The sequence below is a fragment of the Erwinia sorbitola genome (genome assembly GCF_009738185.1).
Taxonomy (GTDB): Bacteria; Pseudomonadota; Gammaproteobacteria; order Enterobacterales; family Enterobacteriaceae; genus Erwinia; species Erwinia sorbitola.
In genome coordinates, this window is the sequence record NZ_CP046509.1 from 2,741,795 (window position 1) to 2,856,648 (window position 114,854).

Annotated in this window: 115 protein-coding genes and 2 CRISPR repeat arrays (2 of these 117 running past the window's edge); of the genes, 48 read left to right on the forward strand and 67 right to left on the reverse strand. The window is 53.5% G+C overall.

All coding sequences use genetic code 11. The annotated features are described in order from the left end of the window. From phnL to phnF, 7 genes are all read right to left on the reverse strand, one after another. Positions 1-209, reverse strand: partial view of a phosphonate C-P lyase system protein PhnL gene (gene phnL / locus GN242_RS12270; RefSeq protein ID WP_154750828.1) — the 5' end (the start) only. 496 nt of this gene lie to the left of the window's left edge; the window shows 209 of its 705 coding nt (coding positions 1-209); it begins with the start codon at positions 207-209; its stop codon lies beyond the left edge, outside the window. Between the two features lie 84 nt (positions 210-293). Continuing rightward, positions 294-1,055, reverse strand: a complete 762-nt coding sequence (gene phnK / locus GN242_RS12275; RefSeq protein ID WP_154750827.1) for a phosphonate C-P lyase system protein PhnK — start codon at positions 1,053-1,055, stop codon at positions 294-296. Beyond that, positions 1,052-1,894, reverse strand: coding sequence for an alpha-D-ribose 1-methylphosphonate 5-phosphate C-P-lyase PhnJ (locus tag GN242_RS12280; RefSeq protein WP_156287567.1), 843 nt, complete (start codon positions 1,892-1,894; stop codon positions 1,052-1,054). The genes phnK and GN242_RS12280 overlap by 4 nt, the downstream gene beginning before the upstream one ends. After that, positions 1,887-2,963, reverse strand: a complete 1,077-nt coding sequence (locus GN242_RS12285) for a carbon-phosphorus lyase complex subunit (protein WP_156287568.1) — start codon at positions 2,961-2,963, stop codon at positions 1,887-1,889. Before GN242_RS12285 ends, GN242_RS12280 begins: the two co-directional genes overlap by 8 nt. Continuing rightward, positions 2,963-3,538, reverse strand: coding sequence for a phosphonate C-P lyase system protein PhnH (gene phnH / locus GN242_RS12290; RefSeq protein ID WP_154750824.1), 576 nt, complete (start codon positions 3,536-3,538; stop codon positions 2,963-2,965). Before phnH ends, GN242_RS12285 begins: the two co-directional genes overlap by 1 nt. Then, positions 3,535-3,978: a phosphonate C-P lyase system protein PhnG gene (phnG, locus tag GN242_RS12295; RefSeq protein ID WP_154750823.1), complete on the reverse strand. Its 444-nt coding sequence runs from the start codon at positions 3,976-3,978 to the stop codon at positions 3,535-3,537. The genes phnH and phnG overlap by 4 nt, the downstream gene beginning before the upstream one ends. Continuing rightward, positions 3,979-4,698, reverse strand: coding sequence for a phosphonate metabolism transcriptional regulator PhnF (gene phnF / locus GN242_RS12300; protein ID WP_156287569.1), 720 nt, complete (start codon positions 4,696-4,698; stop codon positions 3,979-3,981). Between the two features lie 197 nt (positions 4,699-4,895). Between phnF and GN242_RS12305 the strand changes: the two genes are divergently transcribed. Next, entirely contained in the window at positions 4,896-5,573 is a 678-nt protein-coding gene (locus GN242_RS12305; RefSeq protein WP_195918319.1) for a helix-turn-helix transcriptional regulator, read from the forward strand. A gap of 67 nt (positions 5,574-5,640) precedes the next feature. Continuing rightward, positions 5,641-6,822: an MFS transporter gene (locus GN242_RS12310; protein WP_154750820.1), complete on the forward strand. Its 1,182-nt coding sequence runs from the start codon at positions 5,641-5,643 to the stop codon at positions 6,820-6,822. Between the two features lie 45 nt (positions 6,823-6,867). Here GN242_RS12310 and pepT read toward each other — a convergent pair whose 3' ends face one another. Beyond that, positions 6,868-8,106 (reverse strand): peptidase T, encoded by a 1,239-nt coding sequence (gene pepT / locus GN242_RS12315; RefSeq protein WP_156287571.1) that lies wholly within the window; start codon positions 8,104-8,106, stop codon positions 6,868-6,870. An 89-nt stretch (positions 8,107-8,195) separates the two neighbouring features. Then, the gene (locus GN242_RS12320; protein WP_154750818.1) at positions 8,196-8,756 is read right to left on the reverse strand and encodes a helix-turn-helix domain-containing protein; all 561 of its coding nucleotides are present in this window, start codon (positions 8,754-8,756) and stop codon (positions 8,196-8,198) included. Positions 8,757-8,861: 105 nt separating this feature from the next. On the opposite strand from GN242_RS12320, the gene GN242_RS12325 reads away from it, so the two are divergent. Continuing rightward, positions 8,862-10,034: a benzoate/H(+) symporter BenE family transporter gene (locus tag GN242_RS12325; protein ID WP_156287572.1), complete on the forward strand. Its 1,173-nt coding sequence runs from the start codon at positions 8,862-8,864 to the stop codon at positions 10,032-10,034. Here the strand turns inward: GN242_RS12325 and cobB are convergent. The 4 genes from cobB to lolC form a co-directional block, all read right to left on the reverse strand. Further along, complete coding sequence (cobB, locus tag GN242_RS12330; protein WP_195918318.1) at positions 9,984-10,895, reverse strand: Sir2 family NAD+-dependent deacetylase; 912 nt, start codon at positions 10,893-10,895, stop codon at positions 9,984-9,986. The two genes, GN242_RS12325 and cobB, sit on opposite strands and share 51 nt — an antisense overlap. Positions 10,896-11,064: 169 nt before the next feature. Next, the gene (lolE, locus tag GN242_RS12335; protein ID WP_154750816.1) at positions 11,065-12,309 is read right to left on the reverse strand and encodes a lipoprotein-releasing ABC transporter permease subunit LolE; all 1,245 of its coding nucleotides are present in this window, start codon (positions 12,307-12,309) and stop codon (positions 11,065-11,067) included. After that, positions 12,309-13,013: a lipoprotein-releasing ABC transporter ATP-binding protein LolD gene (gene lolD, locus GN242_RS12340; RefSeq protein ID WP_154750815.1), complete on the reverse strand. Its 705-nt coding sequence runs from the start codon at positions 13,011-13,013 to the stop codon at positions 12,309-12,311. Before lolD ends, lolE begins: the two co-directional genes overlap by 1 nt. Next, positions 13,006-14,205, reverse strand: a complete 1,200-nt coding sequence (gene lolC, locus GN242_RS12345) for a lipoprotein-releasing ABC transporter permease subunit LolC (protein ID WP_154750814.1) — start codon at positions 14,203-14,205, stop codon at positions 13,006-13,008. The genes lolD and lolC overlap by 8 nt, the downstream gene beginning before the upstream one ends. 661 nt (positions 14,206-14,866) lie before the next feature. On the opposite strand from lolC, the gene GN242_RS12350 reads away from it, so the two are divergent. After that, the gene (locus tag GN242_RS12350; protein WP_156287573.1) at positions 14,867-16,261 is read left to right on the forward strand and encodes a GGDEF domain-containing protein; all 1,395 of its coding nucleotides are present in this window, start codon (positions 14,867-14,869) and stop codon (positions 16,259-16,261) included. A 39-nt stretch (positions 16,262-16,300) separates the two neighbouring features. Here the strand turns inward: GN242_RS12350 and GN242_RS12355 are convergent, their stop codons facing one another. The 6 genes from GN242_RS12355 to GN242_RS12380 form a co-directional block, all read right to left on the reverse strand. After that, positions 16,301-16,570, reverse strand: coding sequence for a hypothetical protein (locus GN242_RS12355; protein WP_154750812.1), 270 nt, complete (start codon positions 16,568-16,570; stop codon positions 16,301-16,303). Positions 16,571-16,705: 135 nt separating this feature from the next. Beyond that, the gene (locus tag GN242_RS12360) at positions 16,706-18,454 is read right to left on the reverse strand and encodes a putative phage tail protein (protein WP_156287574.1); all 1,749 of its coding nucleotides are present in this window, start codon (positions 18,452-18,454) and stop codon (positions 16,706-16,708) included. Between the two features lie 257 nt (positions 18,455-18,711). Then, a complete protein-coding gene (locus GN242_RS12365; RefSeq protein WP_154750810.1) occupies positions 18,712-19,014 on the reverse strand; it encodes a hypothetical protein in 303 nt (100 codons plus the stop codon). Next, positions 19,011-19,334, reverse strand: coding sequence for a DUF7940 domain-containing protein (locus tag GN242_RS12370; RefSeq protein WP_230320648.1), 324 nt, complete (start codon positions 19,332-19,334; stop codon positions 19,011-19,013). Before GN242_RS12370 ends, GN242_RS12365 begins: the two co-directional genes overlap by 4 nt. 20 nt (positions 19,335-19,354) lie before the next feature. Further along, entirely contained in the window at positions 19,355-19,822 is a 468-nt protein-coding gene (locus GN242_RS12375; RefSeq protein WP_154750809.1) for a glycoside hydrolase family protein, read from the reverse strand. A gap of 220 nt (positions 19,823-20,042) precedes the next feature. Beyond that, on the reverse strand, positions 20,043-20,414 hold the full coding sequence (locus GN242_RS12380) for an antiterminator Q family protein (RefSeq protein WP_156287576.1): 372 nt from the start codon (positions 20,412-20,414) through the stop codon (positions 20,043-20,045). Positions 20,415-20,945: 531 nt separating this feature from the next. On the opposite strand from GN242_RS12380, the gene GN242_RS12385 reads away from it, so the two are divergent. Further along, entirely contained in the window at positions 20,946-21,515 is a 570-nt protein-coding gene (locus tag GN242_RS12385) for a helix-turn-helix domain-containing protein (RefSeq protein ID WP_309547393.1), read from the forward strand. 1,248 nt (positions 21,516-22,763) lie between these two features. Here GN242_RS12385 and GN242_RS12390 read toward each other — a convergent pair. After that, on the reverse strand, positions 22,764-23,720 hold the full coding sequence (locus tag GN242_RS12390; protein WP_154750807.1) for a chemotaxis protein: 957 nt from the start codon (positions 23,718-23,720) through the stop codon (positions 22,764-22,766). Positions 23,721-24,406: 686 nt separating this feature from the next. Here GN242_RS12390 and GN242_RS21930 point away from each other — a divergent pair. The 3 genes from GN242_RS21930 to GN242_RS12405 all read left to right on the forward strand — a co-directional run bounded on the left by GN242_RS21930 (position 24,407) and on the right by GN242_RS12405 (position 28,510). Next, entirely contained in the window at positions 24,407-25,381 is a 975-nt protein-coding gene (locus GN242_RS21930; protein ID WP_445224730.1) for an acyltransferase family protein, read from the forward strand. 54 nt (positions 25,382-25,435) lie between these two features. Next, a CRISPR array of direct repeats spans positions 25,436-27,145; the repeat unit is 28 nt; unit sequence CTTCTAAGCTGCCTGTGCGGCAGTGAAC. Between the two features lie 235 nt (positions 27,146-27,380). Further along, the gene (locus GN242_RS12400; RefSeq protein ID WP_156287577.1) at positions 27,381-28,211 is read left to right on the forward strand and encodes an RNase A-like domain-containing protein; all 831 of its coding nucleotides are present in this window, start codon (positions 27,381-27,383) and stop codon (positions 28,209-28,211) included. A 5-nt stretch (positions 28,212-28,216) separates the two neighbouring features. Then, a complete protein-coding gene (locus tag GN242_RS12405) occupies positions 28,217-28,510 on the forward strand; it encodes a contact-dependent growth inhibition system immunity protein (protein ID WP_156287578.1) in 294 nt (97 codons plus the stop codon). Positions 28,511-28,590: 80 nt separating this feature from the next. Further along, positions 28,591-29,518: a CRISPR direct-repeat array (repeat unit 28 nt; unit sequence CTTCTAAGCTGCCTGTGCGGCAGTGAAC). 325 nt (positions 29,519-29,843) lie between these two features. Here the strand turns inward: GN242_RS12405 and fliE are convergent. After that, on the reverse strand, positions 29,844-30,158 hold the full coding sequence (gene fliE, locus GN242_RS12410; RefSeq protein WP_156287579.1) for a flagellar hook-basal body complex protein FliE: 315 nt from the start codon (positions 30,156-30,158) through the stop codon (positions 29,844-29,846). Positions 30,159-30,398: 240 nt separating this feature from the next. Here fliE and fliF point away from each other — a divergent pair, with 240 nt between their 5' ends. The 15 genes from fliF (at position 30,399) to GN242_RS12485 (ending at position 44,409) form a co-directional block, all read left to right on the forward strand. Beyond that, positions 30,399-32,135 (forward strand): flagellar basal-body MS-ring/collar protein FliF, encoded by a 1,737-nt coding sequence (gene fliF / locus GN242_RS12415; protein WP_156287580.1) that lies wholly within the window; start codon positions 30,399-30,401, stop codon positions 32,133-32,135. Next, complete coding sequence (fliG, locus tag GN242_RS12420) at positions 32,132-33,124, forward strand: flagellar motor switch protein FliG (protein ID WP_156287581.1); 993 nt, start codon at positions 32,132-32,134, stop codon at positions 33,122-33,124. The genes fliF and fliG overlap by 4 nt, the downstream gene beginning before the upstream one ends. Next, on the forward strand, positions 33,117-33,806 hold the full coding sequence (gene fliH / locus GN242_RS12425; protein ID WP_156287582.1) for a flagellar assembly protein FliH: 690 nt from the start codon (positions 33,117-33,119) through the stop codon (positions 33,804-33,806). The genes fliG and fliH overlap by 8 nt, the downstream gene beginning before the upstream one ends. Beyond that, positions 33,806-35,167 carry a flagellar protein export ATPase FliI gene (fliI, locus tag GN242_RS12430; protein ID WP_156287583.1) on the forward strand — a complete coding sequence of 454 codons (1,362 nt, stop codon included), beginning with the start codon at positions 33,806-33,808 and terminating at the stop codon, positions 35,165-35,167. Before fliH ends, fliI begins: the two co-directional genes overlap by 1 nt. Positions 35,168-35,223: 56 nt before the next feature. After that, complete coding sequence (gene fliJ, locus GN242_RS12435; RefSeq protein WP_154750799.1) at positions 35,224-35,670, forward strand: flagellar export protein FliJ; 447 nt, start codon at positions 35,224-35,226, stop codon at positions 35,668-35,670. Next, positions 35,667-36,974: a flagellar hook-length control protein FliK gene (locus GN242_RS12440; RefSeq protein ID WP_156287584.1), complete on the forward strand. Its 1,308-nt coding sequence runs from the start codon at positions 35,667-35,669 to the stop codon at positions 36,972-36,974. Before fliJ ends, GN242_RS12440 begins: the two co-directional genes overlap by 4 nt. A 149-nt stretch (positions 36,975-37,123) precedes the next feature. Then, positions 37,124-37,606 (forward strand): flagellar basal body-associated protein FliL, encoded by a 483-nt coding sequence (fliL, locus tag GN242_RS12445; RefSeq protein WP_154750797.1) that lies wholly within the window; start codon positions 37,124-37,126, stop codon positions 37,604-37,606. Positions 37,607-37,615: 9 nt separating this feature from the next. After that, entirely contained in the window at positions 37,616-38,623 is a 1,008-nt protein-coding gene (gene fliM, locus GN242_RS12450; protein ID WP_154750796.1) for a flagellar motor switch protein FliM, read from the forward strand. Further along, positions 38,616-39,017: a flagellar motor switch protein FliN gene (fliN, locus tag GN242_RS12455; protein WP_154750795.1), complete on the forward strand. Its 402-nt coding sequence runs from the start codon at positions 38,616-38,618 to the stop codon at positions 39,015-39,017. The genes fliM and fliN overlap by 8 nt, the downstream gene beginning before the upstream one ends. After that, on the forward strand, positions 39,018-39,407 hold the full coding sequence (gene fliO, locus GN242_RS12460) for a flagellar biosynthetic protein FliO (protein WP_154750794.1): 390 nt from the start codon (positions 39,018-39,020) through the stop codon (positions 39,405-39,407). Then, positions 39,404-40,141 (forward strand): flagellar type III secretion system pore protein FliP, encoded by a 738-nt coding sequence (fliP, locus tag GN242_RS12465; RefSeq protein ID WP_154750793.1) that lies wholly within the window; start codon positions 39,404-39,406, stop codon positions 40,139-40,141. Before fliO ends, fliP begins: the two co-directional genes overlap by 4 nt. A 15-nt stretch (positions 40,142-40,156) precedes the next feature. Continuing rightward, positions 40,157-40,426: a flagellar biosynthesis protein FliQ gene (gene fliQ, locus GN242_RS12470; RefSeq protein ID WP_154750792.1), complete on the forward strand. Its 270-nt coding sequence runs from the start codon at positions 40,157-40,159 to the stop codon at positions 40,424-40,426. Beyond that, a complete protein-coding gene (gene fliR / locus GN242_RS12475; RefSeq protein ID WP_154750791.1) occupies positions 40,426-41,211 on the forward strand; it encodes a flagellar biosynthetic protein FliR in 786 nt (261 codons plus the stop codon). Before fliQ ends, fliR begins: the two co-directional genes overlap by 1 nt. Before the next feature lie 663 nt (positions 41,212-41,874). Beyond that, positions 41,875-42,510, forward strand: coding sequence for a transcriptional regulator RcsA (rcsA, locus tag GN242_RS12480; RefSeq protein ID WP_154750790.1), 636 nt, complete (start codon positions 41,875-41,877; stop codon positions 42,508-42,510). Between the two features lie 192 nt (positions 42,511-42,702). Next, positions 42,703-44,409: a methyl-accepting chemotaxis protein gene (locus GN242_RS12485; protein ID WP_156287585.1), complete on the forward strand. Its 1,707-nt coding sequence runs from the start codon at positions 42,703-42,705 to the stop codon at positions 44,407-44,409. Between the two features lie 89 nt (positions 44,410-44,498). Here GN242_RS12485 and dsrB read toward each other — a convergent pair whose 3' ends face one another. Then, a complete protein-coding gene (gene dsrB, locus GN242_RS12490; RefSeq protein ID WP_154750788.1) occupies positions 44,499-44,687 on the reverse strand; it encodes a protein DsrB in 189 nt (62 codons plus the stop codon). 72 nt (positions 44,688-44,759) lie between these two features. Then, positions 44,760-44,918, reverse strand: a complete 159-nt coding sequence (locus GN242_RS12495) for a YqaE/Pmp3 family membrane protein (protein WP_017800079.1) — start codon at positions 44,916-44,918, stop codon at positions 44,760-44,762. A gap of 691 nt (positions 44,919-45,609) precedes the next feature. Between GN242_RS12495 and GN242_RS12500 the strand changes: the two genes are divergently transcribed. Both GN242_RS12500 and GN242_RS12505 read left to right on the forward strand, forming a co-directional pair. Then, positions 45,610-46,413 (forward strand): mannosyl-3-phosphoglycerate phosphatase-related protein, encoded by an 804-nt coding sequence (locus GN242_RS12500; RefSeq protein ID WP_156287586.1) that lies wholly within the window; start codon positions 45,610-45,612, stop codon positions 46,411-46,413. 28 nt (positions 46,414-46,441) lie between these two features. After that, positions 46,442-47,662 carry a glycosyltransferase family protein gene (locus tag GN242_RS12505; RefSeq protein WP_154750786.1) on the forward strand — a complete coding sequence of 407 codons (1,221 nt, stop codon included), beginning with the start codon at positions 46,442-46,444 and terminating at the stop codon, positions 47,660-47,662. On the opposite strand, the gene dgcQ is transcribed toward GN242_RS12505, so the two are convergent. After that, positions 47,659-49,314, reverse strand: coding sequence for a cellulose biosynthesis regulator diguanylate cyclase DgcQ (gene dgcQ, locus GN242_RS12510; RefSeq protein WP_156287587.1), 1,656 nt, complete (start codon positions 49,312-49,314; stop codon positions 47,659-47,661). The genes GN242_RS12505 and dgcQ overlap by 4 nt on opposite strands. 200 nt (positions 49,315-49,514) lie before the next feature. On the opposite strand from dgcQ, the gene GN242_RS12515 reads away from it, so the two are divergent. Further along, positions 49,515-49,724, forward strand: a complete 210-nt coding sequence (locus GN242_RS12515; protein ID WP_154750785.1) for a hypothetical protein — start codon at positions 49,515-49,517, stop codon at positions 49,722-49,724. Positions 49,725-49,840: 116 nt separating this feature from the next. Beyond that, positions 49,841-53,287 carry a transcription-repair coupling factor gene (gene mfd, locus GN242_RS12520; protein ID WP_156287588.1) on the forward strand — a complete coding sequence of 1,149 codons (3,447 nt, stop codon included), beginning with the start codon at positions 49,841-49,843 and terminating at the stop codon, positions 53,285-53,287. Positions 53,288-53,332: 45 nt separating this feature from the next. On the opposite strand, the gene GN242_RS12525 is transcribed toward mfd, so the two are convergent. The 8 genes from GN242_RS12525 to hinT all read right to left on the reverse strand — a co-directional run bounded on the left by GN242_RS12525 (position 53,333) and on the right by hinT (position 59,511). After that, positions 53,333-53,872: a glycine zipper 2TM domain-containing protein gene (locus GN242_RS12525; RefSeq protein WP_156287589.1), complete on the reverse strand. Its 540-nt coding sequence runs from the start codon at positions 53,870-53,872 to the stop codon at positions 53,333-53,335. 275 nt (positions 53,873-54,147) lie between these two features. After that, positions 54,148-55,452: an NAD(P)/FAD-dependent oxidoreductase gene (locus GN242_RS12530; RefSeq protein ID WP_156287590.1), complete on the reverse strand. Its 1,305-nt coding sequence runs from the start codon at positions 55,450-55,452 to the stop codon at positions 54,148-54,150. 246 nt (positions 55,453-55,698) lie between these two features. Continuing rightward, the gene (ycfP, locus tag GN242_RS12535) at positions 55,699-56,241 is read right to left on the reverse strand and encodes an alpha/beta hydrolase YcfP (RefSeq protein WP_156287591.1); all 543 of its coding nucleotides are present in this window, start codon (positions 56,239-56,241) and stop codon (positions 55,699-55,701) included. Positions 56,242-56,281: 40 nt separating this feature from the next. Beyond that, positions 56,282-57,301, reverse strand: coding sequence for a beta-N-acetylhexosaminidase (nagZ, locus tag GN242_RS12540; RefSeq protein ID WP_154750781.1), 1,020 nt, complete (start codon positions 57,299-57,301; stop codon positions 56,282-56,284). A gap of 15 nt (positions 57,302-57,316) precedes the next feature. After that, the gene (thiK, locus tag GN242_RS12545; RefSeq protein WP_156287593.1) at positions 57,317-58,168 is read right to left on the reverse strand and encodes a thiamine kinase; all 852 of its coding nucleotides are present in this window, start codon (positions 58,166-58,168) and stop codon (positions 57,317-57,319) included. After that, positions 58,152-58,718, reverse strand: coding sequence for a penicillin-binding protein activator LpoB (lpoB, locus tag GN242_RS12550; protein WP_154751769.1), 567 nt, complete (start codon positions 58,716-58,718; stop codon positions 58,152-58,154). Before lpoB ends, thiK begins: the two co-directional genes overlap by 17 nt. A 47-nt stretch (positions 58,719-58,765) precedes the next feature. Further along, a complete protein-coding gene (locus GN242_RS12555; RefSeq protein ID WP_154750779.1) occupies positions 58,766-59,134 on the reverse strand; it encodes a YcfL family putative periplasmic lipoprotein in 369 nt (122 codons plus the stop codon). A gap of 26 nt (positions 59,135-59,160) precedes the next feature. Further along, positions 59,161-59,511, reverse strand: a complete 351-nt coding sequence (hinT, locus tag GN242_RS12560) for a purine nucleoside phosphoramidase (protein WP_154750778.1) — start codon at positions 59,509-59,511, stop codon at positions 59,161-59,163. Positions 59,512-59,883: 372 nt separating this feature from the next. Between hinT and GN242_RS12565 the strand changes: the two genes are divergently transcribed. After that, on the forward strand, positions 59,884-61,494 hold the full coding sequence (locus tag GN242_RS12565) for an MFS transporter (RefSeq protein WP_156287594.1): 1,611 nt from the start codon (positions 59,884-59,886) through the stop codon (positions 61,492-61,494). After that, positions 61,475-62,614, forward strand: a complete 1,140-nt coding sequence (gene bglB / locus GN242_RS12570; RefSeq protein WP_156287595.1) for a beta-galactosidase BglB — start codon at positions 61,475-61,477, stop codon at positions 62,612-62,614. The genes GN242_RS12565 and bglB overlap by 20 nt, the downstream gene beginning before the upstream one ends. Before the next feature lie 56 nt (positions 62,615-62,670). Here the strand turns inward: bglB and ptsG are convergent, their stop codons facing one another. From ptsG to yceD, 14 genes are all read right to left on the reverse strand, one after another. Continuing rightward, positions 62,671-64,104, reverse strand: coding sequence for a PTS glucose transporter subunit IIBC (ptsG, locus tag GN242_RS12575; protein WP_154750775.1), 1,434 nt, complete (start codon positions 64,102-64,104; stop codon positions 62,671-62,673). A 314-nt stretch (positions 64,105-64,418) separates the two neighbouring features. Beyond that, on the reverse strand, positions 64,419-65,210 hold the full coding sequence (locus tag GN242_RS12580; protein WP_156287596.1) for a metal-dependent hydrolase: 792 nt from the start codon (positions 65,208-65,210) through the stop codon (positions 64,419-64,421). Between the two features lie 10 nt (positions 65,211-65,220). Further along, positions 65,221-66,219 (reverse strand): DNA polymerase III subunit delta', encoded by a 999-nt coding sequence (gene holB, locus GN242_RS12585; RefSeq protein ID WP_154750773.1) that lies wholly within the window; start codon positions 66,217-66,219, stop codon positions 65,221-65,223. Continuing rightward, positions 66,216-66,848, reverse strand: coding sequence for a dTMP kinase (tmk, locus tag GN242_RS12590; RefSeq protein ID WP_154750772.1), 633 nt, complete (start codon positions 66,846-66,848; stop codon positions 66,216-66,218). Before tmk ends, holB begins: the two co-directional genes overlap by 4 nt. Beyond that, positions 66,838-67,863, reverse strand: coding sequence for a cell division protein YceG (gene yceG, locus GN242_RS12595; RefSeq protein ID WP_154750771.1), 1,026 nt, complete (start codon positions 67,861-67,863; stop codon positions 66,838-66,840). The genes tmk and yceG overlap by 11 nt, the downstream gene beginning before the upstream one ends. 12 nt (positions 67,864-67,875) lie before the next feature. Beyond that, the gene (pabC, locus tag GN242_RS12600) at positions 67,876-68,673 is read right to left on the reverse strand and encodes an aminodeoxychorismate lyase (protein WP_154750770.1); all 798 of its coding nucleotides are present in this window, start codon (positions 68,671-68,673) and stop codon (positions 67,876-67,878) included. A 135-nt stretch (positions 68,674-68,808) separates the two neighbouring features. Further along, positions 68,809-70,050, reverse strand: coding sequence for a beta-ketoacyl-ACP synthase II (fabF, locus tag GN242_RS12605; protein ID WP_156287597.1), 1,242 nt, complete (start codon positions 70,048-70,050; stop codon positions 68,809-68,811). Between the two features lie 88 nt (positions 70,051-70,138). Then, positions 70,139-70,375 carry an acyl carrier protein gene (acpP, locus tag GN242_RS12610; RefSeq protein ID WP_004157115.1) on the reverse strand — a complete coding sequence of 79 codons (237 nt, stop codon included), beginning with the start codon at positions 70,373-70,375 and terminating at the stop codon, positions 70,139-70,141. Positions 70,376-70,528: 153 nt separating this feature from the next. Beyond that, entirely contained in the window at positions 70,529-71,263 is a 735-nt protein-coding gene (fabG, locus tag GN242_RS12615) for a 3-oxoacyl-ACP reductase FabG (protein ID WP_154750769.1), read from the reverse strand. Between the two features lie 13 nt (positions 71,264-71,276). After that, positions 71,277-72,206, reverse strand: a complete 930-nt coding sequence (fabD, locus tag GN242_RS12620; protein WP_154750768.1) for an ACP S-malonyltransferase — start codon at positions 72,204-72,206, stop codon at positions 71,277-71,279. A gap of 33 nt (positions 72,207-72,239) precedes the next feature. Next, positions 72,240-73,193 (reverse strand): beta-ketoacyl-ACP synthase III, encoded by a 954-nt coding sequence (locus GN242_RS12625; protein ID WP_154750767.1) that lies wholly within the window; start codon positions 73,191-73,193, stop codon positions 72,240-72,242. A gap of 6 nt (positions 73,194-73,199) precedes the next feature. After that, a complete protein-coding gene (gene plsX / locus GN242_RS12630; RefSeq protein ID WP_154750766.1) occupies positions 73,200-74,234 on the reverse strand; it encodes a phosphate acyltransferase PlsX in 1,035 nt (344 codons plus the stop codon). A 22-nt stretch (positions 74,235-74,256) separates the two neighbouring features. After that, positions 74,257-74,427: a 50S ribosomal protein L32 gene (gene rpmF / locus GN242_RS12635; RefSeq protein ID WP_003849870.1), complete on the reverse strand. Its 171-nt coding sequence runs from the start codon at positions 74,425-74,427 to the stop codon at positions 74,257-74,259. 14 nt (positions 74,428-74,441) lie between these two features. After that, complete coding sequence (gene yceD / locus GN242_RS12640) at positions 74,442-74,963, reverse strand: 23S rRNA accumulation protein YceD (protein WP_154750765.1); 522 nt, start codon at positions 74,961-74,963, stop codon at positions 74,442-74,444. Between the two features lie 142 nt (positions 74,964-75,105). On the opposite strand from yceD, the gene GN242_RS12645 reads away from it, so the two are divergent. Further along, positions 75,106-75,714, forward strand: coding sequence for a Maf family protein (locus GN242_RS12645; RefSeq protein ID WP_156287598.1), 609 nt, complete (start codon positions 75,106-75,108; stop codon positions 75,712-75,714). Between the two features lie 837 nt (positions 75,715-76,551). On the opposite strand, the gene rluC is transcribed toward GN242_RS12645, so the two are convergent. After that, a complete protein-coding gene (gene rluC / locus GN242_RS12650; RefSeq protein WP_154750763.1) occupies positions 76,552-77,514 on the reverse strand; it encodes a 23S rRNA pseudouridine(955/2504/2580) synthase RluC in 963 nt (320 codons plus the stop codon). A 692-nt stretch (positions 77,515-78,206) separates the two neighbouring features. Here rluC and rne point away from each other — a divergent pair. Next, positions 78,207-81,758, forward strand: a complete 3,552-nt coding sequence (gene rne / locus GN242_RS12655; RefSeq protein WP_156287599.1) for a ribonuclease E — start codon at positions 78,207-78,209, stop codon at positions 81,756-81,758. 325 nt (positions 81,759-82,083) lie between these two features. Here the strand turns inward: rne and flgL are convergent, their stop codons facing one another. The 11 genes from flgL to flgB form a co-directional block, all read right to left on the reverse strand. Then, entirely contained in the window at positions 82,084-83,049 is a 966-nt protein-coding gene (gene flgL, locus GN242_RS12660) for a flagellar hook-associated protein FlgL (protein WP_154750761.1), read from the reverse strand. 19 nt (positions 83,050-83,068) lie between these two features. Continuing rightward, the gene (gene flgK / locus GN242_RS12665; protein WP_156287600.1) at positions 83,069-84,712 is read right to left on the reverse strand and encodes a flagellar hook-associated protein FlgK; all 1,644 of its coding nucleotides are present in this window, start codon (positions 84,710-84,712) and stop codon (positions 83,069-83,071) included. Between the two features lie 133 nt (positions 84,713-84,845). Beyond that, on the reverse strand, positions 84,846-85,787 hold the full coding sequence (gene flgJ / locus GN242_RS12670) for a flagellar assembly peptidoglycan hydrolase FlgJ (RefSeq protein ID WP_154750759.1): 942 nt from the start codon (positions 85,785-85,787) through the stop codon (positions 84,846-84,848). Next, positions 85,787-86,893 (reverse strand): flagellar basal body P-ring protein FlgI, encoded by a 1,107-nt coding sequence (locus GN242_RS12675; RefSeq protein ID WP_154750758.1) that lies wholly within the window; start codon positions 86,891-86,893, stop codon positions 85,787-85,789. The genes flgJ and GN242_RS12675 overlap by 1 nt, the downstream gene beginning before the upstream one ends. A 9-nt stretch (positions 86,894-86,902) precedes the next feature. Further along, positions 86,903-87,604: a flagellar basal body L-ring protein FlgH gene (locus GN242_RS12680; protein ID WP_154750757.1), complete on the reverse strand. Its 702-nt coding sequence runs from the start codon at positions 87,602-87,604 to the stop codon at positions 86,903-86,905. Between the two features lie 90 nt (positions 87,605-87,694). Then, positions 87,695-88,477: a flagellar basal-body rod protein FlgG gene (gene flgG / locus GN242_RS12685; protein ID WP_154750756.1), complete on the reverse strand. Its 783-nt coding sequence runs from the start codon at positions 88,475-88,477 to the stop codon at positions 87,695-87,697. Positions 88,478-88,492: 15 nt separating this feature from the next. After that, a complete protein-coding gene (locus GN242_RS12690) occupies positions 88,493-89,248 on the reverse strand; it encodes a flagellar basal body rod protein FlgF (RefSeq protein WP_154750755.1) in 756 nt (251 codons plus the stop codon). Between the two features lie 21 nt (positions 89,249-89,269). Beyond that, a complete protein-coding gene (gene flgE, locus GN242_RS12695; protein WP_154750754.1) occupies positions 89,270-90,478 on the reverse strand; it encodes a flagellar hook protein FlgE in 1,209 nt (402 codons plus the stop codon). A gap of 30 nt (positions 90,479-90,508) precedes the next feature. After that, positions 90,509-91,180, reverse strand: coding sequence for a flagellar hook assembly protein FlgD (flgD, locus tag GN242_RS12700; protein WP_154750753.1), 672 nt, complete (start codon positions 91,178-91,180; stop codon positions 90,509-90,511). An 11-nt stretch (positions 91,181-91,191) separates the two neighbouring features. After that, positions 91,192-91,596: a flagellar basal body rod protein FlgC gene (gene flgC, locus GN242_RS12705; protein WP_062743747.1), complete on the reverse strand. Its 405-nt coding sequence runs from the start codon at positions 91,594-91,596 to the stop codon at positions 91,192-91,194. Between the two features lie 3 nt (positions 91,597-91,599). Further along, a complete protein-coding gene (flgB, locus tag GN242_RS12710; protein WP_154750752.1) occupies positions 91,600-92,013 on the reverse strand; it encodes a flagellar basal body rod protein FlgB in 414 nt (137 codons plus the stop codon). Between the two features lie 156 nt (positions 92,014-92,169). On the opposite strand from flgB, the gene flgA reads away from it, so the two are divergent. The 3 genes from flgA to flgN all read left to right on the forward strand — a co-directional run bounded on the left by flgA (position 92,170) and on the right by flgN (position 93,740). Then, a complete protein-coding gene (flgA, locus tag GN242_RS12715) occupies positions 92,170-92,838 on the forward strand; it encodes a flagellar basal body P-ring formation chaperone FlgA (RefSeq protein WP_156287601.1) in 669 nt (222 codons plus the stop codon). 164 nt (positions 92,839-93,002) lie between these two features. After that, positions 93,003-93,305, forward strand: a complete 303-nt coding sequence (gene flgM, locus GN242_RS12720) for a flagellar biosynthesis anti-sigma factor FlgM (protein ID WP_154750750.1) — start codon at positions 93,003-93,005, stop codon at positions 93,303-93,305. A 3-nt stretch (positions 93,306-93,308) separates the two neighbouring features. Then, positions 93,309-93,740: a flagellar export chaperone FlgN gene (flgN, locus tag GN242_RS12725; protein WP_154750749.1), complete on the forward strand. Its 432-nt coding sequence runs from the start codon at positions 93,309-93,311 to the stop codon at positions 93,738-93,740. A 177-nt stretch (positions 93,741-93,917) separates the two neighbouring features. Here flgN and murJ read toward each other — a convergent pair whose 3' ends face one another. From murJ to rimJ, 4 genes are all read right to left on the reverse strand, one after another. Continuing rightward, positions 93,918-95,456, reverse strand: a complete 1,539-nt coding sequence (gene murJ, locus GN242_RS12730) for a murein biosynthesis integral membrane protein MurJ (protein ID WP_154750748.1) — start codon at positions 95,454-95,456, stop codon at positions 93,918-93,920. 183 nt (positions 95,457-95,639) lie between these two features. After that, the gene (locus GN242_RS12735; RefSeq protein ID WP_154750747.1) at positions 95,640-96,563 is read right to left on the reverse strand and encodes a Gfo/Idh/MocA family protein; all 924 of its coding nucleotides are present in this window, start codon (positions 96,561-96,563) and stop codon (positions 95,640-95,642) included. After that, positions 96,560-97,210: a DUF480 domain-containing protein gene (locus GN242_RS12740; protein WP_374189535.1), complete on the reverse strand. Its 651-nt coding sequence runs from the start codon at positions 97,208-97,210 to the stop codon at positions 96,560-96,562. Before GN242_RS12740 ends, GN242_RS12735 begins: the two co-directional genes overlap by 4 nt. A 10-nt stretch (positions 97,211-97,220) precedes the next feature. Then, positions 97,221-97,814 (reverse strand): ribosomal protein S5-alanine N-acetyltransferase, encoded by a 594-nt coding sequence (gene rimJ / locus GN242_RS12745; RefSeq protein ID WP_154750745.1) that lies wholly within the window; start codon positions 97,812-97,814, stop codon positions 97,221-97,223. A 383-nt stretch (positions 97,815-98,197) separates the two neighbouring features. Here rimJ and grxB point away from each other — a divergent pair, with 383 nt between their 5' ends. The 8 genes from grxB to solA all read left to right on the forward strand — a co-directional run bounded on the left by grxB (position 98,198) and on the right by solA (position 104,433). Next, positions 98,198-98,845 (forward strand): glutaredoxin 2, encoded by a 648-nt coding sequence (gene grxB / locus GN242_RS12750; protein WP_154750744.1) that lies wholly within the window; start codon positions 98,198-98,200, stop codon positions 98,843-98,845. A gap of 143 nt (positions 98,846-98,988) precedes the next feature. Beyond that, positions 98,989-99,552 (forward strand): lipoprotein, encoded by a 564-nt coding sequence (locus tag GN242_RS12755; protein WP_156287602.1) that lies wholly within the window; start codon positions 98,989-98,991, stop codon positions 99,550-99,552. 242 nt (positions 99,553-99,794) lie between these two features. Next, entirely contained in the window at positions 99,795-100,562 is a 768-nt protein-coding gene (locus GN242_RS12760; RefSeq protein ID WP_154750742.1) for an N-acetylmuramoyl-L-alanine amidase, read from the forward strand. Positions 100,563-100,711: 149 nt separating this feature from the next. After that, a complete protein-coding gene (gene pyrC, locus GN242_RS12765; protein ID WP_154750741.1) occupies positions 100,712-101,773 on the forward strand; it encodes a dihydroorotase in 1,062 nt (353 codons plus the stop codon). Between the two features lie 79 nt (positions 101,774-101,852). Further along, positions 101,853-102,095, forward strand: coding sequence for a DNA damage-inducible protein I (gene dinI, locus GN242_RS12770; protein ID WP_154750740.1), 243 nt, complete (start codon positions 101,853-101,855; stop codon positions 102,093-102,095). Positions 102,096-102,363: 268 nt separating this feature from the next. After that, complete coding sequence (locus GN242_RS12775; protein WP_154750739.1) at positions 102,364-102,636, forward strand: hypothetical protein; 273 nt, start codon at positions 102,364-102,366, stop codon at positions 102,634-102,636. Between the two features lie 321 nt (positions 102,637-102,957). Continuing rightward, entirely contained in the window at positions 102,958-103,212 is a 255-nt protein-coding gene (bssS, locus tag GN242_RS12780) for a biofilm formation regulator BssS (protein WP_154750738.1), read from the forward strand. A 108-nt stretch (positions 103,213-103,320) separates the two neighbouring features. Then, positions 103,321-104,433, forward strand: a complete 1,113-nt coding sequence (gene solA / locus GN242_RS12785; protein ID WP_154750737.1) for an N-methyl-L-tryptophan oxidase — start codon at positions 103,321-103,323, stop codon at positions 104,431-104,433. Between the two features lie 56 nt (positions 104,434-104,489). On the opposite strand, the gene proP is transcribed toward solA, so the two are convergent. Then, on the reverse strand, positions 104,490-105,965 hold the full coding sequence (gene proP, locus GN242_RS12790; RefSeq protein ID WP_154750736.1) for a glycine betaine/L-proline transporter ProP: 1,476 nt from the start codon (positions 105,963-105,965) through the stop codon (positions 104,490-104,492). A 602-nt stretch (positions 105,966-106,567) separates the two neighbouring features. Here proP and GN242_RS12795 point away from each other — a divergent pair. Next, positions 106,568-107,122, forward strand: coding sequence for a cytochrome b (locus GN242_RS12795; RefSeq protein WP_154750735.1), 555 nt, complete (start codon positions 106,568-106,570; stop codon positions 107,120-107,122). Between the two features lie 21 nt (positions 107,123-107,143). Continuing rightward, complete coding sequence (locus tag GN242_RS12800) at positions 107,144-107,719, forward strand: YceI family protein (protein WP_154750734.1); 576 nt, start codon at positions 107,144-107,146, stop codon at positions 107,717-107,719. A gap of 58 nt (positions 107,720-107,777) precedes the next feature. On the opposite strand, the gene trhO is transcribed toward GN242_RS12800, so the two are convergent. Next, complete coding sequence (gene trhO / locus GN242_RS12805; RefSeq protein WP_154750733.1) at positions 107,778-108,830, reverse strand: oxygen-dependent tRNA uridine(34) hydroxylase TrhO; 1,053 nt, start codon at positions 108,828-108,830, stop codon at positions 107,778-107,780. A 203-nt stretch (positions 108,831-109,033) separates the two neighbouring features. Here trhO and GN242_RS12810 point away from each other — a divergent pair, with 203 nt between their 5' ends. Both GN242_RS12810 and mdtG read left to right on the forward strand, forming a co-directional pair. Then, positions 109,034-109,954: a Kdo(2)-lipid IV(A) acyltransferase gene (locus GN242_RS12810; protein ID WP_154750732.1), complete on the forward strand. Its 921-nt coding sequence runs from the start codon at positions 109,034-109,036 to the stop codon at positions 109,952-109,954. Positions 109,955-110,092: 138 nt separating this feature from the next. Beyond that, the gene (gene mdtG, locus GN242_RS12815) at positions 110,093-111,325 is read left to right on the forward strand and encodes a multidrug efflux MFS transporter MdtG (RefSeq protein WP_374189811.1); all 1,233 of its coding nucleotides are present in this window, start codon (positions 110,093-110,095) and stop codon (positions 111,323-111,325) included. A gap of 5 nt (positions 111,326-111,330) precedes the next feature. Here the strand turns inward: mdtG and GN242_RS12820 are convergent, their stop codons facing one another. Next, positions 111,331-112,080, reverse strand: a complete 750-nt coding sequence (locus GN242_RS12820; RefSeq protein WP_154751766.1) for a DeoR/GlpR family DNA-binding transcription regulator — start codon at positions 112,078-112,080, stop codon at positions 111,331-111,333. An 84-nt stretch (positions 112,081-112,164) separates the two neighbouring features. Here GN242_RS12820 and GN242_RS12825 point away from each other — a divergent pair, with 84 nt between their 5' ends. Further along, positions 112,165-112,761 (forward strand): NUDIX hydrolase, encoded by a 597-nt coding sequence (locus GN242_RS12825; protein ID WP_156287603.1) that lies wholly within the window; start codon positions 112,165-112,167, stop codon positions 112,759-112,761. Between the two features lie 43 nt (positions 112,762-112,804). Here the strand turns inward: GN242_RS12825 and GN242_RS12830 are convergent, their stop codons facing one another. Next, entirely contained in the window at positions 112,805-114,145 is a 1,341-nt protein-coding gene (locus GN242_RS12830; protein WP_156287604.1) for a carbohydrate porin, read from the reverse strand. A gap of 229 nt (positions 114,146-114,374) precedes the next feature. Between GN242_RS12830 and GN242_RS12835 the strand changes: the two genes are divergently transcribed. After that, a complete protein-coding gene (locus GN242_RS12835) occupies positions 114,375-114,773 on the forward strand; it encodes a MysB family protein (RefSeq protein ID WP_154750729.1) in 399 nt (132 codons plus the stop codon). Between the two features lie 12 nt (positions 114,774-114,785). Here GN242_RS12835 and GN242_RS12840 read toward each other — a convergent pair whose 3' ends face one another. Continuing rightward, positions 114,786-114,854 carry the 3' end of a YceK/YidQ family lipoprotein gene (locus GN242_RS12840; RefSeq protein ID WP_195918335.1) on the reverse strand. Its footprint extends 165 nt past the window's final position, so 69 of the gene's 234 nt are visible here — the last part of the coding sequence; its start codon lies off the right edge, out of view; its stop codon occupies positions 114,786-114,788.

The following is a 114,854-nucleotide window of genomic DNA, read 5'->3' on the forward strand; positions in this document are numbered from 1 at the left end:
ACCCAGATATGGCCGCTGTCCGGCAGATAATTGGCATACAGCGAGCGCAGCAGCGTGGATTTTCCACTGCCCGAATGGCCATGGAGCACTACGCACTCCCCCGCGGCCACCTGCAACGAAGCGTTGCGCAGTACCGGCAGCTCCGCGCCGTGCTGGTTATGCATCACAAAGGTTTTTGACAGATTTTCGACGCGCAGTTTCAGGTTCATAAGCTCTCTGATTTTTTGGGGCGTTATTGTCACTGTTAGTTTGAGCGCTGCCCGGGGCGAACATGAAAAACAGCCCCGAGCGGATTAACTCAGCACTGATGAAACCAGCAATTGGGTGTAAGGATGATGCGGGTCATCCAGCACGCGATCGGTCAGACCGCTCTCCACCACTACGCCCTCTTTCATCACCAGCAGCCGGTGCGCCAGCAGACGCGCCACGCCGAGATCGTGGGTCACGATAACCACCGCCAGATTGAGATCGCGCACCAGGCTGCGCAGCAGATCGAGCAGCCGCGCCTGCACAGATACATCCAGCCCGCCGGTAGGTTCATCCATAAATACCAGCGTTGGATGCGTCACCAGATTGCGGGCAATTTGCAGGCGCTGCTGCATACCGCCCGAGAAGGTTCCCGGCAGATCGTCAATGCGCGATAGCGGGATCTCCACATCCTGTAGCCACTTACCGGCGGTTGCGCGGATCTCTCCGTAGTGACGCTGGCCTACCGCCATCAGGCGCTCGCCGATATTGCCCCCGGCAGAGACCTGAGCCCGCAGGCCATCCATCGGATACTGATGCACCACGCCCCATTCGGTACGCAGCAGGCGGCGGCGTTCACTTTCACTTAATGCATAGAGATCCTGCCCCTGATAAATAATTTCACCCTGTTGCGCAGCGAGCCGCGCAGAGATCGACTTCAGCAACGTGGTCTTCCCCGAACCGGATTCGCCAACAATGCCCAGCACTTCCCCCGGATAGAGTTCAAATGAGACATCACTAAACCCTTTCCCCGGCGCATAAAGATGCGTTAACTGATTGACCGCCAGCAGCGGTGTTTCGCGCGTCATGATGGATTCTCTTGTTGCTGATGGCAGTAATCGGTATCGGAGCAGACAAACAGGCGTGTGCCCTGGTCATCCAGCACCACTTCATCGAGATAGCTGTCGCGCGAACCGCACAGAGCGCAGGGTTCATCCCACTGCTGCACGGTAAACGGATGGTCGTCGAAATCGAGGCTTTCCACTTTAGTATAGGGCGGCAGCGCGTAGATACGCTTCTCGCGCCCGGCACCAAACAGCTGAAGCGCCGGCATCATATCCATTTTCGGATTGTCGAATTTCGGGATAGGCGACGGATCCATGACGTAGCGATCGTTGACTCTGACCGGATAAGCGTAAGTGGTAGCGATATGACCATACCGGGCGATATCTTCATACAGTTTCACCTGCATGATGCCGTACTCCTCCAGCGCGTGCATGGTGCGGGTTTCTGTTTCGCGCGGTTCGATAAAGCGCAGCGGCTCCGGGATCGGTACCTGATAAATCAGGATCTGATCTTCAGTCAGCGGCGTTTCAGGAATGCGGTGGCGCGTCTGGATCAGCGTGGCATCCACGGTACGTTCGGTGGTAGCAGCTCCGCTGACGCGCTGGAAGAAGCGACGAATAGAGACAGCATTGGTGGTGTCATCTGCTCCCTGGTCGATCACCTTCAGCACGTCATGTTCACCAATAACGCTGGCGGTAAGCTGAATGCCCCCGGTGCCCCAGCCGTAGGGCATTGGCATTTCACGTCCGCCGAACGGCACCTGATATCCGGGGATCGCTACCGCCTTGAGGATGGCGCGGCGAATGGTGCGTTTACTCTGTTCATCCAGATAACCGGGGTTATAACCGCTCAGTTCAGTCACGGTGCTTCTCCTGATATTCAGCCCGCAGGCGTTTCAGCAGCTCCAGTTCGGCCTGGAAATCGACGTAATGCGGCAGTTTCAGATGGGAGACAAACCCGGCAGCTTCGACGTTATCCGCGTGTGAGAGTACAAATTCTTCATCCTGCGCCGGGCTGGTAATGCGTTCTCCGTGTTCGTCGGTTTGCAGGGCGCGATCCACCAGCGCCATGGCCATCGCTTTGCGTTCAGCGCGACCAAATACCAGCCCGTAGCCACGGGTAAAATGCGGGGCGCTATCGGCGGGAGTGGTAAAGCCGTTCACCATTTCACATTCGGTCAGCATCACTTCGCCAATGGAAAGCGCGAAGCCCAGCTCTTCGGGCACAATCTCTACGGTGACCAATCCGGTACGTATCTCACCGGCGAAGGGGTGGGTACGACCGTAGCCGCGCTGGGTGGAGTAGCCCAGCGCCAGTAAATAACCTTCATCACCGCGCACCAGCTGTTGCAGCCGTGCGGAGCGCGGCATAGGGTAGGAAGGCGCATCGCGGGTGATATCCAGCGGCTCGCTGCCGTCGTCTTCTTCGCGCCGCGCCAGTCCTTCGCGCGTCATCAGATCAAACATATGCGGGCACTCTGCCGCCAGCGGCTGTTCCGCACGCGGGGTAAGCGGGGTTTTGCCTTCGGCCAGCAGGGTAAAATCAAGCAGACGATGGGTGTAATCACAGGTCGGCCCCAGCAGCTGCCCGCCAGGCAGATCTTTGTAAACCGCCGAAATACGCCGCTCCAGGCGCATCGTTGCGGTGTCCAGCGGCAGGCTGTCTGCCAGCCTTGGCAGCGTGGTGCGGTAGGCGCGCAGCAGGAAAATAGCCTCCACCAAATCACCGCTGGCCTGCTTGATGGCCAGCGCCGCCAGCTCGCGGTCGTGAATACCACCTTCGGTCATCACGCGATCTACGGCCAGGCCGAGCTGCTGGTCAATCTGGGAGCAGTTCAGATCCGGCTGGCTGGCATCACCCCGGCGCAGGCTCTCCTGTAGCTGATGGGCGGCGGCTATCGCCTTCTCGCCCCCTTTCACCGCAACATACATCAGCAAACCTCCACGTCGGTGCTGCGCGGCAGCGCCATCATGTTTTCACCGCAGGTGAAGATCAGATCAATACCCTGCGGGAAGCGGTGGTTGCGATCGCGCAGGTAGCTCAGAACGCTTTCCGGTAGCTGCGGCGCAATGGCCCTACGCTCCTGTAACCCGGGGCCACGCAGGCGCAGGGTAAGGCCGCCGCTCAGGGCCGGAACATCAATAATCAGGGTACTGCTCTTCTCCGGAGAGAGATTATCGCCCGGAGAAAAGCGGTCGATGCTGGTAGCCGATTTGGCATGCATCAGGGCAAAGGGTGCTTCGGTGCTGTCGGTGATCGGCGCGCCGGTGTGGAAACGCAGATTGCTCAACAGTGCGTCATCGCGCAGCGCATCATCAATCCACAGCGGGGTTTCACGATCCACCAGCGTCATCATCACCGCCGTTGCAGCGCAGGACGCCTTTCCCCAGGCGGGCAGCGACGGCAGTGATACCATCACGCCGGGTTCACTCATCGCTTTAAGAATACGGCGGAAGGCGCGCTGCGCATCAGCAACGGGATGGCTAAAACTGGCCAGTAGGGTCATGCGTTATCTCCGCGAACGAGGGTAAAGAAGTCGACCTTGCTGCTGGCCACTTCGCGTGAACGCAGCGCCTGCTGTTCTGCACGCAGGGCCGCCAGGGGGGCGATAATCTGTTGATGTAAATGCTGTGAGCTGTCGTCCTGTAACAGGGCGTCAAGCAGCGCACAACGTTCAGCGTGGGCTTTGTCGCGCCCGAGAATATAGCTGTAGCCGCAGGTGCCGTTTGCCATACGCACCACGGCGCGGGTCACGGTGGTATCGCCGAGAATAAAGCGGCGTCCGGTGCCTCCCATGCGCGCCTGCAATCGGGTCAGACCGGTTTCCGGGGCGCGCAGCAGCTGGTAATCGGTGGGCAGATTAGCGGGCCAGTGCGCCAGTAGCTGCTGCGGCTGACTGTGTGCCAGCACTGAAAGCCAGTGCTGACGTGCCTTATGTGCTTCCATTTAGTGCTCCAGCGTCAGTTCAATCATATCGGCACGCGTCAGGCTGACGGAGTACTCCGCCGTCCTTCCGCTGTCGGTACAGGTATTCAGGGTGCGCACGCAGAGCAGCGGCGCATGCAGGGATACCTCCAGCAGGCCGCTCTCTTTGGCCTGCGCACGGCGGGCGGTGATTCGGGTCTGTTTACGCGTCAGACCGCTGGTGAGTTGCAGGCGGATAAAGTCATGCAGCGAGCCGCTGCTGAACTGCTGTAGCTGGGGCCACCAGGTGAGATCCGGCAGGTAATGGTTGATCACGCAGACCGGCACGCCGTTCACCCGACGCAGGGTGCGCAGATGGATAACCGTGTCGCCTTCGTTGCCGCCCAGCGCCGCTGCCACTTCGGCATTGCAAGGGCGCAGCACGGCCAGCAGACGTTCACTGGTGGGATGACTTCCCTGTTCCAGCAGGTTCTGGCTGAAGCGAGCCTGGGAGTGAAGCGGATAGTTATAGGGGCGCATCAGCACCAGGATGCCAACGCCCTGACGCCGCTGTACCAGCCCTTTATCCACCAGTTCATCTACCGCACGGCGCAGGGTATGGCGGTTAACGGCATAGTGCGCTGCCAGCTGTTTTTCTGAGGGCAGATATTCGCCGCAGCGATAGCGGCTGCGCAGCTCATCCTCCAGCTGGGCGGCGATAGCCTGATACAGAGTGGTCGGATGTCTGGATAAGTTAAGCATACAAAAATCTCCACATAGCCGTTCCGGTTAGCGGGGAAATTTGTCTTACTGCCCCACCAGATTGCTTACTAAAATGCCGGTGTTGTGTGACAGGCGGGTTAACGTCTTATGAAGGTTTTTAAAACATGAAGGTTTTTAAAATCTGCCGGGAGTGTGTCAGGATAGGCCGCAGAGCACCCTGCCAGCCGGAGAGAAAAGTGGATCATATCAGCGAAAGCGCAATTATTGCCCAGGCGGGTGATGTCCTCCGCCAGCGCCTTGCCCCGTTGGGCGAGATTGATTTTCTTTATCTGCGCCAGAATAAACTCGCTCCGTGCGAGGCGCTGGTGGTTACCAGCCATTCGCAGGAGTGGAGGCAGGATTATCACCAGCGCCGCCGTTATCTTAAAGATCCGGTGGTGCTGGCTGCCCGCCAGCGCGTCTCACCGTTTAACTGGCAGGATTGCTCGCGCCCCAACGCCGGGCTGTGTGAGGCGGGCAGCCAGTGTCAGCGTGTGAAGGGATATACCTTTGCGGTACACGACCCGCAGCAGCAGATGTCGCTGTTAAGTATTATTCGTCGCCACGATAATCTGACGTTTTCTCAGGATGTGATCCCCCGCCTTGCAGATCTGCAAATGCTGCTGGTCGCCCTGCATGAAAAGACCGTTATCCTGCGCGATGACGTCCCGGCACTGTCGGCACGTGAGCAGGAAGTGTTGCTGTGGAGCAGCCGTGGTAAAACCTACGGTGAAGTTGCCGTCATTCTCGGTATCCAGCTCAGTACCGTAAAGTTTCATATCGCCAACGCTACCCGTAAGCTGGGTGTCAGCAATGGTAAACACGCTATACGCCGGGCGCTGGAGCTAAACTATTTGCCCTCCTCCCTCTACTAAAGGCTAGCTGGACGCCCTCACCTCAATCTTTACACTTAACTTCTCTTATCCCAAGTCAGGAAACGTTATGTCGTCGTCTCCCGCCCGTCTCCCCGCCGCTGTGTATGCGCTGGGGTTTGGTGTTTTTGCGCTGGTTACCAGCGAATTTCAGGTCGCCGCCCTGATGAATATCATGACCGCCGATCTCCATATCACGCTGCCGATGACCGGCTATCTGATTACCGTGTATGCGCTGGCGATGGCTATTGGTGGCCCGCTGCTCGCCCTGCTGCTGCTCAGGCATCCGCCGCGCCGCAGTCTGATTATTCTGCTGGTGCTGTTTATTGCCAGCCAGGCATCAGGGGCCGTTGCTGGCAGCTATCTGCCGCTGATTATCGCCCGCATTCTTACCGGGGCAGTGGCCGGAGCCTTTATTGGCTGTGCAGTCAGCACCGGCGTGAAGCTGGTGCCCGGGCAGCAGACTTCCGCGGCGATTACCGTGGTGCTTGGGGGCCTGATGATTGGTACGGTGATTGGCCTGCCGCTGGCAAGTTTTATCGGTAATCTGGCGGGCTGGCGTATCAGTTTCTGGTCGGTGGTGGTGATTAGCCTGCTGGCGCTGTGGCTGACGCACAAAACGCTGCCCTCCTCTATGGAGCCAGACCGCATCAATCTGGCCGATGAGCTGCGGGCGCTAAAAAATCTGACGCTTTGGCGCGCCTACACCACCAGCCTGCTGATTATTGGCGCCACCTTTGCGGGGTTTAGCTACTTTACGCCGATTCTGACTGCTCAAACCGGCTTTAGCAGCGGCCAGGTAACCGGGCTGCTGCTGGTGTATGGCATGGCCACGGTGCTCGGCAATGCGGTAGTGGGTCGTCTGGCTGCGCGCTTTTCGCTGCCGGTGATTGCCTGCGGCCTGCTGGCGCTGGCCGTTTTTTTTGTACTGTTTGCCCGCTTTATTCAGCAACCTTCGGTAGCCATAGCGTCAGTAATTGGCGTTGGCCTGTTTGGCGTAACAATGAACCCGGCGATGGTGACCCGCGTGATGGCAGCCGCCGGAAATCGTCAGCTGGTTAATACGCTGCATACTTCAATGGTCACATTCGGGCTGATGCTGGGATCGCTGCTGGGGGGGTTAAGTATTGAGTATGGTTTCGGCCTCAGCGCCCCGCTGTGGATTGGCGCAGGTATGGCGCTGTGCGGGCTGCTGACGCTGATTCCTGATATGAAAACAGCGCAACCCGGGGTATGCCGGGAGGTATCCTGATAAAGTCCGGGGCTGACCACCGCTGTCGGTCAGCCCGCGATTTACTTAACTGACGGGTTTTGCCTGCTCGGCGGTTAATGCGGCGATGCGGGTGATAACCCTCACTGCCTGCTCCATATTATCCAGCGAGGCAAATTCATGCCGGCCATGATAGTTATAGCCACCGGTAAACAGATTCGGACAGGGCAAGCCCATAAATGAGAGCTGTGCGCCGTCCGTGCCGCCGCGTATTGGTTTGACCTGCGGGGTAATATCGCAGTCGCGCATCGCCTGAAGTGCCACTTCGATACTCTGCGGACAGGCTTCAACCTGCTCACGCATATTGTAGTAGCTGTCTTCAATCACCAGTTCGAAAGCAGCTGGCGCGGGCACTGTTTTCTGCAAACGCGCTGCAATATCTGCCAGCAGCTGTTTGCGTGCTTCAAAACCGCTGCGGGCAAAATCGCGCACGATATAGTGCAGCTCGGCGCGATCCACGCTGCCTTTAATCCCATGCAGATGGAAGAAACCTTCGTAGCCTGAGGTTTTTTCCGGCACCTGATCTTCCGGCACTTCACGGTGGAAGCGCATTGCCAGATCCAGCGCATTAACCATCACGCCTTTGGCAGTCCCCGGATGGACGTTATTCCCGCTGATTTTTACCGTTACCGAGGCTGCGTTAAAGTTCTCATATTCAAACTCGCCCATCCCCCCACCATCAACGGTATAGGCCCAGTCTGCGGCAAAGGCTGCCACGTCAAAATGCTGGGTTCCACGTCCGATTTCTTCATCCGGGGTAAAGGCCACGCGCACCTCGCCGTGGGCAACGTTTCCGGAGGTCAGATGCGCCAGGGCGGTCATAATTTCAGCGATGCCGGCTTTATCATCTGCACCCAGCAGCGTTTTACCGTCGGTGGTGATCAGCGTATGGCCGGTCAGCTCATGCAGAACCGGGAACATCACCGGCGACAAGATTTCATCACCAATACCGAGGGCGATATCGCCGCCACGATAGTTCTCAATCACCTGCGGATTGACATTTTTACCGGTGAAATCCGGCGACGTATCCATATGGGAGATAAAACCAATAACCGGTGTCGGCCAGCTGACGTTTGATGGCAGCGTCGCCATAACAATGCCACGGGTAGTGCAGCCAACATCCGTCAGCCCCAGCGCCCTTAGCTCATCACATAATCTTTGCGCCAGGCGCAGTTGCCCCTCAGTGCTGGGAACCTGACGAACATTAGCTTTTGATTGCGTATCAAAAGACACATAGTTTAAGAAGCGATCAAGTAAATTATTCATCTATCTTCCCTTTGGATGCCAACGCTTATTATGGGGAGCTGGACAATGTTAAATATTGTTTCAGGTCAGTTTAGTACGCTGACGCTGAATTAACGTGGCGGATAATGGATGAGATCATAAAAACGCACTGGATAAATGCCTGGATTTCGATAGGCATGGGCGCGATCAGCGTTAAAACGCACCCCTTCGCCTGGCGCAAGAGACTGCCACTGAGCTGCAACCTGTAACTCAAGCTCACCTTCAATCACGATGACATGCTCAATCACACCCGGCTCGTGGGCGGAAGATTCACTCGATGCGCCGGGAGCCAGTTCAACCACCAGCATTTCAAAGTTAAGCGCGGCATCGAAGGGAAACAGCGGTAACGCCTGCATTGTATTATCTGCCGGAGAGTAACCCTGTAACTGCTGCTGACGACGTGGCGCGGCGCGGTCAACGGCAAGGGGTTCAATAAAGGCTGAAAACGGCAGATTAAATCCGGTGGCAATCTTCCACAGCGTGGCAATTGTCGGGCTGGATTCTCCGCGTTCGATTTGGCCGAGCATCGCTTTGCTCACACCGGTGGCTTCCGCCGCCTGTGCCAGGCTCCAGCCACGTTCGCGGCGATGGGTTTTCAGGGTGTGGGCCAGATGGTGTTGCAGCATATCCATGTGTCATCTCCGTTTCACTTCTGACGAGTATAACTTCTTGTGCGTTATAACGCACGATGCTAGTTTGTACGTTATAACGGTCATTACTTAGCTGCGGATTTCTCTATGCGCCCACCTCTGACTTTGCGTCACCTGACGTTTCCTGCCGTCGTTGCCGGTTTTGTGGCGGTGCTGGTGGGCTATACCAGTTCTGCTGCGATTATTTTCCAGGCTGCTGAGGCTGCCGGAGCGAGCGCAGCGCAGATCGGCGGCTGGCTGACTATGCTCGGGCTGGCGATGGGCGTCACTACGCTGGGTCTCTCGCTCTGGTATCGCACCCCGGTGCTTACCGCCTGGTCAACGCCGGGTGCCGCTCTGCTGGTGACCAGCCTGCCCGGCACCTCGCTCAGTGAGGCAGTTGGCGTGTTTGTATTTGCCTCGGCGCTGATCTTTATTTGTGGCATTACCGGGCTGTTTGCCCGCCTGATGAACGCCATTCCGCAGGCGATTTCCGCTGCCATGCTGGCGGGGATTTTACTGCGCTTCGGCATGGATGCATTCGCCTCATTGCAGCTCAATTTCGCCCTGAGCGGCACCATGTGCCTGGTATATTTGCTGGCACGCCGCCTGGTTCCGCGCTATGCCATTGTTCTCACGCTGCTGGGCGGATTAGCCGTGGCGGCGCTTCAGGGGATCATTCATGTGACGCACACGCAAAGCCTGGTGATGCCGCAATTTATTGCCCCGCATTTCACCCTCTCCAGCCTGCTGGGCATCGGTATTCCGTTTTTTGTCGTTACCATGGCGTCACAAAACGCGCCGGGTATCGCCACCCTGAAAGCCCACGGCTATACGCTTCCGGTGTCACCGCTGATTGCCTGGACCGGGCTGACCGCCCTGCTGCTGGCGCCGTTCGGCGGCTTTACCGTCTGTATCGCCGCGATTACGGCAGCTATCTGTATGGGGCCGGAAGTGCACAGCGATGCGCAGCGCCGGTACTGGGCAGCGGCGGCGGCCGGCGTGTTTTATCTGCTGGCGGGAATATTTGGTGGGGCGATTGGCGGGATGTTTACCGCGCTGCCGCTGGCGCTGATCCATACCATTGCCGGACTGGCTTTATTGGGCACTATTGCCGGGAGTCTGCAACGTGCATTAAATGAGGAGACGCAGCGAGACGCAGCGGTGATTACCTTTCTTATCACCGCTTCGGGAGTCACGCTGCTTGGGGTTGGCGCGGCATTCTGGGGATTAATCGGCGGAGTTATCGCCCACCTGATCTTCTCGCTGCCCAAACGCTGAGGACACATCGGCACCCGAGCGAACGGGCCTGGCGATATTCTCCAGCAGATCATGTACCCAGTCAGGTACCACTTCGCTGGCCAGCCCGTACTGTTTTTCTTCGAACTCGCTGCCTACCTGGCTGGGTTCAAGGTTGAGTTCCACGGTGTGAGCGCCCTGTAAACGCGCTTCATGTACAAAGCCCGCCGCCGGATAAACATGGCCTGAAGTGCCAATCGCCACAAAGTAGTCAGCCTGTGCCAGCGCCTGGTAGATCTCATCCATCTGTAGTGGCATTTCACCAAACCACACCACGTGCGGGCGCAGCACCGACGGGAACTGGCAGCAGTGGCAGCGGTCGTCAGGTTTCACATCCTCGGTCCATTGCAGGATCTGACCACTGCTGGCGCAGCGCACTTTAAGCAGCTCACCGTGCATATGGATTACGTTGCGGTTTCCGGCACGCTCATGCAGGTTGTCGATATTCTGCGTCACCAGCAGAAAATGGTCGCCAAGAGCCGCTTCCAGTTCTGCCAGCGCCAGATGTGCTGCATTGGGTTTGATATCGTCCTGCTGAAGCTGACGGCGGCGAGCGTTGTAGAAGTCCTGCACCATCAGTGGATTACGGCTGAATCCTTCCGGCGTGGCAACGTCTTCAACTTTATGCTCTTCCCATAAACCATCTGCTGCACGGAAAGTCCGGATGCCGGACTCAGCGGATATCCCTGCTCCTGTCAGAACCACCACGTATGGCAGCGGATGCCGGGCAATTTCAATATTACGATCGCGTTCGAAAATGCGCTGACGGAAACGCTGGTGAACCTGGCGTCGGGTCTTCTTATAGCGTGCCAGCCTTAAGCGGCGACGGGGTGTGCGCATCATCAAATCCTCTAATCCTTAATATGCAGGAATGCTGCACCGTATGGTGCAAAGGCATCTCCCTGATAATAACGGGTGATTAAGCCGGGCGCACTGAGAGTCTGCTGATATTCTTATTGTCAGCATCAGGAAAGCACCGTTCCCTGATATGCCTCACAGTGCGCCCCGCGCTTTACTGGCCACTGAGCACTCTGGCCGGATCGATACGGCTGGCGCGGCGTGCCGGATACCAGCTTGCCAGCAGACTCAGCAGCAGCGAGGTCACCAGCACAATAGCCACATCACGCCAGTGCAGCTCCGACGGCAGGAAATCAATAAAGTAGATATCCCCGGAGAGGAAATGATAGCCGGTCAGCGCTTCAATCCCGTGAATGATGGGTGTCAGATTAAGAGCAGCCAGCACGCCGACCACCACGCCGCTGACGCTCCCCACCAGCCCGGCCAGCAGGCCATACCAGATGAAAATAGCGCGGATCAGGCCATCTTTCGCTCCGAGAGTGCGCAGCACGGCAATATCGCTGCTTTTATCTTTTACTGCCATCACCAGGGTAGAGACAATATTGAAGCAGGCGACGCCGATAACCAGCACCATCGCCAGATACATAATGGCGCGGATCATCTGAATATCGCGGTACATATAGCCGTAAGTCCCCACCCAGCTGCGAATATAGACATAAGCGTTGGTGACTTCCCCCGCCTTGCGAACCAGGCTCACTGCATTGAAGGGGTCAGTCGCTTTGATGGCGATGCCGGTAACACTTTCTCCCATACCCAGCAGCTGCTGTGCATCGGCCAGCGGTACCAGGGCCAGGCTGTGATCGAGCATACCGCTCAATTTAAGAATGCCGGTGACCTGGAGACGTACCCGCTTCGGCTGTAACAGTTTATGCCCGGCGTCACTGTTCGGGATCATAATCGTCAGCCAGTCGCCCTGTTTTACCTTCAGGCTGGTGGCTACCCCCTGCCCCAGCAGGATCTGCTGTTTGCCCGCGCCAAAGCTCTGCCAGGCATCGCCCTGTACATAGGAAGGCAGCGCACTGAGCCGCCCCTCCTGCTGCGGATCAACACCTTTCACCTGAACCGCCTGGAGCTTGCTGCCGCTCTCGATCAGCCCGGTGAAGTTAATATAGGGTGCCGCTGCGGCAATGCCGGGGATCCGCTCCATCTTCGGTATCAGCCCCTGCCAGCCGGTAAAGGGCTGGTTGACCGGCTCTATTTCGCCATGGGGCACCACGGCCAGAATGCGATTATTCAGTTCGCGCTCAAAGCCATTCATGGCGCTCAGACCCACAATCAATACCGCCACGCCGAGCGCAATACCAACCGTTGAGATCACCGAAATCAGCGAGACCATGCCTCCGCGCCGACGGCCACGGCTGAAGCGCAGGCCGAGCAGAAGAGAGAGAGAACCCGCCATCAGAAGCTACCTGCCAGTTTGACTTGATCACTGAGCTGGCCGTCGCGCATTTCCATCTGACGCTGCATCCGTTTTGCCAGGTGAAGATCGTGGGTCACCACCAGAAATGCCGTGCCCTGGCGCTGGTTCAGTTCGTTAAGCAGGTCAAAGATGGCATCGGCGTTACGCGCATCGAGGTTACCGGTAGGCTCATCGGCCAGCACCAGGCGCGGGTTATTGACCAGCGCACGGGCGATAGCCACACGCTGACGCTCACCGCCGGATAGCTCTGAAGGACGGTGCGCCGCGCGGTGATCCAGGCCAACGGCCTTAAGCATATCGATAGCTCTCTTTTGAGCTTCTGCTTTGGCGGTCTGGCCAATCAGCAGCGGCATTGCTACGTTTTCCAGCGCGCTGAAGTCCGGCAACAGATGGTGGAACTGGTAGATAAAGCCCAGTTCGCGGTTACGCAGCCCGGCTTTTGCCCCTGAGGACATACTGTTCAGCGACTGGCCGTCGAACACCACCTCACCAGAGGTAGGCGTATCCAGCCCGCCCATCAGGTGCATCAGGGTACTTTTCCCCGAGCCGGAACTGCCGACAATCGCGACCATTTCGCCAGGCTGTACGCTGAAGGTAACGTTGCGCAGGACATCGGTCTGCACGCTGCCTTCCTGATAGCGTTTACACAGGTTGTCGCACTGCAACAGGATCTTGTTACTCATAACGTAAAGCCTCAGCGGGTTGAACGGCGGCCGCGCGCCAGGAAGGATAAAGCGTTGACAACAGAGCCACAACAATCGCCGTCAGGGTGATAGTGGCGACCTGAGTCAGGGAAATTTCAACCGGCAGCGCGGCACCATCAAGGAAGGCACCGATCACCGGCATCAGGTTATTCAGCTGGCTTGCCAGCAGTACGCCGAGCAGTGCGCCGATCAGCGCGCCAACAATGCCTGCCGTGGCGCCCTGCACCATAAATACGGCAACAATCTGGCGGCGGGTGAGGCCCTGGGTTTGCAGAATCGCCACTTCGCCCTGCTTCTCCATAATCAGCAGGCCAAGTGAGGTGACGATATTAAAGGCAGCCACGGCGACGATCAGACTAAGCAGCAGCCCCATCATATTTTTTTCCATTTTCACCGCCTGGAACAGCTCACCTTTGCGCTCGCGCCAGTCTTTCCATACCAGCCCTTGCGGCAGAGTCTGCTGGCTGACGCTGTCTACCTGTAACGGTTTTTCCAGCCACAGACGCCAGCCGGTAATATTGCCTGCCGGGTAGCGCATCAGGCGCGAGGCGTCCTGCTGGTTAACCAGAATCTGGTAACCATCGACATCACTATTGGAAGCAAAGGTGCCAATAATGGTAAACAGGCGCTGGCTGGGAATGCGCCCCATCGGGGTAAACTGGCTGGCGGAAGGCACCATCAGACGCACCTGATCGCCACTCTTCACGCCAAGCTGGCCTGCCAGCTGCTCACCGACAATCACATTGTACTGCCCTGATTGCAGCTGTTGCTGGCGCACGCTGATGAGGAATGGCGATAACGGGTCGGGTTCATCGGGATTAATACCCAGCATCACCCCCACGCCAACGCTGCGCGCGCTCTGCATCACGACCTCGCCGGTAGTCAGCGGAGTGATACGACTGATGCCGTTAAGATGCAGGCTGCTGGCAGGCTGCTGCTGTGGATTAATCGATCCGGCCTCGCTGGTAATCAATGCCTGCGGCATCAGGCCAAGCGTATTTTTTTCCAGCTCATGCTCAAGGCCATTCATTACCGACAGCACAGTCACCAGCGCCATCACACCCAGCGTAATTCCGATAGCGGAAAGCCAGGAAACAAACCGCCCGAAGCGGTCAGTACCACGCCCGCGCATATAGCGCAGACCAATAAATAAGGCGACAGGTTGATACATAACATCCGTCTTTCTAATGGCAGCCAACAATTGGCAAGGATAATAAAGGTTACTACCGCGTTATGGAACCACTAAGCCTCTGAGGCCGCACATTGTTTTGTTAATGTGCTGAAATGCTGTTAGCGCTTTCACCGGCAGCCCGTATCACGTTCGCCGCAGAATGCGCTGTTTTAACCCACACCGGCTAAGGTGATTACATTGAAGAGTTGGGTGGAATTAAGCCCGGTGATTGTCAGTGTGGCCACGGAGGGCAGATAGCGTCAGAGCCTGCCCGCCAATGTGATGATGTTCTTTTTATGATTCAGCTCAGTGAGTTAGCATAGCCAGGAATTTTCTCAAACAATCAGAAATAGCGTTTTTTTAATCGATCGCTGCTGCTTTTTGCGCTATATGTGGCATCACATAACGACTCTGTCCGGTAAAAGGTTAACAGTGCTAACGGATCAAGTAGCGTATGTGATAGTCAGGCGAACCTGATGCAATTTTGCTAATAACGAGACCAGGAATAGTCTCAATAAATTGCTTTAAGCCGGGTTGTCACGTATGTTGTGGGCGCGTCATTTTGTGCCAATCCTCTGTTGTCGATCTGCTCTATACCTTTAGCCAGCCAGAAACTCGAACGTTTCGAGAGTGACACGTTTTAACCGCCCTGAGCCTTAAGATGCCAAAAAATAAATATAATATTAACCAGGCCATCATCTTATTTGCCCTTGCCATGCTGCTGTCAACCATTGGCCTGGAATCACGCAATTTAGCCTCACTGTCACTCTTCTGGCCCAGCAATGCCATTTTGCTGGGGTTGCTGATCCGCTTTCCCGCGCTGGATAAACCCAGCACGCTGTTAATCCTCTTTCTGGGTATGTTCACGGCCGATATCCTTTATGGCACCCCGGTGGTGATTGCCATGGGGCTTGATGCCGCCAATATTCTGTTTATCGCTACTGGCCGCTGGGTATTACTGAGTAACCATTTTACGCGTGGACACTCCCGCCGCCTGCAGGCGCTGCTGCACGTCTTCCCTGCTTCTCTACTGGGTGCTGCGGTATGTGCGCTGGCCGGGGCGATTGTCAGCGAACACTACTTTGAAGATGAGCTTTTTCAGGCCTGGTTCTCGTGGTTCTCCGAACAGATGTCAACATCGATTCTGCTGCTGCCGCTGGTTATCAGCCTGCCGCGTCGTGATGAACTGGCCCAGCTGGCGAGCGCACTGCGCGAAAGTACCGTGCTGCCGATTCTGGCACTGGTGCTGACCACTATCACCGGAATCTGGGTGGGCGGTGGCGGCAGTCTGATCTATCCGCTACCGGCACTGTTGTGGTGTGCCATCAGCTATCCGCTGTTTATTACCTGTTTCCTGACGCTGATAACCGGTATCAGCGAGATCATTCTGGTGGCAGGTAACGTGCTCAATATTCAGGGAAAGGACGATCTTTTCCGCATCGACAGCCTCTCATCTGCCCGTCTCGGGGTGGCGGCGATGCTGATCAGTCCGCTGATTGTTGCTCTGAGCACCGCCTCAAATAAAAAACTGGTGGCGCGCATCACTAAACGAGCCGACTACGACTTCCTGACCGGGGCGCTGACACGTAGCGGGCTGGCTTCGAAACTTGAGTCGCTGGTTACCCCACGTCACCGCCCTAAGGGATTTTTTGGCGCAGTTTTTGTGATTGATATCGATCGTTTCAAGAATATTAATGATACCTACGGCCATGCCAGCGGCGATTATGTGCTGGCAAAAACGGTGGAGTGCATTCGCCAGGGATTGCAGCAGTCGGCGCTGGTGTGCAGGATGGGCGGAGAGGAATTTCTGGTCATAATAGAGGGAATTTCGCAGCCGCGCGCGTTTCTGTTAGCCAATCGCCTGCGGCACAGCATTGAGGAGAACGTCATCATGCTTGACGGTAATAATCTCAGCGTCACCGCCAGTATTGGTATCAGCGCGCTGAATATTAATAACGTTAACAGCCTGGATGAGTCAATTACCCGGGCCGATGAGCAGCTCTATATTGCTAAAAGCAGTGGGCGAAATCAGGTTCGCCCGGAGTTTGTTCTGTAGCGGGCCAGGCAGCCTGACCCGTACTTACCGCATATTCAGTTATGCCTGGGCTTCGTTTTCGATGCGGTTCGCTTCGATTTCAAAATCCTGGATGGCGGTTTCCAGCTCATCCAAAAGGCCGCCTTGCTGAGTCAGTAACTGATTAATTTTCTCTGCAAAGCCCGCGTCTTTGTGCTCCCCCTGATCGAACGCCAGCCACTGTGCTGACAGTGTTTCAGTATTACTCTGAGCGTAATGGCGCATTTCTTTTAGCTGCGAAGTCACGTCACGTAAGTGGTCAGTCTGCGTTTTGCTTTCGTTGTCACTCATGGATCTTTCCTTTCATCGTTAAAAGAAGCCTACCCCTTTTGTGACCGGGTGAGGCAGTGAAAGTTCATAACCATTTTTTAACAATACGCCAAACGACAAAAAAAAGGCCGGGTTTCCCCGGCCTTAAGCTGTTAATCAGTAATACGCAATTTTACGATCGGTGCCGTTTACGTTAACGGTAATATAACCGACGGGTGTGGTGGTGGTTGGCGCTGCCGCTACCGCAGTGGCTACCGTCAGTACCCCCTTCTCATTCGCCCCGATCCCCGCCAGCCCGTTGTGCATGCTCATGCGTGCCGCCGGAGAAACCGTGCCAATGGTGGTGAGGTCGGTCACTTCGCTCAGATCCGGGGTAAACAGCGAACACTCCCCCGACTCAAAGCGCGTCGGTCCCGTTGATTTCAGGTTAAACATTGTGTCGCCGCTGGCGGCTTTCAGTTTGACCCAAATCTCGGAGGTGGTAGTGCCGATGCGGTTAAATTTGATATCCAGCACCGCCGGTGAGCCGTGGTGACGAATATCGCCATAAATTGCCGTGGCACAGCGCGAAATTGCAAGGTAACTGGTGCCTGAAGAGATAGCGCTTACCGGGCTTCCTGCGGTGCCGCTTACCGCATCAGTGGTTGCCTTACCAATCATCTCTATCATCCACTGCTGGTTATCCTTTGGCATAAATACCTTGCCCAGTTTGTACCACTTATCACTGGTCGAGGTATTGGTGATTTTATACCCGCTATACCATCCGGCGCGCATGGTGCCGGTCATCTGAGTACCGAAGCTTTCATCGCGCCGCCAGCCGGTTTCATAGCCGGAAAGCCAGCGACCTGCGGCATTGTTCAGGCTGACCACCCCCCCTGATTGCAGGTTAAGCTGGCGAACCTGTACCCGGGCATTGTCCATATTGAACGGGTTAGCGCAGTCTTCCAGGCTGAGAGCATCCACCAGCCACTGCCCGTTGCTGAGATCGCCAGGACAGCGGGTGTGCTCTATCCACACGTTACGCATCACCCCCTGCGTTACACGCGGCATCTTCAGCGTGGCATCGCCGTATCCGCTCTGGAAGTTCGCATTCGACAGCTCAATGGCCGTTGAGTGATCCCAGACGCCGTCTACGGTATCCGACCAGCCCACATCAAATACCCGTGCATAGGTATTAATCGAATAGATCTGGTCAAATTTAGTATCAAGAGTATCCAGCAGCTTGACCGCCGTCCCGCCGTTGTTCTGTACGCGGAAGCAGGTGATCAACACGGTTTGCCCCGCGACCATAATATTTTCAAAGAACGGCTGCTGGTTGGTACACATCTCGGCGGTGATCGCGCTGGTATTCGCAGTGATATCCGCCGAAGCCTGACCATTCCAGCAGATGCCCTTGATCACCGTGCGCCGGGCATTCACCTTAAATACCGGGTTAACCGACTTATCAGAAACGATAGTGGTACGCGGCATCCCACCCTGTGGATTATCATCGCCGTAAAGGTAGAAAAACGGGATTTCGCTGGCGGAGAGATCAATCGGGTTGATCAGGAATTTACCGCCGGGGAAGCGCACCCCGAGATTCCTGCTGCTGGTATTCACATTCTGCGCCCAGGTAAGCATCTGTTTAAACGCGCCGCTGTCGTCGGTCACGCCGTCGCCTTTACCGCCAAAGTGATAGATGTTCAGCTCATCCTGACTGTTCACTACACGCTTCCAGAAAAAGCCTGTGCCAACGGCGTAGGTACCGCTGTCATCCACCGGCAGGGCCGTGGTAATAAAACCGACAAAGGTACCGCCACCACGGAAGGTAGAATCCTTATCGTAATAGCGTTTCAACAGGGCAATATCACCCGCTTTTGTCGGAGCCGTGGTACGTAATTCAGCAAAAGAGTTAACTTCAATCATAATAGCCTCCGGGCAGCATGCAGAGTTAAGCCGCCTGATTCAGGATAATTTAAGGGGTTGGAGTGAGATTAATTAAACAACAAGCTGCGTTACACCTCCTTATTTGTGAGGCTTACTTATTTTTACTGTTGCACAGCGATACCCAGAGATCGTTATGAGCATTAATTTGCCTGACGGTTCTGATATCCATTAACTGTGCGTCCTGACCGTGGGTATAAATAGGGGAAAATAACGTACAGGAGGAATCGGTTATTAATTCACTTGCTATCATCGGTGTTGAATTCGGACTGCTGCAACTTACTACGAGCGTCAGCATCATTAAGTACAATATTGGACGTTTGCACACGTTTTGCCTCCTCACTATTATCCGCCTGTTTATTGGCCACCGCTTCTATTTGCGCGGCGCTTTTTTTCGCTTCAGCTACCTGGGCCCGCGCGCGCTGCTGGCTTTTGCCCACCTGTTTACCGCCAAACCACGTGCCGATAAACGCCCCGACAACGGCCGCGATGGCCAGCAGGCCCTGCCAGCTGCCACCAATTAATGAAAGTAACAGACTCATACCTTACCTCCGTCCGCTGCAATTTTCTGATTACAAAGGTTTTTTTGCCGGATAAATTGCGCTATCACGGCCATCGCCACCATAAAAGCGCCAATAAACGCAAGGAAGTTATGCGGCAGACAGGACTTAATATCCTCCGGGAGCACCCCCCATGCATTCAGAGCAGAGTCCGGAAACGACTGCACCCATGCACTCAGCATCGATCCAATGGAAGCCAGCCATACCGACCAGGTTTTAAACAGCAAACGGGCATGAGATACCACGGTCATCCGCCCATAATGCACCAGCAGCCAGATTGCCAGTGATGTTGCAGCAACCAGCAGAATAAACAGGGTAAATTTCACAGGACCTCCTGATATCGGGTATAGGTTCCGCTTCGCATTACGTCGGCATGGCGCCGGGCACGCTGCGGCGTTTGCTGCGCCCACAGGCTGTTGAGCATGGCATCCGCCGCCGCGTTAAAATCCCCTGCAGCTATCTTCATAAGCGCGTTTTTAAAAGCAGAAAGCCCGTCAACACCCAGCTGATAAGCCATGCTGTACAACACATCGGTACGCGGCGTATTACATCGGCGCAGCGCCGCCAGGATCGCCTGATGACGCGACATCTCATCAATTTTGCGATTCAGTATCATCTGCATCCAGACGCTTCCGACGTTAGACGGAAGAGTGAATATATAATTTTCCAGCGCCGCTCCCTTTGGGCCGATTTTAATTCCACAGCCAATAGTCGGATATCCTTCGGTATCCAGATAGGGGTCTTCTTTATAACCTTCCTCAAACATTAAGATTTGAATAACCTTACTCATACTCCACCTCGCTTACCGGCATTAAAAAAGGTTGCTAATGCAACCCTTACAGTTAAATCGTTCTAAAAGTATCTGCCCCCGGCTCAGGAAATAACTCTTCCGCCAGGGGTGGTTTGAAAAAAGTGGATATTGGTAGTCTGGATCAGAAATTGCGTACGCAACAAAAGAAAGGGAAAATAAATTTAATCGTGCTGCATATAACTTTCGTTCAAGGGGGTTATTATTCCGGAAGTTCACATTCCAGCTCGCACTCCAGCGCGCTTAATACACCACTGACAAATCCTTCGGCTGTCTGAATTTGTTTCCGGATAGTGCCATCGGCGCAACGACGACGACGGGCAATTGAACGCAGTGAGATTTGATAGAGGTAATGTGCAACCAGAATGTCGTGCTGTTCTTTATTAACCTTCACCAGCCGACTGATACAGCTGTCCAGGATCAAACCATCATGATCGCTACAGTTCAGCCGCATCATGCTATGGGCGCCGACCAGCCCCCGAAAGCCTGCTGCAACTGAAGAGTAACCTAACCCATATTCACCGCTTGCTGCCCATCCGCCCCATCGCTCAAGTAGGATTTTGATATCTCTCATCTTGTGCTCCTCTCTCTCCGTTATGTACGGCGTGATAACGCAACTTCTCAGCACGTCTCGGTTACTGCTGCTAATTTCAAAACGGTATCACTGCCTGCGGCGATCGCCAGGGGACAGCGATCGGACATATTTAAGAGGCGGCCATCTGCCACCGAAAAGATTGAGCCAGCGATTAGGCTGGACAGCCAGATTGATAAAGAGCGGTAGAAAATACTGCACCACACAACGGGTGAGGCTGCGATAGCCAGCTAACAAGGGTGTACTCTATCGCGTTAAAACTGGCCCTGATTTCAGCTTACAAATCCTGCCGGTTAGCACCATACTGAACACAACCGGTTTTTTCCCTGCCAAAGCATAAAACACGCCCTGCTATGTAAATCACTTGCCATACCAATACTTATAGGTATAGAAGCTAGCATGTAAATAGCAAATAGTATTACAAAAAATAATAGCAAAGCGTGTTTGACGAAAAATACTCATCGCTATAAATTCTGGTATATGAAACCTAATACACTCGCCTGGCGGCTGAACATGGCTATGACCATGATGGGAATTACACAGGGTGCTTTGGCAAAGGCATCGGGCGTCTCACAGCCAACGATATGGCGGCTGACTAAGGGTGAAGCTGAGGGGTCACGTAAGCTGGTAGATATCGCAAGAGCGCTGGATATTAACGTGGAATGGCTGGCAAATGGTACCGGAGAGATGCGCGGCACCCCGCTTTCAGGCACCGCTGATAAAGTTAAAAGTGGTACGACTGTTCCTCTCTGGGATGCCAGTGGAAAAACCAGCGAACACGTCAGCGTTCCCACCGGGGTGAAGGCTAAAAAGAGCTGGCGTGCCTACACTCTCGACCGTAACAGCGGCTGCGCGGAAGCCACGGCAGGAAGCATCGTTATTATCGACACTGATGTGCCAGTAGAATCTGGAGATTTAGTCATAGCACTGATGAATTCACGCATCTCCGTTTATCGCTATCTGGAGGGGCCCTCCAATGGTTTCTTAACCGTGGATGACCCGCGGCTTCCGGCCGTTGAACTCTCCGATGAAGTCCGTCTGATTGGCGTAGCTATCTTCCTGATCCGCGACTTAAGGCGGTAATCACTCACATCCTGCTCCGGCAGGATTGTCTCCTCGTAGTGACCGCCAGACACCCTGAACAACACAGATACCATCAGTATTTCCTCGCGGTAAACCATCAAAGCCCTCACTTTATGAGCCTGACAGTGTTCATCTATCGATATAACTGAATAGATTAGTAAACCTTTTGGCATCCTAACCACTAAACTGACAATTAATGACAATTAAATATTAAAAATCAATCATTTCAATAAAATACGCCAATAGCCCTGGTTATTTAATTCATAACCATTGATATTAATAATAACTATAGCTATCGTTTTTACAGGCGCAAAGCATCAGCAGCGCTTAGGGGAGATTACCCGCATAGAATCGTGAGAATTTGAGAGCCGTCACCTGCACCGGAGGTCTGTATGACAACGATAATTTGGAAAACTGCGGCGCCATTCGGTACCTGTCGCAGCCGTTATAAAGCGCGACGTGCCGCAGCCGTGGCTGAACGCCAGCGCGAGAAAAGATTGATACGCACAATCGGCGCTCTGCTTGATGAGGAGCAGAGAATGGGGATAAGCCAGAAAATGCGAGACACGTTTACTGACGGGCATCGTTGCCCACAATGTGGTTTACCTGTGCCTGGCCGTCGTCCAGCCTGCTCTTTTTGCTCCGCATCTGCTCAGTCACCCTCTGACAGATAAAAAAAAGGCCGCACGGATGCGGCCTGATTGGTTTAGCGATCGGAGTCGCTTTCGTCGTCGTCTGCAAGTAAAGACTTAATAAACGTTCGCTGTGCGGGTGTTAACACCCAATCATCAAGATCGACAGTAAGCGTTTGGGCACTGTCGGTGCTAACCGCCGGAGGATCTTCGCCAGGAACCGCCTGCCCATCGACGGATGGCTTATTTCTGTCTTTATCCATAAGTTCTGATGAAGGAACCTCAGCAAGAAGCCGCGCCAGCCACCATGCAGCCGAATCGGCATATCAGGTTCCGTGCGTTATCCCACTCGATCCTTTCAGTCTCCGTTTAAGGTTATCCAGGTTCATTTTAGGATTTTTCAGACTGGTGATAAGTGAATTATTCTGATGTGTGAATCAGCGCAACGATCAGGATGATTTTCAGGTATACGTTGCAGGCGAAATGAGAGCGCGCGGGAGTAAGCAGCAAAGCCTCTTATGCCAGGGCAAAGATAATCATATACCCCTGCCCCATCCACCTGAGCTGTCACTGATTGCAGACCCGGAGAATACCCTTGACGGAAGTTCTCAGCGATTTAATAGACGGCATCTTCCAGCACCTGGTGGATCACGGCTGAAAGCTGATTAATTTCGAATTTCGCCACATAACCATTAGCCCCGACTTTACGCACATGGTCTTCGTTGGCACTACCAGACAGTGACGAGTGGATTACCACCGGCAGAGCTTTCAGATTATGATCGTTTTTGATGTTACGCGTCAGCGTAAAGCCATCCATCTCTGGCATTTCCAGATCGGTTAACACCAGCGCGATTTTGTCGTGGATAGAGACCCCTTCCTGCTGCGTTTCGAGGTACAGCGTTTTGATGCGTTCCCAGGCTTCAAGCCCGGTGGTATACATTTCCGCTGGAATTCCCATCGCTTTCAGACCCTGTTGCAGCATCTGACGGGCTACTTTTGAATCTTCCGCCACAATTGCGACTGCGCCGGGTTTAAATTTGAAGGTCTTAACCTTGATATCGCCCTCTTTCACTTCGCGAACAGAAGGGATGACATCATGCAGGATCTGCTCAACATCCAGCACCATTGCCATGGTGTTGTTGTTATCAAGACAGGCAATGCTGGTAATATTACGGGTGCTGACGCCTGACTCCGCCGCATGTACCTGGCTCCAGTCCAGACGTACGATATCGTCGACTGACTCAACTGCAAACGCCTGGGTGCTGCGTGCGTACTCAGTTACCAGTAACAGGTTCAGGCCAGTAGCGGGAATGCAGCCCGCAACAGCAGGAAGATCGATCACCGGAATTAACTGCCCGCGAATATTCGCCATGCCCAGCAGCGGTGACTTCATCCCCGCCGCACGGGTAATTGTGGTCATTGGCACAATTTCACGCAGTTTGAACACATTGATACCGAACAATTCAGGCTTGTCGTCCTGATGAGCAGACCCCAGGCGGAATAACAAAAGTTCGAACTTGTTCGATAATGCGAGATTCGCTCTCTCATCGATCTCTTTTTGAAAGTTATCCATGTCTACCTCAAGGTTATTTTTTCGTTGTTGTCAGCCGGCGCGGTAAAACAACACGCGCTCAGGGTCGCTGTTGAAAGTTATCGGCAGTGACGAAGAAAAATACAGAAAAGATTTGCAGGATATGTGAGCCAGGCTGGGAAAAAGAGATGAGGAGCATACCCCTTCCGGCGCTTATCTCCGGCACTCAACGGTGTTAGCTCTGTGAGGGGCGTAAAGAATCATACGCCTGAACAATATTCCCAACAAGTTAAATGGTATTAAGTATCATTCTCATATGGTTATTATCATGTAATTGCCATCCTGCCACCAGTGCGTCTGCGGGCCTGGAGCCATAATCCTGGCTGTCGATGGCGGCTGTAACACCACCGGCGTTAACCGGACAACGGCAGCATCCAGCATAGCTAATCTGTTAGTAAGGATAATCTCATACCACACTGCACAGCTGATGCTTACCGACTTTAAGCAAACTAATCATTTTTACTCTCTTCTCGATTAATTTAATTTTTGATAACATCCTGACACATCGGGCCGTGGACTAACGCTCTGACAAGTCTAACTCCCTGTAACCCAGACCTCTGCCGCTGAAGAGCCACGTACCGGACTCATTCAATTTCGAAGGTGATGGACAGTTTAAAAGGAGAAAAACCCCCTTCTCACCGGAGAATAAAAGGTTGGATGAGCCAAGAATGGATAAGCAAACAAGGGATTACTACATTGATAATGTGCGTGGTCTGGCTACAGTTTCGGTAATCTTTATTCATACTGTTTTCTGGAGTGGTGCCTTCTACGTCCCGGACTTTATGAGAAATATTTCTCTGTTTTTTGACGTGCCGGTTTTCTTCCTGCTGACGGGTTTCGTTTTCAAGGCGACGGGGAAAAAAGATGCGATTCAGCAATCATTAAAAATCGTGATGTATTTCACTTTATTTGTCATTGCCATGAATGCCATAACATTGAACCTGAATACCGATCAGGTTATACAGGCCATCACCATGACCTCCGCTACCATCCCGGCATTCCCTGTTGTTGGTGGTTCATATTGGTTCGTGCCTATGTATGTAGCATCGGTGATTATCAGCCAGGCATTATTGCAATATTCAGAAAAGATGTCTGTTATATTAATTCCGCTAGCGCTGTTGTACTATCTTTTTTCCTATATTACTCATAGCACGATAGATTATCAGATGCTCGGCGTCAGCGCTAATTCACTGCTGTTTTATGTCACGCTTATTATCGCCGGATACCATCTTTATAATTTTAAGGGTAAAAAGGTGTGGCTGCTTATAGCAACAGTGTTTATCCTGGTATTTTTCATACTCTACAAAACAAACCCGGATGCAGTTAACTTACAGAAATTCAAGCTTAACCTTTCCCTGCCATACGTTCTGGCTTCGCTAATATCAGTGTGCGTAATTTTTTCAGGGATATTTACCAGCAAAAAAACACCTTTATCATGGATCGGACAAAGAGCAATATTCTTCTATATGGCACAAGGAATCGGCGCATCGCTGTTATATCAAGTGGTACATATTATAAAAATGCCGTGGCCAGCTAAATTACTGATGATGTTTGCCCTTAACCTTTCACTCACGCTGATAATTGGTGTCATCTTCTATTATCTGGTCAATAAAAGCGCCCTGTTGCTTACCAGAAGAGCATAGACTGCCTGTGCGGCTGTGAACCAGATACGTAGGGGCGAGGCATGCCTCGCCTAACGTCTAAGCTGCCTGTGCGGCAGTGAACATTCATCAACCAATAACTGACCTTCATCATCGCTTCTAAGCTGCCTGTGCGGCAGTGAACCTTTCATTTGCTTCACGTCACCAGACATCATTCTTCTAAGCTGCCTGTGCGGCAGTGAACAACTGATCCAGAGGTGATTAAAATGCCTCTGTTCTTCTAAGCTGCCTGTGCGGCAGTGAACCCGATCCCAGCCGCAATCCTTCACTCTGAAGTACTTCTAAGCTGCCTGTGCGGCAGTGAACAAAGATTTTCGCAGGTGGGTGTTAGACATCCTCTTCTAAGCTGCCTGTGCGGCAGTGAACTTTGCTCGCATTGTTGTAGTAGCACAGCCGGCCTTCTAAGCTGCCTGTGCGGCAGTGAACCCCCGTTCAGTCCGACTACCACGCCATGTTCACTTCTAAGCTGCCTGTGCGGCAGTGAACTGATGGCCGCATCTGCACCCATGCGACAACGTCTTCTAAGCTGCCTGTGCGGCAGTGAACGCCACATCAGGCCTCTTCCACACTCCCATCCCCTTCTAAGCTGCCTGTGCGGCAGTGAACATGGTGTGGTATTTGCCGTGCTTTTGCTATCACTTCTAAGCTGCCTGTGCGGCAGTGAACGTAAAGATGCTGGACTTGATGAGCATGGTCGGCTTCTAAGCTGCCTGTGCGGCAGTGAACAAAACACTTCATCACGCGCATTCATTTTACCACTTCTAAGCTGCCTGTGCGGCAGTGAACTCGCGCGCGCGATTCGCAACCTCATCCGCTCACTTCTAAGCTGCCTGTGCGGCAGTGAACTGCGATTTTCGACGATCTTGACTTGCGGACGTCTTCTAAGCTGCCTGTGCGGCAGTGAACAACTGTCTTTCCCTACAGCAGGTTCGGCGACACTTCTAAGCTGCCTGTGCGGCAGTGAACCTGCTGCAACCTGAATGGCAGCAGGAACCAGACTTCTAAGCTGCCTGTGCGGCAGTGAACGGCATCCTGCTCGATGGCTCCCGATTCACGCACTTCTAAGCTGCCTGTGCGGCAGTGAACCTCTGGGCAATCCCATTGCATCAAGTATTACTCTTCTAAGCTGCCTGTGCGGCAGTGAACGGATCAGGCTGTGCGCCCAGCTTCATTTCACTCTTCTAAGCTGCCTGTGCGGCAGTGAACGTTATCACTGAGTTGCTTACCTGCCGCCCAGCCTTCTAAGCTGCCTGTGCGGCAGTGAACTTTGCGTTGTGGTGCCGCCATTGGTGCCAGGCCTTCTAAGCTGCCTGTGCGGCAGTGAACTTGCTGCCGGACAAGAACCATTAAAAGCTGTACTTCTAAGCTGCCTGTGCGGCAGTGAACTACCCTTGCCTGCAAACTGTTGAGCCATCTCTCTTCTAAGCTGCCTGTGCGGCAGTGAACTTTATCCGTCGGGTTTCTTACCAGATTTACGCCTTCTAAGCTGCCTGTGCGGCAGTGAACAACGAAATCACGATGAAACTTTTTGCGACGAACTTCTAAGCTGCCTGTGCGGCAGTGAACCGACTCAAGCAGTATCACACCCGCCTGCACCTCTTCTAAGCTGCCTGTGCGGCAGTGAACGTTCGATTGCCAGCACCACCGATACCGCTGGACTTCTAAGCTGCCTGTGCGGCAGTGAACGGAAGGTGACGGTGCAACACTGATTTTCAATTCTTCTAAGCTGCCTGTGCGGCAGTGAACCGTTATCTTACCGCGCTAACCCGTTTACTTCCTTAGCTTTTTACCTTATTTCCTCGTCCAGACCCTCTTTTTAACCATTATCAAAATAATGATAATAATCAATCAGATAAAAACATGCTAAAAAAGAGGGTCTGAATAATGGTGGCGGGCTGGCCTGATTAAACGCCAGCATCACCATGATTGTTTCTCGCTTGCCAACCTCGGGCGCAGGAAGAGTGGACAACAAGGAGACGTTATGGAAAACGGTTTTACTATTGCAATGGCCCCCGCCCAGCTGGCTGCGGTAATGGCGAATGAATCGGTACTTACTCATCGTATCTGGGGCAGCGTGGGATTCCTCGGCAGCGTGCTGGAGCTGGCCAGCGCCACGGCTCTTTGCCTGGTGCCCGAACCTACCGGCGTCACCAAGGCCGGATGTATCATTGTCGGCGCACACAGCCTCGACGGGATCAGCGCTTCTGCCTATCAGATCTATTCCGGCAAGCCCACCGCCTCAATGACGGCACGTGCCACGGCAGGCATCGCAACAGAACTTGGGGCGGAAAAGTCAACCGCTGAACAGATGGGTATCGCTGTTGATCTGGCGATCCCGTTCTCTGTCGCTGGCGCGGCACGGGTGGCATCAGTCAGGATGGGTCAGGTTAAGCTGATACATCATGAGGCTGTGAAGGGAATCAGAGGTGGCGGGCATACCATAAAAAAACACGCAGGTATAAGTGAGGCTGAATTAAAGAGAAAAATTCAGAGAGGTCTGCAATCAGGTACTCTTAACCCTGTTTCCGGTAGCGCGAGTTCGTTTTATAATATAAAGGTTGCTGAACAGGCGCTAAGTAAAGCAATTCAGGCCAGGCGGAAAGAGATCAGAACATGGGCAAAAAGGACTGCTGCGGATCGAAAGGGATTATACCTTGAACTCCATTATACCCATAGCAGCCCGGTAGGCAGCGTTATCAAAGTGCGCTCAGGAAAGCGGGTTGAAACTAATAAGCTGGAATTTGTGCTTTATAAAAAACAATATAATAATCGTCCATATTATATTCTTACCGCATTTCCTGTTCTGGATTAGACCCAATGAAAAAATACGAATCGATGAGACTTTTTTTCAAAATATTCTTTGGTCAGGATGCCGAAGTATGGGGTGAGACTTACCAGGAGATTATTGATGCATACGTTGTTTTTCAGGATGGCGTTGATGAGCAACTTATTGTTGAAGTCGATGATTTTTTAGCCTGCTATCCTGATAACAGTTCAGCGAAGCCCGCCCTGGAAAAATTCTGCGGCGGCATGTCCTATCTCCGCCCTTCCCCGGTGGAGTTTCTCATCTGGCTTTCTGCATACCTTAAGCAGAAGCGTGAAGCGCAGTAACAACGCCCTCACTCCTGAATTGAAACTCAAAAGCTGGGCGCCCACAAGTAAGGGTTTTACCGCCCATAGATCGTAGATCTCTTCTAAGCTGCCTGTGCGGCAGTGAACAACACCCCTGCGGGGCGTTGGCCGTGGAAACTCTTCTAAGCTGCCTGTGCGGCAGTGAACTGGCCGTTTGGCACGCCGCGCGTCTGCACGGCCTTCTAAGCTGCCTGTGCGGCAGTGAACGAAAGAATGATGTGAGCGCGATGGTTTCATCGCTTCTAAGCTGCCTGTGCGGCAGTGAACGTTTTTGGTGCTTTCGATGAAACATTACAGCACTTCTAAGCTGCCTGTGCAGCAGTGAACTCGACCCACGCAACGCCCTTCGCGACGTTAGTCTTCTAAGCTGCCTGTGCGGCAGTGAACGCTGGCGGCCTTCGGCGCAGCTAATAGCGAGTCTTCTAAGCTGCCTGTGCGGCAGTGAACGGCGATTTCGCGCAAAGGGGTGTTGTGAGTAACTTCTAAGCTGCCTGTGCGGCAGTGAACTACCGCTGACAGCTCGGCAGAAGCCAGGAACACTTCTAAGCTGCCTGTGCGGCAGTGAACAGCACATGCACGTAAGCGAACCAGCCCTGCCCCTTCTAAGCTGCCTGTGCGGCAGTGAACTTGGCGACATCGTTCACAACTGGCTTAATCACCTTCTAAGCTGCCTGTGCGGCAGTGAACATGCCCCGTCTGCTCCACAGAATACATCCCCTCTTCTAAGCTGCCTGTGCGGCAGTGAACTCCTCAGCGCGGAAACGGGGAAGCGCGTATCGCTTCTAAGCTGCCTGTGCGGCAGTGAACTCGATGCCGACATGCTGAACGTTGTATTTGAACTTCTAAGCTGCCTGTGCGGCAGTGAACGAGTAGCACCGGTGCCAATATTGAGCGATGACCTTCTAAGCTGCCTGTGCGGCAGTGAACCCTACCTGCCGTCAGCTTTCCTGACCACGTTGCTTCTAAGCTGCCTGTGCGGCAGTGAACCGTTATCTTACCTCGCTAACCCGTTTACTTCCTTAGCTTTTTACCTTATTTCCTCGTCCAGACCCTCTTTTTAACCATTATAAAAATAGTGATAATAATCAAACAGATAAAAACATGCTAAAAAAGAGGGTCTGAATAACACTGAGGCTCGCATGGCGGCGTCTTTTACCCGCGCGGGGGGGGGGCATAAACCGGCAGCAGACCTTAAGCACCAGCTGGCAGCTACCCCCGCGGAACTTCGCCAGCCAAACCAGACACTCTGGTATCAGCGAGTCACACTGTTTTCGGGAGATATATTGCTTCTTACGCAAAAAATGTATCTGAACTACACCTGCATATTCATAATTTCGCTATAGGCGCTGACCAGCTTGTTGCGCACCTGAATCCCCATCTGCATCGACACGCTGGACTTCTGCATATCAACCATCACGTCATTCAGTGAAACGCCCTCTTTACCCATCTGGAAATCCTGCGCCTGAGCACGGGATTCCGTCTGCGTTTCGCTGATCTTGTTCAGCGCGGCTTTTAACTCTGCACCGAAATCTGCATGTGAAGTATTGTCTGCACTCTTACCACCAGCTGCCTGCATTGCTGTGGTTTGCAGCGCCTGCATCACACTCTCAATACCCTGAATAGCCATGTTTTCTCCCGGACGAACGATGTAGTGATTACGATTGCTGACAAACTTAACACAATGTCAATAAGACAAAGCCCCTAAATAGCAGCATAAATCCCACCTTATCCAGCCATCGAATTTCTCGTTTAAGAAAATAATGGCACTCCATTGAGGTGGAATTTTTTTAAGCCAGCGCATCAGGGAGTCAGTTTTGTTACGACACTACACGCAACAGTCCGGTCAACTGTCAGGCAGGAACGAGTCATGAATGCAACTGTTACGCAGGATAATCCTGAGAAGAAAGGTTTGAATGACCTGTTCGCTCGCCTACGCGCTAACCCCCGCATCCCAATTATCGTGGCGGCGGCAGCCGTGGTTGCCATCGTAATCGCGATGGTTCTGTGGGCAAAGCAGCCAGATTACCGCGTCCTATATAATAATCTCAGCAATGAGGACGGCGGAGCTATCGTCACGCAGCTGACCCAGATGAACGTACCGTATAAGTTCGACGATCAGGGTGGTGCGCTGTTGGTTCCCGCTGCACAGGTGCATGAGCTGCGCCTGCGCCTCGCTTCACAGGGTTTACCGAAAGGTGGCGCTGTGGGGTTCGAGCTGCTGGATAAAGAGAAGTTCGGCATCAGCCAGTTCAGCGAGCAGGTGAACTACCAGCGTGCGCTGGAAGGTGAGCTGGCCCGCACCATCGAAACACTCGGCCCGGTTAAGGGTGCACGGGTGCATCTGGCAATGCCAAAACCTACCCTGTTCGTCCGTGAGCAGAAATCACCGTCCGCCTCTGTCACCCTGGCATTGCAGCCAGGTCGTGCGCTGGATGAAGGCCAGATCAACGCCGTTGTCCATATGGTCTCCAGCAGCGTTGCCGGGATGCCACCGGGTAACGTCACCGTGGTTGACCAGGCCGGCCGGCTGCTGACTCAGAATGATCCAACCGGGCGCGACCTCAATGACACCCAGTTGAAATATGCCAGCGATGTTGAAGCACGCTTCCAGCAGCGCATCGAAGCTATTCTTGGCCCGATCGTGGGTAACGGCAACGTCCATGCTCAGGTGACCGCGCAGATCGACTTTAATGCTCGTGAGCAGACCGACGAGCAGTACAAACCAAACAGCAGCCCTGACCAGCAGGCCATTCGCTCCCGCCAGACCAGCGACAGTGAGCAACTGGGTGGTCAGTATCCGGGCGGCGTTCCGGGTGCCCTGTCGAATCAACCGGCACCGGCAAATGCAGGCCCGATTACCACCCCGAATGCTAACGGTGCAGCTGGCGCAACTGGTGCTAACGCGAATAACGGCCAGGCCGCTAATAACGCAGCAACCAATGCAGCAACGTCAACGGCGCAAAAACCCGTACCGTCTAACACCCGCAGCGATAACACCACTAACTATGAAGTGAACCGCACCATCCTGCATACCAAGATGAATGTCGGTGAAGTACAGCGTCTGTCCGTGGCGGTGGTGGTTAACTACCGTACTGACGCAGCAGGTAAACCAATTGCGTTAAATGATGCACAGCTTAAGCAGATTGAAAACCTGACACGTGAAGCGATGGGCTTCTCAGAGCAGCGCGGTGACAGCCTGAACGTAGTCAACTCGCCGTTCACGGAAAACAGTGACCTCGGTGACGAACTGCCGTTCTGGAAACAACCGGCATTTATCGAGCAGATGTTTGAAGCGGGTCGCTGGTTACTGGTGCTGATTGTGGCCTTTATCCTCTACCGCAAACTGATTCGTCCTCAGCTGCGCCGGAAGGCAGAGCAGGAAAAAGCAGCTATCGAAGCGGCCTCTCTCGCTGCGGCACGCAATGCTGATGATGATGAGTCAGGTATCTCCGTCAAACTGTCGAAAGATGAGCTTGATCAGGAACGTAAATCTCAGCACCGCATGAGTGCTGAGGTAATGAGCCAGCGTATTCGTGAGATGTCAGAAAATGACCCACGCGTAGTGGCTCTGGTTATTCGCCAGTGGATGAAGGAAGAGCTATGAGTCTCACCGGTACTGAAAAAAGCGCCATTCTGATGATGACAATTGGCGAAGATCGCGCAGCCGAGGTGTTCAAACACCTCGACTCCCGCGAGGTGCAGCATCTCAGCTCTGCCATCTCTAATATGCGTCAGGTTTCGCATAAGCAGCTGACGGATGTACTGCGCGAATTCGAAGTTGATGCGGAGCAGTTCGCGGCTCTGAGTCTCAACTCCAACGACTACCTGCGCTCCGTGTTGATCAAAGCGCTGGGCGAAGAGAAAGCATCTACCCTGCTGGAAGATATTCTCGAAACGCGCGAAACCACCTCCGGGATGGATACGCTCAACTTTATGGAACCTCAGGCGGCTGCCGATCTGATCCGCGACGAACATCCGCAGATTATCGCCACCATCCTGGTGCACCTGAAACGCGGCCAGGCGGCAGATATTCTGGCGCAATTCGACGAACGCCTGCGTCACGATGTGATGCTGCGTATTGCTACCTTCGGCGGCGTACAGCCAGCCGCGCTGGCGGAACTGACCGAGGTGCTCAACGGCCTGCTGGATGGTCAGAACCTCAAGCGTGCGAAGATGGGTGGTGTTCGTACGGCGGCGGAGATTATCAACCTGATGAAAACTCAGCAGGAAGAAGCGGTTATCGAAGCGGTACGCGAGTTCGACGGCGAACTGGCACAGAAAATTATCGACGAAATGTTCCTGTTCGAAAACCTCGTCGAAGTGGACGACCGCAGCATCCAGCGCCTGTTGCAGGAAGTGGAGTCCGAATCGCTGCTGGTGGCTCTGAAAGGTTCCGAACAGCCGCTGCGCGAGAAGTTCCTGCGCAATATGTCCCAGCGTGCTGCCGATATCCTGCGCGACGACCTCGCCAACCGTGGCCCGATGCGTATGTCTGCGGTGGAAACCGAACAGAAAGCGATCCTGCTGGTTGTTCGTCGTCTGGCCGAAACCGGCGAGATGGTAATTGGTGGTGGCGAGGAAACTTATGTCTGATAACACGTCCCTGGCCTGGCAACGCTGGCAGCCTAACGATCTGGCGCGCCTCGATCGCCCGCTAATCGAAGAGCTGGTATTGCCTGAAGCAACAGAAGAACCCATTGACCAGCATCAGTTCCAGTTAGAGCAGCTGCAGGCGCAGGTACGTAACGAGGCTCAGGGCCTGGGCTATGCGGAAGGACAGAAGCGCGGATTTGCGGAAGGACAGAAATCGGGTTATGACGCTGGTTTTCAGCAGGGTCTGGCCGAAGCACAGCAGCAGCAGGCACCGTTACAGGCACGTATGCAGCAGCTGGTTTCTGAATTCCATCATTCGCTGGAAGCGCTGGACAGCGTGATCGCCGCCCGCCTGATGCAGCTGGCACTGGAAGCTGCGCGCCAGGTGATCGGCCAGGCTCCGCACGTCGACGGCACCGCCCTGCTGCGTCAGATTCAGGGCATGTTACAGCAGGAACCTATGTTCAGCGGCAAGCCCACGCTGCGCGTACATCCGGACGATTTGCCACGTGTGGACACCACGCTGGGCGCGACCCTCAGTCTGCACGGCTGGCGTCTGCTGGGTGACAGCACTATCCATCCTGGTGGCTGCAAAGTCAGCGCTGAAGATGGCGATCTGGATGCCAGCATCGCTACCCGCTGGCATGAACTGTGCCGCCTGGCTGCACCGGGAGAATTGTAATGACCACTCGCCTGTCGCGCTGGCTTGGCGCACTCGACAATTTCGAACAACGTCTGGCACAGGTGCCGGACGTACGTCGTTATGGTCGTCTGATCCGCGCCACCGGATTGGTACTCGAAGCCACCGGATTACAGCTGCCACTCGGAGCAACCTGCGTTATCGAACGTCATGACAGCCAGGGCGTCAGCGAGGTGGAAAGCGAAGTGGTGGGATTTAACGGCCAGAAGCTGCTGCTGATGCCGCTGGAAGAAGTCGAAGGTGTTCTGCCCGGCGCGCGCGTATATGCACGTATCGCCGGTGATAAGCAGAACAGCGGCAAACAGATGATGCTGGGGCCGGAGCTGTTGGGGCGCGTACTCGATGGCAGCGGTCGTCCGCTTGACGGACTGCCAACACCAGAGACTGGCTATCGCGCACCGCTGAATACCCCGCCATTCAACCCGTTACAGCGTACCCCGATCACCGATGTGCTGGACACCGGCGTGCGGGCGATTAACGCCCTGCTCACCGTCGGGCGCGGCCAGCGTATGGGCCTGTTTGCAGGCTCCGGCGTTGGTAAAAGTGTGCTGTTAGGCATGATGGCCCGCTATACCAAGGCCGACGTCATTGTTGTTGGTCTGATTGGTGAGCGCGGTCGCGAAGTTAAAGACTTTATTGAGAATATACTGGGTACAGAAGGTCGTGCGCGCTCAGTGGTCATCGCCGCTCCGGCGGATGTGTCTCCTCTGCTGCGTATGCAGGGCGCATCTTACGCCACGCGTATTGCCGAAGATTTTCGTGACCGTGGTCAGCACGTACTGCTGATTATGGATTCCCTGACACGCTACGCCATGGCCCAGCGCGAAATCGCCCTTGCCATTGGTGAACCACCAGCGACCAAAGGCTATCCGCCTTCCGTATTTGCCAAACTACCGGCGCTGGTCGAGCGTGCAGGTAACGGCATTGACGGCGGCGGCTCCATCACCGCTTTCTATACCGTTCTGACCGAAGGGGATGACCAGCAGGATCCGATCGCTGACTCAGCGCGCGCCATCCTTGATGGGCATATTGTGCTCTCACGCCGCCTGGCGGAATCCGGACACTATCCGGCCATTGATATAGAAGCCTCGATCAGCCGCGTTATGGCGCACCTGATTGATGAGACCCACTATGCACGTGTGCGCCAGTTTAAACAGCTGCTGTCGAGCTATCAGCGTAACCGCGATTTGGTGAGCGTAGGTGCATACGCAGCAGGAACCGATCCGACGCTGGATAAAGCCATCAAGCTCTACCCTGAGCTGGAAGCCTTCCTGCAACAGGGGATGTTTGAGCGCAGTACATTTGACGATGCCAGCCTGCATTTACAGGCGATTTTTGGTTAATTTTCACTGACGTCGTATCGCGCTTTGCCGCGTGATACAGCCTGACTGGAGGGCTTATGACAAAGACAGCCTCAGCTATCGACACGCTGCGCGACCTGGCGCACAAAGATGTGGAAAAAGCCGCCATTCAGTTGGGCGACGTGCGTCGTGCGCAAAAACAGGCCGATGAGCAGCTCACGATGCTGCTCAACTATCAGGACGAATATCGCAAGAATCTCAACACCACCATGAGCGAAGGGATAGCCAGCACCCGCTGGTACAACTATCACCAGTTTATTCAGACGCTGGAAAAGGCGATTGAACAGCATCGTCAGCAGCTGATGCACTGGAACACGCGTGTGGAAAATGCACTGCGCCTGTGGCGCGACAAACAACAGCGGCTGCACGCTTACGAAACACTTCAGTCACGTGCGCTGGCTACCGCTCTATTACAAGAAAACCGTCTCGATCAGAAACGGATGGATGAATATGCCCAACGGGCATCATTGAGGAAAGGCGAATGATAACCTTACCAACGGCGACCACTGCCACTACCGGCGCTGCTAAAATCAGCACTACAGGTACAGGCAGCGATACTACATTTGACAGCACCGGCACCGAATCACTGACAGGTGGAGAGGTCTCACAGCAGGGTTTTCTGACTCTGTTAGGTAACCGTCTGTTGTCACTGGCCCAGCAGGGTGGCGCTGGCGTAACGGCAGGTAATGCCGACGTGGCAACCAATGATGCCGACGGCAAAGCGGGCAAAAATGTGGGAATCAGCGACCTGATGGCGGCGCTGGATAAACCGGAAGCGTTAACTGCCCTGCTCCATCCGCAGCAGGGTGGCGCAGAAATTAAAGAAGATAAAGCGACGGACGATAAAGAGACCCCCGCCGTGACGCTCAGTGACAGCGATCTCCAGGCGCTGCAGGCGCTGTATGCGATGCTGCCGAATAACGCCGCTGTTCCTGCCGCTAATAACGCCGCAAAAGGCAGCGATCTGCTGAACAACGGGCTGAGTAAAAGTGATAAACAGTCCACGCTGAATGCGCTGAGTGCCGCGCTGGGCAAAGTCACCGCGGAAGACGGAGATGAAACTGGCTCGCAGTCGAAAAACAGCGACAGTCCTCTGCTGGTTTCTGTTGGGGCGAAATCTTCTGATGGTGCTGGCGCTGGAAAAGCCTCAACAAATCCAGCGGCTTCCACTATCGACCCGGCTTTTCAGCAGGTTATGAGCAACGTCAGTAAAGATATCGACAAAGAAAATTCAAGTTCTGCCCCTAACGCGACGATAACTAATAATGTGATCAGTACTGCGTCTTCATTACTTACCCCGACATCAACCTCGACGGTAAGTGCACCGGCAACACCACTGCTGAATTCTCAGCTGGGGAGTCCGGAGTGGCAGCAGGCACTGGGACAACAGATCCTGATGTTCAGCCGCAACGGGCAGCATACCGCCGAGTTGCATCTGCATCCGCAGGACCTGGGCAGTATTCAGATCAGCCTGAAACTGGATAATGACCAGGCCCAGCTGAGTATGGTGTCGAACCAAAGTCAGGTCAGGGCAGCACTTGAGGCAGCAATTCCTCAGCTGCGCGCCTCACTGGCCGAAAGCGGCATCAATCTGGGTCAAAGTAATGTCAGTAGCGATGCGTTCCAGCAGGGTCAATCCTTTAATGGCCAGCAGGAACAGCAGCGCAATAACAACGGAAGCCCGTTTAGTCTCGCTACAGAAAATGACAGTGATGTGATGCCACTTGCCGTACCTGCCGCCCTGCAGGCGCGCGCAGCCGGCTCCAGTGCTGTTGATATTTTCGCCTGACGGCAACAAACGCGTAAGCTGATGGCAAAACTCGCGTCTTTTCTGCCTATTGTTTAGCGCAAGACGAGGGATAATTTGCTCATAACGCCGTGGGACAGTGGATTACGTGGCACCGCCCCCGAAAATAATCACAGGAAGTTACAGCTAATATGACTGATAACGCTAAAGCCAAAAGCGGCAAACGTAAGCTCCTGATGCCGGTGTTACTTGTTGTGACCCTGGTCGCTTGCAGCGTGGCGGGCTATACAGTCTGGCGCATGATGAAAACTCCGGCCGATGCCGCTGCGGCAGCAAAGCCGGAGCCGCCTCCAGCGCCGGTGTTTTTTGCTCTGGATACTTTTACGGTTAACTTAATCAACCCAGACAATGACCCGGATCGTGTGCTGTACGTAGGCTTTACGCTGCGTTTGCCAGATGATGAGACGCGTCGTCGAATGAATGATTATCTGCCGGAAGTCCGCAGTCGTCTGCTGCTGTTGCTTTCACGTCAAAGTGCTACGGCGTTAGCGAATGAACAAGGCAAGCAGGAATTAATGGCACAGATTAAACAGGTACTGGCACCTCCGCTGGTGCAGGGACAACCACAGCAGGTCGTGACAGATGTACTTTTCACGGCCTTCATTCTGCGGTGATGGAAATTTATGGGCGATAGCATTCTTTCTCAGGCAGAAATTGACGCACTACTCAATGGCGACAGCGACAGTGCGACAGAAGATAAGGTCAGTATCGGTGGCGATAGCGATATTCGCCCCTATGATCCCAATACCCAGCGCCGCGTGGTTCGTGAGCGCTTGCAGGCACTGGAGATCATCAACGAACGTTTTGCGCGTTCTTATCGTATGGCGCTTTTTAATCTGCTGCGCCGCAGCCCGGATATTTCGGTCGGCGCGATTAAGATTCAGCCTTACCATGAGTTCGCCCGCAATTTGCCGGTGCCAACTAACCTTAACCTTATCCACCTCAAGCCGCTGCGTGGCACGGCGCTGGTGGTCTTCTCGCCAAGTCTGGTGTTTATCGCCGTAGATAACCTGTTCGGTGGAGATGGTCGTTTCCCGACAAAAGTTGAAGGGCGCGAATTTACCCACACAGAACAACGCGTTATCCGTCGTATGCTGAAGCTGGCACTGGACGGATACAGCGAAGCCTGGAAGCCAATCTATCCGCTGGATGTTGAATACGTCCGTTCAGAGATGCAGGTGAAATTCACCAACATCACCACCTCACCCAACGATATCGTGGTTACCACGCCATTCCAGGTTGAGATTGGTAACCTGACCGGTGAGTTTAACATCTGTATTCCATTCAGCATGATTGAACCGCTGCGTGAAACGCTGGTGAATCCGCCGTTAGAAAACTCGCGCAGCGAAGATGAAAACTGGCGCGACACGCTGGTGAAACAGGTTCAGCACTCTGAGCTGGAGCTGGTGGCAAATTTTGCTGAAGTCTCGATGAGAATTTCACGTCTGCTGGCGCTTAAACCCGGCGACGTATTACCGATTGAAAAACCGGACCGCATTATCGCCCATGTGGATGGCGTGCCGGTGTTGACCAGCCAGTACGGAACGCTGAATAAGCAGTACGCTCTGCGCGTGGAACACCTGATCAACCCGATTTTGAATTCGCTGAATGAGGAACAGCCCGATGAGTGATAATAATAAGCCGTCCGATGACGACATCTCTGCGGACGACCTGTGGGCTGACGCAATGAATGAACAGGTAAAATCAACCTCCACCGACAGCGTGTTTAAGTCGCTGGATTTGGGTGATGTAGCCGGCGGTTCGCAGGATATCGATATGATTATGGATATCCCGGTCAAGCTGACCGTTGAACTGGGTCGTACCAAAATGACGATTAAAGAGCTGCTGCGTCTTTCGCAAGGTTCGGTTGTCGCACTGGACGGATTAGCGGGTGAGCCACTGGATATCCTGATTAACGGCTATCTGATTGCCCAGGGTGAAGTGGTGGTGGTGGCCGATAAGTACGGCGTACGTATTACCGACATCATTACGCCTTCTGAACGTATGCGTCGTCTGAGCCGCTAAATGAATACCACGCAGCAGCAGCCGGTTACACCGCAGCCGGCCATTTCTACCGGCTCAATGCTCACCCAGGTGAGCGGCGTGCTGGCGGCGATTATAATTTTGATTCTCGCCTGTGCATGGGTGGCAAAACGACTCGGTTTTGCCTCACGACGCAGCGGCAACCAGACGCTGAATATCAGCGCCAGCTGCTCGCTGGGTCAGCGTGAACGTGTGGTCATTGTCGATGTTGACGATGCGCGTCTGGTTCTGGGCGTTACCGCCCATCAGATCACGCATCTGCATACGCTACCTGCCAGGCCTCAGCCAGAAACCACGGACTCTCCGCAGCCTAAGCCCGATTTCCGCCAGGTTCTCCAGTCATTAATGAAAGGCACCGGGAAGAACAAATGAAACGCATACTTCCACTGCTGCTGCTTGGCCTGCTGATGCTGGCACCAGATGTTTACGCTCAACTTCCGGGCCTGATCAGCAAACCGATGGCTAACGGCGGACAGAGCTGGTCACTGCCGGTGCAGACGCTGGTGTTTATCACCTCGCTGACCTTCCTGCCGGCCATTTTGCTGATGATGACCAGCTTTACGCGCATCATTATCGTATTCGGGCTGCTGCGCAATGCGCTCGGCACACCCTCTGCACCGCCAAACCAGGTTTTGGTGGGTCTGTCGCTGTTCCTGACCTTCTTTATTATGGGCCCGGTATTCGACAAAATTTATACCGATGCTTATCTGCCATTCAGTGAAGATAAGATCAGCATGCAGGAAGCGATTGATAAAGGTGCCCTGCCGCTGCGTGAGTTTATGCTGCGCCAGACGCGCGAAGCCGATTTAGCGCTGTTTGCGCGCCTGGCCAACACCCCGCCGATTGCCGGGCCGGAAGCCGTACCCATGCGTATCCTGCTGCCCGCTTACGTAACCAGCGAGCTGAAAACAGCCTTCCAGATTGGTTTCACTGTATTTATTCCGTTTCTGATTATCGACCTGGTGGTGGCCAGCGTGCTGATGGCGCTGGGGATGATGATGGTGCCTCCGGCCACCATATCGCTACCCTTTAAGCTTATGTTGTTTGTGCTGGTAGATGGCTGGCAGCTGCTGGTTGGTTCGCTGGCCCAGAGTTTCTATTCCTAACCCGGAGCCACGATAATGACACCTGAATCGGTAATGGTACTGGGGCATGATGCGATGCAGATTGCCCTCGCTCTGGCCGCTCCGCTGCTGCTCGCCGCGCTGGTCAGCGGTTTGCTGATCAGCCTGCTCCAGGCTGCTACCCAGATTAACGAACAGACGCTCTCCTTTATTCCTAAGATTCTGGCGGTGGTAACAACTATCGTGATTGCCGGCCCCTGGATGCTTAATCTGGTGCTCGACTATATGCGCACCCTGTTCAGCAACCTGCCTTATATGATCGGATAATGATTCTTTTTGACAGTAGTCAACTTCTGTTCTGGATCAGTCAGCTATTCTGGCCCCTCGCCCGAGTGCTGGCGCTGATCATGACAGCGCCATTGCTGAGTGAGAAATCAATCAGCCGCAAAGTCAAAATCGGGCTGGGTGTGATGATTACATGGGTGCTGGTGCCTACCCTGCCTCCCACTACGGTTACGCTGTTCTCGGTAGGCGGCTTCTGGCTGCTGATTCAGCAAATCCTGATTGGCGTAGCCATCGGTTTTACCATGCAGTTTGCCTTTGCTGCCGTGCGCACAGCGGGTGAAGTCATTGGTTTGCAGATGGGGTTATCTTTTGCAACGTTCTTCGATCCCAGCAGCCGCCTGAACATGCCGGTACTGGCGCGCTTTCTGGATATGCTTGCCATGCTGCTGTTTCTTTCGTTCAACGGCCATCTGTGGTTGATTTCGATGGTTGCCGACAGTTTTCACACTTTGCCTATCGGCGGCGAGCCTCTTAACGGCAATGCTTTTATGGCACTGACCAAAGCAGCGAACCTGATTTTCCTTAATGGCATGAGATTAGCGTTACCGTTAATAACTCTGCTACTCACCCTTAACCTGGCCCTGGGTTTGTTAAACCGCGTTTCACCTCAACTCTCCGTTTTTGCTATCGGCTTCCCCGTTACCTTATCAATCGGCATGGTGTTTATGAGCCTGATGATGCCCTTGCTGGCTCCATTCTGCGAACATTTGTTCAGTGAAGTGTTCGATTTGCTGGCTACACTGCTCAGTGAATTACCCGGTAAGTAATCTTACGTATTTGCCGCAATTCGCAGTTTTTCGCAAAGGCATTGTTAAGGAATGAAAATACATCTGTGTATTTTTCGCACCATTATTTAAAGAATTTCATTAAGGAAATTCTGATAAATGCTCTGGCGTGATGAAAATTATTCTTATTAAAACCTACTTAGCGTATTTTACCTTCTCAAACCGATGATTTGTTGCGAAGGAGTTAACGATTAAAAAACACTCAACTAGCTGTTTTTTATAGTAATTTTATTTTTCGCGGTTTTTCTTGTTTTAAAATACATTTTCCGGCATTGTCAATGCACTCCGCATGCCTACACTTTCGGAGAATGAATGTTTTTAAGAATCGTCCTATCATAGTTTTCCAAATTCTGCGCGATAGTGTGTCGAGCAGGTGGAAACGTGCATCAAATGCTGTGTTAACTCAGATTACTAAGCAGAACTTATGCTTAGATGCTGGATCAGGTACTCAGGCAGGTTATCGCCTCGTCAAAACTCAAATTACCAGTCAGCAAGGACGAATCAGTACCCTCGCCGTCAATGGCAAAGCTTTGCTAACGCTGGGTAAATATAACAAGATCGTGAAACAGAACTCTTGCTCTCGTACTGAACACGCGTAATTCATCGTTGATTTAAACGGATAACAAATTGGTGAGGGTCGCTATTATGCCAACGATTATTATGGATTCATGTAACTATACACGGCTAGGTTTAACTGACTATATGGCAGTTAAAGGGGTTAAAAAGAAAAATATAACCTCAGTAAACGATATCGAGCAGTTGCAAATTAAGTGTCAGCAACTACAGCCCGGTGTTGTTTTCATTAATGAAGATTGTTTTATCCATGAATCCGATGCAAGCCAGCGAATCAGAAGTATTATTATGCAGCATCCTGATACGTTGTTTTTCATATTTATGGCCATCTCTAATATCCATTTTGAGGAATACCTCTACGTTCGTAAGAACTTGATTATTACATCAAAATCGATAAAGCCGTCGACCCTGGATTCATTACTTAGCACTTACTTTCAAAAGAACCTTAATCTGTCTCCCCGCTATTCTTCGGGCTTCGACGTACATCCACTGACGCTGAGTCAGACGGAATCTAACATGCTTAAGATGTGGATGTCAGGTCACGATACGATTCAGATTTCTGATAAAATGCAAATAAAAGCAAAAACAGTTTCATCGCACAAAGGCAATATCAAACGTAAAATTAAAACTCATAATAAGCAGGTTATTTATCATGTAGTTCGTTTAACTGATAACGTTACCAGCGGTATCTATGTCAATGTAAGATAATCATATAAGGGGAAGCCGGCGTCAGCCGGCTTCTCTGCAAATAGCTCCCTGCGCACTGCCCCTGACGATTAAGCCTAATGTTCATTTTGTGAGCTGGCTCCCACTTCCCATCCTAATCCTTTCAGCCCTTTTGCCGATGCTTTCTAGACGACCGGAGTGTTACTTCGTCCCTACTGACAGAGAGCAATGGATATGAAATCACAACCACAATCGAACGAACATCAGGCTATCAGCTTCTGGCAACACCTCCGTCTGGTTCCGTTGTTCGCCGCTATTCTTGGCGGAATTTTGCTGCTATTTGCCCTGTGTATCGGCCTCGCCAGTTATTTTTTAGTTCAGAGTAATCAGTCGCTGAATGATGTGACTAAAGAGATCCAGGTACGTATGGCACTCTCGGACAGCTCCAACAATCTGCGCACTGCCCGCCTGACGGTTATCCATGCCGGTGCTGCTGCACGTATTGGTGAAATGGATGAATTCAAAGCCAATCTCGACAAAACCGCCAATCACATCAAGATGGCTCGTGAGAGCTTTAACTTTTATTTAAATCGCCCGGTGAAAACAGCCAGGGGCATCGTGCTGGATGAAGAGCTGAAAAAACTGTTCGATACCTATATCAGCAAAGGTGTTGATCCGATGGTAAAAAGCGCCTCAGACGGCAGCTTTGAAGGTATTATTGCGCAGGAAACGGATTACACTCGAAAACTCGACGATGCATATAATGTCGCACTGTCTCAAGCTATCAAGCTGCGTACAGAGCGTTCTGACCGCCTGAATGAAACGGCACAGGCGCAGACACGCCTCGGATTTATGATGATGGCCGGGGCATTTGGCCTGGCACTGTTGTTAACCTTCGCCACCTTTATTTTCCTGCGCCGCGTCGTGATCACCCCACTGCGCCAGGCAGTAGAGCGTATTGAGCATATTTCCCGTGGGGATTTAACCGCCCCACTGCAAAACTGGGGACGCAGTGAGATCGGTAGCCTGGGGAATAACCTGCAGCTGATGCAGCAGGCGTTAGTAAAAACCGTTGGTACAGTGCGTGAAGGCGCAGTGGCTATTTATCAGGGTTCCAGTGAAATCTCTTCCGGAAATACTGACCTCTCCTCGCGTACCGAGCAGCAGGCATCTGCTCTGGAGCAGACAGCAGCCAGTATGGAAGAGCTGACCGCCACGGTGAAACAGAATGCTGAAAATGCTCATCACGCCAGCCAGCTCGCCTCTGATGCATCAGGCAAAGCGCGTCAGGGTGGCGATATCGTCACCGGCGTGGTCAACACCATGAATAATATCTCCTCCAGCTCGAAGAAAATTGCTGAAATCACCACGGTAATTAACAGCATCGCCTTCCAGACTAATATTCTGGCACTGAATGCGGCAGTAGAAGCAGCTCGTGCAGGTGAGCAGGGGCGCGGTTTTGCCGTAGTCGCCAGCGAAGTGCGTAATCTGGCACAGCGCAGCGCCGGGGCAGCGAAAGAGATTGAAGGGCTGATTTCAGAGTCGGTGGATCTTATTGGTAAAGGCTCTGCGCAGGTCGGTCATGCCGGTAATACCATGAGTGAAATCGTCGATGCGGTACGCCGGGTCACGGATATTATGGCGGAGATTGCCGCCGCATCTGATGAGCAGAGCAAAGGTATTCAGCAGGTCAGCATGGCGGTGACCGAAATGGATAATGTGACGCAGCAAAACGCCTCGCTGGTAGAAGAAGCCTCTTCTGCTGCGGCCTCGCTGGAAGAGCAGGCTGCACGTCTGACAGAGGCAGTATCGGCATTTAAACTGAGCAGTACCGCCACTGAGAATGTGAAAAGTCGCTCAACAACCGGTAAAACTGCCGCGTTATCGGCACCAAGGCCTGCGCTGGCTTCCACCAGCAACGACCACTGGGAAACCTTCTGATGGCAAAAAGGGCTGACCACCGGTCAGCCCTTTTCTGTGGATAGGGGGAGGCCGGAAGGTCTCCCCTGCCGCTCATATATCTTCAGGCGTTAAGGGTGTGGCTCAACGAAAATACCGTCATCATGGCCAACTTCATTAAAGAACCAGATCCCTAACGGATAGTCCTCAAGCGCCACTAAAAACATGGTGCCTTCACTGAAGTCTTCAACTGCCAGCACCTTCCCTTCACGACGCGGCCCACCATCCGTTTTTACCGTTACCCGTTCATTGACCTTCATGATCACTCCTGCACGATTTTTTGGTTAGTTTAACCGAAAAACACAGGATACGCAGGGTATCGCTACAGATGATTACCGACGGGCGATAACCCAGACGGCATGTACGATACCGGGGATGTAACCGCACAGCGTCAGCAGGATGTTCAGCCAGAAGGCTCCACCAAATCCGACCTGCATAAATACGCCCAGTGGGGGTAACAGAATCGCAATCACAATTCGTAAAAAGTCCATAAAATCTCCGTTATCTGTTTTATCTCGCGGGGTTACCGCACATAAAGTATAGCCAGCGTGCGCCACATCACAGTCTGTTGCAGGTAAAACTGGGTAAAGCCCTTCCCCCTCACGCATTTTCACTTTCTTTACGTTTCCGGGTGAGACTTCTGACAAGTGAAAATCCTAAAATGGCCTCACTGCACCAACCCCAAAGGGGCAGACGGCGGAATCCAGCAATGGTATCCGCCTGAGTAACAAGGATTTTTGCCCGCGCAGCGCGGGCTTTTTTTTACCTGTCATATCGCCAATTCCCCTGTTAAACCTGACCTGATGCCATTTCCGGCAAAAAAAATCCCGACCAAATCTGGCCGGGATGAAGTGTTTCTCACAGGAAATGAAGTTCGTTACATCTGGGAATTCTTTAACGTTAGCAGACTAACCGATCTCACTGCTCAGATTATTCTTAATCCACAGTCAGAATTGTACAAACTAATAAATTCTGTATAGAAAAACAGGCGCGAAGCTGCACCCGCTCTGCCTTACGCATGGGAATCAAATAATCACGGCAGTGATAGTACGTTCTGTTTTTTTAAGATAATTCCTGGAAAGGAAGACATCCCTACTCAGCGCTGCTGACTGTAACGGCTGGACTATACTGAACAATTCTACTGTCGGCTTTGCCCATCAACATCACTTTGAGGTATTGCTTATGCCAACGTTGCAGGATCCACTGACGATCGTTACCGATCTCGACGGCTCACTGCTTGACCACCATACCTACGGTTGGGAGCCGGCTGAATCATGGCTGGCGCGGTTGCAGGCGCAGCATATTCCGCTGGTGATCTGCTCGAGTAAAACCGCCGCAGAAATCATTCCCCTACAGCGCGCTCTGGGCATCAGCGGCGCTCCATTTATCGCGGAGAATGGTGCCGTGGTTCGGCTTGATGATACCGCCAGGCCAGCCCCCTTTTTGCCGGGTAATACAGCTGACTACCCCGTGCTATGTCAGCGATTAGCAGAATTGAGAGCGCGTCATGCCTTCAAATTCACCGGATTTGCCGACGTGAGCGAAAAAGAGGTCTCTGAATGGACAGGTCTGACGGAACATGATGCGACGCTGGCACGGATGCGTGAAGCCTCTGAAAGTATTATCTGGCGCGACAGCGCAGAGCAGTTCGCTCTGTTTCGTCAGCAGCTGGAGGCTCAGGATTTAACCCTGGTTCAGGGTGGCCGCTTCTGGCACGTTATGCGTCAGGGCAGCGGCAAAGGTGCGGCACTGCGCTGGCTGCTCCAGCACTCCTCTCTGAGCGACAGCGCTACTGTCACCCTCGGGCTGGGCGATGGCCCGAACGATGCACCGATGCTGGACATCGTGGACTATGCGGTGGTGATTAAGGGCTACAGTAAAAATCCCGTCATCCTGCAACGCCAGGATAAACATAATATCTATCATACCGCGCACTTCGGCCCTGAGGGCTGGAGCGAGGGGCTGACCTATTTTATCACTCAGTGAGCTGGGGTAACCTTTGAAGGGGTAAGCGATGAGCGATTTTTTCCAGAATGGCGTTATAACCAATTTCCATAATCTTACCGGGCGCTCCGTGGCGGAGCTGGAGAAAGATCTGGTGCGCTTTTCACGCAAGCGCAAAATGGGCCTGATCCTGCCCTCCCTGTTTTCCGAACTTGAAGGGCCGGCCCTCAGTAATATTGTTGATGAACTGGCAAAAGTGCCCTATCTCTCTGAGATTGTTATCGGGCTGGATCGGGCTGATCGCGACCAGTTTCTGCTGGCGCGTGAGTTCTTTTCACGTCTGCCGCAGCGGCACCGTATTTTATGGAACGACGGGCCGCGTCTGAAGGCGCTGGACGCCGAGCTGGACAAAGAGGGCCTCTCGCCCTCTCAGCCCGGGAAAGGCCGCAACGTCTGGTTTTGCAGCGGCTATACCCTCGCTTCTGATAAGTCCAACTGCGTTGCCCTGCACGACTGCGATATTGTCACCTACGAGCGTGGAATGCTGGCCCGCCTGCTCTATCCGCTGGCGAATCCCGCTTTCCATTACGAATTCTGCAAGGGGTTTTACGCCCGCGTGGCTGATGGAAAACTGAATGGCCGCGTAGGGCGTCTGTTAGTGGGGCCGCTGCTGCGCTCACTGCAAAAAGTGTACGGCCATTCGGAATATCTCGACTACCTGAGCAGCTTCCGTTATCCCCTGTCCGGTGAGTTTGCCATGCGCACCCACGTGCTGAACGGGATTAAGATCCCCGGTGACTGGGGGCTGGAGATTGGTGTGCTGTCTGAAATTTATCGCAACTACACCACCCGACAGAGCTGCCAGGTGGAAATTGCCGATAACTACGATCATAAGCATCAGCCGCTTTCGGAAGAGGATGGCACCGGCGGCCTTAAGCGCATGAGTAACGATATTGTGCAATCGCTACTGCGCAAAATGGCCACAATGGGGGTCAATATTACCAGTGACTCGTTCCGCGTGCTGAAAGCGACCTATTATCGTAACGCACTGGATATGATGGAAATTTATAATCATGAAGCCACGATGAACGGTCTGAAGTTCGACCAGCATACCGAAGAAGCCGCCGTTGAAATGTTTACCCAGGCGATTCTTGATGCCGGCCAGGCCTTTATTGAACGCCCCAACGAGAAGCCATTTATCCCCAGCTGGAGCCGGGTACAGTCAGCGTTTCCGGACATTCTGCAACGCATCTATCAGGCGGTGGAAGATGACAACAGCGGTGATGTTTAGCCGCCGCTGCTGACGCAGTTTCTACCTGCCTGCTTCGCCCGATACAAGCGCTCATCTGCAATGGATTGCAGATTTTCTATCTTATAATCCTGCTGTTCATCGCTGCTGCTTACGCCAAGTGAGGCGGTTACTTTCAGAGTTTTCATGGCATTGATCAGCACCTCTTTTGAAGCCAGTTTGCAGCGAATTCGCTCCGCGATTTCAACCGCTTCTGCCAGACTGGTATCCGGCAGCACAACGCAGAACTCTTCCCCGCCCACGCGCCCCAGCACATCCTCTTTTCTCAGCGTTCTGGCAATGACCGAGGCCGCATGGGTGAGTACCACGTCTCCGGCATGATGGCCCCAGGTATCGTTAACGGATTTGAAGTGATCGAGGTCAAGCTGGATCAATGACAGTGGCAGCTGATGACGTTCGCAGAACGCAGATTGCTTCCGGGCCTGCTCGAAGAAGGCGCTGCGGTTTAACTGACGGGTGAGACCATCATAGTTGGCACGCCATTTTAACGTCTCCTGGAGAGAGAGCAGCCGTCTTATCATGCGGAAAATCGCCTGATGACACGCCAGCAGCACCAGCGTGAAAAGCCCCCACATCAGCACCAGTACCAGGGTAACGCGGCCCGTTTCGCCCCGCATCCCCTCATCCAGCGTTTGTACATTAATCATCATCCCGTCGAAGTGCTGTAAACGTACCCAGGTGATAAAGCGTGTACCCGAACGTATCTGTCCACTTTTTTCATCAGGACGTTTATTAAAAATCTCCGCAAGCTCCGCCGAATTAATCCCCTGCTCACTCATCTTTTTACCATCAGAGATCGCCAAAGGCTTATGCTTACGGTCAAACAGCATAACGTGGCCCGCCTGCCAGGTCGGCAACGTCTGCCGTAAATAGCGCTGAATTGCCTCGGTAGAAAAATCCATCGCCAGTTCGCCGTACCAGTAATTGTCATGATCGACAGGCAGCGTTACGGTGACCACTTCGCCCTCGTTATAGAGGGAGTGGTAAATTTCTGACCAGCGCATACCCCGATCGGGATTACTTTGCGGATGGGCATTGAGGAAGTAAGGGCGGTCGATGGCGGTGCTGTAACTTTTTACCGTTTCCTGTTTATCATCCTGCACCGAGCTCAGATAGAAACCAGCACGCGAGATATACCAGAGCCGGTAATGCAAGTCGTTGACCGGGTTGTTGAACTGCAAAATGTAGCTCATCTCCAGCACGGCGGTGAGTTCATCATCCAGCCTTTTCGGATCGGCACGGCTTAATAAGGGAAAACTCTGCAATGCTTCGTCAGATATACCGTTGAGCGGCATACTGCGTTCTGAATTGATATTGATTTTCCACAGGGGGTGATGACGTTTAACCGCAAAAGCAGCCAGGGCCTCACGCGATTTGTCGGTGACTAATGGTTCATCAAGCGCGTGATGTAACATATTGCGAAAAAAGTACATCTCATCAATACTTTGTTGAAGCTGATGCTCAAGGCCGCTTGCCAGTTGAGCCAGCCAGGCGCGCTGATCCGTTTCATACGAAGATTTCAGCACCTGCGCTTCACGCCAGGTTAACAGGGTAGAAAAGACAAAAACAATTGCAAAACAGATATGAACGATGTGTTCAGGTCGAAAGGCACGCGAACTTTTGTCAGCTATCACTTAACCATTCTCCGGTACTGCCGATATCATTATTATCCAGAGTACCCGCAAGTTACAGGCGGAGCGCGTGCGCCGATGAGGCAGAATGCCGGTGGCATTTTTATTGATTCTTTCCAGATCAAACTGCTATCAACCCGAACAGAATAGCGCTAATACTGTAGACGTAGTTTGCTAATAGCCTTGTCGGTACGGGAGGTATAATGTCCAGATTTCCTAAAGGCAGTATTGTTCGTCACAAAACCGGACAGATAAAAGGTGTGGTGCTGAACGTGTTTGATCAGGGTGAACGCCCCGCAGGATATTACATCAAATGGGATGATGGCAATCACAGCTATCATAGCGAAAATGAGCTGATCTGGGCAAATATTGACCGTCCGCGAATGCACAATAATTTGCAGTCACCAAAATAACGCAGCGCCCACAACAACCGATAAAATCAAGGTATACTGCATTCAGCTGAATCGGGATCACTCCGGCGCGCCAGGGTTCCCGATCTCCCTTTTGTAAAGAGACCGCTTAATCAATTATGCCTGAACTCTACCGTTATGACCTGCCAACTAAAGCAGGCGACCAGCGCCAACTGGGGCAACTTACCGGCGCAGCCTGCGCCGTTGAATGCGCCGAAATGGTTGAACGTCATCCTGGACTGGTCATCCTCATCGCACAGGATATGCAGAATGCACTGCGCTTCCAGGATGAAATCAAACAGTTTACCTCCCAGCCAGTGATGGCGCTGGCGGATTGGGAAACCCTGCCATTCGACAGTTTCTCTCCGCATCAGGAAATTATCTCCTCCCGGCTTTCCACTTTGTACCAACTTCCCACGCTGGAACGCGGGCTGCTGATTATGCCGGTGAATACCCTGATGCAGCGCGTCTGTCCGCATAACTACCTGCATGGCCACGCGCTGGTGATGAAAAAGGGCCAGAAGCTGTCACGTGATAAACTGCGTTCCCAGCTGGAACAGGCTGGCTACCGTAGCGTTGACCAGGTGATGGCTCACGGTGAATTTGCCACCCGTGGTGCCCTGCTCGACCTCTACCCGATGGGTAGCGAACGCCCGTATCGCATCGATTTCTTTGATGATGAGATCGACAGCCTGCGTCTGTTTGACGTTGATACCCAGCGCACCCAGGAGGAAGTCGACGCCATTAATCTGCTGCCTGCCCACGAGTTCCCCACCGATAAAACCGCCATTGAACTGTTCCGTACCCAGTGGCGCGAGCATTTTGATGTGCGCCGGGAACCTGAGCATATTTATCAGCAGGTGAGCAAAGGCACCCTTCCCGCCGGGATTGAGTACTGGCAGCCGCTGTTTTTTGAGCAGCCTCTTCCCGCGCTGTTCAGCTATATGCCCGCCAATACCCTGCTGGTAGTTTCCGGGGATCTTGAAAGCAGCGCCGACCGCTTCTGGCAGGATGTTAATGCCCGCTATGAGAATCGCCGCGTTGACCCGATGCGCCCGCTGCTGCCGCCTCCCTCTCTGTGGTTGCGTACCGATGAGCTGTTCAGCGAACTGAAGCAGTGGCCGCGCGTCCAGCTGAAAACCGACCTGCTGGCGGATAAAGCCGCGAACACCAACCTGCGCTATGAGACGCTGCCCGATCTCGCGGTTCAGGCGCAGGCTAAAGCGCCGCTGGATGCGCTGCGTCGTTTTCTTGAGTCCTTCGATGGCCCGGTGGTATTTTCGGTTGAGAGCGAAGGCCGCCGCGAAACGTTGCAGGAGCTGCTGGCACGTATCAAGCTGAAACTGACCGCCATCGATTCATTGCATGATGCCGACCAGCCCGGCCACTATCTGTTAATCGGTGCCAGTGAGCACGGATTTATAGACGGACTGCGCAACCGTGCCCTGATTTGTGAAAGCGATCTGCTGGGCGAACGCGTCAGCCGTCGCCGTCAGGACAATCGCCGCACTATCAACCCGGATGTGCTGATCCGCAACCTCGCCGAGCTGCATCCCGGGCAGCCGGTGGTGCATCTTGAGCACGGCGTCGGTCGCTACATCGGCCTGACAACGCTTGAAACCGGCGGGATCAAAGCTGAATATCTGATGCTGGCCTACGCCGGAGATGCCAAGCTGTATGTCCCGGTTTCGTCACTGCATCTGATCAGCCGTTATGCTGGCGGAGCAGAAGAGAACGCCCCGCTGCACAAGCTGGGCAGCGACGCCTGGTCGCGAGCACGGCAGAAAGCCGCTGAGAAAGTGCGTGATGTGGCGGCAGAGCTGCTGGATATCTACGCCCAGCGTGCGGCAAAATCTGGTTTCGCCTTTAAACATGATAAAGAGCAGTATCAGCTGTTCTGTGAAAGCTTCCCGTTTGAAACAACCCCAGACCAGGCGCAGGCGATCAATGCGGTACTGAGCGACATGTGCCAGCCGCTGGCAATGGATCGACTGGTATGCGGCGATGTCGGCTTTGGCAAAACTGAAGTGGCGATGCGTGCAGCATTCCTCGCCGTGGAGAACCACAAACAGGTTGCCGTACTGGTGCCCACCACCCTGCTGGCACAGCAGCATTACGATAACTTCCGCGACCGCTTTGCCAACTGGCCGGTGCGCATTGAGATGCTGTCACGCTTCCGTACTGCTAAAGAGCAGGCGCAGGTGCTGGCGGAAGCACAGGAAGGTAAGGTAGATATTCTTATCGGTACCCATAAGCTGCTTCAGAGTGAGATCAAATGGCACGATCTGGGCCTGCTGGTCGTCGATGAAGAGCACCGTTTTGGCGTGCGCCACAAAGAGCGCATCAAGGCGATGCGAGCCGATGTTGATATCCTGACGCTGACCGCAACGCCGATCCCACGTACGCTGAATATGGCGATGAGCGGGATGCGCGATCTGTCGATTATTGCCACACCTCCTGCACGTCGTCTGGCGGTTAAAACCTTTGTACGTGAGTATGACGATCTGGTCGTACGCGAGGCGATCCTGCGCGAAGTCCTGCGCGGTGGGCAGGTTTACTACCTCTATAACGACGTTGAAAATATTGAAAAGGCGGCGAAACGCCTCTCTGAGCTGGTTCCTGAAGCCCGGGTGGCAATCGGGCATGGTCAGATGCGCGAACGCGAGCTGGAACGGGTGATGAATGACTTCCATCATCAGCGTTTCAACGTGCTGGTGTGTACCACCATCATTGAAACCGGCATCGACATCCCTACCGCGAACACTATTATCATTGAGCGTGCCGATCACTTTGGTCTGGCACAGCTGCATCAGCTGCGTGGTCGCGTCGGGCGCTCCCACCATCAGGCCTACGCCTGGCTACTGACGCCACATCCAAAAGCGATGACCGTCGATGCGCATAAACGCCTGGAGGCCATTGCCTCGCTGGAAGATTTAGGTGCCGGATTTGCCCTTGCCACACACGATCTGGAAATTCGTGGTGCCGGGGAGCTGCTGGGAGAAGGCCAGAGTGGCCAGATGGAAACCATCGGTTTCTCACTGTATATGGATCTGCTGGAAAACGCCGTCAACGCCCTGAAAGAGGGGCGCGAACCGTCCCTGGAGGATCTGACTAACAGTCAAACCGAGATTGAGCTGCGGATGCCTGCGCTGCTGCCGGATGACTTTATTCCTGATGTGAATACCCGCCTCTCGTTCTATAAACGCATTGCCAGCGCCGTGCAGTCCGGCGAGCTGGACGATCTCAAGGTGGAGCTGATTGACCGCTTCGGCATGCTGCCGGATGCAGCACGCAATCTGCTGGATATTGCCGCCCTGCGCCTGGTGGCGAAAACACTGGGTATCCGCAAGGTTGAAGCCAGTGAGAAAGGTGGGTTCTTTGAATTCGCTGAGAAGAACAAGGTTGATCCAATGTGGCTGATTGGCCTGCTACAGAAGGAGCCGCAGCACTGGCGCCTGGATGGGCCAACGCGTCTGAAGTTTATCCGGGATCTGGGTGAGCGTAAGCTGCGGATGAAGTGGGTACAGGAGTTTATGCAGCTGATGCTGGAACATGCTCAGGGGTAGGAAAACCAGGGCGAGGCGTGGTGCTTCGCCCCTGTCAGCTTCGTCTTAAGCTTTATTGCTCAACACTAACTGTCCGTTGTTATCAAGGGGGATGCGCATACCGGGGTCACTCTCCATGCGAATCTTGCCCTGCTGGTCGCCGATTTTGTAGGTTACATCGTAACCCAGCATTTTTTCCTGCTTATCATAGACCGTTTTGCAACGCTGCTCGGTAGTGGTGTAGGTATCGCGATCCTGCATGGCGCCCTGTACCTGATTACCGCCGTAGCCACCGGCCAGCGCACCCGCTACCGTTGCCACATCCCGGCCACGACCGCCACCAAACTGATGCCCCAGCACGCCACCAGCAACGGCACCAAGTACTGAGCCGGTGATGCGGTGTTCATCCTGCACCGCACGGCGGTGAGTCAGCGTGACATTACGGCACTCCTGACGAGGATTTTTAAGCGTCTCTTTGATTGGCGTAGCTGACAGCACCTGCGCGTATTGCGGACTGCGATCGAACACATTCATACTGGCAACAGCCGCCACACCAAGTGCAGCCACAACACCGATACCAATACCCGCTAACATGGATTTATTCACAGGAAACCTCCTGACATCGTTACCGCGCATAGTTGCCAGCTCTGGAGGCGGCATTTCCGGCGTGCGCGACGCGCCGTAGTAATTAACAGGAATTTTGCTGCCAGTAATGAATTGTGACAATAAGAATACTGGACGAAAATCAGCTTTGGCATGATAAGCGAAAGCTTTTAAGAGAGTTCTTATCGGGGGGATTTCAGGGGTGGGTCAGAAGAACGGCTTATAATAGCGGAAGGTTATAAGCCGTTTTTTTACTTCGTGCCGTGGCCGGCGCGGTATTAGTGCAGTTTCAGGCGCGGACGGATAGCGCGGTTAATGCTGCCAACCAGCATCATCAGCCCGGTCTTAAAGTAACCGTGCAGAGCAATCTGATGCATGCGATACAGTGAGATATAGACAAAACGCGCAATGCGTCCTTCCACCATCATTGAGCCGCGCATCAGGTTACCCATCAGGCTACCAACGGTACTAAAACGAGAGAGTGACACCAGCGAACCGTGGTCTTTATAGACGTATGGTTTCTGCGGCTGCCCTTTCATCTCTGCAAGAATATTTGACAGCACGCGCGACGCCATCTGATGCGCAGACTGCGCACGCGGTGGTACAAAGCCGCCAGCAGGCAGGGCACAGGATGCACAGTCACCGATCGCATAAATATTTGGATCACGAGTGGTCTGCAAGGTTGGCTCCACCACCAGCTGGTTAATGCGGTTGGTTTCCAGGCCGCCCAGATCTTTCATAAAGTCCGGTGCTTTGATACCCGCTGCCCAGACCATCAGATCGGCATCGATAAATTCGCCACTTTTAGTGTTCAGGCCTTTCTTATCAGCGCTGGTCACCATCGTCTGCGTCAGTACGCGCACACCCAGCTTGGTCAGCTCACTGTGCGCTGCGCTGGAGATACGCGGCGGCAGTGCAGGCAAAATACGGTCGCCAGCTTCCACCAGCGTTACGTTCAGCGCCTGGCTGTCCAGACCTTTATAGCCATAGCTGTGCAGCTGTTTCACCGCATTATGCAGCTCGGCTGACAGCTCCACCCCGGTGGCCCCTGCGCCAACAATCGCGATGTTCACCTTCTCCTGGCTGCCCTCACTGGCCGAGAACTTCAGAAACAGGTTCAGCATCTCATTGTGGAAACGACGTGCCTGATGCGGGTTATCGAGGAAAATGCAGTTATCTTTCACCCCAGGCGTGCCGAAGTCGTTAGAGGTACTGCCCAGCGCCATCACCAGCGTGTCGTAGGCCAGTTCACGCTCAGGCACCAGCAGTTCGCCCTGCGCATCGCGAATTTCTGCCAGCTTAAGACGATTATTTTCCCGGTCAAGATCGGTCAGCGTACCCAGCTGGAAGCTGAAACCATGCTTGTGCGCATGGGCCAGGTAGCTAAGACCATCAATGCCTTCATCCAGCGATCCGGTGGCAACTTCATGTAACAGAGGTTTCCAGAGATGACTATGGTTGCGGTCTACCAGGGTGATCTGTGCTTTCTTCTTGCGGCCCAGTTTGTGCCCCAGCTGAGTGGCCAGTTCAAGACCCCCGGCACCCCCGCCAATGATAACAATTTTCTTCATAGGTGTTGTCAAACGACCCTCTCTAAAAGTAAACCAATCGTTAATTAAAAGTTAAATAAATAACCTTAATTAACATAGGGTTGGCGATATTAATTCGCGAGCTGGGGCCAGAATAACACGTAGGAATTCATCTGATCTAAGAAAATTGATCCTGGTCAATTTTATTAGCAAAACTAAGAATAGTACGAATAAAGACCCTGTCAGCAGCCCGCCTTTTAGCGGGCAAGGGTCATCTTTTAAGCGGAGAATAGAGAGGAATTAACCTAAGGATTTGAACGCTTTAATACGCGGAAGATGATGAGAAATGTTTTTGAACTTATGACCTTCCACCTCATCCCACACCAGCTCATAAAAGTGGTGCAGTTCGGCTGCGCTACGCTGGTTATCCAGTGCTTCGTCGTGGCGTGAGAGAATGGTAAGGCAGCGATCGCGATTCTTTTCGCGAAAGTTACCCACGCATTTGGTCGCAATATCCGCGTACTCTTCCGGGCGGTCAATCTTGCCTTCCATCACTTCCTGTGGCCACAGATTGGGGTTAAACATCACCTGGCGTATATTGCAGAGGAAACCAATACGTTCCGCCCAGTACCCCCCAAGACCAACACCGCAAATCAATGGGCGATCGTCGTCGGTTTGCTGCAACATCCTGTAGGTCTCTTTCAGCAGATGCTGCATATCATGTTTAGGATGCCGGGTGCTGTAACTGAGCAGCCGGACATCCGGATCAATAAATTGCAGCTGTAACACCTTCTCATGGTTGCCAGGGCTGTTTGAATCAAAACCGTGCAGATAAATAATCATCGTTATTCTCACCGTTATTGTGCCACAGGCAATCTGAAAGCTAGATGCCTGCCGCGGCTTTATAGTCCAGCCAGCGTTGCTGAAGCTGACTCAGTATGGCACTGGTCTCTTTCCAGCGCGAAGAGTCGCGCAGTTGCTGATGGGTATACGAACTCTGATGGTAAAGCTGCGCTACTCTTTCAGCATTGATCGGCGACAGGTTATCCAACACGCTCACCGCTCCCTGACGATTATTGCACACCAGAATCATATCGCATCCGGCATCCAGCGCCGCCTGCCCCCGCTCGGCGTAGCTCCCCATAATCGCCGCGCCTTCCATCGACAGGTCGTCTGAGAAAATAACACCGTTAAAGCCCAGCTCCTGACGCAGTACGGTTTTCAGCCAGTGTGATGAACCACTGGCCGGACGCGGATCGACTTCAGTATAGATAACATGGGCAGGCATAATCGCGTCGAGCGCCTGTTCGGCAATCAGCTGCTTAAAGATCGGCATATCATGCTGACGAATCTCAGCTTCACTGCGGGTGTCGCGCGGTGTTTCCTTGTGGGAGTCTGCACTTACTGCACCGTGGCCAGGGAAATGTTTTCCGGTGGTTTTCATACCGGCATCATGCATGCCACGGATAAAGCAACGCGCCATTTGCAGCGCAATAGCCGGATCTTCATGGAATGAGCGCTCACCGATGGCCGCGCTACCGTGGCCGATATCCAGCACCGGGGCGAAGCTGATATCAATATCCATCGCAATCATTTCAGCAGCCATCAGCCAGCCTGCCTGCTGGGCCAGCGCTTCGGCCTGCTCGCCGCGATGCAGCGCAGCGAAGGCCTGCATTGCCGGAAGACGGGTAAAACCGTCGCGGAAGCGCTGCACCCGGCCCCCCTCCTGATCCACGGCTACCACCAGACGATGGCGCGATGCTGCTCGTATCTGACGCACCAGTTCACGTAGCTGCGCCGGATCATGGTAGTTACGGCTGAACAGAATCAGCCCCCCGACCAGCGGATGCTGTAAAATTTCGCGCTCTTCAGCATCCAGTTCGCAGCCCTGTACATCCAACATTACCGGTCCCACACTTCACCTCTTACCTGATGATATGCGCTGCCAGCCTGTGGCTGCCAGCGTCTTAAAATGGTGTTCGCCACTCTGCTGCCAGCGCAGCTCATACCAGCTGGTTGCCAGCAGGTCGAGCCACGGCAGCCAACGGTCAACCTGCCGTTGCAGCGTGTCATAATCGAATTGTTGCTGCGCCGCGTAGCAGCCGATCAGCCGCTGTCGCTGCTGCTTATCCAGTTCATTGCCGCTGACTATCGCCGCCAGTTCAAGCGCCACATCGCCATCTCCGGCGTACTCCCAGTCAATCAAGCGCAGCCGGGAATTATCCGCAATCAGATTTCCGCAGTGAATATCCATATGCAATACGCCGCAGCGTAATGGCCTGGGTTCCCCCTGCTGCTGACAGCGCTTTAACGCGCGCAGCCAGTGTATCTGACGCCGTGACGGCACACTGCGCTGCCAGTACTCCATCAGCAGCGGCAGCAGCCGTACCGGATAGCCCGTCAGCGGCTGGCGGTGTAGACGGACAAGCTCATTTACCAGCCTCTCCAGCCACTTATCCCACTGGGCTGGCAGCAGCTCCACGCCCGGCTGCCAGCCCAGTAGTAACCATTCTGCATTGCGGCCATACACACCGGGAGTAAGACCGCTGGCGTTCAGCTTGCGCAGCAGACGATATTCACGCTGGCGATTAACGCCTGGCATCAGCGTTTTTCCGGCAGCGCGGCGTGCCAGCAGCGGGATGCCTTCCAGGCAAAGCTGAACACTCAGCCCGCTTAATCCATCGAGGGGCAAAAAAGAACCGGCGGCTCGCGCCGCCGGAAATTGTTGCGTTATCAGCCGCTCAAGGGCGGGATCAGTGCAGAACGGCACCGCTGCCAGACCAGATAATTTCGCCGGTCTGAACCAGCATTAACTGCATTTGCAGCGTCGGTGATTTCACATCCCCTTCCGCATTGCTGTAGAGAACATACTGCGCCCCCACATAACGCGCCAGGCCCACCGCCTTGCTGCGCGAAACCAGGCTGTCATCAGCTGACAAACCCAGCGTCTGTTTAGCCACAGCCAGCTGCTGCGGAGTCACCAGCGTAAACTGGGTTTTATCCTTCAGCGCGCTTTGCAGTGCAGCCGTCGCCTTGGCACTTTGCAGGCTGCCATTGGTGCTGTTTTTGACATTGTCCACCAGCAGCACGCTACCCGCAGTGATGCCGTCGGTTTTTAGCATCTGAGCCACCAGCGGCGATACGCTGGCCGGCCAGTTGAGCGTCTGAATTTTCGGCGGTGGCGGCACATTCTGGCCCGGTTCCGCTTTCGGCTGCTCCGGCACGGTAACCGGCGGCTGTACCGGTTCAACCGGCGCTGGAGGCTGCTGGGGCTGTTCCTGTTCTTTGAGAATACAGCCGCTCAGAAACAGCGCCAGCATCAGCACGCCTGAGAGTTTAAAGATATTGCTGGTCACACGATGACTCCTTACAGATACAGGTAGAGACGAACTTTGCTCGCCGTCAGATTACCGGTTTGAGATGAAATTTCGGCTTTACCATGGGCTGGCACCATCAGGGTTGTTGGTCGCTCAAACGGCAAAATCTCCAGCCCTTTATCATCATACCAGTAGAAGCGGTAGGTCACCTTAACCGGCTTTTCCTGCTGATTGAATAGTACCGTTGACGCGCGCTGCTGCCCTTCTGTCTCACGGATGGTCGGCTCATCGGTTGTGATCCCCGCCGACAACACCGATGACTCCATCACCAGAGACTGTGAGGTATTGATGGTGGTGCGATCGCTGCTGCATCCGGCTAACGCAATCATAAACGTAATGGCCGTCAGGCTTGCCCGCATAGCATTTTGTCCGTTTTTGTTGGCATTCACGATGTCAGCATAGGGCCTAAAGGACGGCCACCGACAAGGTGCAGGTGGATGTGATAAACCTCCTGACCGCCGTGTTTATTGCAGTTCATGATCAGTCGATAGCCGTCTTCCGCAATCCCTTCATCTTTTGCGATTTTCGCCGCTACGGTGATCATGCGCCCCAGCGCAGCTTCATGCCCGGCCACCGCATCGTTAGCGGTAGGGATAAGCAGGTTCGGCACAATCAGAATATGGGTGGGTGCCTGTGGCGAGATATCGCGAAACGCTGTGACCAGTTCGTCCTGATAAACGATGTTGGCCGGAATTTCACGGCGGATAATTTTACTGAATATCGTTTCTTCAGCCATGCTGGCTCTCCTTATGATCGAGTCAATAACGTTACCGCAGTATGAGCGAGAAAATCGTTTTCTTTCAACCTGCAACTGACTTTTCTTTCGTTAATCGTTCGCCTTTACATCATTTCATCAGTGCCGGGCTTCCGCGTTAAGGCTTTTGGGTCACCCCTCACAAAAATGAACCGCTAATTCCGCTAAAAACAAAACACTGTTTTATAAATTATGACATATGGCATCCCGATAAAGGATATTTTGCCATTCCCACCTGCCTGTTGGCAAAAACGGCAAGGTTCGTCCGCTTCTGAGGCTCTATTTTTTCAGCATCCGTCTGAGTTGTCCGGAATCTGTGGTTGAAACCACCCTACTGCGCAAGGAGTTGTCCTGATGCACACTCGTAAGATCGGACTGGCAAATTATCTCGCCTACGGTTCGGGGGATTTCCTCGGTGCCGGAACCACGGCGCTGACCGCCGCATGGCTACTCTATTTCTACACCACCTTCTGTGGCCTGACGCCAATTGAAGCGACCTTTATCTTTGCCCTTGCCCGGGTACTGGACGCGGTGATCAGCCCGCTGATGGGCTTTCTTACCGATAATTTCGGCAGCACCCGGCTGGGAAAACGTTTTGGCCGCCGTAAGTTCTTTATTCTGCTCGGCATCCCCTGCGTATTCAGCTACAGCCTGATGTGGGTCGGTGATATGAGCTACCTGTGGTATCTGCTTACCTACCTGCTGTTTGATATTGTCTACACCATGGTACTGGTACCGTATGAAACGCTGGTACCGGAGATGACTGACGATTTTAAACAGAAAACCCGTTTTTCCGGTGCACGTATTGCTCTCGCCCAGCTTTCGGCCATCTTAGCCGCCTTTCTGCCGGGGATCCTGCTGGGGATCTTCGGCAAAGACAATGCCATCTCATTCTTCTACTCCAGCCTGGTATTCTCCACTATTTGCGCCATCGTGCTGGCCCTGGTGTGGTTCTTCACCTGGGAACGCCCGGCGGATGCGCTGTCGGAGGAGTCGAAACGCGCCGAGGCAGAGAGAAAACAGCTAACGCTGGGTCAGAGCCTGAAACGGCTGTATGTCGAACTCAGTTCGACGCTACGCATCCGTATTTTTCGCCAGCATCTTGGCATGTATCTCGGTGGCTATATCGCCCAGGACGTATTTAACGCGGTGTTTACCTGGTATGTGGTGTTTGTCCTGATGCAGAGCGCACAGCTGGCCTCTAACCTGATGGGCACCATGGCGGTACTGCAATTTATCGCAGTGATTGGCATGATCCCGCTCTGCATCCGCATCGGCCCTGCTCCGGCCTATCGTCTGGTTGTGGTGCTGTTCGCTGCCAGCGCCCTCTCTTACTGTCTGCTGTGGTATGCAGGTATGAGCAACAATCTGGCGCTGCTGGTGCTGATTTCTGCAATGGCCGGCCTCGGGCGTGGCGGCATTAACTATGTTCCCTGGAATATTTATACCTATATCGCTGATGTGGATGAAGCAATTACCGGCCAGCGGCGTGAAGGCATCTTTGCCGGGATTATGACGCTGACGCGTAAAGCTTCTCAGGCGGGTGCGGTGATGATCGTCGGCATCGTGCTGCAACTCTCCGGGTTTGTCTCGGGGCGGCCAGAGCAGCTGCCGCAGGTGGGCCATACCATCGTCTTTATCCTCAGCGTGGGGACGCTGGTGATGCTGACGTTCGGCTTTATTATCTCACTGCGTTTCAAGCTCAATCTTGCCACTCACCACACCCTGCGCGCAGAGACCCACAAAATGCGACTGGCAGATGGTGTGGTTCCGCAGCAGCTCACCCCACAGGCACGCGCGGTGGTCGAAACCTTGACGGGTATGCCGTATGAGAATCTGTGGGGCAACAACAATATTGGTTACCTCAATCGAAATAAACCTCAGGCGGCTGCGCTGTCAGAAACACGCGTCGCCTTCCCTGCTATCCGACCTCAGGAGCATCAAGATGACAGTTTATCCGGTTAAGCACAGCGCGCTGCTACGTCAGCCCGAATTCCTGCTGCCCCGCGCCTCACTACAGCAGCTGATTACCCGTCTCAGTGACAATCTGGTGGGCATTACCGATAGCAGCGGTGAGTTTTTGCTGCGCCTTGATGATGGCCGGGTGATTGATACCAAAGGCTGGGCCGGATGGGAATGGACGCACGGTATCGGGCTGTACGGCATGTACCACTACTACCAGCAGACTGGCGACAAACAGACGCTGCAACGTATTGATGACTGGTTCCGCGCGCGTTTACAGGAAGGCACGCCAACCAAAAATGTTAATACAGTCTGCCCGCTGCTTACCCTCGCCTGTCGCTATGAAGAGAGTCGTGACCCGGCGCTAATGCCGGTGCTGGAGCGCTGGGCGGAGTGGGTCATGTATGAAATGCCGCGCACTGAGCATAACGGTATTCAGCATCTGGTTTACAACAATGAAAATCACCAGCAGATGTGGGATGACACGCTGATGATGTGCGTAATGCCACTGGCAAAAATCGGTCAGCTGCTTGATCGCCCTGAGTTCGTGGAAGAAGCGACCTATCAGTTTCTGCTGCATACGCAATATCTGATGGATCGCCAGAGTGGCCTGTGGTTCCACGGCTGGACGTTTGATGGTCATCATAACTTCGCTAACGCCCGCTGGGCGCGTGGTAACAGCTGGCTGACGATTGCCATTCCTGATTTTTTAGAGCTGATGAACTGGCCGGAACAGCATGCCACCCGGCGCTATCTGCTTCAGATACTGGAAACTCAGGTGAAAGCGCTGGCGGATTGCCAGCACGAAAGCGGGCTGTGGCATACGCTGCTGGACGATCGCGATTCCTATCTGGAAGCCTCGGCGACCGCAGGTTTTGCCTACGGTATCCTAAAAGCGGTACGTAAACGCTATCTGAGCCGCGACTATTATCCGGTTGCTGAACGGGCGTTGAAAGGAGTGATGGAACATATCAATGATGAGGGTGAGCTGACGCAGGTGTCATTTGGTACGGCAATGGGGAGCGATCTGGAGTATTACCGCCAGATCCCGCTAACCTCAATGCCCTACGGCCAGGCGATGGCGCTGCTGTGTATGACGGAGTATCTGCGGGTATATCTCTGAGCATAGAAAAAGGGGCGCTTATGCGCCCCTTTTTCCGATGATAATGTCGTAATCAATTATGAGTTACGAATGAAATCATCCATATCAGTTTTCAGGTTATCGGATTTAGTACCGAAAATCGCCTGAACGCCTGAACCTGCCACGACAACGCCTGCCGCACCCAGTTTCTTCAGTCCAGCCTGGTCAACTTTGCTCACATCGGCCACGCTGACACGCAGACGGGTGATGCAGGCATCCAGGTTGGTGATGTTCTCTTTACCGCCGAATGCTGCTACCAGGTTAGCCGCCATTTCATTGGCGTTACCCACGGTCTGCTCGCTGGTCGTTTCTTCACGACCCGGGGTTTTGAGATCCAGCTTGGCGATCAGTACACGGAAGATGGTGTAGTAGATCAGGCCATAAATGATACCGACAATCGGGAACAGCCAGATTTTGCTGCTGTTACCGCTCAGTACGATAAAGTCGATCAGGCCGTGAGAGAAGCTGGTACCGTCACGCATACCCAGCAGGATACAGATTGGGAATGCCAGGCCTGCCAGAATCGCGTGGATTGCATACAGGATTGGTGCCACGAACATGAACGAGAACTCGATCGGTTCGGTAATACCAGTCAGGAATGAGGTCAGCGCAGCGGAGATCATGATACCGCCCACTTTGGCACGGTTCTCAGGTTTAGCTGAGTGCCAGATAGCAATCGCCGCAGCCGGCAGACCGTACATTTTGAACAGGAAGCCACCTGACAGTTTACCTGCGGTCGGGTCACCCGCCATATAGCGTGGGATATCACCGTGGAATACCTGACCTGCGGCATTGGTGAACTCACCAATTTGCATCTGGAAAGGAACGTTCCAGATGTGATGCAGACCGAATGGTACCAGTGCACGCTCAACCACACCGTAGATGCCGAATGCCACTACCGGGTTCTGATACGCCGCCCACTGTGAGAACTCCTGAATCGCCGTTCCGATTGGAGGCCAGATAAAGGAGAGCGCTACACCGAGGAAGATCGCGGTAAAACCGGAGATGATCGGAACGAAACGTTTACCCGCAAAGAAGCCCAGGTACTCAGGCAGCTTGATGCGATAGAAGCGGTTAAACATATACGCAGCGATGGAACCGGCGATGATGCCGCCCAGCACACCAGTATCCGCCAGGTGTTTCGCCGCAATTTCTTCGGCAGGCAGATGTAATACCAGTGGTGCCACAACTGCCATGGTTTTCACCATGATGCCGTAAGCCACAACTGAGGCCAGTGCGGAAACACCGTCGTTGTTGGTGAAGCCCAGCGCAACACCGATAGCGAAGATCAGCGGCATGTTAGCAAACACTGAACCACCGGCTTCGGCCATAACATGAGAAACTACCGCTGGCAGCCAGGCGAAGTTAGCAGAGCCAACACCGAGCAGGATCCCCGCAATCGGCAGCACCGATACGGGCAACATCAGCGATTTACCGACCTTTTGCAGGTTCGCAAATGCATTTTTGAACATAGTTATAAAGCTCCTGAGTATGAGTGCTTTTTTTCGCGCTGTGCGCGTTGCAAAGGGGGAGGATCCTTTGCGGGTGCTACAAAATAAGGAGCGTCTAAAGCGCTCTCGGTATTTATTACGAAGGGTAAAATAAATCAGTGAAAATTAGTTTGATGGCTATCACGTTTCGTTGAACGCGCGTCACTTCTTTAGTAAAAATTGACAAAAAAAGCCAGTTTTTCGCACAAAAAAATGCAGAGCCTGATTCAGAGGCGCTGCACTTTACGACTTTTGCCTATTAATTACGAGCTATAAAAGAAATGTCGCTGCGGCTGTCAGTCTGACAGACGTGACATCGGCACATGGAACAGGCGAGAAAAGTTCTCCGTAGTCGCCTGCGCCATCTCAGCGATAGTCACACCTTTCACTACCGCCATGTATTCCGCCACATCGCGGGTATACGCGGGCTGATTTTCTTTACCACGATGAGGTACCGGAGCCAGATACGGCGAGTCGGTTTCAACCAGCATCCTGTCCAGCGGCACATAGCGGGCGGCTTCGCGGATCTGCTCGGCATTCTTAAAGGTAGCAATGCCGGAAAAGGAGATATAGAAGCCCATATCCAGCAGTTTTGCTGCGGTTTCACGGTCTTCAGTGAAACAGTGCAGTACGCCGCCGCAATCCTGCGCCTGCTCTTCTTGCAGGATTGCCAGGGTATCTGCCCGGGCATCGCGGGTGTGCACAATTACCGGTTTATTCAGATCGCGCCCGATACGGATATGTTCACGGAAGGATGCCTGCTGGCGCTCCATGGTCTCTTTTTGGTAAAAATAGTCCAGACCTGTTTCACCCATGGCAATAACTCGAGGATGGGCAGCCAGCTCACGCAGTTCAGCATAGTCATACTCTTCTTGCAGATGCAGCGGGTGCACCCCGCAGGAGTAAGCCACGTTCGGACGCTCGCCAATCAGGTCAACCATCGCTGAATAGCCCGGCAGCGTGGTCGCCACCGCCAGCATAAATTTCACATCACGAGCGGCGGCTTTTGCCAGCACATCCGACACATCCTGGTGCAGGGTTTCATAATTCAGGCCATCAAGGTGGCAATGGGAATCAACCAAAAACATAATTTACTCTCTAAAGCGGTGAACTGGCAGAGGCCGGGTTGAGCAGGGCCTCCCAGCTCAGTAACTGCTCAGTCAGCAGCAATTCACGATTTACAGCGACCACATTCAACAGGCGGTCACGACAGATGATCCACTGGCGCAGGCTGGCATCAATGGCGCTGGCAGGCAACAGGCTGGCAATCTGGATCACCTCCGCCTGCCGGTCGGGGTTGCTGATATATTGCCCTCCGCCCTGCTGCCACTTCACGGCATCCACCAGCAGTGAGCAGATCCAGCCGATACGCCGGGCGGCATCATCGTGATGTAACACGGTCAGCAGGCTCATAATATCGCCCTGTAATGCCGCAGGCAGTGCTTCGCAAACCCGCTGGCGCTGCTGCCAGATTTTATCATCCAGTAGCGCCAGGGCGGCCGCAGGTGCACCCGCCGACAGCCGGAGGGCAGCAGTGCGTTCGTTCAGCGCGGCGGCGGAGTTCTTTTGTAACCATTGCAGACTTTGGCCTTCGCCCGGAGGGGCCAGATGCCAGAGCAGGCAACGGCTGCGCAAGGTCGGCAGCAGACGGGATGGCTCACGGCTGCTAAGAAGAAACCAGGTATTTTTCGGCGGCTCTTCCAGCGTTTTCAACAGCGCATTTGCGGCAGCTTCGGTCAGCTGCCCGGCATCGGGCAGCCAGACCACTTTGGCCCCACCCTGCTGGGCATGATGATAGAGCTTCTCGGTGACGCTGCGCACGGCATCAATCCCGAGGGAATTTTTGCCCTTTTCTGCTTCCAGCCGGTACCAGTCCGGGTGAGTTCCTGCCAGCATCAGCTGACAGGAGTGACATTCACCGCAGCTTTTAACTCCGTCAGGCTGTTTACACATCAGCCAGCGGCTGATCCCCCAGATCAGGGCATCATCGCCCATTCCCGGCAATGCCTGAATCAGCAGCGCATGATGACCGCGCTGTGCCTGATGCTGGCTGAGGATCTGTCGGTAGCTGTGATTCAGCCACGGATACCATTTCATCGCTGTTCCTGTAACCACTGATCGAGGGTTTGGCGCAATGATGCGGTGACCTGATCCAGCGGCTGTGTCGCATCTACTGTTTTGATGCGGCTATCCGCAGCCGCCAGCTCAAGGTATCGCTCGCGCGTGCGGATAAAGAAGTTAAGAGACTCCTGCTCAATACGATCCAGCGCACCACGGGCACGAGCGCGTTGCAGCCCGATTTCCGGAGTGACATCAAGGTAGAGCGTCAGATCCGGGGAAAAGTCCCCCAGAACCGCCTGCTTAAGGCTGTGCATTAAGCCGCTGTCCATCTCACGACCGCCCCCCTGGTAGGCCTGAGAGGAGAGGTCATGACGGTCACCCACGACCCAGGCACCGCGCGCCAGTGCCGGTTTAATGACATTTTCAACTAACTGTACCCGGGCGGCATAAAGCATTAATAGCTCCGCCTGAGCGGTAATCGGCTCATCGTTAATGCCCTGCTTAATCAGCTCGCGAAGCTTCTCAGCCAACGGAGTGCCGCCGGGTTCGCGCGTAAAGACAATGTCGTTAATGCCATGGCGCCGGAGTTCACTGACCACCGCATCACGAGCGGTAGTTTTCCCTGCGCCTTCCAGGCCTTCAATAACGATAAATTTACTGTTCATTTTTTCCCTTCATCGCCTGGCGATATACCTGCACGGCTTTATTATGACTGGCCAGATTGGTGGTAAACGTATGACCACCCTTTCCATCGGCCACAAAATAGAGGAAGTCGGTCTTATCCGGATGTGCTGCCGCAGCCACTGATGCTTTGCCTGGCATCGCAATCGGGCCTGGCGGCAGGCCGCTAATCGTATAGGTGTTATACGCAGTCGGCCTCTCCAGATCCTTTCGCGTCAGGGTGCCTTTGTAGGCATCCCCCATTCCGTAGATGACGGTCGGGTCGGTTTGCAGGCGCATGCCCAGACGCAGACGGTTAATAAACACTGAAGCCACGCGGCTGCGCTCGTCGCTGACCGCCGTCTCTTTCTCAATAATTGAGGCCATGGTCAGCATATCATTTTTGCTTTTGTACGGCAGGTTATCCATTTTGCCCTGCCACTCTTTATCCACCAGCTCTTTCATCCGTTCATGAGCACGTTTCAGCAGCGCAACGTCGCTGGTATTGGCGGTATAGAGATAAGTATCTGGATAGAACCAGCCTTCAACGCCCGCCTGCTCACCTTCCAGTTTCAATGCCGCAGCAACGGTCGCGAGTTTGTCGTCTTCCAGGGTGTGCCTGATGTAAGGCGCATTGCGTAACTGACTCAGCCACTCCTGCATACGCGTACCCTCAACGAAACGCAGCGGAAACTGCGCCTCTTTGCCGCTGGCCAGTAACTCCAGCATCTGCCGCACGGTCATATCAGGGGTAAAACGATAGGTTCCGGCTTTGAATTTTGCCAGTTCCGGTTCCAGCTTTAACAGAATGCCAAACCACGGGCCGCTGCGCACAATGTGCTTCGACTCAAGCTGCGCTTCAAGTACCACACGCCCTGAGCCTGCTGGCAGGGTGAAGATAGTCTCTTTATCAATCGTCAGCGCAGAGTCAGCAAACTGGCGTGTTTGCCAGTAGCCATAGGCGGCCGTCAGCAGCACTAAAGTGAGCAGAACCACAATAATTTTTCGGATTTTAGTCATGAAAGTCCCACATCATTCATTATGGTGGCAGAGCAGAGCAAAAAGCTGGCGCGATGAATAATGCCAGCTCTCAGCCTGATAAACCGGTAATACGGGCATCAGTGCGTTGGTGATCAGCACTTCTTCTGCCGCTGCCAGAGCGTCAATGCCGACACGTACTTCTTTCAGGGTAAACCCCGACTGAACCACCTGTTGCATAACCCACTGCCGTTGAATACCGTTAACGCCTGACGCGCTTAAATCAGGGGTAAACACCTGATTTCCCGTGCGCCAGAATAAATTAGCCGCACAGCATTCCACCAGCAGAGCGTCACTGTCAAGCACCAGCGCCTCATCGGCGCCAGTCTGCTCAAGCTCTGTGCGAATCAGTACCTGCTCAAGGCGGTTAAGGTGCTTGATTCCGGCAAGCTGAGGGTTTTTACCCAGGCGTACGCTGCTCAGGGCCAGCCGGACGCCGGTTTGGCGTAGCGAATGATAATGGGCGGGATAGTCAGAGATTGACATAATTCGCGCCGGGGCAGCGCATCCCGTCGCACTGTAGCCACGACCGCCGCTGCCGCGTGTCAGAATGACTTTCAATACGCCGTCACTGCGGGTTGTCGCGGCAAAGCTCATTTCGTTTTCGAGCCGTCGCCAGTCAACCCCGTCAATTTTCAGACGTTCACAGGCCTGCTGTAAACGCTTAAGGTGAGCCTCAATCCGCTGCACACGTCCCTGGTGGACACGCGCCGTGGTAAAACAGCCGTCACCGAACTGTACTGCGCGATCGCGGGCTTCGATACTGTCCCGCATTTCACCATTGACCCACATATTGCTCACTCCACGTTATCTTCCGCTGCCAAGATTACCTGCCAATCCCGCCAGAATCATCTGATTGTCGTGCGCCTGCAGCCACAATAAAAAAAGGCCCGCACTGTGCGGACCTTTTTTTCGGACAGTACAAACTCAGATCTTACGGAAAATCAGCGAACCATTGGTACCGCCGAAACCGAAGGAGTTACACAGGGTGTACTCCAGGCCTTTTGTCTGACGCGCCGTATGCGGAACAAAATCAAGATCGCAACCTTCATCCGGATTATCCAGATTTATGGTTGGCGGAATGACCTGGTCACGCAGTGCAAGAATAGTGAAGATCGACTCCACCGCGCCCGCCGCCCCTAACAGGTGGCCGGTCATGGATTTTGTCGAACTGACCATCACGCTGTGTGCACTTGCACCAAAGACAGACTTCACCGCCTGCGTTTCGGCTTTATCTCCGGCCGGCGTTGAAGTGCCGTGTGCGTTGATGTAACCGATTTGATCAGGTGAAAGCTGTGCGTCTTTCAGTGCATTTACCATCGCCAATGCCGCACCCGCACCATTTTCAGGTGGAGATGTCATATGGTAGGCATCGCTGCTCATACCAAAGCCGACGATTTCAGCGTAAATTTTCGCACCGCGTTTTTTCGCGTGTTCGTACTCTTCCAGCACCACCAGCCCTGCACCATCACCCAGTACAAAGCCATCACGATCTTTATCCCACGGACGGCTTGCCGCCTGCGGGTTGTCGTTGCGGGTGGAAAGCGCACGTGCAGCACCAAACCCACCTACACCCAGCGGCGTACTGGCTTTCTCTGCGCCACCGGCCAGCATCACGTCAGCATCGTTATACGCGATGATACGCGCAGCGTGACCAATGTTATGCACACCAGAAGTACAGGCAGTAGCGATGGAGATACTTGGGCCTTTCATGCCAAACATAATCGTCAGATGCCCGGCGATCATGTTAACAATGGTCGAAGGAACAAAGAACGGGCTGATTTTACGTGGGCCACCATTCACCAGAGAGGCGTGGTTTTCTTCAATAAGACCAAGACCGCCAATACCGGAACCGATAGCAGCACCAATACGTTCAGCGTTCTCTTCTGTAATTTCCAGGCCGGAATCCTGCATGGCCTGAATGCCAGCGACAACTCCATATTGGATGAAGGCGTCCATCTTGCGCTGATCTTTGCGCGAGATAAATTCATCACAATTAAAATCTTTTACTAAGCCAGCAAAACGCGTTGCGTAGGCACTAGTATCAAAATGGTCGATGAGGCTGATGCCACTCTGACCGGCAACAAGAGCATTCCAGGTGGACTCTACGGTATTGCCGACAGGAGACAACATGCCAAGACCAGTCACAACTACACGACGCTTAGACACGTTCGTCCTCCAGGGAGGGAAAAGTTGACACTGCGTGGGACGTTCAGATAAAACTCAGGCGGTCGAGCGACCGCCTGGAGATGTTCACTTATGCCTGGTGACCATTGATGTAATCAATAGCAGCCTGAACGGTAGTGATTTTCTCAGCTTCTTCGTCCGGAATCTCGGTATCGAACTCTTCTTCCAGAGCCATTACCAGCTCAACGGTATCAAGAGAATCAGCGCCCAGATCTTCTACAAAAGAGGCAGTATTAACAACTTCTTCCTGCTTAACGCCCAGCTGCTCGCCAATGATTTTCTTAACGCGTTCTTCGATAGTGCTCATACTATTAAATTTCCTATCAAAACTCGCTTTCGCGATGGTTTTCGTAGTGTATAAAATGTTGAAAAAGATGCAACTAAATCTCGGCTGGTCAAACCACGATTTTACGCTATTCTGCGGCCTTTACCCCAAATAACGCAAATAATTTCGTGATTTTTAGACCATATACATTCCGCCGTTGACGTGGAGCGTTTCACCAGTGATGTACGCAGCCTCGTCTGAAGCTAAAAATGCAACGGCATTAGCGATCTCCTGCGCGCCGCCGAGGCGACCTGCAGGAACTTCCGCCAGAATGCCCGCACGCTGATCTTCGCTCAGTGCACGCGTCATGTCGGTTTCAATAAAACCAGGTGCCACGACGTTGACAGTAATGCCACGGGACGCGATTTCACGCGCCAGTGACTTGCTAAAACCAATCAAACCCGCTTTTGCTGCTGCGTAGTTTGCCTGGCCCGCATTACCCATTGTTCCAACTACGGAGCCAATGGTAATAATTCGACCCGCACGTTTTTTCATCATGGCACGCATTACAGCTTTCGACAGCCGGAATACTGAAGTCAGATTTGTGTCAATGATATCCTGCCACTCATCATCCTTCATGCGCATCAGAAGATTATCACGCGTGATGCCTGCATTATTGACTAAAATGTCCACTTCGCCAAATTCGGCGCGAATTTTTTCTAAAACACTTTCAATTGAAGCGCTATCGGTGACGTTCAAAAGCAGGCCTTTGCCGTTATCACCCAGATAGGTACTGATAGCGTCAGCGCCGCTTTGGCTGGTCGCAGTGCCCACAACTTTGGCACCACGCGCCACCAGGGTCTCTGCAATCGCACGGCCGATCCCACGGCTTGCACCGGTTACCAGCGCGATTTTACCTTCAAAGTTCATGTTTATCTCCGTGTTATTGTTCAAGCGCCGCTGACAGGCTGGCCTGGTCATTTACCGCAGCCGCCGTCATGGTGTCAACAATACGTTTAGTGAGTCCGGTAAGAACTTTACCAGGGCCCACCTCAAGCAGCGACGTCACGCCCTGCCCGGCCATAAATTCTACACACTCTGTCCAACGCACTGGATTGTAAAGCTGACGTACCAGCGCGCTGCGAATAGCTTCTGCTGAAGTCTCGCACTTCACATCAACGTTATTCACTACCGGGAAGGCAGGTTCGTTGAAGGTTAACTGCTCAAGAGCAACGGCCAGTTTATCTGCCGCAGGCTTCATCAGTGCACAGTGTGACGGCACGCTGACAGGCAGCGGCAGTGCACGTTTAGCGCCAGCGGCCTTACAGGCAGCACCCGCACGCTCAACGGCTTCTTTGTTGCCAGCAATCACAACCTGGCCCGGTGAGTTAAAGTTCACCGGAGAGACAACCTGGCCCTGAGCAGACTCTTCACAGGCTTTGGCAATGGACGCATCGTCCAGACCAATGATTGCCTGCATTGCGCCAGTTCCTTCTGGAACGGCTTCCTGCATCAGCTGACCACGCAGTTCTACCAGTTTGATGGCATCTGCAAACGCAATGACACCAGCAGAAACCAGCGCACTGTACTCACCCAGGCTGTGCCCTGCAAGCATTGACGGCGCTTTTCCGCCTTTTTCCTGCCAAACGCGGAAAATGGCAACAGATGCAGCGAGTAAAGCAGGCTGAGTTTGCCATGTTTTGTTCAATTCTTCAGCAGGGCCTTGTTGCACCAGCTGCCAGAGATCGTAACCCAGTGCATCTGAAGCTTCGCGGAAGGTTTTTTCAACAAGCGGGTTTGTTGCAGCCAAATCGGCCAGCATACCTACCGTTTGCGATCCCTGTCCCGGGAACACCATTGCAAATTGCGTCATTGTGATTTCCTGTTAATCGCTATTTTTGCTTAATTAAAAGCGAACCAGTGCTGAACCCCAGGTGAACCCGCCACCAAAAGCTTCCAGCAGAATCAACTGCCCACGTTGAATACGGCCATCGCGTACCGCTTCATCCAGAGCGGTCGGCACGGAAGCGGCCGACGTGTTGCCATGGCGATCGAGCGTCACAACGACTTTATCCATGTCCATACCCAGTTTACGGGCGGTGGCGCTGATAATTCGTAGATTTGCCTGATGCGGTACCAGCCAGTCAATGGCCGAGCGATCCAGCTTATTGGCGGTCAGCGTTTCATCAACAATGTGGGCAAGTTCAGTCACCGCAACCTTGAACACTTCGTTACCCGCCATGGTGACGTAAGCTGGAGTGCTCTGATTGGCGCGATCCTGATTAGGCAGCGTCAGCAGTTGACCATAGCGGCCATCCGCGTGCAGATGCGTGGAGATAATTCCCGGCTCTTCGCTGGCACCCAGTACTGCTGCGCCTGCGCCATCACCAAACAGGATGATGGTGCCGCGATCGTTAGGATCGAGCATACGGGCCAGGACGTCAGCCCCGATCACCAGTGCATTTTTTACTGCGCCATTTTTGATGTACTGATCCGCCACACTCAGGGCATAGGTGAATCCCGCACAGGCGGCGGCAAGATCGAAGGAAGCGGCATCATCAATTCCCAGCATCTGCTGGATCATGCAGGCGGAGCTTGGGAAGGCGTGGCTGGACGAGGTGGTCGCCACCACGATCAGACCGATATCATTTTTATCGATACCCGCCATCTCCAGCGCGCGCTCTGCCGCATGGAAACCCATGGTTGCCACGGTTTCATCCGGGCCAGCAATACGACGTTCACGAATGCCAGTACGGGTGACAATCCACTCGTCCGACGTTTCCACCATTTTTTCCAGATCGGCGTTAGTCCGCACCTGCTCGGGCAAATAGCTGCCCGTACCGATAATCTTCGTATACATGTACGCTCAGTCACTCTTAGGTAATACAGCTTGAAGGCGGGCAGAAATCCGCTCAGGAACTTGCCGCCGCACCGCCTGCTCTGCCTGTTGGATCGCTACAGTAAATGCGCGTTGATTCGCCGCACCGTGACTCTTAATAACTGTGCCACGTAACCCTAACAGACAGGCGCCATTGTACTGGTCAGGATTGAGATGGCCGAATTTCTTCGCCAGACGCTTCTGGATCCAGCGCCCCAGTAATCTCAGCCACCAGGCTTTCTTTTTACCTTCGCCCTGTGATTTCAACAGCGAAAGAAACATTCTTACTACGCCTTCCATCGTTTTCAGCGTGACATTGCCTACAAAACCATCGCAAACAAGCACGTCTGTTTTACCGGTAAGAAGATCGTTGCCTTCAAGGTATCCAATATAGTTAAGTTCGGGCGAAGCGCGCAGTACAGCGGCAGCTTCACGTATAGAACTCAACCCTTTGGTCTCTTCCTGACCAATATTAAGTAATGCAACTCTCGGGCGATCGATGGCCAAAATTTCTTCGGCCATTACCGCTCCCATGACGGCAAACTGCACCAGCATAGCACTGTCGGAATCGACATTAGCGCCTAAATCCAGCACCACGGTTTTGCCATGCTGCTGATGCGGTAACACGGTCATTAACGCCGGACGATCAATGCCATCCAGCGGTTTTAATAATAATTTAGCCAACCCCATCAGTGCTCCGGTATTACCGGCACTGATACAGGCCTGCGCCTGTCCTGATTTCACCTGCTCCAGCGCAATACGCATAGAGCTTCCGCGACTGGCGCGGATCGCCTGTGAAGGCCTGGCATCACTGGCAATAACCGATTCGGCAGCAATGATCTGCAAACGTTCTCTGATAGCAGAATCAGCTTTGGCAAGTAATGACGTGATGGTGTCGGGATCACCGACCAGAAGGAGATGCAGATGCGGATTAGATTCCAGTGCCTGCAATGATGCAGGCACTGTCACGCAGGGGCCGAAGTCCCCGCCCATGGCATCTATCGCCAGGGTCAAACGTGTCAAAATAGCTCCGCGAACCGCGGAATTACTTAACGATGACCTTGCGACCGCGGTAGTAACCATCCGCAGTGATGTGGTGACGCAGATGAGTTTCGCCAGAAACTTTATCTACGGAAAGAGCTGCTGTGGTCAGCGCATCGTGTGAACGACGCATGCCACGTTTGGAACGGGTTGGTTTATTCTGTTGTACGGCCATGGACCTTACTCCTATTACTTACGCTTTAAACTGGCTAATACGGCAAATGGGTTTGGTTTTTCTGCCTCTGCAGGCAGTTTGCCAAAGACCATGTCCGCCTCGGACACTTCACAGTGTTCAGAATCATGCACCGGAACGACAGGCAGGGCGAGAATGATTTCATCCTCAACCATTGCCAGCAGATCGGTTTCGCCAAACTCGTTGACGTTGATCGGCTCGTACGCTTCCGGCAGTGCTTCTGCCTGTTCGTCAGTGACGACCGGGCTGAAACAGTACGTTACGTGGACATGCTGCGGAAAAGTATTGTTGCAGCGTTGGCAGCACAGCGTCACTGAAACTTCGGCCGTACCTTTCAGCACTGCCAGACGCTGTTCGTCGATCGCAAACGACATTACACATTCTACATCACTATCCACACTCACTACCGACTCGGCAATCCGCTCAACCTGTTCAGGGGTGTAAACACCCTGGTAGTCCAGGCGTTTTTGAGCGGTACGAGCCGCATCGAGAGTTAGGGGTAATTTTACCTTTTGCATAGGGCGCGCATATTAACTTTGTAACGACTTAGAGTCAAAGAAAAAGGCCGGTTTCCGACATCTTTCACCCGCTATTCGCATCCAGTGCGGCGCATAGTTTAAAATGCCTGACACTGATTCGCTATCTATTCTGGAAAAAATTATGCGCCACCTCGTATTAGCCTCTACATCGAGCTACCGAAAAGCTCTATTAGCCAAACTGGAGCTGCCGTTTATAACCGCTGCGCCCGAAGTGGATGAAACACCTCTCGCCAATGAAGATGCGACAGAACTGGTGGTACGACTGGCGACAGCCAAGGCACAGGTGCTGGCAGCGCGGTATCCGGATCACCTGATTATCGGTTCCGATCAGGTCTGCGTGGTGGCCGGAAAGATTTTAGGCAAACCGCACACTTCAGAGCGTGCTAAAGAGCAGCTGCGCGCAGCGAGCGGACATAGCGTGGTGTTTTATACCGGTCTGGCCCTTTATGACAGCCGCGATGGTGCCTTGCAGGTGCTCTGTGAGCCATTCAGCGTTGATTTTCGCACCCTGAGTGACGCAGAGATTGATTCCTACATCAGTAAGGAGCAGCCGCTTAACTGCGCTGGCAGCTTTAAAAGTGAAGGTCTGGGGATCACGCTGTTCGACCGCCTCTCAGGACGCGATCCTAATACGCTGGTAGGGCTGCCGCTGATTGCGCTGTGTGAGATGCTGAGAAAAGCCGGGGTTGATCCGTTAATGAAGGATCAAGGTTTGCCCCGCCATAAGTAATCGTCCCCGGGTCAGGCATGCCTGACCCCTACGGAGTGCAGAGATGCCGAAAATGTTAACACCGGGGTTAATCCATTAACGTAGTGGCGAGGCATGCCTCGCCATAAGCGGGTCAGGCATATCTGACCCCTACGGAGTGCAGAGGTGCCGAAAACGTTAACACCGGAGGTTGATCCATTAACGTAGTGGCGAGGCATGCCTCGCCATAAGCGGGTCAGGCATACCTGACCCCTACGGAGTGCAGAGGTGCCGAAAACGTTAACACCGGAGGTTGATCCATTAACGTAGTGGCGAGGCATGCCTCGCCATAAGCGATTCAGGCACGCCTGCCCCCTGCGGAGTGCAGAGGTGCCGAAAACGTTAACACCGGAGGTTGATCCATTAACGTAGTGGCGAGGCATGCCTCGCCATAAGCGATTCAGGCACGCCTGACCCCTGCGGAGTGCAGAGGTGCCGAAAACGTTAACACCAGGGATTGATCCGTTAACGTAGTGGCGAGGCATGCCTCGCCATAAGCGCCTCAGGCACGCCTGCCCCCTGCGGAGTGCAGAGGTACCGAAAACGTTAACACCGGAGGTTGATCCATTAACTTAGTGGCGAGGCATGCCTCGCCATAAGCGATTCAGGCACGCCTGCCCCCTGCGGAGTGCAGAGGTGCCGAAAACATAACACCGGGGTTAATCCATTAACGTAGTGGCGAGGCATGCCTCGCCATAAGCGCCTCAGGCATGCCTGCCCCCTGCGGAGTGCAGAGGTGCCGAAAAAGTTAACACCGGAGGTTGATCCGTTAACGTAGTGGCGAGGCATGCCTCGCCATAAGCGGTTCAGGCACGCCTCTTACGTGGCCGGGTATTGTTTACGCAGGATTTCCAGGCAGCGCTTAAGTTCGTTATCCAGCGGAGCCTCCACGCGCATCACTTCCCCGGTATTCGGGTGGGTAAAACGCAGCGCAGCGGCATGCAGAAACAGGCGTTTCAGCCCGGTACCGCTCAACTGCTGATCAAACTCAGCCTCTCCGTAGCGATCATCAAACGCTATCGGATGTCCGGCGTGTAGAGTATGTACGCGAATCTGATGTGTGCGACCGGTAACCGGGCTGGCTTTTACCAGTGTCGCCATGGCAAAACGCTCTTCCACTTTAAACAGCGTTTCGGAAGGTTTCCCCTCACTATTAACCTTTACTATGCGCTCGCCACTTTGCAGGATATTTTTCAGCAACGGTGCACGCACGGCTTTAACATGAGAGGGCCACTGCCCACGCACCAGCGCGAGATAATCTTTCTGCATCCCCTTCTCACGCAGCTGCTCGTGCAGCGAACGCAGAGCGGAACGTTTTTTAGCCACCAGCAGCACCCCGGACGTATCGCGGTCGAGGCGGTGCACCAGTTCCAGAAAGCGCGCATCAGGACGCAGCGCCCGCAGCCCTTCAATAACGCCAAAGCTCAAACCGCTACCGCCGTGAACGGCCGTGCCGGACGGTTTGTTCATCACCAGAATATGATCGTCTTCATATATAATGGCGTGCTCCAGCGCGGCAACTTTTGCCAGCTTAGGCGAAACGTTATCATCTTCACGTTCCGCCACCCTCACCGGAGGAATGCGCACTTCGTCCCCTGCCTCCAGTTTATATTCCGGTTTAATGCGCTTTTTGTTCACCCGCACTTCGCCTTTACGCAAAATGCGATAAATCATGCTCTTCGGTACCCCTTTCAGATGGGTACGTAAAAAGTTATCGATGCGCTGTCCCGCTTCATCAGCAGAAATGGCAATAAAATGTACGGCTGGAGTATTGGTTTTCATGGATGGCGATTCTAAATAGTGCGCTGTGATAGCGCCACCTCTTTTTCTGTGCTTAACTGACAGAGACGGTTACCGCAGGAAGTTGTGACCGGTTTTTAGACAATCTGCTGAAAAGCACTGCAATACGTTCTAAAAGCTGAGAGAAACTTCTCAACGCGGATAAAGTCACCTTGCGATCACCGCCTTAGCAATGGAATAATAACTCCGTTTTTGACGCTAAGACTTGTGAATGCAAGGTAATAGATAGCGTCCACCCAATAGATTTCGTGTTGCAGCGAGGCGGCAAGCGAAAGAATCCCCGGAAACAGACATAAGTCAGACTCTGGGGTGAATGAGAGCAGCCAAGATGGCTACGGCTCGAAAGATTGAAGGGTGAGAAATTTTGCCGGATAGCCCATACACGCAGCAATGGCGTAAGACGTATTGTGCAATCAGGCATTTAGCGGGCTGCGGGTTGCAGCCTGGACGATAAAACGGGATTGGTTCACCTGGTATTCTACTGGCGGTTCCCCCCCTGAAAAGCGCTGTTTTTCCATATGTAAAACAGGCTACCGAGTATTTGCACCCCTTTAGCTACTGACAACCGGGAGGTTGACGGCTTTGCGATGAGACACGGGGTCATCGGTTCCTCACGTCCAGCGTTACTTTGCCCGCAGCTTTGTCACTAATGTAAGAATAATGAGTAAGTTACGATGAAAAGAATGTTGATAAACGCGACTCAACAGGAAGAGTTGCGTGTTGCCCTCGTGGACGGACAACGTCTGTATGACCTGGATATTGAAAGTCCTGGTCACGAACAGAAAAAAGCCAACATCTACAAAGGAAAGATCACTCGCATTGAACCTAGCTTAGAAGCGGCATTTGTTGATTACGGCGCTGAACGGCACGGTTTCCTACCTCTGAAAGAAATTTCCCGCGAATACTTCCCTGCTAATTACAACTCTCACGGTCGTCCAAATATTAAGGATGTACTGCGTGAAGGTCAGGAAGTCATTGTTCAGATCGATAAAGAAGAACGTGGTAATAAAGGCGCAGCCCTCACCACGTTTATCAGTCTGGCGGGAAGTTATCTGGTTTTAATGCCTAATAACCCACGAGCAGGTGGTATTTCACGCCGTATCGAAGGGGATGACCGCACTGAACTGAAAGAAGCACTCTCCTCACTGGAACTGCCTGATGGCATGGGCCTGATTGTACGCACCGCTGGTGTGGGTAAATCAGCAGATGCATTGCAGTGGGATCTCAGCTTCCGCCTGAAGCACTGGGAAGCGATTAAAAAAGCCGCTGAAAGCCGCCCTGCTCCATTCCTGATCCATCAGGAAAGCAACGTTATCGTGCGCGCCTTCCGTGACTATCTGCGCCAGGATATCGGCGAAATCCTTATCGACAACCCGAAAGTGCTCGAACTGGCTCGCCAGCATATCGCCGCCCTCGGTCGTCCGGATTTCAGCAGCAAAATTAAATTGTACACCGGTGAAATTCCGCTGTTCAGCCACTACCAGATCGAATCGCAGATTGAATCTGCATTCCAGCGTGAAGTGCGTCTGCCTTCCGGCGGCTCGATTGTTATCGACACCACCGAAGCGCTGACCGCCATCGATATCAACTCCGCACGCGCTACCCGCGGCGGTGACATCGAAGAGACCGCCTTTAATACCAACCTGGAAGCGGCTGATGAAATCGCACGCCAGCTGCGTCTGCGTGACCTCGGCGGCCTGATTGTTATCGACTTTATCGACATGACCCCTGTTCGCCACCAGCGCGCGGTAGAAAACCGACTGCGCGAAGCAGTGCGTCAGGATCGTGCACGTATCCAGATCAGCCATATTTCTCGCTTTGGCCTGCTGGAGATGTCGCGTCAGCGCCTCAGCCCGTCACTGGGTGAATCCAGCCATCACGTCTGCCCGCGCTGTAGCGGTACCGGCACCATCCGTGATAACGAATCGCTGTCACTCTCTATTCTGCGTCTGATTGAAGAAGAAGCGCTGAAAGAGAACACCAAAGAAGTTCATGCCATCGTGCCAGTTCAGGTTGCTTCCTACCTGCTGAACGAGAAGCGTGAAGCCGTCAGCGCGATTGAAAAACGTCAGGGTGGCGTACGCGCTATTATCGTACCTAACGATAATATGCAGACACCGCACTACTCAGTCCTGCGTGTGCGCAGCGGTGAAGAAACTCAGACCCTGAGCTATCATCTGCCGAAGCTGCATGAAGCTGAAATGGCTCTGCCTTCTGAAGAAGAGCACGCAGAGCGTAAGCGTCCTGAACAGCCTGCCCTCGCCGCCTTTGTTATGCCAGATGCACCACCGGCACCTCAGGAAGAAGTGGCAGAAGTTGTTGTCGCCAAACCTGTTGCACAACCTGAAGCGAAATCCCCTGCTGCTGCAACCCAGCCAGGTCTGGTTAGCCGCTTCTTAAGCGGGCTGAAAAAACTGTTCGCTACGGAAGAGAAACCAGCTGAACAGCCACAACCAGCTGTGGTTGAAGAAAAAGCTGCCGAAGCCGCTGCACCGCGTAGCGAACGTCGTAACAACCGCCGCCAGAATAACAACCGTCGCGATCGTAACGGAGAGCGTGGTGAACGTTATGGCGACCGTAATGCAGATCGTAGCGACCGCAATGGCGAACGTAACGACCGCAGCGGTGAGCGCAACGAACGCAATACTGACCGCAATGACCGCAACGGTGAGCGCGCCGAACGTGCACCACGTGAACGCAACACCGAAGCGCCAGCGCGTGAGCCTCGCGAGGACAACCGTCGTAACAACAATAACAAACGCAACGCACCACAGACCGACGCCCGTAGCGAGCGTATGGTACCGGACGAATTTGAGCGCAGCGAAACTTCGCAGCCGCGTCAGCCTCGTCAGGATCGCCAGCGTCGTCGTCCTGGTCAGAACCAGGAAGATAAACGCCCGGTAGTGCAGGAAGAGAAGATCGCAGAGCCGATCCTCGAAACCGCAGAAAATCTGGAAGTGCAGGAAGAGAACGTACAGGTGATGCCGCGCCGTAAACCGCGCCAGCTGAACCAGAAAGTGCGTATCGAAACCGCTGAACAGACAGCAGCGCGCTCGTTTGATACAGAAGAAGTGGCACCTTCGGCACCTGCGCCGGTGGTTAACGAATCTGTCGCCGAGTCTGACGATAACGACGATCGCGATGGTAACAATATGCCACGTCGTTCACGTCGCTCCCCGCGCCACCTGCGCGTGAGTGGTCAGCGTCGCCGCCGTTACCGTGATGAGCGTTATCCTTCACAGTCCCCAATGCCGCTGCCGAGCGCTGCTGCATCGCCAGAAATGGCATCGGGTAAAGTGTGGATTACTTATCCGGTTGCGCAGACCAGCGATCATGAAACTCATGAGGAACCTGGCCATTCAGTCGTTCCTGCCTATGGTCATGCCGATATCGAGACACCGGAAGTGACAACGGCTGCTGCTGTTGCCGCTGTTGAAACCGCCAGCGTGGTAGAAACTCCGGAAATCGCCGTTACCGCACCAGTGGCTGAAACGCCTGTTGCAGCAGCGCCTGTTGTGGAAGCTCCTGTAGTTGATACTACAGCAGCAGAAGCTCCGGCAACCGTACCGGCTGAATCTGTGCAGCACGCCGAACCGCAGCCAGAAAGTCTGCCAGAAATCACGCCAGTGATTGCTGAAGAGACGGCAGCTATCGACGCACCGGTCAATGAAGAGCCAGCTGTTATCTCTACCGCTGATGAAGTTATCGCGCAGGAGACCGCAGCAGAAGCCGTTTCAGCAGAAGATGTTCAGCCAGCAGCTGCAACCGCAGCGGTTGATGCTGTTGCTGATATCGTGGAAGAAGCTCAACAGACTGAACCTCAGCAGCAGGCTGCGGAAGTTGCTCAGGCGGCGCCTGTTGAAGTCAGCCCTGAAGTTGAGCAGCAGGTTGCTGAAGTGCTGCATGCCCCAGAAACCACTGCCGCCCAGCAACCTGTGGCGACCAGCGAACCGCATGCTCCGGTGCCTGCTCGTGATGAGCCTGTTATCGCTGCACCAGCTGCTGCTGTAGCTGCCCCGGCGGTTACCGGATCTGTGGCTCCTGCGCAGGACAGCGCCGCGCATCACGCCACTGCGCCGATGACGAAAGCACCGGCTCCGGCTTATCAGCCAGAAGCACCACGTCAGAGCGACTGGGTACGTCCGGACTTTAACTTTGATGGTAAGGGTTCAGCAGGCGGTCATGCTGCTACCCACCAGGCGACTGCTCCGGCAACTCGCCCGTAAAACCTGATAAAGCGTCAATCAAGCCCCGGCCTTATGGTCGGGGCTTTTTTTATGCTGACTATTTATTTTGCGGTTCAGAGATACTCGTGGCTGCGCTATTCAATACGCAGAGTCTGGCCTGTGAAAGCTAACAATAGGCTACTTCAGGGAGTGAGCGTCTCCCCCTGCGAGGGTATTCCGGATGACATAATGCCGTGCGGCAGCGCTTTAATCTGACCCGCCCCGGTAGTTCAGGCAAAAAAAACCCGCTGTTAGCAGACTACTGCCGACAGCGGGACAAACTAAACGCACCCGGTTAAAGTGCGTCCAAATCTTACAGGTCAGTCTAGGAATTCAGTTGAAACAGAGACAGCTTCGACATTTGCTGGAACACGGTATACGAGGCCTGCAATGCAGCCTGCTGCATGGTGTAACTGGAGATGGTCTCAGTGGTATCAGCACCCACCAGTCCGCTCATCTGCGTTTTCAGATTTAACGCGGTGTCATCGCCTTTTGAGTCCAGATTATCCAGCTCCTGAAGATTGGTACCAATCTCAGAACGTACGCTTGAGACGTTGTTCAGCGAGTTACGCAGGCCACGGTTAGCGATATCCAGTTTCGCAGCCTCAGCATCAACGGCAGTCTGATCCGCATCGTCCAGTGGCACTTTCAATGAGTTAATAGCCGTATCCAGAATGGTAAAGATATTGCTCTCACCGGTGGAGCCGTCAGGTTCTTTGACAGCGCTGCTGGTGAGTGAATCGAATACCTGCTTGCCGGTATGGTTAGTGGTCAGCGTTCGGCTGGCATCCACTTTCTGCGTAATCGGGTTAAGCCCACCATCATAGGTCGTGCTGCCCGAAGCATCCGTTACAAAGGGAGCTTTATCGCTTTCATACCCGGCGAACAGATAGCGGCCATTGCCGTCAGTGCTGTTCGCAAGGTTAAGCAGCTGCGCACGGATCCCTTCTAACTGTGTCGCATAGGAAGAGCGATCGGCGTCAGATAACACACCGTTTGCTGCCCCCACCACAATGGTCTGAGCGCTGATAACCACATCGGCTACCTGCTTCAGCGTGGTCTCTTCAGTTGACTGATTCTGCGTGGCAAACACGCGGGCCGTCTTATACTGTGCGGTTTCAGCCTGAGCCTGAGAAACCACCACCGCCTGAGCAGCGGCCACCGCATCATCTGAGGGCCTGTTGACACGGTTACCTGTCGAGAGCTGCTCACCCACTTTCAGCCAGCTTGCCTGAGAAGTCTGAATGCCGCGCATCTGCTGGTCATAGATCATGCCGGTACTGAGTCGCATGGTTTAATTCCTCTAAAAATTAACTAACAGCACTCATCAGTGACTGAAAAATAGTGGAAGCAGTCTGCAATACCTGGGCATTCGCCATGTAGTACTGCTGAAAGCGCGTCAGGTTGGCATACTCTTCATCGAGGTTAACCCCGGAAACCGACTGCTGCTGGTTAGTCAACTGCGTAACAACGGCTGCCTGCGTGGTGCTGGTGGTTTGCAGGGTGTTGGTTTTGTTACCGACATTAGCGACAAGGCTGGCATACGCCTGCGTCAGGGTACTTTTGCCGTTAATCACATTGGCAGTTTGCAGATCTAACAGCTTCTGTACGTTTTCATTATTACTTGCACCGCCGGTGGCACTGGCCGCAGCCAGTTTGGATTCGTCAGTGACTAATACATCCATCCCGGTCACAACGCCTGATACCGGCTTGATGGTGAAACTGTCTTTGCTGGCAGGCAGCTGGTCATAGGCTACGGAAAGACCATCAAATGAGAGGGTTTTGGCCGTGGCATCAACGGTCACCGTCGATTTGGTATTATCCGACAGGCGGGTTGCCGTCCAGTTGGTGCCGTCATAGCTCACGGTATAGTTAGATGCCTGAACCGCAGTGGTATCTGCCCAGGTCGCCGTCAGCGTAGCACCACCGGTATTCTTACTGTTGGAGAGCACCGTCGGGCTGCCAAGGCTGAAAAAATCACCGCCAGCATTGTCATCAACATCTTTACCCAATTTATGCTGGGTGTTAAAGCTGGTTCCAAGAGCCATCGCCAGCTGGCCTACCTGGTTACGCACACCGTCGAGGTCGCTGCGAAATGCCAGCAGGCCACCCAGTGAACCGGTGGTAATCAGCTTTTCAGAAATTTCGGTTTTTGCACCGGTTGCTGAATCAACGGTAGCAATGGTGGTACGCCCAGGATCGGCACTGGAAGGCACTGCCGCCAGCTGGCTGTATGTATCGCCCTGAACCAGAGAAATGCCGTTACCGATGGCAATATTATAACTACCGCCATCCTGCTGCGAGACGGTAACACCCACCAGCTTATTCAGCTCACTCACCAGCTGATCGCGCTGATCCAGCAGGTTATTGGGTTCGCTACCGGCACCCGCACCTTTCAGCTTAATAATCTGCTGGTTAACGTTCGCAATCTGTTTGGCGTAGTTATTGATCTGCTCGACTGTCGCTTTAACCGAGGTATTTACGCTGCTGTCGAGATTAGTTAAATAGGTATCAGCCACTTTGAACTGATTAACCAGCCCTTCCGCCTTACCTAATACCGCCTGACGGGAAGAGGAGTCGCTGGCATTGCTGGAGAGCGTCTGCAATGAACTAAAGAAGTCCTGCATGTTGGTCGACAGCGTATTGGTGGTGCCGGACAGCATGTCGTCAAGGCTGGAAATCTGGCTGTACTGAGTGGTGATGGCGCTGGATTGAGCGCTGGCCGCACGCAGCTGGTTAGTGATGAACTGGTCATACTCACGGTATACCGTGGAGACGTTGGCACCATTACCATAGTAATTATTACCGCTCAGGGTACTGTTGGCCTGAGCAAGTACGGTGGTCTGGCGTGAATAACCGGTAACGGCATAGTTGGTAATGTTATTACTGGTGGTATTCAGCGCGGCAGAGGCGGCGCTTAAACCGCTCATTGCGGTATTGATCAAATTTGCCATTTCGGTTCCTTGTTCACCGGCAACTCCAGAGCCAGCATTGACGAATCGTTTGCCGGAGGGAAGATAGAGCAAATCCGGCCTGAAAAGGTTATCGGTTCAAATGGGGTAAACTTGAGCATTTCCCCGCAAAATTTTAAAACAAATCACCGATATCCTGGCTGTAGGCTTTGACGACTTTTTCGCCCATATTTTTGAACTGCTGGATCATGCCCACCAGTTTTTGTGCATATTTAGGATCGGTGGCATAACCCGCAGCCTGCAAGGCCTGAGCGCCCTGTTCTGCCGTCGACGCTTTGGTAACAGCGGCATAGCGCGGGTTGTTACTCAGCAGTTTGACGTAGTCGTTCAGCGCATCGAAATAGGAGTCGTAAACGCGGAATTTCTGCTTCACCTTCTTCGCTTCACCATTTTCGTATTCGGTGGTCATTATGTCGGTGGTTTTACCCTGCCAGCTTCCGGTGGCTTTAATACCAAACACGTTGTAGCTCGGCTTGCCGTCACGGGTGAGGATCTGGCGCTGGCCCCAGCCAGACTCCAGCGCAGCCTGAGCCAGGATCAGATGATGCGGAATGCCGCTCTGCTCACTTGCAGCGCGAGCAGGCTGCGACAGCGTGGCGATAAAGTCGCTGCTGTCACCGGAAAGCGGCGCATCATGAGTGGGAAAACGCGGTACCGCTTTACGTACAATCTGTTCCATCGCCAGCGGCGGCAGCGTATTAATAAAACTCTTGTCGAGTGGCATCGGCACCGTACCCGATTTCGGATCCAGCGGCTTTTGCCCTTCCATCTGTTTCACAATCAAGTCAGCCAGACCGAGGCCTTTCGCCCCGATCTGCTGGCCAATCTGCTGATCGTACATTGAGGTATAAAGCCGCGTCTGTTCGGTACTCAGCAGGCCATCCTGCGGAAGCGCCTGGCGCATGCTTTTCAACATCATCTGGACAAACATCCCTTCGACCTGTTTTGCCACTTCGCGCGCGTGCGCTTTCGGGTCATTACCGGCCATACGCTTCAGGTTGTTTAGCGAGCGACTGTCGTACGCTGCGCTGGTCAGAGACTGGCTGTTGTCGCTCATCAGATAATTTCCAGTTTGGCGTGCAGGCAACCTGCGCTTTCCATCGACTGTAAAATCGACATCAGATCGATGGGTGTCGCACCCAGCGCGTTCAGCGCACGCACCACGCTGTTAAGATTCGCGGTAGCATTGACCGTTTGTAATGCCCCGCCACTCTGGCGCAAATCGATCTGCGTCTGCGGCGTTACTACGGTCTGGCCTCCGCCAAATGGCGTGTTCGGCTGGCTGACGTTCTGCGTCTGATTGACGGTGACCGAAAGGTTACCCTGCGCAATGGCACACTGCGTCAGATTCACTTCGCGGTTCATAACGACCGATCCGGTACGTGAGTTGATAATTACTTTCGCATCCTGAATTGGCACCGAGACATCAATATTCTGAATATCGGCCAGCAGGCGCACCTGAGAGGTGTTATTCGCGGTAGAACGAACCTGCACGGTACGGCCATCAACCGCCTGCGCCATGCCGTAACCGCCACGGCTGTTAATGGCGTCCGCGATGCGCTGCGCCATGCTGAAATCTTCCTGATTCAGAAACAGGCTGACAATGTTGCTGGTACCAAAGTTATTCGGCAGTTCACGCTCAATGGTCGCGCCACCGGTAATGCGGCCGCCGTTCACCTGGTTAACCTGCACACTGCTGCCACCGGAGGAAGCGCTGGCTCCGCCGATCAAGATATTGCCCTGCGCCAGCGCATAGACCTGGTTATCAACGCCTTTTAACGGCGTCATCAGCAGCGTACCGCCGCGCAGGCTTTTGGCGTTACCCATAGAAGAGACCACCACATCCACCACCTGGCCCTGACGACCAAAAGCCGGCAGTTTGGCGGTGACCATTACCGCCGCCACGTTTTTCAGCTGCATGTTGGTGCCGGTAGGAACGGTGATCCCTAACTGCGAGAGCATGTTGTTGAGGCTCTGAGTGGTAAACGGCGTCTGAGTGGTCTGGTCACCGGTGCCATCCAGCCCCACCACCAGACCGTAACCGATCAGGGAGTTATCGCGCACTCCTCCAACGGTCGTGAGATCGCGAATACGATCGGCCTGAGCCAGGGCGCTAAACCCCACCACCAGCAGCAGGGCAAATCGAATCAGTACATTGCGCATTAAAACCTCTTACATCGGTGATATGTTCAGGAAGAACCGTTGCAGCCAGCCCATGGTTTGCGCCTCATTGATATAGCCGTTACCGACGTATTCAATGCGGGCATCTGCCACCTGGGTGGAAACAACACTGTTGCTGGCGCTAATCGTGCGTGGGTTAACCACACCGGAGAAGCGGATAAACTCTGTTCCCTGATTAATCTCAATCTGTTTTTCACCAACCACGTTCAGGTTGCCGTTCGGCAGCACCTGATTAACGGTAACGGTGATAGTTCCGGTAAAGGTGTTATTGGCAGTCGCGCCCCCTTTCCCGGCAAAATCGTTTTTACCGGCACCGTCCAGGGTAGTTTTATCACCACCCAGCAGACCGACCAGCGAGCGCGGCGTTGCGGTCAGGCCAAAGCTGGCGCTGCCGTCACGTCCGGCATTGGCAGAAGAACTCTTACTCGCGCTGACATTTTCTTGCAGCGTGATGGTTAACGTATCGCCAATATTACGTGGGCGACGATCTTCGAACAGCGGCTGATAGCCGTAGTTCATCGGCATCACGCCCTGAAAAATAGAACCGTTTACCAACGCAGGCGAAGCAGGCAGCGGCTGGGCCGTTGTCGAACCTTCGACCAGAGGCTTACGGGGGACTAACGCACAACCGTTAAGCGTCAGCAGCAACGTGGCTACTAACAAACGTCCAGGCAATGAGATCTGCTGCGCCATGGATATGAACCTTTCATTACGTGAATATTTTATTAACGGGCCGGGCGAACCCGGCACCTGTAACGGACAAGCTGTCTGCCCGTTTTACTCTTACAGCTGAGTCAGTTTCGCCAGCATCTGATCGGAGGTGCTGATCGCCTTACTGTTAATTTCGTAAGCGCGCTGAGTCTGGATCATGCTCACCAGCTCTTCCGCCACGTTAACGTTCGACGTTTCTACATAGCCCTGATACAGCGTACCTGCACCGTTGTTGCCCGGGTTACTTTCCGTTGGCGCACCGGATGCCTGGGTTTCCTGGTAAAGGTTCTCGCCCATGCTTTCCAGACCGGCATCATTGATAAAGGTACTCAGCGTCAGCTGGCCTACCTGTACCGGATTGGTCTGGCCCTGCTGGGTGACGCTTACCACACCGTCACGGCTGATAGTCATACTCAGTGCGTTAGGTGGAATTGTGATTGCAGGCTGTACCGGGAAACCGCCGTTGGTGACCAGCTGGCCATTCTGGTCAGTCTGGAATGAACCATCGCGGGTATAAGCCGTGGTGCCGTCCGGCATCTGTACTGAGAAGAACCCCTGGCCGCTGATCGCCACATCTTTCGATGAGTCGGTCTGAGACAGGTTACCCTGGTTGTGCAGACGTTCAGTCGCCACCGGGCGCACACCGGTACCAATCTGCAATCCGGAAGGCAGCGTGGTCTGCTCAGATGACTGTGCTCCCGGCTGGCGCAGGGTCTGATACATCAGGTCTTCAAATACTGCGCGCTGACGTTTGAAACCATTGGTACTGACGTTTGCCAGGTTGTTGGCAATAACGTCCATATTGGTCTGCTGGGCGTCAAGGCCGGTTTTGGCAATCCAAAGAGAACGGATCATGTGTTATTCCTCTACTCAGCTCATGGAAAGAAGCTGGTTGGCTTTCTGTTCGTTTTCATCGACGCTGGAAATGACTTTCATCTGCATCTCGAAACGACGGGCGTTGGCGATCATATCCACCATGGTTTGCGTCGACTTCACGTTGCTGCCTTCCAGCACGCCCGGCATCACTTTCAGCGTCGGGTCGAGCGGTAAAGTGGCACCGCGTTGCGCCACGGCGCTGGCGGAAACACGGAACATACCGTCGTCACCGCGCGTCAGCTCATTGCCCGTGGCTTTTACCAGTTTGAGCTTGCCGAGCTGTACCGTGGCATTCGGAGCATCACCCGGGTTCAGCGCAGTAATCGAACCGTCAGCCGCGATGGTGAGTTCAGCGCCCTGCGGAACCGCAATCGGCCCGCCGTCGCCCATCACCACTTTGCCCTGTACGGTAAGCTGCCCGGCGGGGCTGACTTCCATATTCCCGTTGCGGGTGTAGGCTTCGGTGCCGTCGGCAGTCTGCACTGCCAGCCAGCCGTCACCCTGCATCGCCACGTCCAGAGAGCGCTCGGTATAGTCCAGCGCCCCCTGAGTCATATCTGCTCCCGGCGTAGATGCCGTGACCAACGTACGGGTAGGCAGTGATAAACCTTCCACCGGTACCGCGCGCGCGGCATTAAGCTGCGCACGGAAGCCAGGGGTTGCGGCATTGGCCAGGTTGCTGGCCGTCACTGCCTGCTGATCGAGGGTCTGACTGGCAGCCCCCATTGCGGTATATATTGCGTGATCCATTGAACGCCCCTGTTAACCGAATTAACGCAGGTTGACCAGCGTGTTAAGAATCTGGTCCTGAGTTTTAATCGTCTGCGCATTCGACTGATAGTTACGCTGCGCCACGATCATATTCACCAGCTCTTTACTCAGGTCAACGTTGGAAGACTCCAGCGCACCAGCGGTCAGCGTACCGAGGTTACCGGTACCGGCCACGCCGGTCAGAGCCTGACCTGATGATGCAGTTGCAGACCAGACGTTATCGCCCTCAGACTTCAGGCCTTCAGGGTTAGCAAAGTTAGCCAGTACGATCTGGCCCAGCACCTGAGTCTGTTCATTGGAGTAGGTTCCCACCAGAGTACCGTCGTCATTGATCTGGTAGCTGGTCAGATCGCCAGGCTTGTAACCGTCCTGAACCGGGTTACCGAAGGTGCTGGTGCCGGTGTTCTGTTGCAGGCTGCCGGTGATATCCACAGTCATACCGGTTTTAGCCAGCGCACCGTTGAGTGCCCCCATATCAAAGCTGATTTTGGCGTTAGCCGGTGTCAGCAATGTCCCCGTCGGGCTGAATTCCATAGCGGTTGCTGTACCCGTGGTGCCGGTAGTGGCATCAACCGGAGTTGCCGTCCACTTGTTATCAGCCGTCTTGTTGAAGTACAGATTGACGATGTGCGCGTTGCCCAGCGCATCGTAAGTAGTCATCGCTGACTTGGCGTTGTAGGTCGTCGGGTCGGTGATATCTAAATCCGCGAGAGGTTTAACGCTGTCCGTGGAGTTCAGGTTGGTTGTCATGGAGACCGCAGTGGTGGCCTTGGCTGACATGGACGTCGTTGGTACGCTCAATGCTACCGGGTTAGCACCGGTCTGCACGGTTGGCGGTGTGCCCGTTGCCGGATAGCCGGTCAGCTGCAAGCCCTGCATATTGACGATGTTACGATTGGCATCCAGCGTGAACTGGCCGTTACGGCTGTAGTACACCGCGCCGCTGGCATCGCTCAAACGGAAAAAGCCCTGCTGGCTGATCGCCACATCAAGGCCGCGGCTGGTGGTGGTGGTGGTACCGTCGTTAAAGTCCTGTACCACGGCCGCAACCTTAGTACCCATACCCACTTTAGAACCGGCAAACATATCAGCAAACGCCACGGTGCTGGATTTAAAGCCCGCTGTTGCGGAGTTGGAAATGTTGTTACCAATAACGTCGAGGTTGCTGGATGCTGCGTTTAAGCCGCTGACCGCTTGTGAAAAGCCCATGTTGTCACTCCTGAAGCATAAATTAGTGGATTAAATAATCTGACGTACGTTATCCAGGGTGGTAGTACCCATGGTGCCAAGGTCAAGTACAGCCCCTTTCGCGTTGCTGCTGACGCCGCTCACGTAGGCATAATTCAGCGGCTGCGCAACCAGCTGGCCGGTGGCATTGCTGGCGCTAATTGAAACTGTGTATTTACCATCGGCGGCAGTGGTGCCATCGGCGGCTTTACCATCCCACTGGAAGGTATGCACACCGGCGCTCTGCGCACCGAGGTCAATGGTCTGAATAACCGCACCGCTGGCATCTTTAATCGTGGCGGTGGTACTGGTAGAAGCCTGCCCCAGCTCAACGCCAAATGGCGTTGTGGTGCTGGTTCCCACCAGAATTTGCGAGCCATCGACCATCACGCCGTGACCGATAAGGGTCGACGCCTGTAAAGACTGGCCGGAGGTAATCTGTCCGGAAATCGATCCCAGAGTGGTGTTCAGCTTCTCAATACCGCTCAGGGTATTGATCTGCGCCAGCTGTGAAGTCAGCTGGCTGTTATCCATCGGATTGGTCGGATCCTGATTCTGCAACTGGGTCACCAGCAGCGTCAGGAAGTTACTCTGTAAATCCGCCGCTGACGTGTCAGAAGAGGAGGAAGACGATTGCAGCGTTGTGGTGGCCTGCTTTTCATTTACACCAACAGCAATACTCATCGGGAAGCTCCTTATTGACCCATGGTTAAGGTTTTCAACATCATCTGTTTAACGGTGTTTAAAACCTCAACGTTGGCCTGATAACTGCGCGAGGCTGACATGGTGTTCACCGTTTCTCCTACTACATCCACGTTGGGCATTTTTACGTAACCTTTGGCATCTGCCATCGGATTGCCCGGCTCATAGACCAGACGCGCAGGAGCCGGATCGTCGATAACCTGTGCCACTTTCACACCGCCCGTAGGCGATCCCGGAGCTGCATCCGTTTGAAACACCACCTGCTTCGCCACATAGGGCTGACCATCCGGCCCGGTAACACTGTCGGCGTTGGCCAGGTTACTGGCGCTGACGTTAAGACGCTGTGACTGTGCAGCCATTGCCGAACCGGCAATATTAAAAATATTCAAAAGTGCCATAACTTATTGCCCCTGTAGCACAGACATCATGCCTTTAATCTGACTGCTGATAGCCATCAAATCCGTCTGATATTTCAGACTGTTATCGGCAAACTCTGTACGTTCGCGATCCATATCCACCGTGTTTCCGTCCAGCGCTGGCTGGTCAGGAACGCGGTACATCAGATCCATCGAAGGAGGTTGAAGATTTTCCGCAGGAATATGGCGTGCCGACGTCACCGCCAGCGACAGTCCGGAACCCTGCGCCCGCCCCTGTTCAAGCACCTTATTCATCTGGCTGGCGAAATCGATATCGCGTGCCTGATAACCCGGCGTGTCAGCGTTGGCGATATTGGATGCCAGGATCTCCTGTCGCTGTGCACGCAGGTTCAGGGCTTCGGTATTAAACCGTAGTGCTGCGTCCAGTTTGTCGAGCATGCTTCCTCCGCAAGTGAGAATTTAGAGCTGACAGCATAAGCTCGGGGGGGAAAGGCCTATCGTTTGAATAGCGCTAAAAAGCGTCGCTAATTTGCGCCTTGACAAAATACGTTTACGGGTAGAATCGGTGTCATGATGAAATTGAGGGGATCTCAGATGCGAGGATACACAGGACTACTGGCGGCTTTACTGGCACTGATAAGCGTCTCAGCCAGCGCCGTCGACCTGAACGCACAGCTCAATGAGTTTTTTAAGAATCGCTATGGGCAAAGCGGACAGTCTGCCGATAACCTCACTGTGGTGGTGAAGACTCCGCAAAACATGTGGCCTGCCTGCGAGCAGCCGCAGTTCTCACTGCCAGGCAACAGCCGCATGTGGGGCAATATCAGCGTCGCCGCCAATTGCGATCAGAACCGACGTTATATTCAGGTGCAGGTGCAGGTTACCGGCCAGTATCTGGTAGCAACCCGCCAGGTAGTACGCGGCGCAGCCATTGCCGCCACCGATATGCGTATGGAGCAGGGCCGACTGGATACCCTGCCCGCACGAACGTTGATGAATGTCGATGAAGCGGTGGGTGCCATCGCCCTGCGCGATATCAATCCTGGTCAGCCAGTGACCATGACAATGATGCGCCAGCCGTGGCAGGTAAAAGCCGGTCAGATGGTCACCGTTACCGCCAGCGGCAACGGATTTAATATCAGCAGCGAAGGTAAGGCGATGAACAATGCCACCGCCGCGCAAACCGTAAGAGTACGTATGAGTTCAGGACAGATCGTGATGGGTAAAGTCGACGCTAATGGGAATATTCTGATATCGCTATAAACCACTAAAGTAGGCCTCAGTTCTGCCGATAGTGTTAATAAGAGCTATTGCATCATAGGCAAAATTATTCGAGTTGCAGCAAATGCCGTTGCAATTTCACCTATGAAGCAGATTAGAATATTGAACATCAGGCCAGGGTGCCTGAGTTAACAGGAGCGCGATAAATGAGCATCGACAGAACCCAGCCACTGAAACCGGCCAGTACCGTTCAGCAACGTGACGCTAATGAAGTTGCCCAGCCAAAAGTGCGTGCAGCAGAAAGCAAAACCTCTGCAACCGCTACCGGTACTCAGGTGGTACTCAGTGGCGCACAGTCACAACTGAGCAAAGCCAGCTCCCAGGACATTAATACTGCCCGCGTGGAAGAGCTGAAGAACGCAATTCGCAACGGCGAACTGAAAATGGACACCGGCAAAATTGCCGACGCACTGATTCAGGAAGCCAAAGACTCACTGCAAGGTAATTAACCTATGGATAAGCTGCAAAACGCACTTGATAAAATGCTTGAAGTTCTTTCGTCGCTGGCCGATGTCATGAATGCAGAGCAACAACAGCTCTCGGCAGGTCAGGTAAACAGCAGCTTATTACAGCGAATTACCGAGGATAAAAGCTCTTTACTGGCTACCCTCAACTTCCTGGAAGAGATGCGCCGTGACGCAGAGAAAGCCAGCGGAACTCATGTGCCTTACAGCCAGCATCCGCCACTGGCGCGCCGCTGGTCGGCTATTCAGGAACAGACGGTAAAACTGCGTGATACCAATTTACATAACGGTATGCTGCTCAACCATCAAATCAGTCATAACGAGCATGCGCTGCAAGTACTGAAGCCGTATCAGTCACAAAAGTTTTATGGCCCAGACGGGCAGGCAATTAATAGCGCCCCGGTTAGCCGCAAAGCCTGACCCCCGTCATATTTCAAGCTGCCTGCGCGTTGGCCGCACTCGTTCACCCGAATCACTTACGTCAGTAAGCTCATCGGGATTCGCTCGATTGCCGCCTTCATCCAGCTCGAATTATTTAGGGGTTCGATTTTGATTTACTTTACCCCGCTGCGCGTTTGCGCCGCGGGGTTTTTCAGCTTATACCGCCGTGCGGCGTGAGAAGTGAGCCGGACGGAAACCAAGCAGCCCAAGCACCACAAAATAAACCCCGCCGCCGATGGCGCAAACCGCAGCCAGACGCAGCAGGCGTGACAGCATATTGCCGCTGGCCCAGTCAGGCATCACATGCATCATGCCCAGCAGCGCTGCCGCCATCACCACGACTGCAATAAACAGGCGTACCAGGAAACTCAGCCAGCCCGGCTGCGGCTGGAAAATATCCTGCTTGCGTAACTGCCAGTAGAGCAGTGCTGCGTTAAGACAGGCCGCCAGACCAATCGACAGCGACAGCCCGGCATGTTTCAGTGGGCCAATAAACGCCAGGTTCATCACCTGGGTAGCCAGCAGGGTAAACAGCGCAATCTTCACCGGTGTTTTAATGTTCTGCCGCGAGTAAAAGCCCGGTGCCAGCACCTTCACCACAATCAGCCCCATCAGCCCGACCGAATACGCCACCAGCGCCCGCTGGGTCATTGCCGCATCAAACGCACTGAATTTGCCGTACTGGAACAGCGACACCGTCAGCGGTTTAGCCAGAATACCCAGCGCCACCGCACTTGGCAGCGCCAGCAGGAAGCAGAGACGCAGCCCCCAGTCCATCAGGCGCGAATACTCATCCTGATTACCACTGGCAAAGCTTTTCGCCAGCGACGGCAGCAGAATAGTACCCAGCGCAACGCCCAGCACGCCGGACGGAAACTCCATCAGGCGGTCGGCGTAATACATCCAGGAAACCGAACCTGAAACGAGGAAAGAGGCAAAAATGGTATTGATGATCAGCGAAATCTGGCTCACCGAAACGCCAAGGATCGCCGGCCCCATCTGGCGCATCACCCGCCAGACACCCGCATCCTTCAGATTGAGGCGCGGCAGAACCAGCATCCCAATCTTCTTCAGATGCGGCAGCTGATAACCCAGCTGTAACACGCCCCCTGCCACTACCGCCCACGCCAGCGCCATCACCGGCGGATGGAAATGCGGCGCAGCAAACAGGGCAAAACCGATCATACTGACGTTAAGCAGCGTTGGCGCAAAGGCCGGAACGGAGAAACGGTTCCAGGTGTTAAGAATTGCCCCCGCCAGCGATGCCAGCGAAATCAACAAAATATAGGGAAAGGTGACGCGCAGCAGTGACGAAGTGAGCGCAAATTTGTCTGGCGTATCGGCAAAACCAGGAGCAGTGATCAGGATCACCCAGGGAGCAGCGAACATCCCCAGCACGGTGATAATGGCCAGTGCCAGCGTCAACAGTCCGGAAACATAGGCAACAAAAACCTTGGTGGCCTCTTCGCCCTGCTTGCTTTTATACTCAGCGAGGATCGGCACAAAGGCCTGGGAAAATGCGCCTTCGGCAAAAATACGGCGCAGCAGATTAGGCAGTTTAAAGGCAATAAAGAAGGCATCAGTTGCCATCCCCGCGCCAAATACGCGTGCCACAATGGCATCACGAACAAAACCCAGCACGCGTGAAAACAGGGTCATGGAGCTGACCGCTGCCAGTGATTTCAACAGGTTCATGTATATCCTGATTCTGATATCCGGGAAGACCGGCTTGCTACAGTATCGGCCCGGTGAGATCCGGCCCGTTTAAGGTGCGGATAGTCTACTGAAGTGAAAGGAAATAACCACTGCGGATTGTTACACCGTTTATCTGGTTCACCGGGGAGAGATAGAATGATCCCCCGGTGAACCCGCGCTGCTTTACTCGCACTCGGCGTCACGCCACAGTTTTTCCACCATTCGCTGGGCCATTAACGCCTGCTCACCGCTGGTTTGCGGCATTGTCTGATTTGCTGCACAGTGGATAAAATGATGCGCGGCACCGACAAAACCTCGCTGCTCCAGCGTCGTTTGCCAGCCGGGGATCGGGTCGATCCCGATCTGCCCCGCTTTCTCCTGCTGCCAGTCACGCATATCGCTTACCTGATAAACCGCGCCATCATCCACTGCCATCACGCGCTCCATCTGACTTCCGGCGCGACGATGCATACTGGTGGTGACCTGTACGCCTGCAACGTTAAAGTGATGTTCGGCATAGAGCATCTGTCCGCTGTCGTTAGTTTGTAAAGTGCCGGACAGCAGCTTACCTTCACCGCCGCCCAGCCACAGAGCGGTATCAACGACATGCAGATAGTCATCCAGCAGGGTGAAAAAAAGATCCTGCGGCCCAACGCTGTCGCTGCGGTGTTTATCCATGCGGATCGCCGCAGGCTGTATCAGTGCCGACTTAAGCTGCAAATAGCGCGGCGCAAAGCGACGGTTAAATGCCACCATCAGTTTACGTCCGCGTTTCCCGGCCAGCTCAACCAGCCGTTCCGCCTCGCTAAGGGTGGCCGCCAGAGGTTTATCAACGCAGACATCAACTCCGGCACGCAGCAGCCGATCGACAATCGCATAGTGGCTGGCGGTGGAGCTGTGCACAAATACCGCATCGCTGGCGGCGGCCAGATCGTCAAGTGAGGACAATAACGGAATACGGTAGCTGTCGCAGATCGGGCGAGCTTTTTCCTGGTTTGGTGAAAAGGCTCCGGCAATTTGCCAGCCGTCGGTATGCGTCAGCACGGGCAGCCAGGCTTTTTGCGCAATGCCGCCGAGGCCAACAATGCCGATTTTTAGTGTGCTCATTCAGCCTCCCGCCCGGCAAGAAGATGGGCTATTTGCTGTTGCAGCGCGGCAACCTGCTGCTCAAGTGATTCTACCCGCGCCTCCAGCCCGCTGTGGTTTTCACCGCTACTGCTGGTGACTACGCTGCTTTCATCCACCTCACCGCAAAACAGATGCATATAACGGCTTTCACGCTTACCCGGTTCACGGGGCAGTCGCACCACCAGCGCACCGGCTTCGCGCTGCATCAGACACTCCAGGGTTTGCTCAACTTCAGCCATATCAGCAAAATCATGCATGCGGGTAGTGCGGGTGCGCAACTCTCCCGGCGTCTGTGCGCCACGCAGCAGCAGCGTGGCGATCAGCGCCACTTCTGCCGCACTAAATTTCAACTGACCAAATTCAGAATTACAAAAACGCTGTTCGTATTTCACCACCCGGCTGCCAAAACCGTTCAGTGACGTCAGCTGATGCTTTTTCACCAGCATATCCAGGGTGTTCTGCACCTCGCTATCGGTCAGCGACATCACCGGCTCACGGTTGGACTTCTGATTACAGGCGGTAACGACCGCATTAAGCGACATCGGATACTGATCAGGCGTCGTTACCTGTTTTTCCAGCAGGCTGCCAATAACACGCGCCTCAACGGCGGTAAAAGGGGTTTTGATCATCTGGGGGTTACACTCCGCGCCGATCCGGCGTCCATTCTTGGGAGGTCAGCGCCGTCAGAACATGATCCTGCCAGCGCCCGTCAATCATCAGATAGTCTTTGGCGTAACCCTCTTTTTCAAAACCGAGGCGCGCCAGCAGACCACCGCTGCGGTGATTGTGCGGCATATAATTGGCCATAATACGATGCATTCGCTGCTGGCGCTGCATATAGCGAATCACACTCTGCAATGCCTCAAACATCATCCCCTGTCCCTGCCATTTTTCACCCAGCGAATAGCCAAGGTAGCAGGCGTGAAACGAGCCGCGCAGCACATTGCTAAAATTCGCCACACCACGCACTTCATTCTCATCCGGATCCATCACGGCAAAGTAGAATGCGTTGCCCTGCTTCTGCATTTCAGTAATCAGACCAAGCCGCGCCTGCCAGCCCGACGGGAAGCAGTGGCTTTCATCGCGTACCGGCTCCCAGGGCTTGAGGAAGGCGCGATTTTCCGCATAGTAGTCAGCCAGTCGCCAGGCATCACGTTCATTAACCAGCCGGATGACCAGTCGATCGGTAGTCAGGCGCACTTTAGGTGCAGCAGTACGATAGCCAAACATCTTTTCTCCTGAAAATCCCTGGCCGGGTAAGGTATACGGGAGGGATAGAACGGCAAAAAGAGCACGTTATCCCTGGTTCATTACTATAACCGTCATCAGGATCCCTGGTAAAACAGTGGCGTATAAAAAATTACAAAATTGCTGGTATACCCCAAATAATTCGAGATACAGGCAGACTCCACCACGGCGAATCCCCCGGTTAAGTGGCTGAGGAGGGGCAGAAGCACGAGGAAAACCACCGTTCCTGCACCAGGAAGTATGTCCGAATCATCTGCGAATATCAGGTGCTGGTTTGCCCTATGGCGGGTTCTCTTCCATACTTCTTTAATACATTCAGATAATTGATGGACGTTCATCAATTATCCCGAGACAAGGAGAATCGCTTGAAACTCTATATCTATGACCACTGCCCGTTCTGCGTAAAAGCCCGTATGATTTTCGGCCTGAAAAATATTCCGGTTGAGCTGGTGGTAATGATGAACGATGACGAAGCCACGCCCAATCGCCTTATCGGCCAGAAAATGGCGCCGATCCTGATGAAAGATGATGGCAGCTGTATGCCGGAAAGCCTGGATATCGTGCAGTATGTCGATCGACTTGATGGTGAGCCACTGCTGACAGGCAAAACCAACCCGGCGATTAGCGACTGGCTGAGGCATGTTCATACCTACGTTAATAAACTGCTCTATCCGCGCGTTGCGGAAGCCCCTTTCGCCGAGTTCTCTACGCCGGAAGCGCGCAGCTATTTCAAGAACAAGAAGCAGGCCTCAGCGGGTGACTTTGCTGAGTTAAGAGAGCATTCAGCTGGCTGGATTAAAAATATCAATGACGATCTGCGTAAGCTCGACAAGCTGATTGTTAAACCTAATGCCGTCAACGGCGAGCTGTCGATGGATGATATTCACCTGTTCCCTCTGCTGCGTTCGTTGACGCTGGTGGCCGGGGTGGAGTATCCAAGCCGCGTGGCCGACTACCGCGATAATATGGCGAAACAGACCCAGGTCACCCTGCTCTCCTCTTCCGCATCCTGATCTTATCGGGCCGTCATACGATGGCCCGACACATCCCGTTGTGATTTCCCCCTGTGTCTGTCAGTGACGAATTGCTTAGAGTGGTGCATGCTATCCACCTGCTCCGGTAGGATTAACCGGTGAATTTAAAACAGAGGAACATCATGAAGAAAACAATTTTTGGCCTTGGCGCTCTACTGTTAGCGGGTTTGGTCAGCGGCTGTAATCAGATTGCTCAGTACAGCATCAGTGAACAGGAAATCAACCAGGCGCTGGTTAAACATAATAACTATGAAAAAAATATCGGCGTTGCCGGGCTGGCCGATGCACATATCACCCTGACCGATCTTACCAGTCAGATTGGTCGTGAAGAGCCGAACAAAATTACCCTGAGCGGTAAAGCCAATGTCAGTATTCGTTCGTTATTTGGCCCGCAGCAGGCAGAAATGATGCTAAAAATGAAAGCACAGCCGGTGTTTAACCAGAAGGAAGGTGCTATCTACCTGAAAGATATGGAGCTGGTGGACGTAACGGTAAAACCGGAAAAGATGGAAGGGATCCTGAAAACCCTGACCCCGTACCTCAATGAATCGCTGAAAAACTTCTTCAATGAGAAACCGGCCTATGTCTTAAGCACCGATCGCAGCAAAGCCGAGTCGCTGGCCAAGCGCTTTGCTAAGGGCCTGGAAGTAAAACCGGGCGAGCTGGTGATCCCTTTTACTGATTAACGACAGGCTGACAAACTGCCCCCCGGCGCCGGGGGGCGTATTGATAGCAATACACCACAGCGCGCCGGGCATTTAGTCGGTTATCTATTATTAGAGAAACATTACATCATTAATTACTACAAATAATAACGAGCTTACCCCACCTCTTCGTGATTAAATTACCCTCTATCAAATAACTTACAGTGTATATTCATCCAAAATATAATGGGTTAACCTCTTAATACTAAAAGGAAGGATTCTGTATGTATCAAGTTGATTATAATAGCTATCGCTCGATAAAAGCATTTAATCGCCGAGTCCGCTTTCTGATAATACATTATACCGCAGAGAATTTTAGCGATGCGGTGGCATCCCTTACTGGCAGCTCAGTCAGCACTCATTATCTTATTCCTGACCCAACGGATAAATCCTATATTTCCGCGGGCTTCAGGGATCTGCATATTTTCAATATGGTTGATGAAAACGATCGTGCATGGCATGCGGGCAGCAGCTACTGGGCGGGCAGGAACAACCTTAACGACACCTCGATTGGCATCGAAATCGTTAATCTCGCGACAGATAATGGCGGTATATTCACTTTCCCACCCTATAATTCCGGCCAGATAGAAGCGGTTACACAGCTGGCTCGTAATATTATCCAGCGCTATCCGGATATCTCGCCAGTCAATATCGTTGGTCATAGCGATATTGCACCAGGGCGTAAAAGTGACCCCGGTGCGAACTTCCCCTGGCAGGAACTTTATCATAACGGCGTGGGTGCCTGGTATGATGATGCCACAAGGCGAAAATATCAGGGAAATTTCAAATGTGCGCTTCCGGATAAAGAGGAAGTCTTACAGAAACTCAACCGCTATGGCTATGATATTTCAGGCGCAGCTTCGGATGAAGGGTATGTTGACTTAATTCGCACTTTCCAGCTTCACTTCAGACAAAGTAATTATGACGGCGCTCTTGATAGTGAAACGGCCGCCATCATTTATGCCCTGGTTGAAAAATATAACCCTGAGTGACTCCTGAAGGCCAAAACAATAAGTCCTGCCAGTGAACGCTGGCAGGATTCAGCGCGGAAGATAAAATAGCGAGTGCATTCCCTGTGCTTTATCCCTATGCTTAGTACCCGGCTAAACCTGACTTTTACCCTTCTGCCGGAGCTATTAGCATGACTGCACAGCCTCAACAATTGATTATTCGCCGCCCTGACGACTGGCACATCCATCTGCGTGATGGTGACATGCTGGAGGCCGTCGTGCCGTATACCAGTGAGGTCTGTGGCCGTGCCATTGTGATGCCAAATCTGGTGCCGCCGGTAACCAGCGTTGCCGCCGCCCGCGCCTACCGTGAACGTATTTTGGCTGCCGTTCCTGCCGGACATCGCTTTACCCCGCTGATGACCTGCTATCTTACCGATGGTCTGGATCCGGACGAGATCGAAACCGGCTTCACCGATGGCGTATTTAGCGCCGCCAAACTGTACCCTGCGCACGCCACCACCAATTCCGCCCACGGTGTTACCAGTATTGCGGCGATTGCATCAGTGCTGGAACGTATGCAAAAAATCGGCATGCCGCTGCTGATCCACGGTGAAGTCACCGATGCGCATATCGATATTTTTGACCGCGAGGCCCGCTTTATTGAAACGGTGCTGCACCCGCTGCGTCAGCAGTTCCCGGAACTGAAAGTGGTCTGTGAACATATCACCACAAAAGAAGCGGCCGCATACGTGCTGGAAGGCGATCGTTTCGTTGCCGCCACTATCACCCCGCAGCATCTGATGTTTAACCGTAATCACATGCTGGTTGGCGGTATTCGCCCGCATCTGTACTGCCTGCCTGTTCTGAAGCGCAATATCCACCAGCAGGCGCTGCGCGATGCGGTTGCCAGCGGCAACGAGCGTTTCTTCCTCGGCACTGATACTGCGCCGCATACCCGGGATCGTAAAGAGAACAGCTGCGGCTGTGCCGGAGTATTTAACGCCCCTTCGATGCTGGCAGCCTACGCTACGGTGTTTGAAGAAATTGGGGCGCTGGCGCACTTTGAAGCCTTCTGCTCAGAGAACGGCCCGCGCTTCTACGGACTGCCGCTTAATGAAGATACCGTAACGCTGGTGCGCCAGCCCTGGACTGTCGCTGAATCCGTACCGGTAGGTCACGACGGCCACACCCTGGTGCCGTTCCTTGCGGGCGAAACCCTGAACTGGCAGGTCGATACGCGTCACAAATAAAGTAGCAACTCCTTGAGCCAGAGTATTGCGCCCGGTTGAATTACTGTATATATTTACAGTAATTCAACCGGAGGCTATCATGCGTATTGAAGTCACTGTAGCAAAAACCACCTCTCTGCCTGCTGGCGCCATCGATGCGCTGACCCAGGAACTCAGTAAACGAATCGACAAACATTTTCCCGATGGCACCAATACCATTTCGGTACGCTACGCCGGAGCGAATAACCTGACGGTTATGGGCGGCGGCAAAGAAGCGAAAGATCAGATTAGCGATATTTTACAGGAAACCTGGGAAAGCGCTGACGACTGGTTTATATCCTGAATGGCAACCCTTCCTGTCGGTAACCTGAATTCGCATCGCTGAATGGAAGGAAATCCGCCACGGCGTGAGTCAATAAAACCAATACCGCCGCGTTAACTGGCTGTATAGCTATTAGCGATTTGCCATGGTATGTCATAACGATTTTGCTGTTCTTGCCGGGTACGCTATCCGGCTTTTTTATGCCTGCAACCTGTCGCAGAATGCCTGATAGACGAAGCGGGTTGAATATCCTATTCTGATGCTGAGATTAATTACTGAGGTTTTTCCTATGGCTGCCGATAATCCAGAAGAGGCAATGACGTTTGGCGAACTGCTGGCAATGATTGGTGAGCAGCAACGCCGTTTGACAGTATTAGAAAATGCCTTTTCCACGCTCTCTTTTTGTCTTGATGACAAAGCTAACCAACTGTTAATTCACAGTTTAAAGCTTGAAGGGCAGAACCAGAACTATGATGAACAGCTTCAGCGGCATTTCATCCGACTGGCCGGGGAACTGGAAAAACGCACGGGTGTACTCCCGGCAACACCGGAAGTACCTTAAATAGTACGCACGGTTGCATAGTGGGGCGTTCGTCAACCCAATTAGTCGTTAACGGGTAAATGAACCCCCTCTTCTTATGCTGAAATATGATACGTACTATCACGCCCAAAATAATGCTGCCACTCATCGGAAGATGATTATTTTTTCATCTACCGATGTTTAATTAGCACGCGAATAGCGTCTGATTTTAACGCAGACAAAATTTTAATCTGCGAACAAAAAAACTCCTGTTATAATTACAAAGCTCAAAGAAAAAAAAGCCGCATTGAACCTCGATAAATCACTTCGTTGTTATCATTCACGAGTAATCAGGGGGTTATAATGGACAGAAACAAAGAGGTTATCCAGACACATCCCCTCATCGGATGGGATATCAGTACCGTAGATAGCTATGATGCCATGATGATCCGTCTGCACTCGCTCTCTTCCGATCAGCAGCCCGCTGAAGATGCAGAAGTTGGTCAGACTTACTGGCTTACAACCGACGTTGCAAGGCAATTTATCTCCATCCTTGAAGCTGGCATTGCCAAAATAGAATCGACCGAATACCAGGATCGTGACTACAAAAAGCACTAATCTATCACTGAACTATGTTTCTCCAGGGCACCCCACAGGGTGCCTTTTTCATGCCTGCAATAATTTGGTATTCTGCTGTAATTGCTCGATTAACAGAGGCTGATACTGATGGTTTACGATTTAATTGTGGTTGGCAGCGGCTCTGTCGGCGCTGCTGCCGGTTGGTACGCTACTCAGGCTGGCCTGAAAGTTCTGATGATTGACAGACATCATCCACCGCACAGCGAAGGCAGCCATCATGGTGAAAGCCGCTTAATCCGCCATGCGTACGGTGAAGGTGCGCGCTATGTGCCGATGGTGCTGCGCGCCCAGCAGCTGTGGGATGAGCTGGAGCAGCAGAGCGGCGAGCGCGTCATGCAGCGCAGCGGGGTACTGAACCTTGCCCCTCATCACTCCGAATTTATTCAAAATGTGATTCAGAGTGCAGAGCAGTTTGCGCTGAATGTGCAGATCCTTAATGAAGAACAGATTCATCAACGCTGGCCGCAGATAACGGTACCAGACGGCTATATCGGCGTATTTGAACCACAGTCTGGCTTCCTTAAATCAGAGATTGCGGTAAAAAGCTGGATCCGCATGGCAAAGGATGCGGGCTGTGCCCAGCTGTTTAACTGCGGCGTCACCCGGATTGAGACAGAAGAAGGCTTGCAAGCGGTAACCACAGCGGATGGCGTTTATCGCGCACGCAAACTGCTGGTTAGCGCAGGTACCTGGGCAAAAACGCTCTATCCTTCCCTGCCAGTTACTCCGGTACGTAAAGTTTTCGCCTGGCATCAGGCTGATGGCCGCTACAGCACGGATAACAAATTCCCGGCGTTTACCGTCGAAATGCCGGACGGCATCCACTATTACGGCTTTCCTGCCGATAACAATGCCATCAAAATTGGTAAGCACGAAGGCGGGCAGCCGATTGACGCCCCTGAAGGGCGCAAACCTTTTGGCAGCGTAGCGGAGGACGGCAGCGAGCTGTTCAACTTTATGCGTACCTTCCTGCCGGGCGTTGGTGTTTGTCTGCGCGGAGAAGCCTGCACCTATGATAACTCCCCGGATGAAGACTTTATTATTGATACCTTCCCGGACGAACCCAATCGAATGGTGATCACCGGGTTAAGCGGCCACGGCTTTAAATTCGCCAGCGTCCTCGGTGAGATAGCCGCACAGTTCGCTCAGGGGAAAACCAGCGAGTTTGATTTAACCCCGTTTGCATTAACGCGCTTTTAATCTCCGGCATAAAAAAAGGCTCACACTGTGAGCCTTTTTCGTTACGGCCTGCTGAGTTACTTCCCGGCTGGTGCCGGTTTTTTCCCGCGTAAACGCAGCTTATCTACCAGGCGCTGCGCTTCTGCGCGGCTGCCTACTGAAGGTGCCGACCCACGCAGCGGCTTACGGGCGGTTTCACGCAGGGTAAAGACGGTGATCACACCAATGACCCCTGCCCCCATCAGATAGTAAGCAGGCATCAGCAGATTACCTGTTTTCTCCACCAGCCAGGTGGTAATCAGCGGCGTGGTGCCACCAAACAGCGATACCGACAGGTTAAAACCGATTGCCAGCGCACTGTAGCGGATATCGGTTGAAAACAGCGCCGGTAAAGTCGCTGGCATCGAACCACTGAAACAGGTATGGATAACACCAAGAATAATCAGGCCAAGGAAGACCAGCCACAGGTTTCCGGTGCCAATCAGCATCATGCAAGGAACCGCCAGCACAATCAGCGCGATCGCCCCGCCCCAGATCACCGGACGGCGTCCCAGGCGGTCATTCCAGTGGCCCCAGAATAACGTTAGCGGCATCATCACAAACATCACTACCATAATCAGCAGCAGCGAACTCAGCTCGCTCAGACCAAGGATACCGGTGAGGTAGCTGGGCATATATGAGGTCATCATATAGTTTGAGACGTTAAACAGCAGCACCAGGCCTATGCACTTGAGCATCGCGGCGCGATACTTTTTCAGCATCTCCCACAGAGTCAGACGTGGTTTACTGTGTTCCAACTCCTCCTGCTTCTCCATATGCTTCTGAAAAGCCGGGGTCTCTTCCAGCTTAAGACGGATATAGAGGCCGAACAGCCCTAAAGGCGCGGCAATAAAGAAGGGAATGCGCCATCCCCAGTCCAGCAGTGCCTGCTCCGGCATCGCCGCCGTCAGCCCGGTCACCAGCCCCGCGCCCAGCAGATAGCCGCCGAGCGTACCAAATTCCAGCCAGCTTCCCATAAAACCACGGCGCTTATCGGTAGAGTACTCGGCGATAAACGTCGCCGCCCCGCCATATTCACCGCCGGTGGAAAAGCCCTGTAACAGACGCGCCAGCAACAGCAGTACCGGAGCCATAATCCCGATGGTGTTATAGCCGGGAATCAATCCGATACAGAAGGTGCCGATCGACATCATAATCATTGTCAGGGCCAGCACTTTCTGACGGCCAATGCGGTCGCCCAGCGGGCCGAATACCAGTCCACCTACCGGCCGCACCAGGAAGGCTGCGGCAAAAGCCCCGAAGGTTGCCAGCAGCTGTGCAGCCGGGCTACCGCCGGGGAAGAAGACTTTACCAATGGTCACGGCAAGAAAGCTGTAAACGCCAAAATCGAACCACTCCATGGCGTTCCCAAGAGCCGCTGCGCCAACCGCACGCTTCAGCATCGCTTTATCGACGATAGTGATATCGTCAACGCTCAACGCCGGCTTGGCGGCTTTATCTTTATTCCAGAAATGCTTTTTTCGAGGCTGTTGCCCCTCTGATGATGTATCCATTGCATGCTCCCGATGTTGCAGTAAGTGAGCAGCCTTATAGCTTTCGTCGCTTAACAGATAATTGAAAAACAGCAAAGAGGAAGAAAGCTATAACGCAGCGAATTAAGAATGGTAATTAACGGTAAATCTTATAGTACGCTCTACTGACACTCCTTTACGGTAGACAAAACTCCGCATAATATCAAGTTAAGCGCACTATTCTCTGCTTCAGGGGGGTAAGCTTAAGGTCATGCATCGCTAAAGCAGGGGATTGCGAAACTCCTGTCTGCAATGAGTGATAGTCACCCAGGGCAATGCATTAATCCTGGTAACGATTTCCGTGACAGCGATATTGACATAATGTGACAATATATTGACAATACCTTAATTAAGCAGCAAAAAATCCGAACGTAACCTCTCGCTCTCGCTCTCATCAACACGCCATATACACTCATGTTTTTTATGTAAACAGGTAATAGCCTTCTGAATTACTGCGCATAACAGCAGATATCCATCAAAATATTTCACAAAATTAACAAAATCATAAATCAGTAAAACTATTTGTTGATTTTGACCTTACACAAGGCCAGTCTTATCTAAAATTCTTGTTCACGGGTCTTACTATGCAGTGGAAAAATAGCGTTTCTCGTTATGGCTCAATCAGCATTGTGCTGCACTGGCTGGTGGCGGGTACCGTTTACGGTATGTTCGCGCTCGGTCTGTGGATGGTGACCCAGGGATATTATGATACCTGGTACCACAAGGCACCTGAGCTGCACAAAAGTATCGGCATGGTTCTGTTTGCAGTCATGCTGGTACGCGTGGTGTGGCGCTTTGTTTCGCCTCCGCCCAAACCCCTCAGCAGTTATACGCCGCTGGTGCGCTACAGCGCTGTTATTGCGCACCTCCTTCTCTACGGCATTCTGTTCGCTATTTTAATCAGCGGCTATCTCATCTCGACGGCTGAAGGTAAACCGATTGAGGTGTTTGGCGTTCTGCCGGTTCCCGCCCTCTTTAGCGGGCTGGGTGAGCAGGCAGATCTGGCCGGTGATATCCATCTCTGGCTGGCATGGAGCGTGGTGATCCTCTCCGCTATCCATGCGCTGGCCGCACTTAAGCACCACTTTATCGATCGCGATATTACGTTGAAAAGGATGCTGGGACACCGCATCGACTAAATCATAAGAATGGAGAACACCATGCTGAAAAAAAGTATTCTGGGTTTAACCACTGCCGCTCTGCTGATGACGGCAGGAACTGCCAGCGCTGCTGATTATAAAATTGATAAGGAAGGGCAACACGCTTTTGTCCAGTTCCGCATTAAGCATCTGGGCTACAGCTGGCTGTACGGTACCTTTAAAGATTTCGATGGTAGCTTTACCTTTGATGAGGCCGATCCGGCTAAAGATAAAGTGAATGTGACGATCAATACCGGCAGTGTGGATACCAACCACGCAGAGCGTGATAAACACCTGCGCAGCGCCGACTTCCTGAATGCCAGCAAATTCCCACAGGCAACGTTTGTATCGACAGGCGTCGAAAAACAGGGTGAAGGGCTGGCAGTAACCGGTAACCTTACGCTGAACGGCGTGACTAAACCGGTGAAACTGGCGGCGAAGCTGACCGGCGAAGGGAAAGATCCGTGGGGCGGTTACCGTGCGGGCTTTGAAGCCACCGGCACAATCGCACTGAAAGATTTCAAGATTAAATCAGATTTAGGCCCGGCATCTCAGGATGTAGAGCTGATCATTTCTGTAGAAGGCGTGCGCCAGTAACGCTAACAGCTGGCCTCTGACCGGAACATCGCCCGGTGAGAGGCCGAAAAGCACAGGCTTATTCTTCAGGAGAAGGAATATGCATTGTGGTACTCAACAGGCCACGGGACTTGTTGAAAATCTTATTACCATTCTCACGACCCGCCCTGCGGGCACGCTGTTCCTCTGGCGGTAACGCCAGCTCTTCCATGCAGATCGGGCTACAGCAGTGATTGAATTTCTCAGCGCAGGCCGGACACTGAATAAACAGCAGATGGCAGCCATCATTCAGGCAGTTAACGTGGGTGTCGCAAGGTTCACCGCACTGATGGCAGTTAGCGATCACATCTTCGGAAATACGCTCCCCCATACGCTCATCAAAGACAAAGTTTTTGCCTTTAAAACGTACTGGTAGCCCCTGCTCGCGGGCACGGCGGGCATACTCAATAATTCCGCCTTCAATGTGATACACATTTTCATAGCCGTTGTGGCGCATCCAGGCGCTGGCTTTTTCACAGCGGATACCGCCGGTGCAGTACATAACAATTTTTTTGTCTTTGTCCTGCTGCAACATATCAACAGCCATGGGCAGCTGGTCACGGAAGGTATCAGCCGGGATCTCCAGCGCATTATCAAAATGGCCCACTTCATATTCATAGTGGTTACGCATATCAACAAACACCGCCTGCGGATCGTCCAGCATGGCGTTCACTTCCGCTGCTTTCAGATAGTCACCTACATCGCTGGCATCAAAGGTGTCATCCGTAATACCGTCAGCCACAATGCGCTCGCGGACTTTAAGACGCAGTACCCAGAAGGATTTACCGTCATCATCCAGCGCAATATTCATACGCAGATTATTCAGCGCCGGGTGGAAATCATACAGCGCCGCTTTCATCTGCTCATACTGACTGGCCGGAACGCTGACCTGCGCGTTAATGCCTTCAGCCGCCACATACACGCGGCCAAATACTTTCAGCTTTGTCAGCGTGAGATACAGGGCATCGCGAAACGCGCGCGGATTTTCAATGGTGAAATACTTATAAAAAGAGACTGTGGTGCGCGGCTCAGTTTCAGCCAGCATGCGTGCCTTCAGCTCTTCATTGGAAACAAGGTTATGTAACACTGGCATGGTGTACGTTCCTGCGTTCAAGGAGAGAAAAAATTTCGGCGTCATAATACCCGAGCTGCCAGGCATTGTCCTTAGCGGATATATTTTTTCTGTACACATGTACCGCCGAAAACTTCGACTACACTATGAAAAATGGCACAATAGGCCATAACTAAAATTTTAACCACATCATAATATTCCCTTTTTTTACTATCTGGATTCTCATGACCCAACTGCCTCAATTCAATCGCGCCTTGTTGCACCCACGTTATTGGTTTATCTGGTTGGGTATTATCCTGCTTTATCTGTTGGTTTTATTACCCTATCCGCTGCTTTATTTTATTGGCTGCGGTCTTGGCAGAGTGTCGATGCGCCTGCTTAAATCCAGGGTGAGTATCGCCAGACGTAATCTGGAACTCTGTTTCCCGCAGATGCCCACCGCTGAACGAGAAGCGATGCTGACGCGTAACTTTGAGTCTCTCGGCATGGGGCTTATTGAAACCGGTATGGCCTGGTTCTGGCCGGACTGGCGCATCAAAAAATGGTTCAAAGTGAGCGGGCTGGAGCATATATCGCAGGCGGCCACCGATGGAAAAGGGGTGCTGCTGATTGGTATTCACTTTTTGACGCTGGAACTGGGCGCGCGTATTTTCGGAATTTATAACCCAGGTATTGGCGTTTACCGGCCTAACGATAACCCCTTAATCGACTGGCTCCAGACATGGGGTCGCATGCGTTCCAATAAAAGCATGCTGGATCGCAGAGATCTCAAAGGGATGATCCGCGCGCTGAAAAGAGGTGAAATCATCTGGTATGCACCCGACCATGATTACGGCCCGAGAAGCAGCGTGTTTGTTCCGCTATTTGCCGTTGAGCAGGCCGCCACAACCAAGGGCAGCTATCTGCTGATCCGCAGTGGCAATCCTGCGGTGATCCCCTTTGTGCCGCGCCGCCTGCCCTCTGGCAAGGGATATGAAATGGTCATCCTCCCGGAGCAGACCGCCATTCCGCTGGATAATGAACACGCAACCGCTGCGCGGATGAATCAGATTATTGAAAACTGCGTGTTAATGGCCCCAGATCAGTATATGTGGTTACACCGGCGCTTTAAAACCCGCCCCGACGGGCAGCCCTCGCTCTACTGATTTTACAACTGGCCGGACATCCGGCCAGTTTCAATATTTGAAACGGTTTTTCATTTTTTTTGATCGCACGTCGGTTGGGTTGTCGAATAAAAGCGTATACTTGATGAGCTAATAGTTTATGAGGTAACTGTTTATTCTATGTCGATGCCCGATGCCCCCGCCGCCATTAACTGGCGAAGAAATCTTTTTGTCACCTGGGTTGGTTGTTTTCTGACCGGTGCAGGTTTCAGTCTGGTGATGCCCTTTCTCCCGCTTTACGTTGAGCAACTCGGTATAACCGACCCGCAGGCGCTTAATCTCTGGTCAGGACTGGTGTTCAGCATTACGTTCCTCTTTTCCGCTATAGCCTCCCCTTTCTGGGGCGGACTGGCCGATCGTAAAGGGCGTAAAATTATGCTGCTGCGCTCGGCGCTGGGAATGGCGATTGTGATGATGCTGATGGGTATGGCAACCTCTATCTGGCAATTTCTGGCGCTGCGGGCCTTGCTGGGGCTGCTCGGAGGCTTTGTGCCCAACGCCAATGCGCTTATTGCCACTCAGGTTCCGCGTGGTAAAACCGGATGGGCGATGGGCTGGCTCTCTACGGGTGCCGTCAGCGGTGCGCTGATAGGCCCGCTGATTGGCGGCCTGCTGGCCGACAGCTTCGGCCTGCGTCCGGTGTTCTTTATCACTGCCGGAGTGCTGTTTATCTGCTTTATGATGACGCTATTCTGCGTACGCGAGAGCTTTATTCCGGTTCAGAAAAAAGACATGTTGCACGCCCGCCAGGTGCTGGCCTCCCTGAGAAATCCACGCCTGGTGCTGGCGCTATTTGTCACTACGCTGATCATTCAGGTCGCTACCGGATCCATCGCTCCCATCCTCACGCTCTACGTACGAGAGCTGGCAGGACATGTCTCTAACCTGGCATTTATCAGCGGCATGATCGCTTCGGTACCCGGGGTGGCGGCGCTGCTGAGTGCCCCGCGCCTTGGCAAACTGGGCGACCGCATCGGGCCGGAACGCATTTTAATTACCATGCTGATACTCTCTGTGCTGCTGCTGATTCCGATGGCGTTTGTACAGAACGTCTGGCAGCTGGGAATACTGCGCTTCCTGCTGGGTGCCGCCGACGGTGCACTCTTACCCGCCGTACAATCCCTGCTGGTTTATAACGCCAGCAACAAGGTAGCCGGGCGTGTATTCAGCTATAACCAGTCGTTTCGCGATATCGGCAATGTCACCGGGCCTCTGATGGGGGCCACGGTATCGGCCCACTTCGGCTTCCGCGCGGTATTTGTGGTCACCGCCTGCATTGTGCTGTTTAACGTGCTGTATACCTGGATCACTCTGCGCAACCGCTCCGAACTGATGGTAGTGCGGGAAGAGTAGCGCCCTCAGATAAGGGTAATTTGCAGTTTATTTAACAGCTGACACAGCTCTTCATCGGGCCTTTCATCTACCACCAGAGTGCTGGCCAGTGACAGTTCGCCAATCACAAATGCCGATGCAGAGTTCAGTTTTTCCTGAGAAACCAGCACCACAGTTTCCGCTGCCCGCTCTGCCAGCGCCCGTTTCACGCAGGCCTCCTCATAGTTGCCCGTGGTAAGACCGGCACTTTTGTGCACACCCGTGACGCCCATAAAAAACAGATCCGCATTGATACGGCGGATCCCCTCGATCATCGCAGCGCCAGTCGTCACCACCGAATGTTTGTAGAGCTGTCCGCCGATAATAATGACGTCTATCAACGGATAATCCACCAGAGCAACGGCGATACCGGGGCTGTGCGTGACCACCGTAAACGCCAGATTTCGCGGCAGCAGGTAAACCATCTCAGCTGTGGTGGTACCACCGTCAATCATTACCACCTGCCCTTCCTGAATCAGCCCGACTGCTTTTTCGGCAACCCGACGTTTTGACTCTATCTGCACGCTTTTACGCGTTTCGAATGGCGCAATGGCGGCAGAAACCGGCAGCGCGCCACCGTGTACCCGCTGTAACAGCCCTTCTGCCGCCAGCTCTCTTAAATCCCGCCGGATGGAGTCTTCTGACACGGAAAAATGCTGACTCAACTCACGTGAAAGTACCTGTTTCTCACGTGCAAGCATGGCCAGAATCTGCTGTTTACGTTGACTGGAAAGCATCATTGTCCTCTTTCACAATTGATCTTGATATTGCACGATTATGCATGATAGCGTGTTTCAGGTCACCTAAATAAGGGCAAAAACATGCACAACCGTGTACGTAACATTCGTGAGCAGCTGCTCTCAGATAACTGGTATACCCTGAAAAAATACACCTTTGAACTGTTGCGCCGCGACGGCAGCTGGCAGGAGCAGAGCCGGGAATCTTACGATCGCGGCAATGGCGCGGTGGTGCTGCTTTATCACAAAAGCCGGCAAACCGTAGTGCTGACCCGACAGTTTCGCTTTCCCATTTTTATTAACGGTCATAACGGTTTTTTGATTGAAGCAACGGCTGGCCTGCTGGACAACGCCTCCCCTGAAGAGCGCATTATTGCGGAAGCAGAAGAAGAAACCGGTTTTCGCATCACTCACATTGAGAAAGTATTCGAATCCTATATGAGCCCGGGTTCAGTAACCGAAAAACTCTTCTTTTTTATTGCTGAATACTCTGATGACGATCGTTATGGCAACGGCGGCGGTGTGGCTGCCGAGGGTGAGGATATTGAAGTGATCGAGTGGCCTTTTTCCCGTGCACTGGAGGCCATCCGCAGTGGCGAAATTATGGATGCCAAAACCATTATGCTGATACAGCATCTGGCACTTAATCATTTCTTCCAGGGGAACGAAGAGAGAGAGTAAACCCGGGGTCTGCGCGGGGCAATAAGTGCGCCGCGCTATACCCTCAAAAGGAAATATCCGCAGACAGGCCACCGATAAGCGCGTCATTCACCTGCCGCACGGCACCCGGTTTAGTCACCACCTGGAGGCTTGGCCGCAAGTTCAGCCAGCGCGTGGCCTTAACATTATAGTAAAGCTCGTAGTTCCACTCAGAACCCTGTTGCAGCGGCAAGTAAGATGGATCGTCATAGCTGCTGACGTCGTTGGCCGCGTTCTGGTCTCTGCGCATTTTGTTGTAGTCATTGTTAACATGAATTCGCGCCATACCAATGCCGATTTCATCACCCGGACGCGAATCAAACGGCCCTTTCCAGACCAGCGCCAGCGACTGATAGTTGTCCAGTTTTGCCGTACGGTGATCGTTCATAACATACTGGAAGCTGACGCTCAGGCCGCGGGTATTATCACCTTTCATTGCGAACAGCTGCTGTTCGGCCATCAGATAACCGCCGTAAGCATGGCGTTGATGATGATAAGCGCCATCCTTCCATGAGTGATAATCACCGCCCTTAACGGAGCTGTAATACATCCCCAGCCGGTAATTCCCCAGCAGTTTGTCCTGCCCCAGACGCGGCTGCCAGCCAAGCTCCACCGGAATGAGGTTACCCAGACCGTGGCCCATATCAAAACGGAACCCGTTAGCTTTTTGGAAGTTAGCGCGGTTTTGGTTATAGACACCCACCTGGAAATAGACATGCTGAGGCAGATTAAGTTTAAACCGCCCGCCCCACTGGGATATCGGGCCATCGTACCAGCGGTCATTGCGCCAGTGGCCAGGCTGCCCGCCACCCATCGCCCAGTTTTCGAACATACCGACGCCGGAAGTAGCAAAATCTTCGTTGGTGGTAAGACGCCCCAGTTTCACCTCCAGCCAGTTATTAAACAGCTTTTGATTAATCCAGAACTGGGTCAGACGTAAATAGTCACCGCGTGCCGAAATGCCTTGCAGGTTAGATAATCCGCCAGCGCGAGGATCGTTAATGTAGGGTGTTAAATCCTTACCACTGCGGTTGTTCAGCGTGGCCTGAAATTCAGCGCCCTTCCAGTTGAGCAGCTTTTCGAGGTCAATCGTACTGCCAAACACCCACTGATCGGCATAGCGCATGGTGGTGCTGGAACGATAACCCCCCGCGAGGTTTGCGGCCGACTCCATATTATAGTCAATCTGGAATTTTACCCCTTCGTCTGCCAGATGCTTACGATATCCTCCCCAGTCGCCGAGCAACCATGGGGAGTCAGGGTCAAAAGGGGCAGCGCCAGCAAGCGCAGGGGAAACAAGAAAAGCAAAGCTGAACGAAATAAAGGTCAGGCACGTTTTAAGCGAGGTTCTGTAATTTATAGCCATGTTACGGATCCTGAAACATGTGGTTAGCAGCGAGGCAAACCGCCTCAGCCGGGGCAAATCATTTACCCGGCGCTAATTAATCATATTCCTGGAGCGAAGCCTTTTTGAAAACGTGCGGAGCGAGCGCGGATCGCACGAGTGATACCCATAAATTTTCTCTGCAGCGACCTTGCATCCTGCCGTATAGCGACAACAATTAACTTTTACCAAAACAACCAGGAAGAAGCGAATGAACCTGTATGCCACACTGGAAGAAGCCATTGATATGGCTCGCGAAGAGTACCTTGCCGCCAACCCGGAGGTAGACGAAGAAGATGCTGTAGTGAACCAGTTCAATCTGCAAAAATATGTGATGCAGGATGGGGACATTATGTGGCAGGCGGAGTTTCTCACCGATGACGGTGACGAAGGTGAGATTCTGGCAGTTCGCAGCGGTGAAGCTGCTCAGGCCATCTTTGAAGGTGATTTTGACGAGATGGAACTGCGCAACGAATGGTTACCGGAAAACACCCTGCACGAATGGGATGAAGGGGAATTCCAGCTTGAGCCTCCTGCCGACAGCGAAGAGGCAGAAGCAGCAGCGGAAGAGTGGGAAGATAATAATACCGATGCGGATAACCGCGCCTGAGGATCGGTACCGTTATTCGTACGGACCGTGGCTGGCGTCGACAGGCAGTAGTAGCGTATCCACCACCAGCGACAGCGGCAG

Excerpts from the sequence above, each read along its gene's own strand:
- bssS (WP_154750738.1), top strand. The coding sequence starts at position 102,958 with ATGGACAGAAACAAAGAGGTTATCCAGACACATCCCCTCATCGGATGG.
- GN242_RS12355 (WP_154750812.1), bottom strand. The coding sequence starts at position 16,570 with ATGAGTGACAACGAAAGCAAAACGCAGACTGACCACTTACGTGACGTG.
- GN242_RS12775 (WP_154750739.1), top strand. The coding sequence starts at position 102,364 with ATGGCTGCCGATAATCCAGAAGAGGCAATGACGTTTGGCGAACTGCTG.
- yceD (WP_154750765.1), bottom strand. The coding sequence starts at position 74,963 with ATGCAAAAGGTAAAATTACCCCTAACTCTCGATGCGGCTCGTACCGCT.
- GN242_RS12835 (WP_154750729.1), top strand. The coding sequence starts at position 114,375 with ATGAACCTGTATGCCACACTGGAAGAAGCCATTGATATGGCTCGCGAA.
- GN242_RS12325 (WP_156287572.1), top strand. The coding sequence starts at position 8,862 with ATGCGCCCACCTCTGACTTTGCGTCACCTGACGTTTCCTGCCGTCGTT.
- GN242_RS12760 (WP_154750742.1), top strand. The coding sequence starts at position 99,795 with ATGTATCAAGTTGATTATAATAGCTATCGCTCGATAAAAGCATTTAAT.
- tmk (WP_154750772.1), bottom strand. The coding sequence starts at position 66,848 with ATGAACAGTAAATTTATCGTTATTGAAGGCCTGGAAGGCGCAGGGAAA.
- lpoB (WP_154751769.1), bottom strand. The coding sequence starts at position 58,718 with ATGCTGGCGCTGTTTCTGAGCGGCTGTATTCTCAAAGAACAGGAACAG.
- pabC (WP_154750770.1), bottom strand. The coding sequence starts at position 68,673 with ATGTGGGTCAATGGTGAAATGCGGGACAGTATCGAAGCCCGCGATCGC.
- phnK (WP_154750827.1), bottom strand. The coding sequence starts at position 1,055 with ATGACGCGCGAAACACCGCTGCTGGCGGTCAATCAGTTAACGCATCTT.
- GN242_RS12405 (WP_156287578.1), top strand. The coding sequence starts at position 28,217 with ATGAAAAAATACGAATCGATGAGACTTTTTTTCAAAATATTCTTTGGT.
- GN242_RS12645 (WP_156287598.1), top strand. The coding sequence starts at position 75,106 with ATGCGCCACCTCGTATTAGCCTCTACATCGAGCTACCGAAAAGCTCTA.
- phnF (WP_156287569.1), bottom strand. The coding sequence starts at position 4,698 with ATGCTTAACTTATCCAGACATCCGACCACTCTGTATCAGGCTATCGCC.
- fliP (WP_154750793.1), top strand. The coding sequence starts at position 39,404 with ATGAAACGCATACTTCCACTGCTGCTGCTTGGCCTGCTGATGCTGGCA.
- fliJ (WP_154750799.1), top strand. The coding sequence starts at position 35,224 with ATGACAAAGACAGCCTCAGCTATCGACACGCTGCGCGACCTGGCGCAC.
- flgG (WP_154750756.1), bottom strand. The coding sequence starts at position 88,477 with ATGATCCGTTCTCTTTGGATTGCCAAAACCGGCCTTGACGCCCAGCAG.
- pepT (WP_156287571.1), bottom strand. The coding sequence starts at position 8,106 with ATGAATAATTTACTTGATCGCTTCTTAAACTATGTGTCTTTTGATACG.
- solA (WP_154750737.1), top strand. The coding sequence starts at position 103,321 with ATGGTTTACGATTTAATTGTGGTTGGCAGCGGCTCTGTCGGCGCTGCT.
- flgE (WP_154750754.1), bottom strand. The coding sequence starts at position 90,478 with ATGGGCTTTTCACAAGCGGTCAGCGGCTTAAACGCAGCATCCAGCAAC.
- GN242_RS12385 (WP_309547393.1), top strand. The coding sequence starts at position 20,946 with ATGGCTATGACCATGATGGGAATTACACAGGGTGCTTTGGCAAAGGCA.
- fliN (WP_154750795.1), top strand. The coding sequence starts at position 38,616 with ATGAGTGATAATAATAAGCCGTCCGATGACGACATCTCTGCGGACGAC.
- flgL (WP_154750761.1), bottom strand. The coding sequence starts at position 83,049 with ATGCGACTCAGTACCGGCATGATCTATGACCAGCAGATGCGCGGCATT.
- ptsG (WP_154750775.1), bottom strand. The coding sequence starts at position 64,104 with ATGTTCAAAAATGCATTTGCGAACCTGCAAAAGGTCGGTAAATCGCTG.
- flgJ (WP_154750759.1), bottom strand. The coding sequence starts at position 85,787 with ATGAGCGACAACAGCCAGTCTCTGACCAGCGCAGCGTACGACAGTCGC.
- GN242_RS12350 (WP_156287573.1), top strand. The coding sequence starts at position 14,867 with ATGCCAAAAAATAAATATAATATTAACCAGGCCATCATCTTATTTGCC.
- flgD (WP_154750753.1), bottom strand. The coding sequence starts at position 91,180 with ATGAGTATTGCTGTTGGTGTAAATGAAAAGCAGGCCACCACAACGCTG.
- GN242_RS12675 (WP_154750758.1), bottom strand. The coding sequence starts at position 86,893 with ATGCGCAATGTACTGATTCGATTTGCCCTGCTGCTGGTGGTGGGGTTT.
- flgB (WP_154750752.1), bottom strand. The coding sequence starts at position 92,013 with ATGCTCGACAAACTGGACGCAGCACTACGGTTTAATACCGAAGCCCTG.
- flgM (WP_154750750.1), top strand. The coding sequence starts at position 93,003 with ATGAGCATCGACAGAACCCAGCCACTGAAACCGGCCAGTACCGTTCAG.
- GN242_RS12360 (WP_156287574.1), bottom strand. The coding sequence starts at position 18,454 with ATGATTGAAGTTAACTCTTTTGCTGAATTACGTACCACGGCTCCGACA.
- dsrB (WP_154750788.1), bottom strand. The coding sequence starts at position 44,687 with ATGAAGGTCAATGAACGGGTAACGGTAAAAACGGATGGTGGGCCGCGT.
- rluC (WP_154750763.1), bottom strand. The coding sequence starts at position 77,514 with ATGAAAACCAATACTCCAGCCGTACATTTTATTGCCATTTCTGCTGAT.
- fliI (WP_156287583.1), top strand. The coding sequence starts at position 33,806 with ATGACCACTCGCCTGTCGCGCTGGCTTGGCGCACTCGACAATTTCGAA.
- proP (WP_154750736.1), bottom strand. The coding sequence starts at position 105,965 with ATGGATACATCATCAGAGGGGCAACAGCCTCGAAAAAAGCATTTCTGG.
- GN242_RS12365 (WP_154750810.1), bottom strand. The coding sequence starts at position 19,014 with ATGAGTCTGTTACTTTCATTAATTGGTGGCAGCTGGCAGGGCCTGCTG.
- GN242_RS12825 (WP_156287603.1), top strand. The coding sequence starts at position 112,165 with ATGCACAACCGTGTACGTAACATTCGTGAGCAGCTGCTCTCAGATAAC.
- yceG (WP_154750771.1), bottom strand. The coding sequence starts at position 67,863 with ATGACTAAAATCCGAAAAATTATTGTGGTTCTGCTCACTTTAGTGCTG.
- cobB (WP_195918318.1), bottom strand. The coding sequence starts at position 10,895 with ATGATGCGCACACCCCGTCGCCGCTTAAGGCTGGCACGCTATAAGAAG.
- rne (WP_156287599.1), top strand. The coding sequence starts at position 78,207 with ATGAAAAGAATGTTGATAAACGCGACTCAACAGGAAGAGTTGCGTGTT.
- GN242_RS12505 (WP_154750786.1), top strand. The coding sequence starts at position 46,442 with ATGAGCGATTTTTTCCAGAATGGCGTTATAACCAATTTCCATAATCTT.
- GN242_RS12690 (WP_154750755.1), bottom strand. The coding sequence starts at position 89,248 with ATGGATCACGCAATATATACCGCAATGGGGGCTGCCAGTCAGACCCTC.
- ycfP (WP_156287591.1), bottom strand. The coding sequence starts at position 56,241 with ATGATTATTTATCTGCACGGTTTTGATTCAAACAGCCCTGGCAACCAT.
- mfd (WP_156287588.1), top strand. The coding sequence starts at position 49,841 with ATGCCTGAACTCTACCGTTATGACCTGCCAACTAAAGCAGGCGACCAG.
- GN242_RS12830 (WP_156287604.1), bottom strand. The coding sequence starts at position 114,145 with ATGGCTATAAATTACAGAACCTCGCTTAAAACGTGCCTGACCTTTATT.
- fliL (WP_154750797.1), top strand. The coding sequence starts at position 37,124 with ATGACTGATAACGCTAAAGCCAAAAGCGGCAAACGTAAGCTCCTGATG.
- flgN (WP_154750749.1), top strand. The coding sequence starts at position 93,309 with ATGGATAAGCTGCAAAACGCACTTGATAAAATGCTTGAAGTTCTTTCG.
- flgK (WP_156287600.1), bottom strand. The coding sequence starts at position 84,712 with ATGGCAAATTTGATCAATACCGCAATGAGCGGTTTAAGCGCCGCCTCT.
- rpmF (WP_003849870.1), bottom strand. The coding sequence starts at position 74,427 with ATGGCCGTACAACAGAATAAACCAACCCGTTCCAAACGTGGCATGCGT.
- GN242_RS12555 (WP_154750779.1), bottom strand. The coding sequence starts at position 59,134 with ATGCGGGCAAGCCTGACGGCCATTACGTTTATGATTGCGTTAGCCGGA.
- GN242_RS12375 (WP_154750809.1), bottom strand. The coding sequence starts at position 19,822 with ATGAGTAAGGTTATTCAAATCTTAATGTTTGAGGAAGGTTATAAAGAA.
- GN242_RS12515 (WP_154750785.1), top strand. The coding sequence starts at position 49,515 with ATGTCCAGATTTCCTAAAGGCAGTATTGTTCGTCACAAAACCGGACAG.
- GN242_RS12810 (WP_154750732.1), top strand. The coding sequence starts at position 109,034 with ATGACCCAACTGCCTCAATTCAATCGCGCCTTGTTGCACCCACGTTAT.
- GN242_RS12795 (WP_154750735.1), top strand. The coding sequence starts at position 106,568 with ATGCAGTGGAAAAATAGCGTTTCTCGTTATGGCTCAATCAGCATTGTG.
- GN242_RS12500 (WP_156287586.1), top strand. The coding sequence starts at position 45,610 with ATGCCAACGTTGCAGGATCCACTGACGATCGTTACCGATCTCGACGGC.
- fliH (WP_156287582.1), top strand. The coding sequence starts at position 33,117 with ATGTCTGATAACACGTCCCTGGCCTGGCAACGCTGGCAGCCTAACGAT.
- fliF (WP_156287580.1), top strand. The coding sequence starts at position 30,399 with ATGAATGCAACTGTTACGCAGGATAATCCTGAGAAGAAAGGTTTGAAT.
- GN242_RS12755 (WP_156287602.1), top strand. The coding sequence starts at position 98,989 with ATGAAGAAAACAATTTTTGGCCTTGGCGCTCTACTGTTAGCGGGTTTG.
- holB (WP_154750773.1), bottom strand. The coding sequence starts at position 66,219 with ATGAAATGGTATCCGTGGCTGAATCACAGCTACCGACAGATCCTCAGC.
- GN242_RS12800 (WP_154750734.1), top strand. The coding sequence starts at position 107,144 with ATGCTGAAAAAAAGTATTCTGGGTTTAACCACTGCCGCTCTGCTGATG.
- GN242_RS12820 (WP_154751766.1), bottom strand. The coding sequence starts at position 112,080 with ATGCTTTCCAGTCAACGTAAACAGCAGATTCTGGCCATGCTTGCACGT.
- mdtG (WP_374189811.1), top strand. The coding sequence starts at position 110,093 with ATGTCGATGCCCGATGCCCCCGCCGCCATTAACTGGCGAAGAAATCTT.
- GN242_RS12580 (WP_156287596.1), bottom strand. The coding sequence starts at position 65,210 with ATGTTTTTGGTTGATTCCCATTGCCACCTTGATGGCCTGAATTATGAA.
- GN242_RS12440 (WP_156287584.1), top strand. The coding sequence starts at position 35,667 with ATGATAACCTTACCAACGGCGACCACTGCCACTACCGGCGCTGCTAAA.
- GN242_RS12400 (WP_156287577.1), top strand. The coding sequence starts at position 27,381 with ATGGAAAACGGTTTTACTATTGCAATGGCCCCCGCCCAGCTGGCTGCG.
- trhO (WP_154750733.1), bottom strand. The coding sequence starts at position 108,830 with ATGCCAGTGTTACATAACCTTGTTTCCAATGAAGAGCTGAAGGCACGC.
- rcsA (WP_154750790.1), top strand. The coding sequence starts at position 41,875 with ATGCCAACGATTATTATGGATTCATGTAACTATACACGGCTAGGTTTA.
- GN242_RS12310 (WP_154750820.1), top strand. The coding sequence starts at position 5,641 with ATGTCGTCGTCTCCCGCCCGTCTCCCCGCCGCTGTGTATGCGCTGGGG.
- bglB (WP_156287595.1), top strand. The coding sequence starts at position 61,475 with ATGACAGTTTATCCGGTTAAGCACAGCGCGCTGCTACGTCAGCCCGAA.
- GN242_RS12380 (WP_156287576.1), bottom strand. The coding sequence starts at position 20,414 with ATGAGAGATATCAAAATCCTACTTGAGCGATGGGGCGGATGGGCAGCA.
- dinI (WP_154750740.1), top strand. The coding sequence starts at position 101,853 with ATGCGTATTGAAGTCACTGTAGCAAAAACCACCTCTCTGCCTGCTGGC.
- nagZ (WP_154750781.1), bottom strand. The coding sequence starts at position 57,301 with ATGTTGGATGTACAGGGCTGCGAACTGGATGCTGAAGAGCGCGAAATT.
- GN242_RS12680 (WP_154750757.1), bottom strand. The coding sequence starts at position 87,604 with ATGGCGCAGCAGATCTCATTGCCTGGACGTTTGTTAGTAGCCACGTTG.
- GN242_RS12390 (WP_154750807.1), bottom strand. The coding sequence starts at position 23,720 with ATGGATAACTTTCAAAAAGAGATCGATGAGAGAGCGAATCTCGCATTA.
- phnH (WP_154750824.1), bottom strand. The coding sequence starts at position 3,538 with ATGACCCTACTGGCCAGTTTTAGCCATCCCGTTGCTGATGCGCAGCGC.
- fliQ (WP_154750792.1), top strand. The coding sequence starts at position 40,157 with ATGACACCTGAATCGGTAATGGTACTGGGGCATGATGCGATGCAGATT.
- fliE (WP_156287579.1), bottom strand. The coding sequence starts at position 30,158 with ATGGCTATTCAGGGTATTGAGAGTGTGATGCAGGCGCTGCAAACCACA.
- phnG (WP_154750823.1), bottom strand. The coding sequence starts at position 3,978 with ATGGAAGCACATAAGGCACGTCAGCACTGGCTTTCAGTGCTGGCACAC.
- GN242_RS12495 (WP_017800079.1), bottom strand. The coding sequence starts at position 44,918 with ATGGACTTTTTACGAATTGTGATTGCGATTCTGTTACCCCCACTGGGC.
- flgC (WP_062743747.1), bottom strand. The coding sequence starts at position 91,596 with ATGGCACTTTTGAATATTTTTAATATTGCCGGTTCGGCAATGGCTGCA.
- GN242_RS12565 (WP_156287594.1), top strand. The coding sequence starts at position 59,884 with ATGCACACTCGTAAGATCGGACTGGCAAATTATCTCGCCTACGGTTCG.
- lolE (WP_154750816.1), bottom strand. The coding sequence starts at position 12,309 with ATGGCGGGTTCTCTCTCTCTTCTGCTCGGCCTGCGCTTCAGCCGTGGC.
- rimJ (WP_154750745.1), bottom strand. The coding sequence starts at position 97,814 with ATGTTTGGCTATCGTACTGCTGCACCTAAAGTGCGCCTGACTACCGAT.
- GN242_RS12485 (WP_156287585.1), top strand. The coding sequence starts at position 42,703 with ATGAAATCACAACCACAATCGAACGAACATCAGGCTATCAGCTTCTGG.
- lolC (WP_154750814.1), bottom strand. The coding sequence starts at position 14,205 with ATGTATCAACCTGTCGCCTTATTTATTGGTCTGCGCTATATGCGCGGG.
- fliG (WP_156287581.1), top strand. The coding sequence starts at position 32,132 with ATGAGTCTCACCGGTACTGAAAAAAGCGCCATTCTGATGATGACAATT.
- murJ (WP_154750748.1), bottom strand. The coding sequence starts at position 95,456 with ATGAACCTGTTGAAATCACTGGCAGCGGTCAGCTCCATGACCCTGTTT.
- hinT (WP_154750778.1), bottom strand. The coding sequence starts at position 59,511 with ATGGCTGAAGAAACGATATTCAGTAAAATTATCCGCCGTGAAATTCCG.
- lolD (WP_154750815.1), bottom strand. The coding sequence starts at position 13,013 with ATGAGTAACAAGATCCTGTTGCAGTGCGACAACCTGTGTAAACGCTAT.
- fabG (WP_154750769.1), bottom strand. The coding sequence starts at position 71,263 with ATGAACTTTGAAGGTAAAATCGCGCTGGTAACCGGTGCAAGCCGTGGG.
- GN242_RS21930 (WP_445224730.1), top strand. The coding sequence starts at position 24,407 with ATGGATAAGCAAACAAGGGATTACTACATTGATAATGTGCGTGGTCTG.
- fabD (WP_154750768.1), bottom strand. The coding sequence starts at position 72,206 with ATGACGCAATTTGCAATGGTGTTCCCGGGACAGGGATCGCAAACGGTA.
- GN242_RS12320 (WP_154750818.1), bottom strand. The coding sequence starts at position 8,756 with ATGGATATGCTGCAACACCATCTGGCCCACACCCTGAAAACCCATCGC.
- acpP (WP_004157115.1), bottom strand. The coding sequence starts at position 70,375 with ATGAGCACTATCGAAGAACGCGTTAAGAAAATCATTGGCGAGCAGCTG.
- fliO (WP_154750794.1), top strand. The coding sequence starts at position 39,018 with ATGAATACCACGCAGCAGCAGCCGGTTACACCGCAGCCGGCCATTTCT.
- GN242_RS12625 (WP_154750767.1), bottom strand. The coding sequence starts at position 73,193 with ATGTATACGAAGATTATCGGTACGGGCAGCTATTTGCCCGAGCAGGTG.
- fliM (WP_154750796.1), top strand. The coding sequence starts at position 37,616 with ATGGGCGATAGCATTCTTTCTCAGGCAGAAATTGACGCACTACTCAAT.
- pyrC (WP_154750741.1), top strand. The coding sequence starts at position 100,712 with ATGACTGCACAGCCTCAACAATTGATTATTCGCCGCCCTGACGACTGG.
- GN242_RS12285 (WP_156287568.1), bottom strand. The coding sequence starts at position 2,963 with ATGTATGTTGCGGTGAAAGGGGGCGAGAAGGCGATAGCCGCCGCCCAT.
- flgA (WP_156287601.1), top strand. The coding sequence starts at position 92,170 with ATGCGAGGATACACAGGACTACTGGCGGCTTTACTGGCACTGATAAGC.
- fliR (WP_154750791.1), top strand. The coding sequence starts at position 40,426 with ATGATTCTTTTTGACAGTAGTCAACTTCTGTTCTGGATCAGTCAGCTA.
- GN242_RS12735 (WP_154750747.1), bottom strand. The coding sequence starts at position 96,563 with ATGAGCACACTAAAAATCGGCATTGTTGGCCTCGGCGGCATTGCGCAA.